Annotated in this window: 93 protein-coding genes, 2 tRNA genes, 2 rRNA genes and 2 other annotated features (2 of these 99 running past the window's edge); of the genes, 12 read left to right on the top strand and 85 right to left on the bottom strand. The window is 47.2% G+C overall.

All coding sequences use genetic code 11. The features are described 5' to 3' along the window. The 48 genes from MKY95_RS26420 to MKY95_RS26655 form a co-directional block, all read right to left on the bottom strand. Positions 1 to 2,258: ribosomal RNA gene (locus tag MKY95_RS26420) — 23S ribosomal RNA — on the bottom strand (it extends 668 nt beyond the left edge of the window). Positions 2,259 to 2,567: 309 nt separating this feature from the next. Beyond that, a 16S ribosomal RNA gene (locus MKY95_RS26425) occupies positions 2,568 to 4,120 on the bottom strand. The 16S and 23S rRNA genes sit together here, the layout of an rRNA operon. Positions 4,121 to 4,666: 546 nt before the next feature. Continuing rightward, positions 4,667 to 6,289 carry a LysM peptidoglycan-binding domain-containing protein gene (locus tag MKY95_RS26430; RefSeq protein WP_339195175.1) on the bottom strand — a complete coding sequence of 541 codons (1,623 nt, stop codon included), beginning with the start codon at positions 6,287 to 6,289 and terminating at the stop codon, positions 4,667 to 4,669. A gap of 195 nt (positions 6,290 to 6,484) precedes the next feature. Further along, positions 6,485 to 7,369: a branched-chain-amino-acid transaminase gene (gene ilvE / locus MKY95_RS26435; protein WP_017692630.1), complete on the bottom strand. Its 885-nt coding sequence runs from the start codon at positions 7,367 to 7,369 to the stop codon at positions 6,485 to 6,487. A 148-nt stretch (positions 7,370 to 7,517) separates the two neighbouring features. Then, positions 7,518 to 8,390, bottom strand: a complete 873-nt coding sequence (gene pheA / locus MKY95_RS26440; protein ID WP_076320299.1) for a prephenate dehydratase — start codon at positions 8,388 to 8,390, stop codon at positions 7,518 to 7,520. Next, a complete protein-coding gene (gene thrB, locus MKY95_RS26445; protein WP_076320300.1) occupies positions 8,387 to 9,355 on the bottom strand; it encodes a homoserine kinase in 969 nt (322 codons plus the stop codon). Before thrB ends, pheA begins: the two co-directional genes overlap by 4 nt. Then, on the bottom strand, positions 9,352 to 10,422 hold the full coding sequence (gene thrC, locus MKY95_RS26450; protein ID WP_036673546.1) for a threonine synthase: 1,071 nt from the start codon (positions 10,420 to 10,422) through the stop codon (positions 9,352 to 9,354). Before thrC ends, thrB begins: the two co-directional genes overlap by 4 nt. 115 nt (positions 10,423 to 10,537) lie before the next feature. Continuing rightward, on the bottom strand, positions 10,538 to 11,824 hold the full coding sequence (locus MKY95_RS26455) for a homoserine dehydrogenase (RefSeq protein WP_017692626.1): 1,287 nt from the start codon (positions 11,822 to 11,824) through the stop codon (positions 10,538 to 10,540). 58 nt (positions 11,825 to 11,882) lie between these two features. Beyond that, positions 11,883 to 12,320: an ACT domain-containing protein gene (locus tag MKY95_RS26460; protein ID WP_017692625.1), complete on the bottom strand. Its 438-nt coding sequence runs from the start codon at positions 12,318 to 12,320 to the stop codon at positions 11,883 to 11,885. Positions 12,321 to 12,549: 229 nt separating this feature from the next. Beyond that, a complete protein-coding gene (gene obgE, locus MKY95_RS26465) occupies positions 12,550 to 13,860 on the bottom strand; it encodes a GTPase ObgE (RefSeq protein WP_036673545.1) in 1,311 nt (436 codons plus the stop codon). 17 nt (positions 13,861 to 13,877) lie between these two features. Beyond that, positions 13,878 to 14,675, bottom strand: a complete 798-nt coding sequence (locus tag MKY95_RS26470) for a Spo0B domain-containing protein (protein ID WP_235193928.1) — start codon at positions 14,673 to 14,675, stop codon at positions 13,878 to 13,880. Between the two features lie 90 nt (positions 14,676 to 14,765). Next, positions 14,766 to 15,077, bottom strand: a complete 312-nt coding sequence (rpmA, locus tag MKY95_RS26475; RefSeq protein WP_017692622.1) for a 50S ribosomal protein L27 — start codon at positions 15,075 to 15,077, stop codon at positions 14,766 to 14,768. Between the two features lie 23 nt (positions 15,078 to 15,100). Continuing rightward, entirely contained in the window at positions 15,101 to 15,430 is a 330-nt protein-coding gene (locus tag MKY95_RS26480; RefSeq protein WP_036605912.1) for a ribosomal-processing cysteine protease Prp, read from the bottom strand. A 14-nt stretch (positions 15,431 to 15,444) separates the two neighbouring features. Further along, positions 15,445 to 15,756, bottom strand: a complete 312-nt coding sequence (rplU, locus tag MKY95_RS26485; protein WP_017692620.1) for a 50S ribosomal protein L21 — start codon at positions 15,754 to 15,756, stop codon at positions 15,445 to 15,447. A 14-nt stretch (positions 15,757 to 15,770) separates the two neighbouring features. Then, positions 15,771 to 15,855, bottom strand: a sequence feature (ribosomal protein L21 leader region). Positions 15,856 to 15,911: 56 nt separating this feature from the next. Beyond that, positions 15,912 to 17,162, bottom strand: coding sequence for an Rne/Rng family ribonuclease (locus MKY95_RS26490; RefSeq protein WP_036605911.1), 1,251 nt, complete (start codon positions 17,160 to 17,162; stop codon positions 15,912 to 15,914). Positions 17,163 to 17,268: 106 nt separating this feature from the next. Next, entirely contained in the window at positions 17,269 to 18,129 is an 861-nt protein-coding gene (locus MKY95_RS26495) for a M50 family metallopeptidase (protein WP_076320301.1), read from the bottom strand. Further along, complete coding sequence (locus MKY95_RS26500; protein WP_076320302.1) at positions 18,122 to 18,973, bottom strand: M23 family metallopeptidase; 852 nt, start codon at positions 18,971 to 18,973, stop codon at positions 18,122 to 18,124. The genes MKY95_RS26495 and MKY95_RS26500 overlap by 8 nt, the downstream gene beginning before the upstream one ends. A 149-nt stretch (positions 18,974 to 19,122) precedes the next feature. Continuing rightward, entirely contained in the window at positions 19,123 to 19,917 is a 795-nt protein-coding gene (gene minD / locus MKY95_RS26505; RefSeq protein WP_036605908.1) for a septum site-determining protein MinD, read from the bottom strand. A 3-nt stretch (positions 19,918 to 19,920) separates the two neighbouring features. Beyond that, positions 19,921 to 20,583, bottom strand: coding sequence for a septum site-determining protein MinC (minC, locus tag MKY95_RS26510; protein WP_017692615.1), 663 nt, complete (start codon positions 20,581 to 20,583; stop codon positions 19,921 to 19,923). 74 nt (positions 20,584 to 20,657) lie between these two features. Continuing rightward, entirely contained in the window at positions 20,658 to 21,191 is a 534-nt protein-coding gene (gene mreD, locus MKY95_RS26515; protein WP_036673543.1) for a rod shape-determining protein MreD, read from the bottom strand. Continuing rightward, positions 21,191 to 22,063, bottom strand: a complete 873-nt coding sequence (gene mreC / locus MKY95_RS26520; protein WP_076253325.1) for a rod shape-determining protein MreC — start codon at positions 22,061 to 22,063, stop codon at positions 21,191 to 21,193. The genes mreD and mreC overlap by 1 nt, the downstream gene beginning before the upstream one ends. A gap of 185 nt (positions 22,064 to 22,248) precedes the next feature. Continuing rightward, positions 22,249 to 23,283: a rod shape-determining protein gene (locus MKY95_RS26525; protein WP_017692612.1), complete on the bottom strand. Its 1,035-nt coding sequence runs from the start codon at positions 23,281 to 23,283 to the stop codon at positions 22,249 to 22,251. Between the two features lie 183 nt (positions 23,284 to 23,466). Continuing rightward, complete coding sequence (gene radC, locus MKY95_RS26530; protein ID WP_036673540.1) at positions 23,467 to 24,156, bottom strand: DNA repair protein RadC; 690 nt, start codon at positions 24,154 to 24,156, stop codon at positions 23,467 to 23,469. A gap of 37 nt (positions 24,157 to 24,193) precedes the next feature. After that, positions 24,194 to 24,805 carry a Maf family protein gene (locus tag MKY95_RS26535; RefSeq protein WP_036673538.1) on the bottom strand — a complete coding sequence of 204 codons (612 nt, stop codon included), beginning with the start codon at positions 24,803 to 24,805 and terminating at the stop codon, positions 24,194 to 24,196. A gap of 94 nt (positions 24,806 to 24,899) precedes the next feature. Beyond that, on the bottom strand, positions 24,900 to 25,142 hold the full coding sequence (locus MKY95_RS26540) for a DUF4321 domain-containing protein (protein WP_047841183.1): 243 nt from the start codon (positions 25,140 to 25,142) through the stop codon (positions 24,900 to 24,902). Between the two features lie 145 nt (positions 25,143 to 25,287). Beyond that, positions 25,288 to 26,514, bottom strand: coding sequence for an SPOR domain-containing protein (locus MKY95_RS26545; protein WP_339195182.1), 1,227 nt, complete (start codon positions 26,512 to 26,514; stop codon positions 25,288 to 25,290). A 116-nt stretch (positions 26,515 to 26,630) separates the two neighbouring features. Next, on the bottom strand, positions 26,631 to 27,950 hold the full coding sequence (murC, locus tag MKY95_RS26550) for a UDP-N-acetylmuramate--L-alanine ligase (protein ID WP_244988502.1): 1,320 nt from the start codon (positions 27,948 to 27,950) through the stop codon (positions 26,631 to 26,633). A 56-nt stretch (positions 27,951 to 28,006) separates the two neighbouring features. Further along, a complete protein-coding gene (locus MKY95_RS26555) occupies positions 28,007 to 29,383 on the bottom strand; it encodes a folylpolyglutamate synthase/dihydrofolate synthase family protein (RefSeq protein WP_036605960.1) in 1,377 nt (458 codons plus the stop codon). Positions 29,384 to 29,461: 78 nt separating this feature from the next. Further along, a complete protein-coding gene (locus MKY95_RS26560; RefSeq protein ID WP_036605901.1) occupies positions 29,462 to 32,128 on the bottom strand; it encodes a valine--tRNA ligase in 2,667 nt (888 codons plus the stop codon). A gap of 61 nt (positions 32,129 to 32,189) precedes the next feature. Then, positions 32,190 to 32,471, bottom strand: a binding site (T-box leader). Between the two features lie 155 nt (positions 32,472 to 32,626). Then, positions 32,627 to 34,210, bottom strand: coding sequence for a LysM peptidoglycan-binding domain-containing protein (locus MKY95_RS26565; protein WP_036605900.1), 1,584 nt, complete (start codon positions 34,208 to 34,210; stop codon positions 32,627 to 32,629). A gap of 366 nt (positions 34,211 to 34,576) precedes the next feature. After that, positions 34,577 to 35,482 (bottom strand): RluA family pseudouridine synthase, encoded by a 906-nt coding sequence (locus MKY95_RS26570; RefSeq protein ID WP_036605899.1) that lies wholly within the window; start codon positions 35,480 to 35,482, stop codon positions 34,577 to 34,579. After that, positions 35,479 to 36,783, bottom strand: coding sequence for a glutamate-1-semialdehyde 2,1-aminomutase (hemL, locus tag MKY95_RS26575; protein ID WP_036605898.1), 1,305 nt, complete (start codon positions 36,781 to 36,783; stop codon positions 35,479 to 35,481). Before hemL ends, MKY95_RS26570 begins: the two co-directional genes overlap by 4 nt. Positions 36,784 to 36,809: 26 nt before the next feature. Beyond that, positions 36,810 to 37,811, bottom strand: coding sequence for a porphobilinogen synthase (gene hemB, locus MKY95_RS26580; RefSeq protein ID WP_017692601.1), 1,002 nt, complete (start codon positions 37,809 to 37,811; stop codon positions 36,810 to 36,812). Positions 37,812 to 37,915: 104 nt separating this feature from the next. After that, positions 37,916 to 39,478: a uroporphyrinogen-III C-methyltransferase gene (gene cobA / locus MKY95_RS26585; protein ID WP_076320305.1), complete on the bottom strand. Its 1,563-nt coding sequence runs from the start codon at positions 39,476 to 39,478 to the stop codon at positions 37,916 to 37,918. Between the two features lie 4 nt (positions 39,479 to 39,482). Next, entirely contained in the window at positions 39,483 to 40,439 is a 957-nt protein-coding gene (gene hemC, locus MKY95_RS26590; protein WP_036605896.1) for a hydroxymethylbilane synthase, read from the bottom strand. A gap of 2 nt (positions 40,440 to 40,441) precedes the next feature. Then, positions 40,442 to 41,092, bottom strand: coding sequence for a bifunctional precorrin-2 dehydrogenase/sirohydrochlorin ferrochelatase (locus MKY95_RS26595; RefSeq protein ID WP_076320306.1), 651 nt, complete (start codon positions 41,090 to 41,092; stop codon positions 40,442 to 40,444). A gap of 5 nt (positions 41,093 to 41,097) precedes the next feature. Continuing rightward, positions 41,098 to 41,886 (bottom strand): cytochrome c biogenesis protein CcsA, encoded by a 789-nt coding sequence (gene ccsA, locus MKY95_RS26600; RefSeq protein ID WP_047841339.1) that lies wholly within the window; start codon positions 41,884 to 41,886, stop codon positions 41,098 to 41,100. 53 nt (positions 41,887 to 41,939) lie between these two features. Beyond that, positions 41,940 to 43,325 carry a glutamyl-tRNA reductase gene (hemA, locus tag MKY95_RS26605; RefSeq protein WP_036605893.1) on the bottom strand — a complete coding sequence of 462 codons (1,386 nt, stop codon included), beginning with the start codon at positions 43,323 to 43,325 and terminating at the stop codon, positions 41,940 to 41,942. A 342-nt stretch (positions 43,326 to 43,667) separates the two neighbouring features. Continuing rightward, positions 43,668 to 44,069 (bottom strand): adenosylmethionine decarboxylase, encoded by a 402-nt coding sequence (gene speD, locus MKY95_RS26610; protein WP_036673526.1) that lies wholly within the window; start codon positions 44,067 to 44,069, stop codon positions 43,668 to 43,670. Between the two features lie 335 nt (positions 44,070 to 44,404). Further along, positions 44,405 to 44,992 carry a hypothetical protein gene (locus MKY95_RS26615; protein WP_036605891.1) on the bottom strand — a complete coding sequence of 196 codons (588 nt, stop codon included), beginning with the start codon at positions 44,990 to 44,992 and terminating at the stop codon, positions 44,405 to 44,407. Between the two features lie 267 nt (positions 44,993 to 45,259). Then, on the bottom strand, positions 45,260 to 45,916 hold the full coding sequence (gene yihA / locus MKY95_RS26620; RefSeq protein ID WP_036605890.1) for a ribosome biogenesis GTP-binding protein YihA/YsxC: 657 nt from the start codon (positions 45,914 to 45,916) through the stop codon (positions 45,260 to 45,262). A gap of 156 nt (positions 45,917 to 46,072) precedes the next feature. Further along, positions 46,073 to 48,412, bottom strand: coding sequence for an endopeptidase La (lon, locus tag MKY95_RS26625; protein ID WP_036605889.1), 2,340 nt, complete (start codon positions 48,410 to 48,412; stop codon positions 46,073 to 46,075). A gap of 86 nt (positions 48,413 to 48,498) precedes the next feature. Further along, the gene (lonB, locus tag MKY95_RS26630; RefSeq protein ID WP_036605888.1) at positions 48,499 to 50,253 is read right to left on the bottom strand and encodes an ATP-dependent protease LonB; all 1,755 of its coding nucleotides are present in this window, start codon (positions 50,251 to 50,253) and stop codon (positions 48,499 to 48,501) included. 167 nt (positions 50,254 to 50,420) lie between these two features. Further along, a complete protein-coding gene (gene ispG / locus MKY95_RS26635; protein ID WP_017692591.1) occupies positions 50,421 to 51,518 on the bottom strand; it encodes a flavodoxin-dependent (E)-4-hydroxy-3-methylbut-2-enyl-diphosphate synthase in 1,098 nt (365 codons plus the stop codon). A gap of 120 nt (positions 51,519 to 51,638) precedes the next feature. Continuing rightward, positions 51,639 to 52,892, bottom strand: a complete 1,254-nt coding sequence (clpX, locus tag MKY95_RS26640; protein WP_036605887.1) for an ATP-dependent protease ATP-binding subunit ClpX — start codon at positions 52,890 to 52,892, stop codon at positions 51,639 to 51,641. Between the two features lie 12 nt (positions 52,893 to 52,904). Next, positions 52,905 to 53,495: an ATP-dependent Clp endopeptidase proteolytic subunit ClpP gene (gene clpP, locus MKY95_RS26645; RefSeq protein WP_036605886.1), complete on the bottom strand. Its 591-nt coding sequence runs from the start codon at positions 53,493 to 53,495 to the stop codon at positions 52,905 to 52,907. 379 nt (positions 53,496 to 53,874) lie between these two features. After that, positions 53,875 to 55,215, bottom strand: a complete 1,341-nt coding sequence (gene tig / locus MKY95_RS26650) for a trigger factor (RefSeq protein WP_036605885.1) — start codon at positions 55,213 to 55,215, stop codon at positions 53,875 to 53,877. Positions 55,216 to 55,353: 138 nt separating this feature from the next. Continuing rightward, positions 55,354 to 56,196 (bottom strand): hypothetical protein, encoded by an 843-nt coding sequence (locus MKY95_RS26655; RefSeq protein ID WP_036605959.1) that lies wholly within the window; start codon positions 56,194 to 56,196, stop codon positions 55,354 to 55,356. 327 nt (positions 56,197 to 56,523) lie between these two features. Between MKY95_RS26655 and MKY95_RS26660 the strand changes: the two genes are divergently transcribed. Then, positions 56,524 to 56,597 (top strand) — tRNA-Arg (locus MKY95_RS26660). Positions 56,598 to 57,229: 632 nt separating this feature from the next. Then, positions 57,230 to 58,459 carry an MFS transporter gene (locus MKY95_RS26665; RefSeq protein ID WP_076320307.1) on the top strand — a complete coding sequence of 410 codons (1,230 nt, stop codon included), beginning with the start codon at positions 57,230 to 57,232 and terminating at the stop codon, positions 58,457 to 58,459. A 127-nt stretch (positions 58,460 to 58,586) separates the two neighbouring features. On the opposite strand, the gene MKY95_RS26670 is transcribed toward MKY95_RS26665, so the two are convergent. The 3 genes from MKY95_RS26670 to MKY95_RS26680 form a co-directional block, all read right to left on the bottom strand. Then, complete coding sequence (locus tag MKY95_RS26670; RefSeq protein WP_339195192.1) at positions 58,587 to 62,546, bottom strand: S8 family serine peptidase; 3,960 nt, start codon at positions 62,544 to 62,546, stop codon at positions 58,587 to 58,589. Between the two features lie 394 nt (positions 62,547 to 62,940). Beyond that, complete coding sequence (locus MKY95_RS26675) at positions 62,941 to 63,711, bottom strand: class I SAM-dependent methyltransferase (protein ID WP_076320309.1); 771 nt, start codon at positions 63,709 to 63,711, stop codon at positions 62,941 to 62,943. A 198-nt stretch (positions 63,712 to 63,909) separates the two neighbouring features. Next, positions 63,910 to 63,983: transfer RNA gene (locus MKY95_RS26680), tRNA-Arg, on the bottom strand. A 480-nt stretch (positions 63,984 to 64,463) separates the two neighbouring features. Between MKY95_RS26680 and MKY95_RS26685 the strand changes: the two genes are divergently transcribed. Then, entirely contained in the window at positions 64,464 to 64,757 is a 294-nt protein-coding gene (locus MKY95_RS26685) for a DUF4870 domain-containing protein (protein ID WP_017692583.1), read from the top strand. Positions 64,758 to 64,934: 177 nt separating this feature from the next. On the opposite strand, the gene MKY95_RS26690 is transcribed toward MKY95_RS26685, so the two are convergent. After that, on the bottom strand, positions 64,935 to 65,291 hold the full coding sequence (locus MKY95_RS26690; RefSeq protein WP_036605881.1) for a hypothetical protein: 357 nt from the start codon (positions 65,289 to 65,291) through the stop codon (positions 64,935 to 64,937). 31 nt (positions 65,292 to 65,322) lie between these two features. Further along, positions 65,323 to 65,622 carry a hypothetical protein gene (locus MKY95_RS26695; RefSeq protein ID WP_017692581.1) on the bottom strand — a complete coding sequence of 100 codons (300 nt, stop codon included), beginning with the start codon at positions 65,620 to 65,622 and terminating at the stop codon, positions 65,323 to 65,325. Between the two features lie 192 nt (positions 65,623 to 65,814). Between MKY95_RS26695 and asnB the strand changes: the two genes are divergently transcribed. Then, entirely contained in the window at positions 65,815 to 67,659 is a 1,845-nt protein-coding gene (gene asnB / locus MKY95_RS26700; protein WP_036673522.1) for an asparagine synthase (glutamine-hydrolyzing), read from the top strand. Positions 67,660 to 67,806: 147 nt separating this feature from the next. On the opposite strand, the gene MKY95_RS26705 is transcribed toward asnB, so the two are convergent. From MKY95_RS26705 to MKY95_RS26745, 9 genes are all read right to left on the bottom strand, one after another. Continuing rightward, positions 67,807 to 69,504, bottom strand: coding sequence for a methyl-accepting chemotaxis protein (locus MKY95_RS26705; protein WP_076319731.1), 1,698 nt, complete (start codon positions 69,502 to 69,504; stop codon positions 67,807 to 67,809). Between the two features lie 411 nt (positions 69,505 to 69,915). After that, the gene (locus tag MKY95_RS26710; RefSeq protein ID WP_076319732.1) at positions 69,916 to 70,776 is read right to left on the bottom strand and encodes an STM4011 family radical SAM protein; all 861 of its coding nucleotides are present in this window, start codon (positions 70,774 to 70,776) and stop codon (positions 69,916 to 69,918) included. Further along, positions 70,773 to 72,161 (bottom strand): STM4012 family radical SAM protein, encoded by a 1,389-nt coding sequence (locus MKY95_RS26715; protein WP_339195197.1) that lies wholly within the window; start codon positions 72,159 to 72,161, stop codon positions 70,773 to 70,775. Before MKY95_RS26715 ends, MKY95_RS26710 begins: the two co-directional genes overlap by 4 nt. A gap of 47 nt (positions 72,162 to 72,208) precedes the next feature. Continuing rightward, a complete protein-coding gene (locus MKY95_RS26720; RefSeq protein ID WP_339195200.1) occupies positions 72,209 to 72,994 on the bottom strand; it encodes an STM4013/SEN3800 family hydrolase in 786 nt (261 codons plus the stop codon). Then, positions 72,987 to 74,252, bottom strand: coding sequence for an STM4014 family protein (locus MKY95_RS26725; protein ID WP_339195203.1), 1,266 nt, complete (start codon positions 74,250 to 74,252; stop codon positions 72,987 to 72,989). The genes MKY95_RS26720 and MKY95_RS26725 overlap by 8 nt, the downstream gene beginning before the upstream one ends. Before the next feature lie 3 nt (positions 74,253 to 74,255). Next, positions 74,256 to 75,098 carry an STM4015 family protein gene (locus MKY95_RS26730; RefSeq protein WP_339195205.1) on the bottom strand — a complete coding sequence of 281 codons (843 nt, stop codon included), beginning with the start codon at positions 75,096 to 75,098 and terminating at the stop codon, positions 74,256 to 74,258. Between the two features lie 350 nt (positions 75,099 to 75,448). Further along, entirely contained in the window at positions 75,449 to 76,072 is a 624-nt protein-coding gene (locus MKY95_RS26735) for an XTP/dITP diphosphatase (RefSeq protein ID WP_017692573.1), read from the bottom strand. Between the two features lies 1 nt (position 76,073). Then, positions 76,074 to 76,829 carry a ribonuclease PH gene (gene rph, locus MKY95_RS26740; protein ID WP_017692572.1) on the bottom strand — a complete coding sequence of 252 codons (756 nt, stop codon included), beginning with the start codon at positions 76,827 to 76,829 and terminating at the stop codon, positions 76,074 to 76,076. Positions 76,830 to 77,167: 338 nt separating this feature from the next. Next, positions 77,168 to 78,223 (bottom strand): GerMN domain-containing protein, encoded by a 1,056-nt coding sequence (locus MKY95_RS26745; RefSeq protein ID WP_047841205.1) that lies wholly within the window; start codon positions 78,221 to 78,223, stop codon positions 77,168 to 77,170. A gap of 272 nt (positions 78,224 to 78,495) precedes the next feature. Between MKY95_RS26745 and MKY95_RS26750 the strand changes: the two genes are divergently transcribed. Next, positions 78,496 to 79,062 carry a phosphatidylglycerophosphatase A gene (locus tag MKY95_RS26750; RefSeq protein WP_017692570.1) on the top strand — a complete coding sequence of 189 codons (567 nt, stop codon included), beginning with the start codon at positions 78,496 to 78,498 and terminating at the stop codon, positions 79,060 to 79,062. Positions 79,063 to 79,222: 160 nt separating this feature from the next. Here the strand turns inward: MKY95_RS26750 and MKY95_RS26755 are convergent, their stop codons facing one another. From MKY95_RS26755 to MKY95_RS26775, 5 genes are all read right to left on the bottom strand, one after another. Then, positions 79,223 to 79,876, bottom strand: coding sequence for a ferric reductase-like transmembrane domain-containing protein (locus MKY95_RS26755; RefSeq protein WP_339195210.1), 654 nt, complete (start codon positions 79,874 to 79,876; stop codon positions 79,223 to 79,225). Positions 79,877 to 79,912: 36 nt separating this feature from the next. Further along, entirely contained in the window at positions 79,913 to 80,956 is a 1,044-nt protein-coding gene (locus tag MKY95_RS26760; RefSeq protein ID WP_074096270.1) for an FAD:protein FMN transferase, read from the bottom strand. Next, positions 80,953 to 81,369 carry a hypothetical protein gene (locus MKY95_RS26765; protein ID WP_339195213.1) on the bottom strand — a complete coding sequence of 139 codons (417 nt, stop codon included), beginning with the start codon at positions 81,367 to 81,369 and terminating at the stop codon, positions 80,953 to 80,955. The genes MKY95_RS26760 and MKY95_RS26765 overlap by 4 nt, the downstream gene beginning before the upstream one ends. Before the next feature lie 174 nt (positions 81,370 to 81,543). Further along, on the bottom strand, positions 81,544 to 82,527 hold the full coding sequence (locus MKY95_RS26770) for an MBL fold metallo-hydrolase (RefSeq protein ID WP_339195216.1): 984 nt from the start codon (positions 82,525 to 82,527) through the stop codon (positions 81,544 to 81,546). Between the two features lie 27 nt (positions 82,528 to 82,554). Further along, complete coding sequence (locus tag MKY95_RS26775; RefSeq protein ID WP_339195219.1) at positions 82,555 to 83,298, bottom strand: methyltransferase domain-containing protein; 744 nt, start codon at positions 83,296 to 83,298, stop codon at positions 82,555 to 82,557. Between the two features lie 232 nt (positions 83,299 to 83,530). Between MKY95_RS26775 and MKY95_RS26780 the strand changes: the two genes are divergently transcribed. Further along, positions 83,531 to 84,406, top strand: coding sequence for a DUF72 domain-containing protein (locus MKY95_RS26780; protein WP_339195222.1), 876 nt, complete (start codon positions 83,531 to 83,533; stop codon positions 84,404 to 84,406). A 190-nt stretch (positions 84,407 to 84,596) separates the two neighbouring features. Here the strand turns inward: MKY95_RS26780 and MKY95_RS26785 are convergent, their stop codons facing one another. From MKY95_RS26785 to MKY95_RS26815, 7 genes are all read right to left on the bottom strand, one after another. Beyond that, positions 84,597 to 86,774 (bottom strand): glycoside hydrolase family 88 protein, encoded by a 2,178-nt coding sequence (locus tag MKY95_RS26785; RefSeq protein ID WP_339195225.1) that lies wholly within the window; start codon positions 86,772 to 86,774, stop codon positions 84,597 to 84,599. Between the two features lie 57 nt (positions 86,775 to 86,831). Further along, on the bottom strand, positions 86,832 to 87,653 hold the full coding sequence (locus MKY95_RS26790) for a polysaccharide deacetylase family protein (RefSeq protein ID WP_339195228.1): 822 nt from the start codon (positions 87,651 to 87,653) through the stop codon (positions 86,832 to 86,834). Positions 87,654 to 87,669: 16 nt separating this feature from the next. Continuing rightward, positions 87,670 to 91,023 carry a glycosyl hydrolase gene (locus MKY95_RS26795; RefSeq protein WP_339195231.1) on the bottom strand — a complete coding sequence of 1,118 codons (3,354 nt, stop codon included), beginning with the start codon at positions 91,021 to 91,023 and terminating at the stop codon, positions 87,670 to 87,672. 239 nt (positions 91,024 to 91,262) lie between these two features. Beyond that, complete coding sequence (locus MKY95_RS26800) at positions 91,263 to 92,768, bottom strand: extracellular solute-binding protein (RefSeq protein WP_339195234.1); 1,506 nt, start codon at positions 92,766 to 92,768, stop codon at positions 91,263 to 91,265. Between the two features lie 18 nt (positions 92,769 to 92,786). Continuing rightward, a complete protein-coding gene (locus tag MKY95_RS26805) occupies positions 92,787 to 93,674 on the bottom strand; it encodes a carbohydrate ABC transporter permease (RefSeq protein ID WP_017692544.1) in 888 nt (295 codons plus the stop codon). A gap of 12 nt (positions 93,675 to 93,686) precedes the next feature. Continuing rightward, complete coding sequence (locus MKY95_RS26810) at positions 93,687 to 94,616, bottom strand: sugar ABC transporter permease (protein WP_076329080.1); 930 nt, start codon at positions 94,614 to 94,616, stop codon at positions 93,687 to 93,689. 333 nt (positions 94,617 to 94,949) lie between these two features. Next, entirely contained in the window at positions 94,950 to 97,355 is a 2,406-nt protein-coding gene (locus MKY95_RS26815) for an AraC family transcriptional regulator (RefSeq protein WP_339195237.1), read from the bottom strand. A gap of 215 nt (positions 97,356 to 97,570) precedes the next feature. Here MKY95_RS26815 and MKY95_RS26820 point away from each other — a divergent pair, with 215 nt between their 5' ends. The 3 genes from MKY95_RS26820 (at position 97,571) to MKY95_RS26830 (ending at position 102,317) form a co-directional block, all read left to right on the top strand. Beyond that, positions 97,571 to 98,926 carry a dipeptidase gene (locus tag MKY95_RS26820; protein ID WP_076319745.1) on the top strand — a complete coding sequence of 452 codons (1,356 nt, stop codon included), beginning with the start codon at positions 97,571 to 97,573 and terminating at the stop codon, positions 98,924 to 98,926. A 941-nt stretch (positions 98,927 to 99,867) separates the two neighbouring features. Beyond that, a complete protein-coding gene (locus MKY95_RS26825) occupies positions 99,868 to 100,575 on the top strand; it encodes a TetR-like C-terminal domain-containing protein (RefSeq protein WP_339195239.1) in 708 nt (235 codons plus the stop codon). A 155-nt stretch (positions 100,576 to 100,730) separates the two neighbouring features. Beyond that, the gene (locus tag MKY95_RS26830; RefSeq protein WP_339195241.1) at positions 100,731 to 102,317 is read left to right on the top strand and encodes an oleate hydratase; all 1,587 of its coding nucleotides are present in this window, start codon (positions 100,731 to 100,733) and stop codon (positions 102,315 to 102,317) included. Positions 102,318 to 102,924: 607 nt separating this feature from the next. Here MKY95_RS26830 and MKY95_RS26835 read toward each other — a convergent pair. The 4 genes from MKY95_RS26835 to MKY95_RS26850 all read right to left on the bottom strand — a co-directional run bounded on the left by MKY95_RS26835 (position 102,925) and on the right by MKY95_RS26850 (position 106,279). Beyond that, positions 102,925 to 103,296: a hypothetical protein gene (locus tag MKY95_RS26835; RefSeq protein ID WP_339195244.1), complete on the bottom strand. Its 372-nt coding sequence runs from the start codon at positions 103,294 to 103,296 to the stop codon at positions 102,925 to 102,927. Between the two features lie 164 nt (positions 103,297 to 103,460). Then, positions 103,461 to 104,681, bottom strand: coding sequence for an N-acetylglucosamine-6-phosphate deacetylase (gene nagA / locus MKY95_RS26840; protein WP_339195248.1), 1,221 nt, complete (start codon positions 104,679 to 104,681; stop codon positions 103,461 to 103,463). Continuing rightward, positions 104,678 to 105,406 carry a glucosamine-6-phosphate deaminase gene (gene nagB / locus MKY95_RS26845; protein WP_210109933.1) on the bottom strand — a complete coding sequence of 243 codons (729 nt, stop codon included), beginning with the start codon at positions 105,404 to 105,406 and terminating at the stop codon, positions 104,678 to 104,680. Before nagB ends, nagA begins: the two co-directional genes overlap by 4 nt. 9 nt (positions 105,407 to 105,415) lie before the next feature. After that, positions 105,416 to 106,279: a MurR/RpiR family transcriptional regulator gene (locus MKY95_RS26850; RefSeq protein WP_339195252.1), complete on the bottom strand. Its 864-nt coding sequence runs from the start codon at positions 106,277 to 106,279 to the stop codon at positions 105,416 to 105,418. A 146-nt stretch (positions 106,280 to 106,425) separates the two neighbouring features. On the opposite strand from MKY95_RS26850, the gene MKY95_RS26855 reads away from it, so the two are divergent. After that, the gene (locus MKY95_RS26855) at positions 106,426 to 106,773 is read left to right on the top strand and encodes a hypothetical protein (protein WP_338706931.1); all 348 of its coding nucleotides are present in this window, start codon (positions 106,426 to 106,428) and stop codon (positions 106,771 to 106,773) included. Between the two features lie 160 nt (positions 106,774 to 106,933). Here MKY95_RS26855 and MKY95_RS26860 read toward each other — a convergent pair whose 3' ends face one another. Beyond that, positions 106,934 to 107,473 carry a DUF4303 domain-containing protein gene (locus MKY95_RS26860; protein WP_036673481.1) on the bottom strand — a complete coding sequence of 180 codons (540 nt, stop codon included), beginning with the start codon at positions 107,471 to 107,473 and terminating at the stop codon, positions 106,934 to 106,936. A 229-nt stretch (positions 107,474 to 107,702) separates the two neighbouring features. Between MKY95_RS26860 and MKY95_RS26865 the strand changes: the two genes are divergently transcribed. Continuing rightward, positions 107,703 to 107,996 carry a hypothetical protein gene (locus tag MKY95_RS26865; RefSeq protein WP_051449941.1) on the top strand — a complete coding sequence of 98 codons (294 nt, stop codon included), beginning with the start codon at positions 107,703 to 107,705 and terminating at the stop codon, positions 107,994 to 107,996. 201 nt (positions 107,997 to 108,197) lie between these two features. Here the strand turns inward: MKY95_RS26865 and MKY95_RS26870 are convergent, their stop codons facing one another. The 6 genes from MKY95_RS26870 to MKY95_RS26895 form a co-directional block, all read right to left on the bottom strand. Further along, positions 108,198 to 108,422 carry a helix-turn-helix transcriptional regulator gene (locus MKY95_RS26870; protein ID WP_017692532.1) on the bottom strand — a complete coding sequence of 75 codons (225 nt, stop codon included), beginning with the start codon at positions 108,420 to 108,422 and terminating at the stop codon, positions 108,198 to 108,200. A 243-nt stretch (positions 108,423 to 108,665) separates the two neighbouring features. After that, complete coding sequence (locus MKY95_RS26875; RefSeq protein ID WP_051449926.1) at positions 108,666 to 109,655, bottom strand: YhcN/YlaJ family sporulation lipoprotein; 990 nt, start codon at positions 109,653 to 109,655, stop codon at positions 108,666 to 108,668. 267 nt (positions 109,656 to 109,922) lie between these two features. Then, complete coding sequence (locus MKY95_RS26880; protein ID WP_339195257.1) at positions 109,923 to 110,939, bottom strand: DUF4340 domain-containing protein; 1,017 nt, start codon at positions 110,937 to 110,939, stop codon at positions 109,923 to 109,925. Then, entirely contained in the window at positions 110,936 to 112,330 is a 1,395-nt protein-coding gene (locus MKY95_RS26885; RefSeq protein ID WP_282320351.1) for a GldG family protein, read from the bottom strand. The genes MKY95_RS26880 and MKY95_RS26885 overlap by 4 nt, the downstream gene beginning before the upstream one ends. A 4-nt stretch (positions 112,331 to 112,334) precedes the next feature. After that, positions 112,335 to 113,051: an ABC transporter permease subunit gene (locus MKY95_RS26890; RefSeq protein WP_339195260.1), complete on the bottom strand. Its 717-nt coding sequence runs from the start codon at positions 113,049 to 113,051 to the stop codon at positions 112,335 to 112,337. Next, positions 113,048 to 114,181 carry an ATP-binding cassette domain-containing protein gene (locus tag MKY95_RS26895; protein ID WP_339200054.1) on the bottom strand — a complete coding sequence of 378 codons (1,134 nt, stop codon included), beginning with the start codon at positions 114,179 to 114,181 and terminating at the stop codon, positions 113,048 to 113,050. Before MKY95_RS26895 ends, MKY95_RS26890 begins: the two co-directional genes overlap by 4 nt. Positions 114,182 to 114,607: 426 nt before the next feature. On the opposite strand from MKY95_RS26895, the gene MKY95_RS26900 reads away from it, so the two are divergent. Continuing rightward, positions 114,608 to 115,343, top strand: partial view of a glycosyltransferase family 4 protein gene (locus MKY95_RS26900; RefSeq protein ID WP_307720256.1) — the 5' portion only. The gene runs 347 nt beyond the window's last position; the window shows 736 of its 1,083 coding nt (coding positions 1-736); its start codon is at positions 114,608 to 114,610; its stop codon lies beyond the right edge, outside the window.

A 115,343-nucleotide genomic window follows, 5' to 3' on the forward strand; every position in this document is an offset into this window, starting at 1 on the left:
CCCGCACCGGATTACGGTACCAGGTTAGAACCTAGATACGATCAGGGTGGTATCCCAACGTTGCCTCCACGCAAGCTGGCGCTCACGTTTCAAAGGCTCCCACCTATCCTGTACAGATCGTACCCAAATTCAATATCAAGCTGCAGTAAAGCTCCATGGGGTCTTTCCGTCTTGTCGCGGGTAACCTGCATCTTCACAGGTATTAAAATTTCACCGGATCTCTCGTTGAGACAGCGCCCAAGTCGTTACGCCATTCGTGCGGGTCAGAATTTACCTGACAAGGAATTTCGCTACCTTAGGACCGTTATAGTTACGGCCGCCGTTTACTGGGGCTTCGGTTCACAGCTTCGGATTGCTCCTAACCACTCCCCTTAACCTTCCAGCACCGGGCAGGCGTCAGCCCGTATACTTCGCCTTACGGCTTCGCACAGACCTGTGTTTTTGCTAAACAGTCGCTTGGGCCTTTTCACTGCGGCCCCCTCGTGCTATTCACACTACCGGGGCACCCCTTCTCCCGAAGTTACGGGGTCATTTTGCCGAGTTCCTTAACGAGAGTTCTTCCGCGCGCCTTAGAATACTCTTCTCGCCTACCTGTGTCGGTTTGCGGTACGGGCACCATCACCTGGCTAGAGGCTTTTCTTGGCAGTGTGAGATCATGACCTTCGCTACTATAATTTTCGCTCCCCATCACAGCTCAGCCTTACAATGTGCGGATTTGCCTACACATCAGCCTTACTGCTTAGACGGACATCCATCAGTCCGCGTCACTACCCTACTGCGTCCCCCCATTGCTCATAACGGCTTACGGTGGTACAGGAATTTCGACCTGTTGTCCTTCGACTACGCCTTTCGGCCTCGCCTTAGGTCCCGACTTACCCTGAGCGGACGAGCCTTCCTCAGGAACCCTTAGGCTTTCGGCGGATCAGATTCTCACTGATCTTTTCGTTACTCATACCGGCATTCTCACTTGTATAATGTCCAGCGCTCCTTACGGTACACCTTCAACCCTTATACAACGCTCCCCTACCCCTGATGCAAAGCATCAAGCCATAGCTTCGGTGGTGTGTTTAGCCCCGTTACATTTTCGGCGCAGAGTCACTCGACCAGTGAGCTATTACGCACTCTTTCAATGGTGGCTGCTTCTAAGCCAACATCCTGGTTGTCTGTGCAACTCCACATCCTTTCCCACTTAACACACACTTGGGGACCTTAGCTGATGGTCTGGGCTGTTTCCCTTTTGACAATGGATCTTAGCACTCACTGTCTGACTCCCGGAAGTAAGTCTATGGCATTCGGAGTTTGACTGAGCTTGGTAACCCTTGCGGGCCCCGCACCCAATCAGTGCTCTACCTCCACGACTCTGTTTTCCGAGGCTAGCCCTAAAGCTATTTCGGGGAGAACCAGCTATCTCCGAGTTCGATTGGAATTTCTCCGCTACCCCCACCTCATCCCCGCATTTTTCAACATGCGTGGGTTCGGGCCTCCAGTGCGTGTTACCGCACCTTCACCCTGGACAGGGGTAGATCACCCGGTTTCGGGTCTACGTCCACGTACTCAGTCGCCCTATTCAGACTCGCTTTCGCTGCGGCTCCGGCTCTTCACCTTAACCTTGCACGGGAACGTAACTCGCCGGTTCATTCTACAAAAGGCACGCCATCACCCCTAAAACGGGCTCTGACTTTTTGTAAGCACACGGTTTCAGGTTCTATTTCACTCCCCTTCCGGGGTGCTTTTCACCTTTCCCTCACGGTACTGCTTCACTATCGGTCGCTAGGAAGTATTTAGCCTTGGCAGATGGTCCTGCCGGATTCATACGGGGTTTCACGTGCCCCGCACTACTCGGGATCCGTCTCGGAGGGAACCAACTTTCAACTACAGGGCTTTTACCTTCTTTGGCGGGCCTTTCCAGACCTCTTCGCTTAACCGGTTCCTTTGTAACTCCATGTGAGACGTCCCACAACCCCAAAGAGCAAGCTCTCTGGTTTGGGCTTCTCCGCGTTCGCTCGCCGCTACTGACGGAATCACTATTGTTTTCTCTTCCTCAGGGTACTTAGATGTTTCAGTTCCCCTGGTATGCCTCTACACAACCTATGTATTCAGTTATGAGTAACTGGAAATTACCCCAGCTGGGTTTCCCCATTCGGACACCCCCGGATCAAAGCTTGCTTACAGCTCCCCGAGGCAGTTTCGTTGTTCGCCACGTCCTTCATCGGCTCCTAGCGCCTAGGCATCCTCCGTGTGCTCTTAGTAGCTTAACCATTTTGTTCCGGTTTCGGTCGCTCGCTTCCCTTGTTTTGCTTGCGCAAAGCCAAAAGTCGCTCTCACCCGATACCCTCACAAAAGCAATTTAACTACCTTTATACACTTGACTTGTTTGCACAAGTTCAGCTTAAAGGAATGTTCTAATTCGCGTTTGTTTCGTTTCGATATCTAGTTTTCAAAGAACAAGCTCCATGCAAAAGCAAGCTGTTTGAGAGTTTGAGCTCTCAAAACCGAACAACGAGTGAGTGTTTTGCAGCTAAGCTGCGTATTTGAATGTTTCCGTTGCAGGAAACGATTCTCCATAGAAAGGAGGTGATCCAGCCGCACCTTCCGATACGGCTACCTTGTTACGACTTCACCCCAATCATCTATCCCACCTTCGGCGGCTGGCTCCTTGCGGTTACCCCACCGACTTCGGGTGTTATAAACTCTCGTGGTGTGACGGGCGGTGTGTACAAGACCCGGGAACGTATTCACCGCGGCATGCTGATCCGCGATTACTAGCAATTCCGACTTCATGCAGGCGAGTTGCAGCCTGCAATCCGAACTGAGACCGGCTTTGTTGGGATTGGCTCCATCTCGCGATTTCGCAGCCCGTTGTACCGGCCATTGTAGTACGTGTGTAGCCCAGGTCATAAGGGGCATGATGATTTGACGTCATCCCCACCTTCCTCCGGTTTGTCACCGGCAGTCTATCTAGAGTGCCCATCCGAAATGCTGGCAACTAAATATAAGGGTTGCGCTCGTTGCGGGACTTAACCCAACATCTCACGACACGAGCTGACGACAACCATGCACCACCTGTCTTGAATGTTCCGAAGAAAAGGTACATCTCTGCACCGGTCATTCAGATGTCAAGACCTGGTAAGGTTCTTCGCGTTGCTTCGAATTAAACCACATACTCCACTGCTTGTGCGGGTCCCCGTCAATTCCTTTGAGTTTCAGTCTTGCGACCGTACTCCCCAGGCGGAGTGCTTAATGTGTTAACTTCGGCACCAAGGGTATCGAAACCCCTAACACCTAGCACTCATCGTTTACGGCGTGGACTACCAGGGTATCTAATCCTGTTTGCTCCCCACGCTTTCGCGCCTCAGCGTCAGTTACAGCCCAGAGAGTCGCCTTCGCCACTGGTGTTCCTCCACATATCTACGCATTTCACCGCTACACGTGGAATTCCACTCTCCTCTTCTGCACTCAAGTCACCCAGTTTCCAGTGCGATCCGGGGTTGAGCCCCGGGATTAAACACCAGACTTAAATGACCGCCTGCGCGCGCTTTACGCCCAATAATTCCGGACAACGCTTGCCCCCTACGTATTACCGCGGCTGCTGGCACGTAGTTAGCCGGGGCTTTCTTCTCAGGTACCGTCACCTTGAGAGCAGTTACTCTCCCAAGCGTTCTTCCCTGGCAACAGAGCTTTACGATCCGAAAACCTTCATCACTCACGCGGCATTGCTCCGTCAGGCTTTCGCCCATTGCGGAAGATTCCCTACTGCTGCCTCCCGTAGGAGTCTGGGCCGTGTCTCAGTCCCAGTGTGGCCGATCACCCTCTCAGGTCGGCTACGCATCGTCGCCTTGGTGAGCCGTTACCTCACCAACTAGCTAATGCGCCGCAGGCCCATCCCCAAGTGACAGATTGCTCCGTCTTTCCAGTTTCCTTCAGGCGAAGAAAACAATTATTCGGTATTAGCTACCGTTTCCGGTAGTTGTCCCAAACTTGAGGGCAGGTTGCCTACGTGTTACTCACCCGTCCGCCGCTAACCATCAGAGAAGCAAGCTTCTCTTCAAGTCCGCTCGACTTGCATGTATTAGGCATGCCGCCAGCGTTCGTCCTGAGCCAGGATCAAACTCTCCAATAAAGTATTGAAAAGAGCGATAAGCTCATTTTGAATCTGACGAGATTAAAAATCTCATTTGTGCTCCAGTCGATCCAAGCCAAGGCTTGTCTCCAACTTTCGCGTTCATTCTGCAAGCAGAATGTTTACTCACTCGTTGTTCAGTTTTCAAAGATCAAACTTGTTTCATCATCTCTTGTGTTTCCCGTGTCAGCACTGTGTTTCAGCGGCGACTTAAATAATATATCATACGGCTGAATGTAATGCAACAGTTTTTTCATTTCTTTTCTTTAGTAGTTTTACAACAGCTAAAGCTATCAATATCCGTACCCTATCTTGTCCTATCATATTAGGTCATGCTCATAGGGTACAAATATTTTAACATATTCATGAAAGGGTTTACAATAACTTCTTAATAAAATACTTTCTATTATTTCCTGAGCAACTATATCTCCGTTATGCGCAACTCAATGTTCACTCAGGTAAGCGGGAAGCCAGCTCTCTATTACAGAGCTGGCTTCCCGCTTATATAACAGGTACCTCACTTATTCATCAATCGCAATCCCCAGGTTAGTTTTGTATCCATGGATTACGACGCTTTTTATCGGATTTCCGTTGGTTGGAAGTAGCTGCACCCTCTCTGGATGTTTTCCCGGACACGGATACCTTGGATTTATTCTTCAGAGGAGCCTTGCTTGTTCTGCGTTTTGCAGCGGCCGGCTTATTCCCTGCTTGCTTAGACTTCCCTTCCGAATCTGATCCAACCTCTTCAATTGCTACCTGACTTAAGTTAGCGTCTTCACGCCCCCCTTTTTTGCCACCCTTCCCTTGCCCCTGAGGAGGATACATTTCACCAAATGCTCCAAGCGGGGACGGGGGAACCATGTTCTGAGTAGGGTACGGATTCTGATAAGCATACTCAATAGGCTGGTTTGGCATCGTTGATGTGGACATTTCAGGCGGCATACCGTACGAAGGACCATACATATTCCATGCCGGATCCTGATAACCATGAGAAGGATAAGTATACTGAGGCATAGGTGTATGTGAGCCACATCCGCATGGAGGGTACGGAAGCATTGAGTATGGAGATATGAAAGGCGGCTGATGATTCATATGACTAGGTGCTGCATACGTTGGGAATGGACTATTCACTTCGCCAGCTGGCGCAATCGGAAATGAGTTGTTTTGCATTTCTGCGGACAGATTCGGCATAACGTTATTGTGGTTATAACCCTGCTCCGCGCCAGTCCACAGACTGTTAGGCAGATCACTGCCACCATAGGGACTAACTTCCGGAATCCCTGGAAACGACGCATTGTTACTCGCTCCTGCCGTGTACATGTCTTGCTGAGCACCATACACCTCTTGTACAGGAACCGGGATTTGAACATAAGGGTGCTCGGCTGGCGCATGATGCAACTTATTACCGCAACCACAAGGTTTTTTCGTTGCTGGTGCAACCTCAGTTGGAGACTTTGTATTAGGCATTACAGGCAAAGGCATAATTTCAGGCGATAGATTAGGCATTGTGTATTTCTTGGATTCTGCTACCGGTTTTACATAAACTTCGGGTTTAACCTCTTCTTTTTTATGCGTTTCCTTTTCGGGTTTCACTTCAGGAAGCTCCGGTAACTGCGGCAGTACCTCCAGTTCAGGCTTCACATTCGGCTTCTCCGTATTGGCTGGTGGTGGAGCAGGGACCGGAACAGGAACCTCTGCTACCGGAGCAGGGGGAGTTGGCGCTACTGGAGCCGGTGGTTCCGGTTCTTTGACTCCCGTATATTCCTTACCCTCAGGTGACAACTTTTCTTGAGCAGCAATGTTGCCGGCACCCGAATTAGATGTGCTGTTTCCTTGTGCGTGCATAGATGGAATATAAACTGTCTCCCCCACCAGCAGAGCGTTCGGATTTTTCAACTGTGGATTGGCATTGACCATATCTTTTAAAGGAACTCCCCAGGCTTGTGCCAACTTCCATAACGAATCTCCTTGCTGCACCTTGTGACTGTGGAGCACACCCTCCGGCTTCGGTGTTACTGGCTCTGCAGGGATTTTGACCTTCATGCCAATATCCAACTTGTCAGGATTTGTGATTTGCGGATTAGCCGCGATCAATTTGTCCAGCGCTACATTGTATTTTTGGGACAGCAGATATAATGTGTCGCCTTTTTTCACCATGTGTATTTTCACAGGGAACTAACCTCCTAGACGTCATACTTGGGCAGTACATTCGCCCATACCGTTACTACATCCTATGCAGAAACCGGGCTAATGACATCAACTAAACAAAAAAAATCCTCCTGTCTCTAAAATCCCCATACGCCAGGTATGCAAAATTTTATCGGACAAGGAGGATTCCTGTTCCCTATGTTATGCAATTCTAACTTAAGATTCCCACACTTTATATCCATCTTTGTCAACAATCTGACGGAATGCTTCCAGCAGTCTCAGCGTTACCGGACCTGCTACTCCCGTGCCAATTGTTCTTCCATCGACTTCATATGCAGCGATAACTTCTGCAGCTGTCCCGGTGAAAAAGACTTCGTCTGCGATATACACATCATGCAGGGTGAATGGCACTTCTTTTAATTCAAGCTCCAGTTCGCCACATAGATCGATAATCGCTTGACGTGTAATCCCTTCAAGTGCTCCGAGATAACAAGGCGGCGTGTACACTACACCATTTTTGATGATGAAGATGTTATCACTTGAACCCTCAGTAACGTAACCTTGGGAATTCAGCATAATTGCTTCACCAGCACCTGAATAGTTAGACTGGATTTTAACCAGGATGTTATTCAGATAGTTTAACGATTTAATTTTTGGATTCAATGCGTCTGGAATGTTCCGGCGTTGGGATACCGACACGGCTTTCAATCCAGTAAGATACGCTTCCTCCGGATAGATCGCTAATTGCTCCACGATGATGATTACGGATGCCTTAGGACAACGTAACGGGTCCAACCCCAGATTACCAGGGCCACGCGATACAATAAGACGAATATAACCATTACGCATATCATTGCGGCGCACCGTTTCAGCCATGACTTCCAGCATCTCATCAATGGACAGCGGAATGTTCAAACTAATGGATTTTGCCGAATCATACAAACGATCCAAGTGGGCCTTACATCTGAAAATATTTCCGTTATAGATCCGAATACCTTCGAAAATCCCGTCTCCATACAAAAATCCATGATCATATACCGAAACGGTTGCGTTCTCCTTGGTCACATACTGACCATCCAAATAGATCCATTGTTCTGCCACTGATGACTGCACCTCCATAAAATATCCATTCCCTGTACTCCGAAACGTTATTAACCCGTCCATTGTACACCAAATGACAAGCCATTACTCGCTCATTCTACCCCGACTTATGACAACCTTCTAACATTCCCAAACACCATCAGGTCAATTATCTCGAAGGATATGTATAACAAGGATAGCTACCCAGAACACGCACCTGACAATTCAACGCTTCAATCTCTGCCATGGCTGCGGTAAGCAATACCGAATCGACCGTTTCCACAACATCAATGTAAAAATAGTAACTGCCCAATCGTTTCTTCGTTGGACGAGATTCGAGACGGGTCAAGTTCAGCTTCCGCCAAGCAAAAGCTGACAGTACCTGATGCAACGCACCCGGTGCATCTTCTGGCAACGTCACCAGCAAGCTGGTTTTTACATGATCCGATTCACGTGGAATGTTCACAGGTTCATGGCCGATGAGCACAAAACGGGTGTAGTTGTTGTCATGATCTGTAACCCGTTCAGCCATAATGTCCAGACCATGCTTCTGAGCAGCAAGCTTGGTACCAATCGCTACCCAGCCCTTACCTGGATTTTTTTTCACAATTTCTACAGCCTCGGCTGTACTGTTCACACCTTCAAGATCGGCCCCGGGTGAATGCAGCCGAATAAAATTCTGACACTGCGGAATAGCCACAGGGTGAGACATGATCTTGGTAATTTTACTAAAATCATACTCGCCGCTCTCCGTCTTAAATTCCGAGCCATGTCCAATGACATTCTGGATGGATGGGTATACCCACTCCGCTTGCATCGGAATGTCCACTTCATTTACAAGCCAGTCCATATGAAGACTAACGGAACCCTCAATGGTATTTTCAATCGGAATGACGCTGTATTGTGCATTCCCGCTATCCGTTGCTCTAAACACATCCGAAATCAGCTTGGAATGAAGCAAATCTAATGGTTCCCCGTTGAAAAGGAAATCAATTGCCTCATGAGAGACTGAGCCTTCAGGTAATACTGCAATTCGTTTCATGCATTAACTTCCCCTTTGATTCTGTCCAGAAAAGGACGTTCGTCTTGATCAGGCAGCACGGTTACACCGTCCAAATCCGGATCGAGCCACAGTGCAGAAGCAGATATGCCCTCCCGCTCCATAGTGTCCAGCAAATATTGTTCCAATCCCGCTTTCCGGGTGTCATGACGATCTACCAAAGTCAATACGGTCGGGCCAGCTCCGCTCAGGGCAGCTCCCAACGCTCCATGATCAACAGCATGTTCCAATATTTCAGCCATGCCTGGCACCAATGATGCCCGATATGGTTGGTGAATTCGATCTGACATCGCCTTCTGAATCATATCCAGTCGTCCACTCGCCAAAGCGGCAACGAGCAGTGAAGATCTGCTAATGTTATGCACCACATCAGACATGCCAAATTGCTCTGGAATTACATTCCTTGCTTTTGAAGTAGACAGCTGGAATTCAGGTACAATAACCAAAGCCTGCATATCCTGGTGTGGTTCAATACGTATATGATCTACCTGTTGACCATTCCATGCAGCCGTAATAATACCGCCATACAGAGATGCTCCCACATTATCAGGATGTTTCTCGAGGGATGTGGCCATATCCAGAAGCTTGGCATCAGATAAAGGAGCACCAATTAATGCATTCGCTGCTGCCAATGCACCAACGATGGCTGATGCACTGCTCCCAAGTCCCCGCGTAAGCGGAATATCGGAATACATGGAAATCTCCAATTCAGGGATGGATACCCCAGCTTCATTGAATACCATCTGTGCAACTTCGTAAACCAAATTCGATTTATCTGTTGGCAGACCTGTCAAATGATTGCCGTGAAGATGAAATGACGTCTGCTCGGCAGGTTTCATTTCCAACCAGGCATACAAAGACAATGCCATGCCCAGGGTATCAAACCCCGGACCGAGATTGGCTGTGCTTGCAGGTATTTTTACGGTTACCTTTTCACGCAAACTCATACAGATTGCTGCTCCAGTTGTGCAATAGCTGCCATTACCGCTTCTTCCGTATCTTCAACAACAAGTGGCTCAGTCGCTACTGTTTTGATCGCAATATTAGGATCTTTCAGGCCATTACCTGTCAGTACACAAACTACAGTCTCTCCGCCTTTAAAGTACCCTTCACTCTTCAGTTTGTATACACCGGCAAGGGAAGCCGCAGAAGCAGGTTCAGCAAAAATTCCTTCCCGAGAAGCAAGTGTACGATACGCTGTCAGGATTTGTTCATCCGTTACATAATTGATCTGTCCACCAGATTCCTCAGCTGCAGCTACCGCCGTTTTCCAGCTCGCAGGATTACCGATTCGAATTGCTGTTGCTACCGTTTCAGGTTCAAGGATCGGCTCACCTTTGACAATGGCCATCGCACCTTCAGCTTCGAAACCAACCATACGTGGCAGTGTACTGGACTTTCCTGCCTCTTTATATTCTTTGAAACCTTTCCAATAAGCCGAGATATTACCCGCATTACCGACTGGAATAGCCAGAACGTCAGGCGCTTCGCCAAGTTGTTCAATCACTTCAAACGCCGCTGTCTTCTGTCCTTCAATCCGGAACGGATTCACAGAGTTTACAAGCGTGATCGGATGTTTGGCTGTGATCTCACGCACAATCTCCAGTGCACGGTCAAAGTTACCATTGATCGCAATCACTTTGGCTCCATAGATCATGGCTTGGGCTAGTTTACCCAGTGCAATGTTGTTATTCGGAATCAGTACGATACAATTGAGGCCACCACGTGCGGCGTAGGCCGCTGCTGCTGCTGACGTATTACCTGTGGATGCACACATGATCGTACGACTGCCCTCTTCCATAGCTTTGGCAACAGCCATAACCATACCGCGGTCTTTGAAAGATCCCGTAGGGTTCAAACCTTCGTATTTGAAGTAAACATTCAAACCTAGCTCCTCAGACAGATTCTCTGCATGAATCAACGGTGTATTTCCTTCCTGAAGTGTAAGCAGGGGTGTATTTTCATTAACTGGAAGGTGCTCTCTGTACGTTTGCAAAAGTCCTTGATATCTCATTGTGGGTAAACTCCTTTATGTTTTAATAATCTGAAATGATGACCTGTTGAACCGGATATGATTAACTTGTACGTTATAACTGAAATAATTGAGATGCCGTATGGGATAAGGACAATTATCCTTCGACCCGGTAGACACTCTTAATGCGGCGAATGACGCTGAGTGATTCAAAATGTTTTAACACTTTATCCATGCTTGCCTTACTTGCATTATGTGTAACGATAATGATCTCGGCATCCGGGTTGTGCTCATTCGGCTGTTGAACAACCGACGCCAGACTGACATCATATTCTGCGAAAATTTGTGTGATTTGTGCCAATACACCGGCTTTGTCGTCTACGTGTAGTAAAATAAAGTTTTTCGACACGATTTGCTCGTCGCTTTGTAGTCGCTTAATCTTATAAGGCACAATTGCTTTGAGACCGTTCACGCCAAGTTTAAGGTTTTTGGTAACCGCCACAATGTCAGCTACAACCGAAGTTGCCGTTGGGAGTTCTCCCGCACCCGCACCGTAGAACATCGTCTCCCCTACAGCTTCACCGTGTACATATACTGCGTTGAACACACCGTTGACTGAAGCAATCGGGTGATTCTGTCTAACCATTGTCGGCTGAACGCTGATCGTGATCTCATCGCCAATACGGTCCGCAATACCAAGTAACTTCATCTCATAGCCCAATCTTTTGGCATACATAATGTCTTCACGAGTTACGGAGGATATTCCTTTAACGGTTACATCCTTCAACTCCACATTGGTGCGGAAACCGAGTGTACTCAATATCGCCATTTTGCGAGCTGCGTCAAGTCCCTCCACATCGGAAGTTGGATCGGATTCGGCGTATCCCAGAGCCTGTGCTTCAGCCAGCACTTCTTCATAGGATGCACCTTCCTGACTCATTTTGGTCAGAATAAAGTTCGTTGTTCCGTTCACAATCCCCATAATGCGGGTAATCCGATCAGAAGAGAAACCTTCAATCAGCGTACGAATGATCGGAATCCCTCCAGCAACACTCGCCTCATAGAACACGTCACATTGTTTTTCCTGTGCCTTCGCCAAAATCTCTGTACCATGTAGTGCCATGAGATCTTTGTTTGCTGTTACGATATGTTTCCCACGTTCCAACGCTTCAAGAATATACTCCTTCGTCTGATCAATGCCGCCCATAACTTCAACGATGACATCAATATCCGGATGACGAATGACTTCCCAAGGATCTTCCGTAAGCTTGGCACGGTCTACAGCAATAACACGTTCTTTCTCTGTATTTTTCACTGCGATCTTCTCGATGACAATCGGCGATCCAACCTGACTGCTCAGATCCTCCTGATTCCCTTCCACAATGCGAACGACTCCCGTTCCGACAGTTCCCAGACCCAACAATCCGACTTTTACCGGTTTCACTAACGATCTACCCCCTAATGTCTATTCTTGTCCGTCAGTCCTGTATGTTAAAGCCTAATTACCCTTGGCCTACAATACGTGTACGTCTTACTCCAGGCATATCTTGCATTCGATCCAGCATTTCACCAATTTCGCCATGAAGATGTGTCGTTTCCACCGAAATGACAACATTGGCTCTTCCTTGAAGCGGGATACTCTGATTAATCGTGAGTACGTTAGCTCCATAACCAGCTACATGTCCAAGCACACGAGACAAGATCCCCGACTGATGCTCCAGATCAATGGAGATCGTTACAATTCTCTCGCGCTCAAGCTGGTTGATCAGATGAATCCCATCCTTGTACTTGTAAAAGGCACTCCGGCTTAATCCGACCTGTTCAACCGCCTCATGCACTGTTTTAACATCCCCAGAAGCCAGTAGTTCTTTTACCTGCATGGTCTTCACCACTGCCTCTGGTAAAATATCTTCCCGTACTAAGTAATAGCGTTCGTTCACAGAACGTCCTCTCCTCAAAGACTCATGTATTCATATAGTGGACATTATATAGGATCTATAACAAAAGGGCAATACATGACACGCCTATTTTTTGAAATACGTTCCTCACAGTATACAAGTTTATCCCTCTCCCATGTCAGGAAAAAACAAAAAAAACGCAGAGTTGCGGGTCAACTTCCCACTTCTCTGCGTTCCTATATCAATCTGTCTCTCCACGGAAGACGGCTACTTAGTAGTAACTGCTACCTTCCACGAATTCGAATTCAAAGTCTCCAATACGAACGATGGTGCCTTCTACAGCTCCGCGCTTACGCAACTCAGCATCCACACCCATATAACGCAGTGTACGTGCGAGTTTCAGTATAGCCTCGTGCGAGTTCAGTTGCATCCGTTTCATCATGCGGTCAATCTTGGCACTTTCGACAACGAACATTTCGTTCTCACGCACAATTTTGAAACCATCGTCTTCTTTTTTGTCCAGACTGTATACTTTACGTTCAGATACATCTGCTACCTCTTCAACCACTCGCTCGTCTGGAGCCTGATCCAGCAGATCAGCTGCACGATACAGAAGTTCTTGAATCCCTTTACGAGTCAAGGATGAAATTGGCATCACTTCAATATCAGGTTGCACTTCACGAACTTGCTGTAAAAATTGCTCCAGGTTCGCTTCAGAGTCTGGCATATCCATCTTGTTAGCTGCTACAACTTGCGTTCTCTCGGCGAGGAGCGGATTGTACAACTTCAATTCGTCATTGATTTTCTGCCAGTCTTCAAAAGGATCGCGTCCTTCCGAACCCGACATATCTACGACATGAACAATAATACGAGTACGCTCGACATGACGCAGGAACTCATGTCCCAGTCCGACTCCTTCATGCGCACCTTCAATCAGTCCAGGCAGATCAGCCATGACAAAGCTTCGGCCTTCTCCTACACCGACTACACCCAGATTCGGTGTAATGGTTGTGAAATGGTATGCCCCGATCTTTGGCTTGGCTGACGAAACGACAGAAAGCAATGTGGATTTCCCGACACTCGGGAAACCAACCAGACCAACATCTGCCATAACTTTCAGTTCGAGTACGATGTATCGCTCTTGTCCTTCTTCACCGTTCTCAGCAAGTTCAGGTGCAGGATTGTTCGGTGTAGCAAATCGGATGTTCCCTCGTCCGCCCCGACCACCACGAGCAATAACAACCTGTTGACCGTGACGTGTCATATCCGCCAGTACTTCTCCACTGTCTTCATCCAAGATGATAGTTCCTGGTGGAATGCGCACAATCATGTTCTCCGCGTTTGCACCATGCTGACTTTTGTTACGTCCCTTCTCACCACGTGGGGCCTTAAAGTGACGCTGGTAACGAAAATCCATCAACGTACGCAAACCTTCATCCACGCGGAAAATGATGTCAGCTCCTCTGCCTCCATCGCCCCCGGCAGGTCCGCCGTTTGGTACATACTTCTCACGACGGAACGAAATAATTCCGTCCCCTCCATCTCCGGCTTTTACATAAATCTTCGCTTTATCTACAAACATTGGTTAACCCCTTCTTCCTATATTCCACACGGCATTCTGAATTGTATAAACGTATCCTCAGACGGAAACTGCTCCGTTCTGACTTTTTTTCCTTTGAGTACGGCAGTAAGCTGCCGCAGTGTTTCCGGATCGGGTGTTTGATCCCCATCCAGTCGGACAACCACATCTCCATGATCCTGTCCGAAGTTTAAGGTCAGTTTGCGAACCTCTCCCCAAGAAGACCGGCCTCCGCCATATTGATAGGCCCTGATTGCATCAGCAATCGCCCCGGTAAGTGACTCGCCATCCTCGGGAGAGACCAGAGCACTAAGCTGCAACTCATCTTCTATTTCCACATGCAAGTCCAGCGCAATTCCACTGGCACGAAAAGACTGAAGATAAAATACGAGGGAAGGAATACCTAATCTGGAGATTCGGCTTTCTTCTGTAACCCGCTCTTTTATTCTTTCCACACATTGCAAGGATTTATCAAGTTTGCCCAGTCGAAGATATCCATATAACACCTGAAGGTCGTTCATCCAGTCGTGTCGATGATGATTTAATGAAGCAATTGCTGTTTTTTCCATGGATTGTATGATGGCTCTGCGTTCCGCCTCCGCCTGTTTCTTCATCGCATTCACAGAAATGAGCAATACTGCGACGGACCACAATGCGCACACGACGCTTGAGATCATCGCCGGATACAACATAACGAAAACCAAAGGAATCAGAAGTGAACATGCCGCAATCCACGGCACTCTTTTCCAAGATTTCATGGCTTCTCCCCGTTCTACAAAACTCGGTTGGTCTACACCCACCGTAACCAAGTATAACATGTCTCTTCTGCCAGTTCATTATCGAATAACCGTTGAATACAAAAAACCTTCGGCAAAAATGCCGAAGGCTCCTTAGGCGGAATGCCGATATTACGCTTCTACTGCTGCTGCTACAGGAGCAACATTAACAGGGTAGATGCTTACTTTTTTGCGATCGCGTCCCCAACGTTCGAATTTTACAACGCCGTCGATTTTCGCGAACAAAGTGTCATCTTTACCGATGCCAACGTTAGTTCCTGGGTGAATTTTCGTTCCGCGTTGGCGAACGAGAATGCTACCACCAGTTACAGTTTGACCATCAGCACGTTTAACACCCAGACGTTGAGCATTACTGTCACGTCCGTTCTTCGTGGAACCTACACCTTTTTTCGATGCGAATAACTGAAGATTTAATTTCAACATGATTGGTTGTCCTCCTTCTTTGCTTATTTGAATTGCTGTATTTTAATATACTTCCCGTATGACTCTGCAATATTAGAGAGCATAACCACCATGGATTCGAGTAACAATTGTACCTGGGACCAGGTTTCCCCTCTCTCTAACAAAGGTAAAGAACCGCTTAAAAAGCCATTCTTCATCTTGGCATCCATTTCGACACCGGTCAATGTTTCAATCGAGTTCACCGTACCCACTGTAACAGCGGATACCCCGGCACATACGATGTCTTCTCCCCGCTTGGCAAAATTAGCATGCCCTTCAATGGAAAAACGTTCGATGTTCCCGTCCTCATCACGAAAGATTTGAACGATAATCACTTATCGCACCTTCTTTACGCTTTGATTGTTTCGATAGTTACTTTAGTGTACGGTTGACGGTGACCTTGCTTCACATGGTAGTTCTTTTTAGGTTTGTATTTGTATACGATAACCTTTTGTCCTTTGCCATGTTTCTCCACTTTAGCCGTTACAGTAGCTCCAGAAATCAATGGTGTACCTGCTGTCAAACCTTGATCGTTAGATACAGCCAGGACACGGTCGAACGTTACGCTTTCGCCATCGTTCGCAGTCAATTTCTCGATGAACAGAACATCGCCCTCTTGGACTTTGTACTGTTTGCCGCCTGTTTCAATAATTGCGTACATTTGCCTTGCACCTCCTCATGTCTCAGACTCGCCCGTTCTCAGGTGACAGTGTCCTTGCGGAACTGTTCTTATACCCGGCCAGTGCGGTTACAGCATGTGCAAGACCATTAGGCTAAACACATACTTGAAGATTATATCACGCAATATATCAAAAATCAATGCAATGGTGAAATATATCTTTTTCCCGTACCATGACAGGAAGAACACGGCTCCACATAGGGCAACGTACTCTCTTCCCGCACTTTCTTACGGGTAAGTTCGAGCAATCCAAGCTTGGTCCAACCCATTACAAACGCTTTGGTCCGATCCTTCTTGAGCTCACCCTCCAAGGTTGCCGCGACTTCATGCCGATTCGAGGCTTCCTCCATATCAATGAAGTCGACAATAATCATGCCACCGATATCCCGCAGGCGCATCAGACGAGCGATCTCCACTGCTGCCTGTATGTTGGTCTCTGTCACGGTCTCTTCCAGACTGTCACCGCCAGCTCCCGTATATTTGCCTGTGTTCACATCCACTACAGTCAGAGCTTCAGTATGATCAATAACAATGTATCCGCCTCCGGGCAACCACACTTTCCGGGCAAAATCCTTATTCAACTGTTCCTGCACACCATAGGCAGCAAAGATGGATTCTGTTCCCCGATACACCTGTACTTTAGGTTGATGACCAGGACTAATCTCTTCGAGCAATGCTTTTACTTCACGGGCTTGTCCTTCACTATCAGTGATGACTTCGTCACTCCCTGGCGTATACACATCTCTGATGATTCGCTGTACCATGCTATGATCCCGATGCAAGAGGCTTGGTGAAGGCAAACTGTCCGCTTTTTCACGAATCAGATACCACTGCGCGCGTAATGTTTCCAAGTCCGACTTAATGGCTTCATGCTGCTCTTCTCCAGATACGGTCCGAATAATAAGTCCTTCTTCATCCCGCCTCAGTTGCTCCCCAAGTGCCTTAAGACGGGAACGATCCCCTTCACGGGCAATTTTCTTGGATACCGCTACATAGTCAGCAACAGGCATGTAGACAAGCCAACGGCCCGGGAGTGAATAATGAGTCGTCACCCGGGCTCCCTTGCCTCCTACCGGTTCTTTCAGAACCTGAACAATGACTTCCTGACCCGGACGAAGCAACTCCGAGATGGAAGGCTTCACCTTGGGCTGCTTCTCCAGATGGGGATGCAACACATCGTCCACATAGAGGAACGCATTCTTTTTCTGACCAATATCCACAAAAGCAGCCTGCATACCTGGTAACACATTCACGACCCGTCCCTTGAAAAAGGAACCCAGCAGTCCACGATCGCGTGTACGCTCTGCCGTAAATTCCACAGCTTTGCCTTCTTCCAGAAGCGCCATTTGCATGAGGTTATGTTCATTATGTACTATCATTTGTTTCATGGCTTCACCTCTAGAAGACAATTCAAATCATCCACATCCATTTCAGTATCTTTTCAATTCTCATTGTACATATATTAACCCATTTCAGAACAGGTCCACCAGAACACTACAATTTATTACCATTTTGTTGAAAATAGGAACCGATAATCCGTTGCTCAGGCAAGACGGCCATAATTCGACCCTGTCTGTTCATCACATATACCATATGGTATCTTTCTCTCTTTAATAGACGCAAAATAGTGTCCAAAGGTTTCGCCGGGAATGAGATTATTGGCTGCGCCAAACTGCCAGTAGCCGCGTGACGAGCAAACGCACCCTCTCGATTCATCAGAAAACGAATAAAGCGATAGGGCACATTTCGGTAATCCGTTACGTTGGAATAGAACAAAAAAAGGCCGATTAACAGAATGTTGAGCGGTAGGCCGTAGTCTCCAGTAAACCATCGGCTGATAGCATATAAAATAACCCCTACGCTACACAGAATGCTAATTCTGTAAGTCCACATTAATGTTGTATAGTAAGGTGCCCACAGACTGACAAGTGCCTGAACAACTTTACCTCCGTCCAGAGGAAGTACAGGCAGCAGATTAAATAGGGCAATGAGCAGGTTCCCCTGAATGATATAGTTGAGAAATACCGGATCGCCCAGATTGCCATACTGCAACAGCATAACCACGCCAACCATCAGGATGTTTTGTAATGGACCAGCCAGAGCAATCATGATTTCCCGGTAGGCCGTGATCGTACCTCCATCTTCGATAACCGCAACTCCTCCAAAAGGAAGCATCTGGATCGACAAGACACGATAGCCCAGAAGTGCCGCTGCCGCAGCATGTCCACATTCATGAATGAATACGATAGCAAACAACGTAATAAGTTCAATAAAATGTCCAGTCAGAAGGGAGGCCATCATGATAATTACAAAAAACGGATGAAACGTAATACGGACTCCCCACACCCTAATCAAGGGCAACAACTTCCGCCGGGTCTACGTACTCCTCCCCCTCTTTGACTGCAAAATAGAGCGTGGCCGGTTGTTCACCACCCGTAGCCTTGAGACTACCCACTGGATTCCCCGCTTCCACCCAATCATTCACGCTCACTTCACTTTCGTTCAGCCGACCGTATATTGCCGTGACATTGCCTGTATGTTGGATGACAACTGTGAATCCACTTGCTGCATCTCCGATAACCTCCATTACACGCCCAGCATCAGAACTTGCGACCTGTATAAGTTCTGCACCTGCGGCATCCGGAACGATCTCAATTCCCTTCATGCTCAGCGCAAATGGCTGAACCACCGTGCCTGAGATCGGTTTGCCCAGCAACTGCCTTACTTTCAATCCGTTCACAGCATCCGTCGTATGTCCGAGGACCGGAAGAAACGAAGGCGTTCCTCCAAAATGCCGTTCATACCAAGCCGCTGCTGAGGCAAAATCCATATCCCGATGGAGTGCATCCGCAATTACTGTTTTGGGTGATGTCGTCCACGATGTATCCAACTGAAATAGACCCCATACTCCGCCAAATATCAAAGCGCTAATAACCGTCCGTTTGAGAAGTGACTTGAACAGGTTAAATCTCGAATGCCCCCCTGGAACGAAATGACCATTCTCTTTTTTCCACAACCATTCCGGATCTCTTTCCTGTGTCCCCTCACTAGGCGGCGTAAATGGTTTTGGGTGTATGATCTCATTCTTGTCCAACAGTGAACCTAATTTCTGCTCCTGTAAGACCTCCACAGTGGCACCATCCATCAGTCGCCGAATGCGTTCTTCTCGTCTCTGCTTGATTCTGAGTTTCGTGTTCATGGAATGTCCTCCCGCCGAGGCTTGTTTACTACATCCTATGAAGAGGTGGTCGATAATATGAACAAGCCTGCCCGCAGGTAACAAAAAAAGCCGGGCTATAAGCCACGGCTGTCATGTAATCAGATAATGAATAAGTCCATTTAAATGAGTTAACCCATTCCGAGGAACTTTTTGAAACGAGTAAAAGCACCCTTTTTCTGCTCCAGCTGCATCAATGGGACCGTATCTCCCAGAATGCGTCGTGCAATGTTGCGATACGCAATTGCCGCAAGTGAATCCGGATTCATGACCGTAGGTTCTCCTGAATTGGCCGCTTTGATGACCAGTTCATCATCAGGCACGATGCCAATCAGGTCAATATTAAGTACTTGTAAAATACCATCGATATCTAACATGTCACCCGATTTAACCATATTATTGCGAATTCGATTCACCACCAGCTTTGGTGATTGAATGTGCGAACTCTCCAGCAGGCCGATGACACGATCCGCATCACGCACTGCAGCATTTTCCGGTGTAGTGACCACGATGGCCTGATCTGCTCCTGCTACCGCATTTTTGAAACCCTGCTCTATGCCGGCTGGGCAATCAATAATGACGTATTCAAAATCTTTTTTCAATTCAAGGATAATATCCCTGACCTGTTCTGGCGACACTGAGTTTTTGTCTCTCGTCTGCGCCGCAGGCAACATGTATAATTCTTCGAAACGCTTGTCTTTGACCAAAGCCTGATTCAGACGGCAGCGGCCGTCCGCAACGTCGCACAGATCGTAAATAATACGGTTTTCGAGTCCCATCACGACATCCAAATTACGAAGGCCGATATCGGTATCTACCAGACAAACCTTTTTGCCGAGCAGCGCCAGCGCTGTCCCGATGTTTGCCGAGGTGGTTGTTTTACCCACGCCGCCTTTACCCGAAGTGATCACGATCGCCTCTCCCATGAGCTACACTCCTTTAAACACATTAAAATCTCGGCGTAACCGAACGATATTGCTCATTTTGTCTATCTGCATCTGATTGTCCTGTAAGTAAGCAAATTCCATTCCGGTCTCTCGGCTCTCCCATTCATCGGGAGGACGACTGATGATATCCGCAATCCGTAGCTGCGTCGGTGCAAATACCGAAGCGGCAATGATCGCTTCCTCGTCCCCGCCAATTCCGGCATGAGCCATACCTCTGAGTGAACCCAACACATATATATCTCCGGTACACGTCACTGTGCCCCCCGGATTGATATCCCCAAGAAACAGGAGATTTCCTTCATGATGAAGCACCTGACCTGAACGCACCATACCACACATGGTTACAATCGGCGGTGGTCCTTTAACCTCCGGTTGGAGTGCAGGTGAGTCGATGGATCGAATAAGCAAATTCCCTTTTTGCTTCAATATATCGAGGATTGCTTCTTTCTGGTCCTCTGTCACTTCGCGGGCACCCAACTTGATATCCACATGAACAATCGGTCCGGTCAAAATATTTTGATGGCTGTGTTCCAGCTTATAGCGGAGCTCATAGAGCAATTCCTCGAATTCACATTGATCGTCCAACAGGAAAACCAGGCCGTCTCGGATGCCTTTAATCGTTACGTGATTCGATTTTACCGTCATAAGCCTGTCCCTCCCATCTCATTACATTTCGTGCCCGGGGCCCCAAGTTCCTGCTTTGCGCTCCATAAATGTATTTAGGAAGCTTCTTCTGTCTTGCTCCGTCTCTTGCCGATCCGCTCCAGTTGTTTCCGAAGCGGGACATAAATGATCAAGGCAAACACAAAATGAATGAACAAATTAGGAATCATGTATTCAATCAACGCCCAGTCAAAGGTCACGTGGTTAAGTTGGAAGAGCTTGTACAGGAAAAATAGCATGGTGTCATTAAGCAGACTTCCCAAAATGACAACCGATACCATAACCGGCAGTGGTGCACGTGGTGCTTGAAAAATGAGTCCCATCATATATGCCGATAATCCCATGGAGAATCCATAAGGTCCAATCATCTCGCCGTAGAATACAACGTCATGCAATAGTCCAAAAAATATACCGAGTACTAGTGCCGTGTGACGATGATGATATACAGCGATAAACAAAATTACGATATAGACCAGATTGGCAGAAATACGCATCTGCCAGCCAGAAGGGATGAGCAGCGGCAAAATTGTGCCTTCCGCAATGAACAAAAGGAATAGTAACAGGAACAAAACTTGCTTACGTGTTACCATTATTCTTTTACCTCAGGCGGGATAATGACAATCAGCTCTTTCCAGTCAAGGAAACTTGCGTATGGTTTGATAATCGCAGTTCGCGTTAAACCGTACTCCCCAACTTCAACCTTTTCCACTTCACCAATCCGCATGTACTTCGGAAAATTGTTAATAATTCCGGAGGAGATAATCTCATCATCCTCTTTGATATTAGAATCCTCCGAGATCTTGGTCATTTTGAGCATGCCCGTCTTCGGATCATAACTCTCAATCATACCAAATACTTTCTCCTTACCTACTGCCGTTGCTGCAATGGCATTGGATGTTGGATCATTGGCGTCCATGGACGTTAACAGATTAACCGTTGATGTATATGAGCTGACATGACTGATCACGCCGACCAGCCCTTCCTGGGAGGTAACGGCCATCCCCGGCTTGATTCCCGCATTTTCACCGATATCAATGTTAATGGTTCTGCTGTTTGGATCCGAATTGGCACTGATAACCTGAGCAATTCGTGAACCGTAATTATAGCGATTCTTCTGTTCTTCTGTGAAATTGAGCGCTTTCTGAAGCTGCTCATTCACTTGCTCCATATCATTGTACTTCAGTCGATCCCGGGTATAGTGACCCATCGCGATGCGGAGCTCTTCATTCTCTTCATATACCGTACGCATGTTCGCTACATCTTTGAAAAAGCCCGCTACATAGGAAGCGGGCTTGTAAAATACGTATTGTACAAATCCAACTGAATCCTTCAGGAATTTCTCCGGCCAGGATAGAGTGGTTCGCGGACTGAGCGTAAAGCCCATTAACGCGATAAATGTAACAAGGCCCACCAGCAAAACAAAAAGTCTTTTGTTGCCTAGCAGTTTAAACAGTTCGAACACCCTCTAACATCCATATTCTCTTCCGAGCCATGCCCGGCGGGGAGACTGTCAGACCTGTAGTCCCTGCGAGAATATCAGCCGATCCTCCCCTGTTAAGCGGGTAATAGCTCATCCCCGGGGTTAACCGGGTCCTCTATAAAGATATCTTGCCACTTGGTCGCTATGCCAAGTTAGGCAAATACCAATTAACGTTTGGAACGAACTGCAGAACTGCTTCTGCTTTTGAACAAATGAATATTCTCTAGCGCTTTACCTGTTCCGATTGCTACACAATCCAGCGGGTTCTCAGCCACAATGACAGGCATTCCTGTCTCACCAGCGAGAAGCTTGTCCAGGTTGCGAAGCAACGCCCCACCACCTGTAAGAACGATACCCCGATCCATGATATCGGCTGCAAGTTCAGGCGGGCATTTTTCCAGTGTTACTTTTACCGCTTCAACAATTGCATTCACCGTATCAGCCAGCGCTTCACTGATCTCGTCCGAAGTAATCGTAATGGTCTTCGGCAGACCTGTTACAAGGTCACGTCCACGAATTTCCATCGTTTCTACTTGTTCCAATGGCATTGCTGATCCGATGTCCATCTTCAATTGCTCCGATGTACGCTCACCGATCATGAGATTGTATTGGCGTTTGATGTACTGGATAACGGATTCATCCATCTCGTCACCTGCTACACGAACCGAACGGCTCGTTACAATACCACCAAGAGAGATAACAGCCACTTCCGTTGTACCGCCACCAATATCGACAACCATACTACCCGTTGGTTCCCATACAGGCAGATCTGCACCGATTGCAGCAGCAAAAGGCTCTTCAATCGTATAGGCTTCACGTGCTCCAGCCTGTTTGGTTGCATCTTCAACCGCACGTTGTTCTACTGCTGTGATCCCGGATGGTACACATACCATCACGTTTGGATGACGCTGGAACATAGAGCGTTGTTTTTGCGCCTCACGGATGAAATATTTGATCATCGTTGCCGTTGTATCAAAATCGGCAATAACGCCATCTTTCATTGGACGAATGGCACGAATGTTCCCTGGTGTACGTCCAATCATTTTTTTGGCGGCTTCACCTACTGCCTCGATGCTATTTGTATCTGTCCGTATAGCGACAACCGAAGGTTCTCGCACCACAATTCCTTTTCCTCGTACATAAACCAACGTATTTGCTGTCCCCAAGTCAATACCCAAATCTTTCGTAAAACCACCAAACATAACATAATCTCCTTTTCTGCCTCATATAGCCGCTCCATTCTGATCCAGAGCGTAATAATTTTATTCCCACGTAATACGTGGAGCTAATATTTGCATTTGTTTTTTTGCATTTGTAAAGTGAACCTATCTTTTACGGACAACGCCGTTAACATTCATAGGAAAACATCAACGCCAACCATTATATTATACTAAGCCCTTCTCCTTCAAACTTACGTACGTTCCATCTCCGATAATAATATGATCAAGCACGTCAATGCCAACAATAGCGCCTGCTTCAATCAGTCTCTTGGTTATTTGGATATCCTCCGGACTGGGCGTAGGATCACCACTCGGATGGTTGTGTGCGCACACAATCGATGCGCTGCTGCATTTGATGGCAGCCCGGAACACTTCACGTGGATGTACAATCGAAGCGTTAAGGCTGCCCATGGAGAGTGTTTCCTGGGCAATAATATGATTTTTGCTATTCAGAAAGAGACACACAAAATGTTCTTTTTGCAAATAACGCAATTGTTCCATCAGGATATCAGCTGCATCACGCGGTGTACGAATTGAAGTCGACTGTGTGAGTCTGCTTTTGGCAATCCGATGACCCAGCTCAATGCCAGCTTTCAATTGCACAGCCTTGGCATTGCCGATCCCTTTCATCGCGGTCAGTTCTTCCAGACTCAAATCCATCAACGAGCGAATGCCACCCGCTTCGGCCAGAATCCGCTGTGCCATATGCACCGCGGATTCCTGTCTTGTGCCTGTTCGAAGTAAAATTGCCAGCAATTCAGCATGGCTTAAGGCGCCCGCCCCGTATTCCATCATGCGTTCTCTCGGGCGTTCTTCCTGGGGGATGTCGCGCATCATGTATTGAGGCGACTCCATATGTTCCCTCTTTTCATTTCACAACATTTGGCTTCATTCATGTTCGTGGCAACACATGTACGCCGAACCCGTCCAACATATCACTTAACAAAGATAGCGGCAAGCCAACCACATTAAAATAACATCCTTCAATGCGGTCGATCAGTGAAGCACCAATGCCCTGAATGGCATATGATCCTGCCTTATCTGAAGGCTCACCTGTCTGCACATAAGCACGGATGGTCGCATCCGACAGCTCTTTCATCGTTACATCGGTCTGGCGGTAATGAACTAACGACTGTCCATTGCCCGCATCAATACAAGCGACGCCCGTAAACACCCGATGTACGCGGCCCTGCAGCCGGGATAACATACGTTCAGCATCCGCTTCGTCTAAGGGTTTGCCTAGAATCTCACCATCCAGAACAACAACGGTGTCACTACCAACAATAATGGCTTCCTGCTCGCGGCCTTCAAGCCCGCGATACACGGCAAGCGCCTTGCGCAAAGCAAGTTCCTGTACCGTCTGTTCAGGTGTCCACTCTGGTGGTGTATCTTCATTGGCATGACTTGGTATTACATCAAACGCTAGGTGGAGTGATGCGATCAGTTCTTTGCGCCGAGGCGATGTGGAGGCCAGAATAATAGGGCGCTGTTGTGTGTTATCCAAAATGAACGGCTCCTTATGCCACGGCAACATCCTGTCCGGATCACGATAATAGATGTCACTGGTTTAATTTTTTTCGTCATAACTCGTCATTCTCCTACAGTCTGCGATAAAGCCACACAGCGGCAATCATACCGATCAGACTCAGAAGGCTCATTTGAAATTGAAGTGAAATATCATAACTGATAATATCCAGATCAGCCTGTGGCGACCAACGTATGGTCGTGGCTTTCGTAAGAAAGGCTACTGCCTTTACAGGCTGCAGTGCCTTGGCGATCCACGCTCCGGCCATCCAGCCGAGCAGCAGAAACAGCAATAACATGCCGAAGTTTTTTTTCATCGGTAATCTTCCCTCGCCATTTTTTGACACCCACATTATTATACGGGGTTTTGTACGTCAATACAAACACAAATCCGGCAAGGGGAACTATTTCCAGTTCCTTGCCGGATGGGTATTTCCAAGCGTTGTTATGGGAAAGAGCATGTTACTGCTTTATCGCTTCAAGCCATTTTTTCTGCTGCAGTACATATTCCATCAGATCGGACTGCACGGACCACATGTGTACATCATCCGGGTTTTTGTTGTACTCTGCGATAGCCGTAATTGCACTGTTCATTGATTTCTCCATTCCACCAATAATAGGTTGTACATCTGCGGTCAGGCCAGGTGTAAGACTATTCAATCCCGTCAGCCATGACTGGTGCTTATTTTGAATCGCGGTCATCGTTTCTGTAGAAACTGCTGCCGGAGCAGACTGTCCCAGCTGCTGAATGGACAAAGTAGATAATTGTTCCACCAGTGCAGAACTGTTTGTGAAGAAAAGCTGCACATCCTCTTGCTTGCCACCGAATATAGCCGGATTGATCTCAGGGTTCACGATCTCCTTGACATACAGTTCGACTCCCTGCGCTTTTAGCCTGGAGCTAAGTAGCTTGGCCTCTTCACGATCAGCCGAAATGCCTGCATATACTCGATTGCCATCTTCAGGATCAGAACCTGCGGCTATACCTGCCTGAGCCAGCTCAAGCTTGGCCTGCTCAGCTCGTTCAGGAGAACTGAATACACCGTATTGAAGTGCATAATACGTGCTGCCAGTCGCCGCTGTCTGAACCTGCTGTTCTGTACCTGCAGCCCCCTCCTGACCCGTCACAGTGGAAACTGCCTGATTGACGGGCAGAAGATCGCCTGGCTTCGCGGCTCCTTCTTTGTTAAAAAATGAAAGAATAACCATACCAAAAAGCGCTCCGGTAACAAGTGCCCCAGTAACAGAACCAATCATTTTCCATCCCCTTGGAGGGCGATTGCGTTTATAGGAATAGTTCTCCGAATCTGCAAGCCAGTCGTGGCCTTGATCATCATGGGTATTGGACAGATCACGACGCTCTTCCTCTGGATTATCGGTATGATTAACATAACCGTAACCGGAACGGTTCCCAAAATAATGGGCCTCATCCAAGTTCAAGTTCGAATCATGACTCACCCGCTCGTCAGGTTCAGGTACAGCAGAGCTTGTCAGCACCGTCTCTCCCCAGTCTCCGGGGATATCCTCAGGCGTCCATGATGGGGTTGTATCCATCTTAGGCGTTAGCGGTTGATTATGCGGTAATTCTTCACTTAACGTCACCAATGGACTGGACGCGGATATCCTCTTGTTTTCAGGCTTGTCCGACTCATGATCCCCGAAGCGAAACGTCATTCTAGCATTGCTCACCCGTACCCTCTCCTTTGTCCCATTTATATAAGCTATATGCAGAGACTGGAGAATACATTCCATATAACGCAAAAAACGCCTGCTTCGTATCGAAGACAGGCGATTTCTCAATTGATCTATTTCAAACCTTTGGCAAGTGTATCGCCGACTTTCCAAATATCACCTGCGCCCATCGTAATCACAAGATCTCCTGGCTGCAGACGATGCTGCAAATCAGCCACAACTTCCTCTTTCGTTGGGAGGTAACGTGCAGAAGCATTACTGTTTTGAACGATCAATTCAACCAGTCTGGCTGAGGTTACCCCTTCGATCTGTTTTTCGCCCGCAGGAGAATAGATATCCGTAATAAGTACCTCATCCGCTTCCGCAAAAGCACGACTGAACGCATCCAGCAGGAAGAACGTCCGCGTATAACGCTGTGGCTGGAATACCGCAATAATACGTTTGCCTGTTGCTTTGGCGGCACTAATGGTAGCTTCAATCTCAGTCGGGTGGTGAGCATAATCATCGATGATGAGCATATCATTCGCCTCGCCCAATACCTGGAATCTACGTTTGGCTCCGTGGAACTGGATGATAGCTGCCACAATCTTCTCAAATGGAATGCCTGCTTCCAGACAGGTAATCACAGTAGCCATCGCATTATAAACGTTATGCTTACCCGGCACTGATAATTCCACCGTGCCCATAGCAGCACCCTGATGATTCATCGTAAAGGAGATCCGGCGATCGCCCAGTACAATATCCGTTGCCGTATAATCCGCAGCACGATCAATACCATAGGTTGTAATCCGTGACTTGAGTTCTGGCAAAATTGCTTGAACATTCTCGTCGTCAGAACACACAATCGCTGTTCCTTCCGGGCGAATCTGGCTCAGGAATTGCACATAAGCCCTTTTGAGTTCTTCAAAATCACTGTTGTAATTCTCCAGATGATCTGCCTCAATATTGGTTACAATACCGAGCCATGGATGGTACTGCAAAAACGAACCATCGCTCTCGTCCGCTTCAGCGACTACCCAGTCGCCCTGGCCTGCCTTGGCGTTGGTGCCCACATTCATGATTTCTCCGCCAATGATATATGTCGGGTCCGTATCACATTTATCCATAACAAGTGCAATCATGGATGAGGTGGTTGTTTTACCGTGAGCTCCGGCCACAGCCACACCTTTACGTTCGTTCAACAAACGTGCAAGCATCTGGGAACGATGCAGAATTGGAATGTTCAGCTCTGCAGCTGCTACCCGTTCCACATTATCAGCAGGCGCTGCCGTAGAGTAGACAACAAGATCTGCTCCAGTGACGTGCTCTGCCGTATGTCCGATATATATTTTCGCTCCCTTGGCTGCCAACTTCTCGGTCAACTCCTGTGAAGCGACATCCGATCCGGTAACGGTGTATCCCATTTCCAACATAACTCTTGCGATGGCACTCATGCCATATCCGCCAATCCCTATAAAATGAACGTGTTCCGATGTATTTAACAAAACTTTCACCAACCTTTTTCAGAATCGGTTTGATGCAAAAGGGCTGCCCGCACATCCGCAATCAGGTACAGTGTGCCGGAGACCACCCCCAGATCTTCCGCTTCCGTCCGTGACTTCAATAGATCAAGTGCCTTTGCCCATTCGGGCTCGACGATGATTTCCAGTTCCTGCTTCGCAATGGCGGGACGTACCCGTTCGACAATCTGCAGCAATTCGGCTGCATCCATTTTGCGTCGGAAATCTGGCTCGGTCAGGATCAGCGTATCCACTAGTGGCAGTATATGCTGCAAATACGCTTCGTGATGCTTATTTGCCAACATACCCATCATCAAAATTAACTTGTTGTGCGGATAGACATCCATAATGCTCTTGGCCAGTGACTCTGCCCCTTCCGGATTATGTGCTCCATCTAGCACAATTCGGGGTTCATTGACGACTTTTTCGAATCTTCCTGCCCAGAAAGCATTCTCCAGTCCAAGTGCAATATCGTTGTCATCCAGCATAAATGCCATGTATTGTCTAAGCAATTCAAGCACCATAAGTGCGGCCGCTGCATTGTCACATTGATGTGAGCCCTGCATGCGTATGCGAACGTCCAGATCACGGAACGGGCCTGTAAAATGAAAAGATTGTCCGTTCTCATTGCTGTCCAGTCTATGATAAGAGAATTGATCTCCAGCCAAATACACGCTTGATTGAAGCTGCTGTGCTTTCTCCTGAATCACCTTCACAGCTTCGGGTTGAGTCGCGCAAGTCACAACGGGTACTCCCGGCTTGATAATACCTGCCTTTTCTCCAGCAATCTGCTCAATCGTATCTCCAAGCACATCCGTATGATCCATACCAATGTTGGTGATGACGGACACAACAGGTGCGACAATATTCGTTACGTCCATCCTTCCCCCTAGCCCCGTCTCCCATACCACAACGTCAGGGTAACACTCCTCTGCATAGTACAGAAGCGCGAGAGCCGTGGACACCTCAAACATCGTGGGTGATCCAAGCGGAGTGGAAACCATTTCCATGACCAGTGGATGTAATCGATTTGAGAGCTTAAGCAGGATTTCTTCAGGAATATCCTCACCGTTGTATTGAAAACGGTTTGTAAACTTGGTGATATAAGGCGACGTAAAGGTACCCACATCATATCCAGCCTGAAGAAGCACTGACGTCAAAAAAGCGCAAGTCGAACCTTTGCCGTTCGTTCCCGCGACATGAATAAATTTGAGACGTTGGTGTGGATTGCCTAACATGGACATCAGACTCTCGATTCGTTCCAATCCAGGTCGGATGCCAAAAGGAATAAGGCCATTGATCCAGTCCACGGCCTCGTTGTACGTAAGTAAAGGAGCTGCTGCATCTGTCCCGTCTAATTCCGTCATCTGATTCACCTTCGGTCCCGAGTTTGAGTGAAAAAAGCGGCCGGATGGCATAATGGCTCTCCATCCGACCCACATATATTAACCTTTAAGTTCCTTGATTCGTGCAATCACTTTATCCCGTTTATCGGAATAATCTGCTTGTTTGGCGCGCTCTTCCTCAATAACTTTGGCAGGAGCTTTGGCTACAAAGCCTTCGTTCGCCAGCTTTTTCTCTACACGGAGAACTTCGCCCTCAAGGTTCTCCAACTCTTTCTCCAAACGAGCCACTTCCTGCTCGATATCAATAAGACCTGCGAGCGGCAAGTATAGTTCTGCCCCCGTAATGATCGCAGTCATTGCCTTATCCGGTGAGTTTAAATCCAGCCCACTATCGAACTCGGACGTATTACAGAAACGTTTGATGTAGTGACTGTTACGCGCAATGATGCTGGACGTCTCCGCACTATTTGCTTTGACCATCAGCTCGATCTTTTTGCTCATCGGCACATTCACTTCTGCACGAATGTTTCGCACTGCACGAATGGTATCCATAAGCAGGTTCATCTCGGCAACAGCCTCTGGGTTCTCAAGAGCAGGATCATATACCGGCCATGATGCCAGCGTAATGGTCTCACCTTCATGCGGCAGATGCTGCCAGATCTCTTCGGAGATGTATGGCATAAACGGATGAATCAGGCGCATGGTCTGATCCAGCACATAAGCAAGCACCGATTGTGTTTTCTTCTTGGCAACCGGATCTTCCCCATAGAAGGACAGCTTAGCAAACTCAATGTACCAGTCACACAGGTCATCCCAGATAAAGTTATACAACACACGACCCGTTTCCCCAAATTCATACGCTTCGATTAGACGCGTAATATCGCGGGAAGTTTCGTTCAGACGGTGCAAAATCCAATAATCCGCTGTACCAAGCTCTCCGCTAATGTCACGTTCCTCATAGGTGAATCCTTCCAGATTCATCAATGCAAAGCGCGAAGCATTCCAGATCTTGTTGGCGAAATTACGAGCCTGCTCCACCCGTTCCCAACGGAAACGCAGATCCTGACCTGGCGTGCTGCTGGTTGAGATCATGTAACGCATTGCATCTGCGCCGTATTTCTCAATCACATCCAGCGGATCTACACCGTTGCCCAGTGATTTGGACATTTTACGTCCATCTGCATCACGGACAAGACCATGCATCAGCACATCCTTGAACGGAATCTCATCGGTGAATTCCAATGCAGTGAAAATCATACGTGCAACCCAGAAATATATGATGTCATACCCTGTCACAAGTACACTTGTCGGATAATAACGTTTCAGGTCTTCCGTATCTTCCGGCCAGCCTAGTGTGGAGAATGGCCATAAGCCGGAGCTAAACCAAGTATCGAGTACGTCTTCGTCCTGTCTGAGCTTGCGTCCAGCATACTCTGGCAGCGTTGTTGGATCTTCAGCAGATACGATGATTTCACCTGTTTCTTCATCATACCAAGCAGGTATACGATGTCCCCACCACAGTTGACGGGAAATACACCAGTCACGAACGTTCTCGATCCAGTTCAGATAGGTTTTCTCAAAACGATCTGGAACAAAATTAACCCCTTCGCCGCTCTGTTGTTTTTTAATCGCTCTCTCTGCAAGTGGCTTCATCTCAACGAACCACTGTGTAGACAGATACGGCTCAACAACAGCTCCGGTACGTTCACTGTGTCCAACCTGATGCGTGTGATCCTCAATGTTGATCAATACGCCCTGCTCTTTCAAGTCAGCAACAATCTGCTTGCGGCAGTCACTGCGATCCAGTCCCTGATACTTGCCTGCCTCAGCATTCATTGTGCCGCTCTCATCCATTACCGTAATCTGAGGCAGATCATGACGAAGACCTACTTCAAAGTCATTTGGATCATGCGCAGGCGTGATTTTAACTGCACCACTTCCAAACTCTTTATCCACATAATCATCAGCGATAATTGGAATTTCGCGTCCAATGATAGGCAGTACAAGTACTTTACCAATCATATCTGCATAACGCTCATCCTTCGGATGAACAGCAACCGCTGTATCACCCAGCATCGTTTCAGGACGCGTTGTTGCCACTGTAACGTAGCCACTTCCGTCTTTGAGTGGGTAACGCAGATGGTACAAGTGACCCTGAACTTCTTTATATTCAACCTCAATGTCGGACAGAGCTGTCCGGTTCACCGGGTCCCAGTTAATGATGCGTTTGCCTCGGTAAATAAGGCCTTTTTCATACAGTTGAACAAATACTTTGCGAACCGCTTGGGACAGGCCTTCATCCAGCGTAAAACGTTCACGAGAGTAATCAAGCGACAATCCCATTTTGCCCCATTGCTGACGAATGGTAGTGGCATATTGATCTTTCCAGTCCCATACTTTCTCCAGAAACTTCTCACGTCCCAGATCATAACGAGTCAGACCTTCTTCACGCAACTTCTGCTCCACTTTGGTTTGAGTAGCAATACCTGCATGGTCGGAACCCGGAAGCCACAGCGCATCATAACCTTGCATCCGTTTGGTGCGGATCAGAATATCCTGCAGTGTAAAATCAAGCGCATGCCCAATGTGCAGCATCCCGGTCACATTTGGGGGTGGAATTACAATTGTATACGGCTCGGCATCTTTACGTTGCCCGGCTTTGAAATATCCACGCTCCATCCAGGTGGAGTACCATTTATCCTCTGCCGCCTTAGGATCGTAAGTGGTCGGCATTTCTGTTGCAGCTGATTTTTTTTCCTCAGACATGTGTCATTCCTCCGTTACTTCATCATCTTCGCCAAAAAAAACAAAAAAAACCTTTCATCCATCAAAGGACGAAAGGTTAGCTTTCGCGGTACCACCTTTGTTTCACGCCTACAGCAAGATAGACTTCACCCTCTGTACATGACGTGACACTTCAAGCAGATAACGGCTGCTACCGGCCCATCCTACCTCAGTAATAAATGACGATAAATCTCATTCATCCCTTGTATTCAAACAGGCAACTCCCGGGCGACTTCGATCAGTTGGTTCCTGCGGAATCTCACAGCGCTGCAATTCCACTCTCTGAAAGGTCATACTGTCTACTACTCCCGTTCCACGTTGTTCTTCAAAAAACCTACACACATCATACCTTGCTCGTGCGCGATAGTCAACCTGACAACAGCGGATAAAGAGCGCTGGAATGCAGGTTTAGGACGAATTATGCAAAAACCCGCAATCCTCAAGGGGATCACGGGTCGTAACGAAGGCTTTAACTACGGATTAAGGGATGTACAATATCTGACCTTCTTCCACAACCTGCTCAGATAATCGGTTATACAACTGAAGTTCCCTCGTGCTCAATTGATATCGATCTGCAATGGCATCCAGTGTATCTTCTCGCTGAACGATGCACAGTTTCACCTTGCGGAATGGGGTCTGGTCCACGATCGTTCCCAGGAACAGGTTCTTCCATTCCACATCATCCGCTGGATACGTTTCTTCCTGTACTACACCCGCAGGAACCTCATCGCCTCGCTCCACTTCGGCATCGCGTGCCGCTCTACCGGAGGATAACAAGGAAGAGATACCTACGCCCTCTTCTTGCCGTGGTGCGGATTCTTTTTTGCTGCCAAAAGCAACCTTCAGCTCCGGCTTGTCTTCCGTCTCAGCCACAGGTTCAGGAACAAATGCTTCGTTCTGTACGAACTCGTCTACCCCAGTCGCTTCAAAAGACGGTCGGTCTTCCTCAGGGTTGCCTGGTTCGGACGAAGCAAATACACCTTGCCAGTTCTCTGCCTGTGATTCAAATGGGACATCTGCAACTGCCTGATTCTCCTGCTGAGGTACAGATCTCGCTGATTCGAAGTGCCATACCTCTGGTGCGTCCGGTACATCCGGTGCTGCCAAGTCATTAGATGATTGAGCAGTAGGCTCTGAGACTGCTTGATCTGCACTTCTCGAGTTCGCAGGTAATGCATCCACGGAAGGCTCGGACCAACCCGAAGACTCATCTTCCAGAGGCAACAATGGTTCCGACTCAGGGTAAGAAGCTAATCGATCTGCGGTCTCAGCCATAAATGACGAGATCGGAGAAGGTTCGCTGTATTGCTCATGAGATGCCAATTCATCTCCATTCGCTGTCAGAGATGCGGGATCTTCATTTGCATCAGGTTGTCTGTTTTCGTTAACGTACTCCGCACTTAGCTCCTCAGATTGAAGTGGCTCTGCAGATGACGCATTCGCATAATCCTGCTGCCATTCTTCGCTATTCCTTAATGTCTCTTCCCGTGTGGACAGGTCAGCGAATTCCGGAGCACCATATGCAAGTTCTGCTGCACTCGCAAGTCTCTCTTCCTCACTCCGCTGGAGCAGGTACTCTTGTGCAAATGTGTTGGGATCGCTACCTGCCTGTGCTGCTTCATCGGAGCGGTTGGATTGCTGAGCATCAGGTGAATGAACAACTGTAAACTCATCTGCTGACCACACTTGTGGCTCTTCAACAGGAAAACCTTCGATACCTCGTAGCGACAACACGCCTGTAATGTTCAGACTGCGATTGGATAACAGATCCACGTCAAAATTTTCGATCTCGATGGAAATATCTTCAATCGATCTGACCCGGTTCAGCGGCACTGTGATCTCCACGGGAATGAAATGTTTGAGCTCCTCTGAAGCCTCATTTTCTCCTCTGTACGCACCTGTAAGTAAAAGATGCCCTCTTAATGTGGCATGATCATCCTGCCCTATGACTTGAATGCGTGGGTATAGTTCAATCTCCTCCAATTCCTCAATCGCAGGAACTCCCTCAGACAAATGAACGCGCTCATAAATATCGAACCGCAAACCATAAGGTTGATTCAACAAAGGTGGCGTCCTCCTTTCGGCATATGTTCACCATGATCCTTCTCATGGGACTGATCCATGGTCCAAATCCTTCGTTACCCCATCTATATGCCTTGAATGAGAGGAGCATGCCACCTTTTGAAAAACCTTGTTATATATGTTCAACTCATGGTTATTTACACTGTCACTCCAATGACAGAACAACCTTCTGATCGCTGTTATCCCCGGATTTTTTTCATTCCTTTTTATAAAGGGAAAATCCGGGGATAGCTTAGGCTTCCGAAGTAGCTTTCTTTCAGAAAGCTTTTAGGCGAACGCTTTACTTCTTCTGGTTGTTTCTGTCCTTTCCGTTTTCGTGTAAATAGTTAGTCGAACTTATATAGTGTATTAGTAAGACCCCTCTCGCTCTGCCAATTGTGTGAAGTCGGATGGCCAATGGTCGTTCACTTCAATCATCGCTCCGGTTAAAGGATGACTAAACTTAAGCAACTCTCCATGAAGTGCTTGTCGTCCAATGGCATCCGCTCTACCTCCATACAACGCATCACCAATAAGCGGATGTCCCGCGTAACTCAGGTGTACACGAATTTGGTGTGTTCGTCCTGTATCCAGCTTTAATCGTACAAGGGTTGCTCGTTCCCACACTTCGACGATCTCCACATGGGTAACAGCTTCCTGTCCACCTTCCGAGACACGCCTGCGCTGTTTGTGATGTCTGTCCTTGCCAATCGGAGCATCAATTTTGTGGAGTTTAAGGGGAATTTGTCCACCTGCAATAGCTACATAATGGCGACCAATCTCTTTACGACGCATCGCTTCATCCAGTTTGGCGAGGGCAAAAGCATTTTTGGCATATAGGACAGGTCCCGTTGTATCCTCATCCAGTCGATGAACATGGCGTACGCTCGCCTGTATTCCGTTCATTTCATAATAAGAGGCAACCACATGATCCAGCGTGATCGCCTGATCAGCACGGCTTCCATCTGGATGCAGTTTCATGCCTGCCGGTTTGTGCATAACCAGACAGAAATCATCCTCATACAGTACATCTACCTCAGCCCAGCGTGGCTCAACATCGATTGGCTGGGACGCAAAAAGGGCCAGCCGAAGCCGGTCCCCTGCAAGTTGTATTCCTCGGTTTGCTTTCAGCTGACGGAGCAGTTTCTCCGGAAACTGAAGTTCAGACAATAACCATTGCTCTGCAGCCATCGGTTTGTCCGAACTGCCTGTTACGGCTTTCCCTGGCATCAGCTCAAGCCATTCCCCGCGGCGTTTCCAACTTTTGATGGTCATAGCGATTGAAGAGCTTTACGATTCGCCTCAATCGTATCGTCAATATCCTGCTCCGTGTGCACACCAGAGACAAACATACCTTCGTATTGCGAAGGCGCAACACTCACACCTTGATCAATCATGGCCGCAAAATAACGACGGAATTGATCCAGATTGCTTTCTTTGGCAATATCATAATTGGTTACTGGAACGGCACTGAAGAATGGACAAACCATGGAACCCACACGGTTAATGGTTATCGCAATACCCGTCTCAGCTGCATTTTTCTCGAATCCGGCTTGCAGACGTGCAGACAATGTCTCCAGACGGTCATAGACCTCTGGTGTTAACAATTTGAGCGTTGTATACCCTGCTGCCATAGCCAGCGGATTCCCGCTCAATGTACCTGCCTGATAGATTGGTCCTGTTGGAGCAATCTGTTCCATCAGATCCCGACGACCACCATAAGCGCCAACCGGGAGGCCGCCACCGATAACTTTACCCAGACAAGTCAGGTCAGGTGTAACCCCATACCGTCCCTGAGCACAGTTCAACCCTACGCGGAAACCGGTCATGACTTCGTCAAAAATAAGCAGGCTGCCATATTGGGTCGTCAAACTGCGCAGCCCTTCAAGGAAACCGGAAGCCGGAGGAACAACCCCCATGTTACCTGCCACAGGCTCCACAATAACAGCGGCCAGTTCTTCACCATAACGTTCAAAAGCAAGTCTCACGGACTCCAGATCGTTATAAGGCACCGTAATGGTATTCACAGCTACGCCTTCAGGCACGCCTGGACTATCTGGAAGACCCAGCGTTGCAACACCTGAGCCAGCCTTGATCAGCAAGCTGTCTGCATGTCCATGATATGATCCTTCAAACTTCAGAATTTTACTGCGTCCGGTTACCCCGCGTGCCAGTCGAATGGCACTCATCGTTGCTTCAGTTCCAGAATTAACCATCCGCACGATATCGATAGAAGGTACACGCTCACAGACCAGTTTTGCCATCTCGGTCTCCAGCAAGGTAGGCGCACCAAAGCTTGTTCCTTTGAGGGCTGTCTCACGCAAAGCTTCTACAACGTCAGGGTGTGCATGTCCCATAATGAGTGGGCCCCAGGATCCCACATAGTCAATAAAAACATTGCCATCAATATCGTAGATTTTGGACCCTTCACCACGTTCTGCATAGATTGGAGTAAGTCCCACCGATTTGAATGCGCGTACAGGGCTGTTCACACCCCCGGGTATGTACTGCTTCGCTTCCTCAAACGCGCTGCGTGAGCGCTCATCATTGCGACGATTACCTTGTTGTGCAGTCATGAATATCCTCCTCAATGTAATTTATTTTATTTCTCAGCCAACCAGCGTGAAGCGTCTTTTCCGTAGTAGGTAATGATCATATCTGCACCTGCGCGTTTCATGCTGAGCAGGATTTCCATGGCAACTTTTTTCTCATCGATCCAGCCTTGAATCGCCGCCGCCTTCACCATGGCATACTCGCCACTTACATTATAGGCAACAAGCGGAAGATCAAATTGATCCTTAATCGTACGCATGACATCAAGATAGGACAGCGAAGGTTTAACCATTAGCATATCCGCTCCTTCGAGCACATCCGTCTCTGCTTCACGCAAGGCTTCACGCGCGTTCGCCGGGTCCATCTGATATGACTTGCGGTCTCCGAATTGTGGTGTGGAATCCGCAGCTTCACGGAATGGACCATAGAACGCGGATGCATATTTAACAGAGTAAGACATAATCGGAATGTGACTGAATCCATTCTCATCCAGCCCCGCGCGGATCGCTTGTACAAATCCATCCATCATGTTGGATGGTGCAATAATGTCCGCTCCTGCTTTGGCTTGAGACACTGCCGTTTGCACGAGTAGATCCAGTGATTCGTCATTTAACACATCTCCGCAGATGTGACCGTCAATCTCCACGGTGTGTACCATACCGCAGTGACCGTGATCCGTGAATTCACACAGACAAGTATCCGCAACAACCAGCAGTTCCGGGTACCAGGATTTGATCAATCTCGTCGCTTCCTGCACAATGCCATCTTCAGCAAAGCCAGATGAACCCACACTGTCCTTAGTCTCGGGAATACCAAACAATAACACGGCTGGAATTCCCAGCTCGGCAATTTCCGTTACTTCCTCCTGAAGACGATCCAGCGAGAAGCGGAATACGCCAGGCATGGATTTAATTTCAGATTTTACATTTTCTCCATACGTAACATAGATTGGTTGAATAAAATCATCCACGGTTAGATGGGTCTCTCTGACCATATTGCGAATACCTGTGGATTGACGTAAACGGCGATGCCGTACAATTGGAAAACTCATACGAGTAAAACCTCCTTGAAAAAGTTAAATAGAGCAAAAAGGGAAGCGCGCTGGTATCCTATCGAATTCAGCACGCTTCATATGTTGACATGATTACATGTGTATTAATTTCGAAGAGCGCCTTCTTTGGTTCCTGTCCGTTTCCAGTCGCATAGCACTGTGATCAAGCTATCCATCGTTGCTTCCTCTGCCATCAGTGTAACCTTTAGTCCAGCGGCTTCTGCCGTTTTCGCTGTAACAGGCCCGATACACGCAACCTCCACATCTTTCAATAAAGGCAGTGGATCTTGCAACCCCATACGTTTCAACATACTCATGAAGTTGGTAACCGTCGATGAACTTGTAAAGGTCACCGCATGAATACCACCTTCTTCAAGTAGCTTGAGTAGTTCGTCATCATCCTCACCAGCGAGGATCGTATCGTAGGTGATGGCTTCGGTGACCTGAAGCCCTCTTTCTCTCAACTGGTCACGTAACCATGTACGTGCAAGATCACCATGCGGAAGCAGTACTCTCTGGCCTTCCTTCAGCTCGCTTTCAAAAGCCTCAAGCATGCCTTCGGCCTGGAAAGGACCTTTGACAACTTCAGCTACGATGCCATGTTTGCGCAAAGCGTCCGCTGTGGAAGGTCCTACGGCAGTAATTCTCGCTTGATGAATCGAGCGAATATCCTTGCCTTCCTGTTCCAGATGGCGGAAGAAAAACTCCACGCCGTTCACACTTGTGAAAAACACCCAGTCATAGGTATTTAAAGCACTGAAGGCGTCTTTGACACTTTGCTTGGCAGATTCACTGGATGGCATGACCGTCTCAATAACCGGAAACTCATACGGTTCGCCGCCGAGTTCCTCAATGCGATTCACCAGTTCACTCGCCTGACTGCGAGCACGGGTTACCAGAATTCGTTTGCCAAATAGCGGCAGCGCTTCTGCCCATTTCAATTGTTCCCGCTGATTGACAACATCTCCCACCACAATAACAGCTGGTGGTTGGAAATTGGCTGCGATCACTTTCGCTTCTATATCTTCAAGGGTACCTGTAAGGGTATCCTGTTCCGCTCGTGTTCCCCAACGAATCAGAGCTACCGGTGTTTGCGCTGGACGACCATGACGAATCAATTGTTCGCTGATATATCCAATTTTGGCAACCCCCATCATAAATACAAGTGTGCCCGTTGCATTCGTCACTTTATCCCAATGGATACTGCGATCAAGCTTGTCCGGACTCTCGTGCCCCGTAATAATAGAGATGGAAGATGCATAGTCACGGTGAGTCACAGGAATTCCGGCATACGCAGGCACACTTATTGCAGCGGTAACCCCAGGTACAATCTCAAACGGAATTCCGTTTTTTTGCAGCAAACCCGCCTCTTCGCCCACACGTCCAAAGATAGTTGGATCGCCGCCTTTAAGCCGAACCACAACCTTGCCTTCAAGAGCCAGATCAACCAACAGTTGATTGATCTCTTCCTGTTTCATCGTATGCCGATCCGGGCGCTTGCCCACGTAGATCTTGACTGCGCCGGGTTTCATTTGTTTCAACAATCTCGGACTTGCCAAACGATCATAGACTACAGCATCGGCTTTCCCGATGGATTCCCACCCTTTTACCGTAATCAGTTTTGCATCCCCAGGACCTGCCCCTACCAAAAAGACCTTTCCCACCATGTCTTCATCCCCTAACTTCTGCCAGTATCTGCTCTGCTCCCCGTTCGATCAATCTCCACGCCACTTCTTCACCCAGACGAACCGGGTCCTTGCCGATCATAGCTTCCTTAAGAATCAGTCCACCATCCGGCGTGCCGACCATACCTGTTAATTGTAACGTGTTTTCACCATTCAGGGAATCTGCATCTTGCTGAGGCACCCACACCGCATGAGCACCAATCGGAACCTGGCAGCCCCCATTTAATACACTGAGAAAACGGCGTTCCGCCTGTACAGGAAATGCTGTCTCGGGATCGTTATACAGCTGCAGTAAGTGCAACAGTTCCTCATCGTCTTCACGACATTCGATACCAAGCGCGCCTTGACCCACTGCCGGAAGGCAAGCTGTTTCCGTCAGGTACTCTGTGATCCGGTCTTCCCAGCCCATACGGTACAATCCTGCAGCTGCCAGAATAATCGCATCGAATCCTTCAGTCTCCAGCTTCCGCAGACGGGAATCAATATTGCCGCGAATCGATTCCAATTGCAAATCTGGACGATAGGCCTTTAATTGACTCGACCGGCGCAGACTGCTTGTTCCGACTCTAGCTCCTTCTGGCAGTTGATCCAGAGTAAGTCCACCATTAGATATCAGCGCATCCCGTGGATCTGCACGACGGGGAATAGCACCATTGATTAATCCTTCGGGTAACTCGGAGGGCATATCTTTCATGCTATGCACAGCCATATCAATCGTACGATCAAGCATCGCCTGTTCAATCTCTTTGACAAACAGACCTTTGCCTCCCACTTTTGACAACGTTACATCCAGAATGAGATCTCCCTTGGTAACAATCTTATGTACTTCAAAGTCAAAAGCTAATCCTTCCCGCTCACAAATATCGCGTAAATCCTGAATGACATGACCTGTCTGGGTTAGCGCAAGCGCGCTCTGTCTACTTCCAACTTTAATTGTACGCATATCTACACTTCCTCCTGATTACGGGATATCCAGTCCCCGATTTCTTCTTCGGTCCACCACCGAAAATGGCCTGTACGAATATCTTCTAATATGTGCATTTCAGTTAATTGCCGAAGCAACGTACTCCTGAGACTTGAAGAAGATACGCGTGACTTCACCTCAGTCCTCATCTGGTGCAAAAACTCAAGGTACGTCTCATATTCATCACCGAACTGTCGTTCGAGTGTGGCACGTATCTCCGCAGCTGCTGCCGGTCCCGCTCCTGCTGTGGATATCGCTATACTTAATCTCCCACGCCTTACCACGCTTGGTGTAATAAAGCTGCTGTGCTCCGAAGACATCGCGTTATTCACCAGTATGCCCGCAGCCTCAGCATCCCGAACCACAGTTGAATTGACCTCTGAACGGTCAGTCGCTGCATATACGAGAAAGGCCCCCCGCAAATCTCCATTGCGGTAGGACCGGTCTATCCATTGAATTCGGGATTCATGATGCAGTTGTTTTAATACAGGAGTAAGCTCCGGACTAATGACCGTAATCTGTGCCTCAGCATGCAGTAATCCCTTAATTTTACGTTCGGCAACACGTCCACCACCAACCACGCAGCACTTCTTGCCTGAAGTATTCACAAATATCGGCGTGTAACGGTCCATCCCCTTCACTCTCCCGTCCAACGATGAAACGCTGAATACGCATTGGATAAAAAACTTATAATGACAAATCCGTACCCGATCAGTGTCCATCTTGCCATGATAATTGTAGAGAACTGTTTCCTTCTCTTGGATACGAAGTACCCCACATAGATGGCTATAGCAAGACCTGTCGCAATAACTTTGAGATCCAAGAGTAGAATCCAGCGTCTTTCCGCCACAATGGATAATACGGCAAGCATCACAGAAACGCCAAGGAGCGGTGTACCTATGAAGTTAGCACCATCCATGTATTTGCCGATCACTTCCAGGCTTGGCATCCGCCGCATCGTATCATTCCACTTTTTTTTCTTCAACTTACGGTGCAGGAACAGATATAACATGGCAAATACCGTAGCAACGGTTAACGCCGCAAAACCAAGATTCGCCAAGGTAATATGCATAATGAGTAATCCATGTACCGTTTGCCAGTTATGCAGTGATATCTCTCCGGCCGTAAACCACAGTCGGTTTAATACCGTAACGGAAAAACCTACAACATTCAGCAACAAAATCACAAATTCGGAACGCTGGATGCGAGTCATGACGAGAGACATCAGCACAATACTGAATGAAAATATAAACAAAAAATCAAAGGTGGTATAGATGGGGAAATGGCCTTCAGTCCACATGCGCAATATGACATGCGTTACCTGCAATCCCCAAACAACGACAAGAAACCCTGTGCCTGTCCGCTTCGCCCCCGCATTGCGTCGAATGCAGTCCGAGAAATAGAACAGTAGGCTCAGGGCATACATATAGATTAGAGCTTCATAAACTTGTTCAGCAAGGGTCAAGCTGCCCACCCGCCTTATACGCCTGCCGGAGCATAAGCCGGCACGGGGTCTTGCCGGTTTTCGTTAAGGTGAGCGGCTGGTTTCGCCAGAGCTGTAGCATCACTCTGACTCACTTTTTCAGCGGCCATCTCTACTGCATCTTCCAGAGCGAAAATCTGAGTAAACATGCGCAGAGCTTCATCACCTTGCTTCGTGCCTGCCATTTCCTTAATCCGATTAATCGGATCTGTCGTCATTTGGTTCACAATACTCTTGGTCAAACGACGAATGACTTTACGTTGATGTTCATCGAGCTCAGGTAGTTTATTAAACAGGCTATCCATCGTTTCTTCATGAATGGAGACACCTTTTTCCTGCAAAGCCCGAATAACGGGACGAACACCCAACGTTTTGAGCCAATGGTAATAATCCTCCATCTCAAGCTCAATCATTCTCTCAATCTTGGCAGCTTCCACCTTACGCATCTCCAGGTTGCTCTCCACGATTCCTTCCAGATCATCAATGTCATAGAGAAATACGTTGGATAATTCACCAATCGCCGGATCAATATCGCGTGGAACCGCAATATCAATCAGGAACAATGGACGAGATTGACGACGCTTCATGCTCTCTCGTACCACTGCTGCATCCATGACATAACGTTCAGCTCCAGTGGAACTAATCACAATATCAACTTCATTCAGTCGATCTAGTGCCTGTTCCATGGTACAAGGTGTCCCCCGGAACTTGGCTGCCAATTCTTCAGCTCTTGCGAGCGTACGATTCGCCACGATGACCTCGGATGCCCCGTTGGCATAGAGATGTTTCACGGTTAGTTCACTCATCTTGCCGGCACCCAAAATGAGCACCTTCTTGTCTGTGAACATGCCAAAAATCCTCTTACCGAGTTCAACAGCAGCATAACTGACAGATACGGCACTCTCCCCGATGGAAGTCTCCGAATGTGCCCGTTTGCCCAGCGTAACTGCCTGTTTGAACAGCATATTAAACCAGGTACCTGTTGATTTCTCTTCCTGCGCTTTAAGAAAAGCCTGTTTCACCTGTCCAAGAATCTGAGTCTCACCAATGACCATGGAATCTAGTCCGCAGATGACGCGGAACAAATGGCGCATGGCTTGATCATCTTCATATATATATAAGTGTTGCGTAAATTCTTCCCGTGGTACGTTAAACCATTGTTCCATGAATGTTCGAATAAAATAACCACACATGTGAAGACGGTCCACCACAACATACAACTCGGTACGGTTACATGTGGCTACGATTACACCTTCCAATACACTCTTGGTCAGCTTGAGCTGCTGCAGCGCTTCAGACAAATCCTTTTCTGCAAATGTGAATCGTTCCCTAACCTCTACAGGCGCCGTGCGATAATTCAAACCAACGACAACGATGTGCATTGCAAGTTCACCTGCCTAATAAATTTCCAATCAAAGTGCTTACTGCATATGTCTATCCATTTATGATTGACAAGGTTAATTATATCACACATCATAGCCGTGACCGGGTCATTTTTATGAAATGTTTATGAAATCACCATGTTCATCATCATATGCACTGTCATTTATTGTAGTGTCTCACCAAAGTTCACCGTTATGCGTTAAAAAGTGCCGATTATGAATATTCATAACGATACGCATATTAAAACAAATAGCCATGGAATTATTCCATGACTATTAGAGTTTGGGAGGTTATGTGTCCATCCCGATATGTGAACATTGTGTATGCAATATACTTTTTATTTAAACCCGTTCAGTCTGATTGTTCATGTCTGGTGTTTCAACTTGCAATTCGCCCAAACCACGTACCAACTTCTTTGCATACGTTTTTTCAGGCTTTAATACGGATACCAGGTAGTCAATAGCAAGCTGTGGATCTACAGTCTCCCCACAAGTGTAACAATCAATCGCTGCAAAACCTCTCTCAGGATACGTATGAATGGAGAGATGGCTCTCAGACAATAGTACAAGTACGGTCGCTCCCTGTGGATCAAACTGCTTGGACTGTACGGACATCACTGTCGCGCCACATGCCTCCGCTGCTTCAACCATTTGGGCTTCCAGATACTCTGCATTGTTCAGTAGATTAAAGTCGACACCCCAAGTATCAACAGCAACGTGTCTTCCGAAAGTTGAATATTCCATCCTTCGGTTCCCCCTTCCTAGGAATAAAATGTTTGAAAAATTTCATCCGCTAGGACCTACGTCATTCACTTCCCGAGGGAAAAATCTCTCGCAACATATAATGTCCTGAGTGAATCCTGGTTCCTATATTGTTTTCAACGAGATTAAAAATAACATTGAATCAGAGTGAAATCAACCCTTTTCCAGAAGATTGTAAAATAAATATTTCCAATTCGGAATATTCGATCTCACATCAAAAAATTCCCCTGAAACCTCCACATTGGCGAGTGCCACTGCCCGGAAGATACAAGGGAATTCATTATATACATATACGTTTATAAACATACAATTTTAAGTTAATAAGCTTCAAGCTCAAACAACCGTTTTTGATGACGAGCAAGGGTCTCATCAATCTGATGGAGCTGATCAGCAGTCGCATCTTTTCTAGTATCCAGCAGTGAATCAATCTCGGCATACACACGGTTGATTTCGCGTTCTACATCTCTGGCCTGGAACAGATGTTGCAATTCAAGCAACGTGTTTTTGTATTCATAGATCACTCGGGTGTTCTCCCCGGTCTTCTCCACAATTTTGCGGACAGTGCCTTGAGCATAAACATACGTCATGGTGAACCCTTTATAGATCCGATGAACGACCCCGTCACCCTTAAAAGTCACAAAGAGCTTCCGGACAACGTTGGTCAGATGCAGATTCACCAGGCGGCAAGATAACTCACAGATATAAAACCCTTCTATGCGGTCAAAAGGAAAATGCACTTCTTCTCCACTTACATCCCCCAGCACAACCTCCTGACAACCATTGTCCAACACCTTAACCCGGTGATGAAGCCTGCCGTCTTCTGTCATGCGCAAAAACTGATGCATCTGGGGTTCTGACAATTTCATAGTGGCCTTAACGTATTCTGTGGCTAACCGCTGAGCCATACAAATCCCTCAATTCTTTCCCGATTGTTTTGTCTTCCTGCACATGTAGCAGTCATCTCAAAATTCTTCAGGCCGGCATGGCCGGTAATTTTGTTACTGTTGGCAATATGCACCTATGCTCATTATACACTACCCTAACGTTATTTTTCTCCAGACCCAGATGATGAATTGTCACGAAATCCCTTAAAAAACCGGATTAATCTGGATCTCATTAAAGATTCATTTAGCATGCTCACTTTCCTGCACTAAAACGGTATACTATCTCGGTTATCCGTTAATTCCGTTGGTTTCTTCCTCATCAGAAGCACCCTCTGCATCCAGCACTGGTGCATACTTATCTATGCGGGCATGGCGGGTAATGATGTCCCATAACTCTTCTTTCCCCAATCCCTCTTCGGATGAAAACGGCACAAACAAATCCCCTGAACGAAGACCCAGTGATTCCTTAATGACTTTGATATATTTGGCTCTGCGGGTTTTTGGAATCTTGTCCATCTTGGTTGCTACGACAACCAAAGGCAGTCCATTATGACGAAGCCATTCGTTCATCATCTTGTCCTCCTTGGACGGTTCATGTCTCATATCCACCATCTGCATGACCAGTTTCAATTCCTCGCGTCCCAACAAGTATTTCTCCATCATTTTTCCCCAGGCAAAGCGTTGCTCTTTGGAAACTTTAGCGTACCCATATCCCGGGAAATCGACGAAGTAGAGATCCTGATTAATTTTATAATAGTTGAGTTGCTGTGTCTTACCCGGTGTAGAGCTCGTCCGAGCCAAATTTTTACGATTGATCAATCGGTTGATCAGGGAAGATTTCCCCACATTGGAGCGTCCCGCCAAAGCAATCTCTGGCAGACCGTCCTCGGGGTATTGTTCAGGCCGAACGGCACTGATAATAAATTCAGATTGATTTACTTTCATATTGTATCTTTCCTCTCTTGAAAACCTGTGCTATGCATCACCTGTTGAAGGTATTATGCCATGGATTGTTCTATCATACCAAAAAAACCGTTCCAGCGGACGCCGAAGCCTCCGCAGAACGGTCTAATCTTCATACGAACCTTTCGGATACGTGGATTACAGGTGAATTCCTGTCTGCTCAACAAGTGCATGCTGCAATACCTGATCCATATGGGCTACAGGGACAAACTCCACATCTTCCTTGATGCTGTCTGGAATGTCACGCAGGTCCCGTTCGTTATCCTTAGGCAATAATATTTTTTTATAGCCGGCACGATGGGCTGCCAGTGATTTCTCTTTCAGACCACCAATCGGCAACACACGTCCACGCAGTGTTATTTCACCAGTCATCGCGATATCCTTGGACACATGTTTGTTCGTCAAGGCTGAGATTAACGCTGTTGCCATCGTAATCCCGGCAGATGGACCATCCTTCGGAATCGCTCCTTCCGGAACGTGGATATGGATATCGTTTTTCTCATGGAAGTCAGGCGAAATTCCTAGCTGTGTAGCTTTGGAACGGGTGTAACTGAATGCGGCTTGTGCCGATTCCTTCATGACATCCCCCAGTTTACCTGTGAGAGTCAATTTACCTGTTCCAGGCACAACAGTCACTTCAATGATAAGGGTATCTCCACCCACTTCAGTCCACGCCAGACCCGTTACGGTACCAATCTGATCTTCCAGTTCGGCCATACCATAACGGAACTTGCCAGGTCCAAGGTAGTCTTTGATCTCATCGGATGAGATGTTAATCTGACCTTCCACACCCGATACGATGTTCTTGGCAGCTTTCCGGCACAACGAAGCCATCTGCTGTTCCAGATTACGCACACCTGACTCCCGTGTATATTCACGAATTACACGCAACAACGCGTCATCCGGGATTTCCAATTGCTCTTCTTCCAAACCATGGTCCTGCTTCTGTTTGGGCAACAAATAGTTTTTCGCAATTTGTTGCTTCTCCAGTTCCGTATAACCAGGGATGTTGAGCATTTCCATCCGATCCAGCAATGGACGCGGAATATTGTGTACCGTGTTGGCAGTTGTTATAAACATAACGTTGGATAAGTCAAACGGCAATTCTACAAAATGATCACTAAACGTATTATTTTGTTCCGGATCAAGTACCTCAAGTAACGCTGCGGAAGGATCTCCGCGGAAGTCTGAAGCCATCTTATCAATCTCGTCCAGCAGGAATACCGGATTAAGTGACCCTGCCGTTTTCATCCCCTGGATGATACGCCCAGGCATAGCCCCTACATAGGTGCGCCGATGACCACGAATCTCGGCTTCATCCCGCACGCCGCCAAGAGATATTCTTACAAATTCCCGACCCAGCGATCTAGCAATCGAACGAGCAAGTGATGTTTTACCGACCCCTGGAGGTCCGACCAGACAGAGAATTGGCCCTTTGAGCTTCTTGACGAGCTTCTGGACAGCCAGATATTCAAGCACACGTTCTTTCGGCTTTTCCAGTCCGTAATGATCTGCATTGAGCACATCTTCCGCTTTTTGGATATCCAGATCATCCGCTGTCATCTGACTCCAAGGAAGGCCAAGCAGCCAATCCACGTAGTTGCGAATGACTCCGCCCTCGGCTGAACTTGCAGGCATTTTCTCCAGTCGATCAATTTCTTTCTCGACCTTTTCTTTCACCTTGTCCGGCAAGCCGAGTTCTTCCATCTGAGTGCGAAGTTCCTCGACCTCACCCGCACGGCCTTCTTTTTCACCCAGTTCTTTCTGGATCGCTTTCATCTGCTCGCGCAAATAATATTCCTTCTGCGTTTTCTCCATCTGTTTCTTCACACGTTGGCTGATCTTGCGTTCAAGCTCCAGCACTTCGCGCTCATTGTTCAGGATATCCAGCAATTTCTCCAGACGTTCCCGAACGTCGATGGTCTCCAGAATTTCCTGTTTATCCTTGATCTTCAAGGACAGGTGACTCGTGATGACATCGGCCAGACGCCCTGGTTCTTCGATGTCAGACACCGCTGCGAGTGTCTCTGGTGTCACTTTTTTGGACAGATTAATATAATTCTCGAACTGGTTCAGAACGGTACGCATCAAGGCATCCGTCTCCGGATGGGTATTCTCCTCTTCAGGCAGCTCTTTAGCCAGTACTTCATAATATTCCTCGTTGTCCGTATATTCAATAATTTCAGCCCGTTCCAAGCCTTCAACGAGTACACGAATCGTACCGTTCGGAAGCTTCAGCATCTGTCTGACCTTGGCCACGGTTCCGATTCTGAAAATGTCCTCTTGTGTTGGTTCTTCAATATTTACTTCGGCTTGGGAACATAGGAGAATCAGATGTTCTTCTACCATCGCTTTTTCTAAAGCCTTGACCGATTTCTCCCGGCCCACATCGAGATGCAGTACCATACTCGGGTAGACGAGAAGTCCTCTTAAAGGCAGTAAAGGAAAACGACGACCTTTCGCTTTGCTCGGTCCCATCGCTTTCGCACCTCCAATGGCTCTCAGGTTGTAGTCATTCATTATTCTATCAAATGTTCACATAAAAAACCAATGAAGGGAAGCGCTTAGCAGCTTCCCGAATCTGTAACCTGTCCTGGACGAGGCACGTCCGCACGCAAATAGGAAGCGGATGCCGGTGGAAAAATCTCCGGTGCAGGTGCAACTGTCTCCTCTGCAAGCTTCGTTTGTTCCATTTGTTGTGATTCCGGAACCCAGGCGAACACTTCACGGAATACGTCCTGTACCGTATCTACCGGGATAACGCGCAAGCCATCCAGATTCTCAAAAATGGACTGCCAGTTCTCCGCGGGAATAATAACGGTCTTCGCTCCTGCCTGAAATGCAGCCTCGACCTTGGCCAGCACGCCACCGATAGGTTTAACCCGACCATGAATACTGATCTCGCCAGTCATCGCTGTCTCATGATCCACAGGACGCCTCTGAATGGCTGATGTAATGGCAGTCGCCATGGCGATCCCGGCGGATGGACCATCAATAGGCGTCCCACCTGGGAAATTCACGTGTAAATCGTAATCATTCGGACGAATACCCATGGCTTTTAATACGGTTAACACATTTTCAACCGAGCCTTTGGCCATACTTTTTCGCCGGAGTGTACGCGAACCGCCTCCAATCTCTTCTTCATCCACAACGCCTGTAATGTTGATTCGGCCTTGATCTTTAAGAGCCGGAACAGCAGACACTTCGATCTCCAAAATGGTTCCCATATTCGGTCCGTATACCGCCAAGCCGTTAACAAAACCCACCTGCGGCTGTGTAGGGACCTTCCGATCAGGCCGTGGCTGAATCTGACTGCTACCCGCCACCCACTCCACATCGGACGCCTGAAGCGTCTCACGCTTCTCTGTCAGCGCAAGTCCAGCAGCCAGCTGGATGATATTGACCGCTTCACGTCCATTGGTTGCATATCGCTTGACCACATCAACGGCATCCGGACATGGACTGAACCCTATTTTCTGAACAGCATCCTCTGCAATTCGCCCAATCTCCTCAGGCAACAGAGGACGGAAATAAACTTCCATACAGCGGGAACGCAGAGCTGGTGGCAGTTCATGAGGCGAACGTGTCGTTGCTCCAACAAGGCGGAAATCGGCCGGCAGGCCATTTTGAAAAATATCGTGGATATAAGCAGGAGTATGCGTGTCTTCCGAGTTATAGTACGCACTCTCCAAAAACACCTTGCGATCCTCCAACACTTTCAACAGCTTATTCATCTGAATCGAATGTAATTCACCAATCTCATCAATAAAAAGCATTCCCCCATGCGCTTTCGTGACAGCGCCCGGTTTCGGTTGGGGAATACCTGCAACGCCCATGGCTCCTGCTCCCTGATATATCGGATCGTGGACCGAACCAATTAAGGGGTCCGCAATACCACGCTCATCAAAACGGGCTGTTGTTGCATCCAGCTCCGTGAATTTCGCGTCTGGCTTGAAAGGCGATGTTGGATTCTTCTTAGCCTCTTCCAAAACGACCCTTGCGGCAGCTGTCTTCCCGACTCCGGGAGGGCCATAAATGATAACATGTTGCGGATTAGCACTGCACAAAGCAGCTTTAAGGGCACGCAGCCCGTCTTTTTGCCCAACAATATCGTTAATGGTAGCTGGACGCGTCTTCTCCGACAACGGCTTGGTGAGTGAGATCGAACGCAGCTTGCGCAGCTTCTCCAGTTCCTTGCGAGATTCACGCTCAACGGCACTGCGGTTTGTTTTCTGGCCACGCAGCAGGTTCCAGAAATACAAACCAATCACCACTCCAAAAAATAACTGAATCAACATGATGACCATACCAAATTCCATGTCTTCACATCCTCCTATTTTGTCGCTATTCTCATATGAGATCATGCTAATACTTGGTAGTATAGCCTTTTCAACGCGACGTAAACGGGCGATGCGGAATTTGTATGCGAGAAAATAAAAAGCCCGCCATCGCTGGCGAGCTTTTGCTGTAACAAGATATGAATCAATCAGTGCGAACGACCAGGAATAACACCTGTCTCTTCGTAGGCTTCAACGATTTTGTCGATCTCTTTTTTTAATTCCTCAACCATGATTTCTTCAGGCACTTTACGAATCATCTTACCATGACGGAACAAGAGACCTTCTCCACGAGCACCGGCAATTCCGATATCCGCTTCTTTGGCCTCACCTGGACCATTAACCGCACAACCCAACACCGATACTTTAATCGGCACCTTCAGTTTGGAGATATACTCTTCCACTTCGTTGGCAATGGAGAACAGGTCGATGTCCAAACGTCCACACGTTGGGCAGGAGATCAATGTGGCTGCATTTGTAATCAGTCCAAATGTTTTGAGCAGATCACGAGCGACCTTAATTTCTTCTACCGGGTCCGCACTCAGTGAGATCCGCATCGTTGAACCAATACCCATGGACAATAGAGCTCCCATACCTGCGGAGCTTTTGATTGTACCGGAGAACAGTGTACCTGCTTCGGTAATCCCGAGATGCAACGGATACGGAATGATTTGAGCTGCTTTGGTATACGCCTCAATTGCCATCGGCACATCCGATGCTTTGAGAGACACGATGATATCATGGAAATCAAGCTCTTCCAAAATACCAATGTGATACAATGCACTTTCTACCATAGCATCTGCCGTAGGATACCCATACTTCTCAAGGAGATGGTTTTCCAAAGAACCCGCATTTACTCCAATCCGAATCGGAATGCCGCGGTCTTTACAAGCCTTAACCACTTCTTCCACTTTTGCACGTTTACCGATGTTACCTGGATTAATCCGAACTTTATCGATGCCGTTCTCAATCGCAAGTAAAGCCAGCTTATAGTTGAAATGAATGTCCGCTACGAGCGGTATATTAATGCGTTTTTTGATTTCCTTGATGGCTGCGGCAGCTTCCTCATTATTCACCGTTACACGTACCACTTGACAGCCCGCTTCTTCCAGTCGCAGAATCTCTGCAACCGTTGCTTCAACGTCTGCCGTTTTGGTTGTACACATACTTTGGATAATGACTTCGTTACTGCCACCGATCGTTACGTTTCCCACTTTCACGGGACGTGTATCCTGTCTTAAATACATGAGTGATTTCTCTCCCCACAACGTCAAAGCTCCACCCTGACAGAGACATGAATTCGCCTTCTGCCAAAGTGGAGAACTGACAAGTCTATATTTCAGAGTTCAACGGGATTCAGGCCTTTATTAGGCGCTCTCTTCCTGCTTATCGTCCTTCGATTGGCTTAGTTCAGGCACGACTCTTTTCTCAACAACTTCCTCGGTAATGACACAGTTCGTAACATCTTCACGTGAAGGCACTTCATACATGATTTCCAGCATGATACCTTCAATGATGGCACGCAATCCACGTGCACCTGTGTTACGTTTAATTGCTTCTTTTGCAATCGCAAGCAATGCAGCTGGTTCAAAGACCAGATTCACATTATCCAGCTCAAGCAGTTTTTGGTACTGTTTGGTAAGCGCGTTTTTTGGTTCGGAAAGAATCCGTACCAGCGTATCTTCATCCAGCGGCTCCAAAGTGGAGATGACTGGCAGACGGCCTACAAATTCCGGAATCAGACCAAATTTCAGCAAATCTTCCGGCAATACCATACCCAGGTATTCACCTGGTTTCAGATCTTTTTGCTCAGAAACGGTATTAAAGCCAATGACTTTTTTACCGATCCGGCGTTTGATCATTTGCTCCAGACCATCAAAGGCACCGCCGCAAATGAACAGGATGTTTGTTGTATCGATCTGAATGAATTCTTGATGAGGGTGTTTACGGCCACCTTGTGGTGGTACAGAAGCCACAGTTCCTTCAAGAATTTTCAAGAGAGCCTGTTGCACACCTTCGCCCGATACATCACGAGTAATGGATGGGTTTTCGGATTTACGCGCTACTTTATCAATCTCATCGATATAAATAATGCCACGCTCTGCTTTTTCCACATCATAATCAGCAGCTTGAATAAGTTTGAGCAGGATGTTCTCTACATCCTCACCTACATAACCCGCTTCTGTTAATGACGTAGCATCCGCAATAGCAAAAGGAACATTCAAAATTTTTGCCATCGTTTGCGCAAGCAACGTTTTACCAGAACCTGTTGGTCCTAACAGCAAAATGTTACTCTTTGACAATTCAACGTCTTCGATCTTGCTTTGCGTGTTGATCCGTTTGTAGTGATTATACACCGCAACAGACAATGATTTTTTCGCTTGTTCCTGTCCAATAACATATTGATCCAGAATATTACGAATTTCTTTTGGTTTCGGAATATCTTTCAGGTCTACTTCTTCATCATGACCAAGTTCTTCCTCAACGATTTCGGTGCAAAGTTCGATACATTCATCACAGATGTACACGCCTGGTCCAGCGACCAACTTGCGTACCTGCTCCTGAGATTTACCGCAAAAAGAGCATTTCAACTGCCCTTTCTCATCGTTAAATTTAAACATGAAACCACCCCTTTAGGAATTGATCGGTCTACTGAGCACCTGGTCAATAATGCCGTACGTCTTAGCTTCTTCAGCGCTCATGAAGAAGTCACGGTCGGTATCCCGCTCAATTTTCTCAAGAGGCTGACCCGTACGATCGACGTATATTTGATTCAGTTTCTGACGTGTTTTAATAATCCATTCTGCATGTATCTTAATATCCGCAGCCTGTCCTTGAATGCCGCCAAGCGGCTGATGAATCATTACTTCGCTATTTGTCAGCGCATATCTCTTGCCAGGTGCACCGGCTGTCAGCAATAACGAGCCCATGCTTGCTGCCATCCCTACGCAAATGGTAGATACATCCGGCTTGATAAATTGCATCGTATCGTATATACCCATCCCTGCGGTGACAGAACCACCAGGTGAGTTAATGTACAAGCTGATATCCTTCTCAGGATCGTCGGCTGCCAAAAACAAAAGCTGTGCTATGACAAGATTGGCTACATCGTCATCAATCGCACTGGTTAGAAAGATAATGCGATCTTTCAGCAAACGTGAATATATATCGTAAGACCGCTCGCCTCGATTGGTTTGTTCTATAACCATTGGCACCAGACTCATGAGACCAACCTCTTTTCTACATGTAATTAGACATAGGCCACCTGTAAAGCAAACCCAAATTCATTCTAACACTTTCCTGTGACAATGTCATTTTTCACAAGAGGGGTGAGACATCAATTTGTTTACTTTTTTAGCCTGATCATATTTAACCATGTTTTCTATGTATGTGCAAATTGAAGCCATCCTATGCCGTCTTGCCGTTTTTTATTTGCATGAAGTACATAGGTATGTAAAAAGTGTACGCGGATCAATAAAATTAGTGTTCATCCATATAATTACTTCATTTTCTATAAAATGGATGTCATAATTTAAAAATAAGGCACGCAATAATTCACGTGCCTTATCGTTTATTCAACTGACAAGTTGATAACAGCTTGTCTTATTTTTCGTCAGCTTCTGCAACAACTTCTTCAGCTGGAGCTTCAACCGGTTCAACAACTGTGCTGTTCTCAAGGAGAACGTCAATCGTTTTACGCAGTTTAACTTCATCGCGAAGGCTGTCCAAGGAACCATTACCTTCGAGGATGCCACGGATCTCATCAGCAGGACGCTTGTAAGATTCAGCCATTTTCTCGAGTTCTTGATTCACTTCTTCATCAGATACTTCAATGTTTTCCGCTTTACCTACAGCTTCAAGCACCAGGTTGTTGCGAACACGTTTGGAAGCATCTTCTTGCATTTGCCCTCTCAGGTCAGCTTGAGTCTGGCCAGAGAAGCTCAGGAACATTTCAAGGTTCATACCTTGGTTACGCAGACGGTTGTCGAAATCACGCATCATGTTTTGTACTTCGCTCTCAACCATTGCAGCAGGAATGTCCACTTCAGCGTTTTCAGCCACTTTTTCTACAACTGCATTTTCTTGTGCAGCTTTGGCTTCGTCAGCTTTGCGGGATTCCAATTGTGTTTTCAGGTCAGCTTTGTACTCTTCAAGTGTGTCGAATTCGCTAACATCTTTAGCAAACTCATCATCCAATGCAGGAAGTTGTTTGCGTTTGATTTCGTGAATTTTCACTTTGAATACCGCTTGTTTGCCAGCAAGTTCTGCTGCATGGTAGCTCTCTGGGAAAGTCACTTCTACGTCTTTGAAGTCACCTGTGGACAGACCCACAACTTGTTCTTCAAATCCAGGAATGAATGTGTTGGAACCCAGTTCCAGGGAATAACGCTCAGCTTGTCCACCTTCGAAAGGTACACCATCAACGGAACCGTCGAAGTCGATTACTGCAACGTCGCCGTTAGCAGCTGAACCTTCGTCAATTACAACGAGTTCAGCGTGACGTTGTTGAAGACGCTCAAGTTCTTCAGTCACTTCTGCGTCAGTTACTTCGCCTTTTGCTACAGCAACTTCGATTCCTTTGTACTCACCAAGAGTAACTTCAGGTTTCACAGTTACTTTTGCTTTGAACTTGAATGTTTGTCCTTTAGCAAATTGTTCAACATCTACGTCAGGACGATCAACCGGGAAGATATCCGTCTGGTCGATTGCTTCTGTATAAGCTTCAGGAAGCAAAATGTCGATTGCTTCTTGATAAAGGCTCTCTACACCAAAACGTGCTTCGAAGATGGAACGTGGTACTTTACCTTTACGGAATCCAGGTACGTTTGCTTGTTTAACCACTTTATTAAAAGCTTTGTCGAGTGCTGCAGTTACACGATCTGCATCCACTTCAACCTCAAGAACCCCAAGGTTCTTCTCTATCTTTTCCCAAGTTGCTTTCATTGTATACTTTCCCCTCCAAAATTCACATGTTCACGTAGGCAATCACGTACAAAATAACCATTTTAGTATAAACAAGATTAGATTCTTTTTCAAGGGGAATCCCTTGATACAGTTTAAGGAAAACGTTTCCGGCCTCGATTAACCATCCAAACCGGCAGATACAAACTGTTTCATAGAACGATAAGCCTGTTCCAGTCGAAAGCGCATCGCGCCTGTCACAGCATACATTGAGCGGGTATTTTCCTCATCATGCGAACCACCCAGACTGTCTGCAACGGTCATATGTAGAGCTGCTGCCCATATATCTGTCATGGAATCATTTTCTTCCAGCATCGATACATAATCACGGGTTCCATACACCGCCATGACATATTGTATCCACAGTTCTTGGGCAAAATAAAAGAGCGTAGGTTCATGAACCTCCGTCTGATCTGCCACTCGTTCCAGAATCTGAACGATTTGGAGCGGGAATTCCTCTGGTCTAAGAGGCACGGTGTCGATCTCGACTTCAACCTGCTCTTCGCCTCTCGTAAACAGGATCATACCTTGAACACCTCGTCGACGCAAGGTTTGCAACACCCGAAATTGAAGCAGTGGGTGAAGCGACTTATCTTTTAACCAACTCGTAAGTGCCTCGTCAATCTTCGGTAGATCAAGATAGGCCAGTTGCTCCAAAGCCAGCATCGTCTGTTCAGACAGCGGCTCCTCCATTACTGTGCGAAGCATCTTATCTGCATAACCATCATCCTGTTCAAGCTTCATTCGGGCATGCTGCCGTGCCATGTCTTCCTCACTAATCTCTTCTTCCTCTTCTCGTTCTTCAAGAACGGCAGGCGAGGTTTCTTCATATTGAGGAAACGCAGCCTGAAGCCATTCGAGCAGAGCCCGCCATTCATCATAATGGCGCTCTTCCTGTCCCTGACATTGCAACAAAAAGTGAAGCAATTTCATCGCTTCACCATACCGTTCATTTTCAAGCATAACTGTCAATTGAATCTGGTAATAGTCCAGCGTCTTAGGAAACAGCACAATATTGTTGTTATGCTCGGTTTCCGGGGTCGTGGATTCCTTAATGGGAGCACCTCCTCTATATCCTGAATCTCCAGTCGGAATCAACATAAATAGATGTATATATTAAAACGATTGTTGATCTATTTTCTGAGTTCTCCTGATATTCTAACATAACCTTAAATATAATGAAAAAAACGTTACTGCCGCCAAATATCATATACGAAAAATAGTTTAAAATAAAATGCTTGATATTCCTGTATGCATATGATAAAATCAATTTTGCTTGAAAAAATTCATGTCTCAGTAGCTCAGCTGGATAGAGCAACGCCCTTCTAAGGCGTCGGTCGGGGGTTCGAATCCCTCCTGGGACGTATTAAAAAGAAGCTTCCTTCGGGAAGTTTTTTTTGCGTTCTGGGGATGAGAACCCCAACAGTTCGTCGGAGCATTCGCTTCGTTAGCACCACTTCGCAGTCTCGACTGCAAGGAGAGTACCCCTCCTGGGACGTATTAAAAAGAAGCTTCCTTCGGGAAGCTTTTTTTGCGTTCTGGGGATGAGAAACCAATGGTTCGTCGGAGCATTCGCTTCGTTACATGCTCTATGTCGTTGCATTGGAGCATCCGTATTTGCTCATTCTATAAGCAACACGTTGAAGTATCGATGTTCTAACGAACACAGGACACTTTATTTGCTCCCAATTCAGCATTGTGGAATTCTAACGAATCTTAGAGAACTTATTTCACCATTCTGGGGTATTAACTCACTTATTCGCACTTCGTAGCCTGATTAACGTCGCTGAGGTTCGTTAGAATCTGAAAATAGCGGTTTTACCCATTATAAGACCTCGTGGATTCGTTAAAGTTCACAGGCTAGTCAAGACACCCAAAGTCCATTGGGTGTTTTTTCATTTCATTGCTCAATATTGACATAGAATGTTATGCTTACCCAGTGGGTAATGTAACAATCCATACATATTAACTTCTTAGGAAACAGGAGATTTTATCAATGTCATCTTCAATACAGCAACACTCATCTATCCATACCGAGGAAGAACATTCTTCGACATCCAAAAGATTCGGCCTGTTATTAGCAGGCATTATCGTCATCGCCGCTACCATGAGATCACCGATTACAGCAACCGGACCTGTAGTGGAGATGATCCGCTCAGATACAGGTATCGACCATACGATGGTCGGGCTTCTGACCTCACTTCCTTTGCTCGCCTTTGCAGCAGTCTCTCCTTTTGCACCACGTCTTGCCAAACGTCTAGGACTCGAATCTGCTCTGCTATTGGCTGTTATGATCGTAACCATTGGGGTGGCATTACGCTTGTTGCCTTCCGTTCTCTCCTTATATGCAGGAACCGCAATTTTGGGGTGCGGCATTGCATTAAGCAACGTGCTTTTGCCAAGTTTGATCAAACGTGATTTTCCATTACGGGTAGGTATCGTCACCGGATTATACTCTGTATCCATGAACATATTTGGCGCCATCGCCTCAGGTGTGAGTGTGCCCGTAGCAGGAGCCACATCTATGGGTTGGCGTGCTTCGTTAGGCATGTGGGCCTTGTTGTCCATATTGGCGCTTCTCTTGTGGCTCCCCCAGATCGCCGCAGGACGTCAGCGAATGTTATTCATAGCCACACAGAGTGAAGGGACACCTGTACGTCTACGGACCTCTTCCCTGGCCTGGTTCATTACTTTATTTATGGGTCTGCAATCTCTAATATTCTATACAACGATTACCTGGCTTCCCGAAATTCTCGCTGAGCAAGGATTCAGCCCCACCTCAGCAGGGTGGATGCTCTCCCTGATGCAGATGGTTAGTGTACCAGCTACCTTTATCGTTCCAATCCTCGCCGGCCGAACGCGAGATCAGCGTGTTCTAACCGCGATAACGTGCTCTTCTTTAATTGTCGGGTATGCTTTATTGTTAAGTGGCATTGCTTCGCTCGTTACCATTGGTGTCACGTTGGCAGGGATAGGCGCTGGAGCTTCATTTGGCATGGTAACGATGTTCTTCGTCCTTCGCACAAAAGATGCCAGACAAGCTGCCAGCCTGTCCGGTATGGCCCAGTCCTTCGGATATATGCTAGCGGCAGTTGGACCTTTACTGTTCGGTATGCTTCATGACTGGACAAAAGGATGGACCCTGCCGTTGCTAATACAGGTCATTCTGGCCATCGCTTTATTAATCGCAGGGATTCAGGCCAGTAAAAATAGAATGATCGGTTAGCCATACAATTCATTTATAAAAAAACAAAACGGCCTCCATCCTGCAAATCAGGATGGAGGCCGTTTATGCATAGAACAATTCCTTCATTAATTGAATCCATTTTAATCAATTTCAATGAGGAATGAACTTACTTCACTTTTACCTTAATCGTGTCTGTGCTGGTAACACCGCCTGCGTTAATTAACTCTGCCCGATACGTATACGTGCCCGATGCTTTCCCGGACAGTGTAGTCACAGCACTTTGCGCATAAGGTGTAGCCGAACGGAGTTCTTGCGTATCGATCAACTTATCATTTTCATAGAGACGATACTCTGTAGCGTTGGTCCCCCACCACAGGTTCATGGTCACCTTATATTTTCCATCGCCATCCCAGTTATCGTGAGAAAGAACCGCTTTGCCTGGGGTTGCGTTGGTAACCCGAACAGTCAACGTCTGACTACGCGTTGTTCCCTTGTCGTTAGTCAGCTCAGCCACGTACGTATACGTGCCGTTGGCTTTGCCCGTGATCTTCGTCTGAGCAAACTGCGCCCAAGGCGCGTTGTAAGTCAACTTTTGTGTATCAACCAAAACCCCGTCCTCATATAACTTGTAGCTAGTTGCGTTCTCGCCCCACCACAGGTTCATTGTAACGATATACGCGCCCTCTGGCAGGCCGTTGCCTACCCAGTTATTGTGAGACAATACAGGCGTACCTGGGGCCTTGGTTGCCGGAGTTTCAGGTTCGGTCTCCACGGCTTCCAATTTCAGTGCCGTATTGGCTGTGCCCGAAAGCCCCTGTTGGTCTTTTACGGTAAGTTCAACAGTATACTCGCCTGCTTCAATTCCCTCCAAAGGAAGGCTGAAGGTACCATCAGCTTGTACTTCAAAGACTCCTTCTTTATAAACCGATCCATCCTCTTTTTTCACAACATACGTTGCTTCCAGAGAAGCGGCCGGATCAAACGTGATGTCCCATCCGCTGGCAAGCGCAGGAGCTACACGGAAGTACAAGTCTTCCACGCTACCGTTAAGGACAGCAGACTCATCCTCTTTGAACTCCAACGCTTCTGGTGCAGTTACAGCGGGAGCTGTCTTTTTCACCAAAAATGGCGAAGTGTCTTCCTTATAGGTTTTGCCGTCCGTACCAATCGTAGTGATGTCTACCGTATATAAACCATCCGGAATCTCAGTCACTTCATCGGTTGTGTAGTCTGCATATGAGCCGTCCCAAGCAAGGTTGTATCTTGCATTGGCATTGAAGTTAAAATAGTTACCAAAGATGGAGCCGATATAACCATCTTGATAATATCCACCTTCCGGATTAAGACCATCATAGATCTCAATCAGGGCAAATGTCATCGGATTATAGAATTCCATCGCAACATTCAGCGTATCCAACGTACCATCAGCCTTCAATGGATAGTGGAATGGATTTTTCTCAGTGCCTTTTACGGTTTCGATATACTTAACTCCACTCAACGTAACGTTGAAATGAGCAACATATGGCACAGTAAAAGTATTGGTTCCATTCGAGAACTCGATGTATCCTTGTGCTTCTGTAGTCGTAGTAACCCCACGCGGAACGGTGATTGTTACTGCAAGTTCTTCCTCACCATTCAATGTAAAGGAATTCTTGTCTACGGCAACGGATACACCAGCGACATTACGAGTTGGATTCACATTTACGGTGTAATCCCCACCACTACCATTCAGCGCTTCAACTTTAATCGTTTTGGTAATCGTCTTTTCATCTGTGCTCAGGAAATTACCGTAGTTGATACTTCCGGTGATATTCTCCTTTTCAACAACAGAGCCACTTTCTGTGTATTGAGTTACATCAAGCACTTTGACAAAAGCCACAGGATCAATGGTATTTACAGCCTGAATACGGCCAGCACCTTGATCAAATACATCAAACTTGGTTGGATCCAGCACCTTACTATTGTTCATCAGTGCAACTTTGATATCAAATGGTGTCCATTCCGGATGCTTCTCGATCAGAAGCGCAATCAAACCTGCTACATGAGGTGTAGCCATACTTGTACCTGATTTACGATCATAAGCTTGTGTGTAATCTGCGTCTGGCTCATCCTTGCCGTAGGCAGGAATCGTAGACAAAATGCTTGTACCTGGTGCAACAATATCCGGTTTGATATCCAGTGTTACCTTTGCAGGTCCACGTGAACTGGATGAACTCATTTCATCGCCCGGAGTTTGGGAACGTTCAAAATCACTAAAGCTCACTTCAACGGCTTGCCCTGCGTCCAGCTCAGCCTTGATCACATCTCCATCTTCCTTGGACATGCTCAGTGTTGGAATGAGTTCAAAGTTATCGCCCAGACTTACACCAATTGGGCCAGGAATGTTGTTATATACAATAACAGCCAAGGCTCCGGCTGCTTTAGCATTGGCGATTTTCTCTACAAATGCGATTTCACCACGCTGTATTAAGGCCACTTTACCTGTAAAATCCTTACCTTCAAAATCAGTTGGCTTACCCAGTGCTGCATATTCAAGCTCATATTTCCCTGTCAAAACAGTTTCAGGGTCTGCCGACAGGCTCCATCCCATCAGATCCAGACGGTAAACCGACTCTGTAATAGCCAGTGGAGCTTCAGTCGGAGCAATTACAGACTCTTCTTCCACAGGGGCAGCTTCAGGAGAAGCTTCAACGGGTGCAGAAGGTGATACAGATGGAGTATTTTCTTCTGTTGTAACCTCTTCTACATTCGGAACTTCAGCTTCGTTAGAAACTGTGTCCTCCACAGCCGCTGCACTTTCCTCATCAGCAGTTGCAGGTACACCTTGCTCTGAAACTTCTGGTGCTTCTGTTCCAGGTGCTGTACCCAGTTCAGGAGATTGTTCAACCTCTGGCACCGGTTGTTGTTCAGGTTGTGCCTCTTCGCCTTCCTCACCAATCCAGAAGTGAGTATCGGCTGTAATCACCTGGCTCGGTCCTGTAGAGTTACCTACCGTAATGGCCATTGCAGACGCACCCGGAGAACCGAGTGTATAACGGTTAGGTCCACTGTTACCACTTGCTACAACCGCTGTCACACCAGACAACATCGCATTGTTCAGGGCAACTGAAGTAATATAACTTGGGTCGTTGGCGGCGTTACCCAACGAGAGATTGATTACGTCCATGCCATCTTGAACAGAACGATCAATTCCGCCGAGTACCCATGAGGTTTGACCACTACCATACGGTCCAAGTACACGGTAAGCATAGATATCTGCTTCAGGAGCAACACCAACAATACCGTAGTCCCCCGCCTCGCGAGCAGCAACGGTACCCGCTACGTGCGTACCGTGAGATGTGTAATAGGGGCTTCCAAGCTCGTTAAGCTCAGGCTCGCCCGATCCTTTCCATTCTTGATATGTTGTTTCATACGGATCATTGTCGTTTCCAACAAAGTCCCATCCGCCTTTGTAAGCTTCCTGCAAATTAGGATGTTCATAGTCAATCCCAGTATCAATGACGCCGACTTTAATGCCATTTCCTTTGTAACCCAGATCCCATACTTCAGGTGCACCAATAAAAGGAGCTGTGTCTTTCATGTACGGGTTCACTTCATCTGTCTCGGGCGCTATTGTAACTTCAAGGTCTGGATATACGCTGACCACGCCAGGTATTTGAAGCAATTGTCCCACCTGGTTTCCTTTAAGCTCAATCGCTACACCATTCAGGGCATATGCATATTCTTCCAATACTTCATGTTTGATTTTCTTCTGAGTGAGGCTATGTACAAATGACTGTTGTTGTTGCTCAACTTGAGTCACAGCCTTTGTTTCCATAGAGGAGGTAAAAGATTTTCCGGAGAGGGTTGATTCACCTTGCGCTACTGCAACAGGTTTATTGGAAAGCTCAACGATCACTCGGGTGTTCTCTCCACCCAGACCTTCCAAGCTTTTATCCAAAAATGGATCTGCGGCAAGTTTTGCTTCCCGTCCTGCAAGAATCTCTCTCCATTGTTTGGCTTCGGCTGTACTGGGTAAGTTGTCAAGCTGAATAACTGAATCTGCGGGAGCGGCTCCAGCCGCGGGGAGAATAATGGAAAAGACCATCAGAACACTTAATAACGTGGATATCAATCGTTTACTCAAGGCTTTGCCCCTCCTTTTAAATGTGAATACGTCACCAAATGATGGGTTCCTGCTGTGTTTGTGCGTACTGCAATACGCCTCCAATTTCACCGCCTATCTGCAAGAAGATTGACCCTTGGTAAATTATTCTATCAAAATACCACATTTTCCTTCTAAATACTTACAAATATGATATAGAAATTACTTATATGGGTCTTGAGTATGATAAAAATATCCATTTGTAATTATTTGTCGTTTGAATATTTCATTTTTAAAATAATGCATCAAAAAAAAGACCAAGAGCCTCTTTATCCGAAAGAGGCTCTTGGTGTATAGGGGAAGCGTGGTTAGTATACAAAGAATACCGGAATTTGTTTAACATCGATAAAACTGCTACATATCGCGAAATTTTACTTTATTCTGGCTTCACGGCTTCAATACGCAGGCGCTTGTAATCGGCATACATCGCATCATCTTTCCAAAGGTGAGACATCACGATCTGACTGGTTTCATGGCATATTTGTTGTATCTCTTCATGACTGAGACTCTCAAAATAGTCCCCTCCAAAATGAGCCAACCAGCCTACTATACCCTGCTCACCATCTGCTAGTCTCGTAGGACGGTCGTAGTGATAGGCCTGTCGCACCACAAATCCACGTTGCTCTAAAATATGGCTATATTCTCCGATCGAAGGAAAGTACCAAGGGTTGCGTTCCGATGCACGAATGCCCGTGTTTCGCTCCATAACCTGCTCTAATGCATTCACAATGGTCTGCACGTTCCCTTTACCACCGAATTCTGCGACAAAACGCCCTCCGGGCTTCAAAGATTTCCATATACTATCCACCACTAATCGCGGGCTTCGCATCCAGTGCAGGGCTGCATTGGAGAAGACGGCATCATACAGTCTATTCGTCTCAAACTGATGACCGTCTCCTTCCACGAACTCAAGTTCAGGGAATTTCTTCCTCGCACGGCGAATCATGTCCGTCGATGCATCCATGCCAATAACTTCAGCTTCGGCCAGAGAAATTTCATGCGTCAAATCCCCCGTCCCGCAACCCAGATCAAGAATGTATTCCCCTTTTTGGGGTTGAAGCCAAGAGATCAGATTTTTGCCGTATCCGGACACAAAAGCCAGTTTGTCGTCATACTCATCTGCTTGCCATTGATTTAATGATTTCATGGATACCACCGTCGCTTTCGTTATTGATATCCTCATTGTGGCATAGAATTGTTTATTCTTTAAATATATAAATTCTATATTGTTTATAGGTATAACCAATAAAAGCGCTAACGAAGCGGATGCTTCGACGAACCATTGGGGTTCTCTTCCCCTGAACGAAAAACAAGAAGCTTCCCGAAGGAAGCTTCTTGTTCTTTACGTCCCAGGAGGGATTCGAACCCCCGACCGACGCCTTAGAAGGGCGTTGCTCTATCCAGCTGAGCTACTGAGACAAATATGTATAATAAATTTTCGGCGCGGTTCTTATTATACTCTGATTTCTATATTTTTCAATAGTTTTATAAAAAAATTAATAATTATACTTAAATGCGGGTTCAAAAAGTCCGGTTTTCAGTACCGAGAAGATGGAATGAAGCTAGAAATGGAGTAGCGGAGCGTAGGCAAACTACGTGAGCAACTACATTGTTTCCAAAGGAAACAACCTTCGTAAGCATCCGCTTATTTCGGCTGAATTCCATATTCGATGTTGATGATGCCACTAGGCATCATTCGTAATCAAAGGCGATAAATGTACTTTTCGGTGTTATTCTCATACTTCAGCCCCTTTGAGAATATGATAGCTTGAACCAGGTTATATTGAGGAGATTGGGACATTTAGAGTAAGATTAACATCAGACATTTTCAATGTCAGAATTGCTGGGTAATCTTTTGCATACATACATTTCAATGATCCATTGAAGGAGAGAATCGTCATGAGACAGCTTTTATCAGCCCTATCCTATTTCAGTATTTTCTTTGCCCCGTTCCTGTTTCCGATCATTATATGGATTGTTGCCAAGGATGATTACATTGAGGGACATGCAAAACGCGCCTTATTCTCACATGTATTCCCCTTTCTCGCTGCCATTCCGTTATTTTATTTCTTCGTGACTGCGCATAGTCTGGGTTCCGCCGTTGGGTTTGTCATTCTATTCTTTGTGATTTACGGATTAAGCTTTGTGTACAATGTGGTTAAAGGGATTCAAGTGCTGCGCGAGTATGCTTGATCACATCTCCACCTGATCTGACCATCGCATAACAAAACCCGCCGTTCAACAACGGCGGGTTTTTCCAGTTACAGATACAGTCAGAGCAACCAGCAACAGCAACAGGTCACATCTACATATAGCTCAACATCGAACTCTATCCCACTATCGCCACATGTGTTGCTGGAGCGTTACCTGTTAAGCCTGCCCGATCAGATAACGCTGAAGTGTTGGACCAAGCAAACCAAAGGAAAACAACTCACTTTGAAACCGAGCTTTATCTTCTTCTACTGTCATACCTTCGCTGTTCTCAAATGCGGTATCTGTCGCCTCTTCAAACGCAGTATGCATATTATTGTTATACCAGTCGATCGCCGAATCGGAGTGATTGCGTACAATCCGAACAACTTCCAGCGAATTTCCGGGCTGTGTTGAAGCCACGTATACAAGTAACGATGGATCTCCGGCATTTCCAGGCTGCACTTCAACCTCTGCACAAGACAATCCATCCACCTCGGTTAATCTGCGTATTTTGGCATCTTGAATGGCATACATTCGTCATCGCGCTCCTTTTCCTTTGTGCTTATCATGTACTTTGTTCAATCTGGTATCGTGTCTCTGGTGTGCCCAATCGGTAAATCTCTCGATACACCTGTTGTAATACCGTTTCATAAGCTCGGTTTACGGACTCCTCCGGTGTATCTGGCCATGGGAATACCATGCCAGGAAAGGCCTCTTCCTCCTTTTCCTGCATGAGGCTCAGCAGTCCCAATAATTGCTCCGCTTCCTGCGGCGTTGCCTGAATGATCCATTCATATGATGTTACCGACGGATCCGGAATAACGGAGCGGCCCATGACAGACACATAATACTTCATACTGTCCATTGCATGTTCTCTCCTTCACAGGCATGTTGAGGCCGTTGTCCCTAGAACTAGTTTCCGAAGAGGACAGACATTTTATGCCTGCTTTCGGCATATATTTGTTACGACCTCTGACGAAAAGACAACATTTGCTGGTTGCCAGTAACTAAGCAGCCATACGGATGAATGACTCGACCAAGAAAGGATGAACAAACCATGTGCGGTATTACCGGCTTCATACAGTGGAATCGGGATTTGACCCAGGAATCAGAGCTGCTGGTCCGTATGACGGATAGCTTGTCGAACCGGGGGCCCGACGCTTCAGGTACATGGATCTCCAATCCTTGTGCCTTTGGACATCGGCGTCTTAGTGTAATGGACCCCGAGAACGGCGCACAGCCCATGCATGCGTTACAGGGAGATACCTCCTATACCGTCGTGTATAACGGAGAACTATACAATGCACCCGAGTTGAAAAAGGAATTGCTCCAGCGGGGGCATCAGTTCCGCACGCAATGTGATACGGAAGTGTTGCTCGCCTCTTATATTGAGTGGGGACCGGCATGTGTTGACCGGTTTAACGGTATTTTTGCTTTTGCCATATGGGATGGGGGACGCGAACAGGTTTTTATCGCAAGAGATCGCCTTGGCGTGAAACCTCTGTTCTACAGTAATAACAAAGACACTCTCGTATTTGGTTCAGAGCCCAAAGCTCTGCTTATTCACCCTGATGTGGAAGCCGCTGTTGGCCCGGAAGGATTGGCCGAAGTGTTTATCGTAGGGCCTGCACGGACACCAGGACACGGCGTATACTCTTCACTAAGCGAACTCAAGCCTGCGCACGCGCTGATCTATAACCGAAACGGTATCCGAACCTATGCCTACTGGAAACTGGAAAGCCAGAACCACGAACATAACCTGGAAGAGACGGCAGCAGAGGTACGCTCTCTCTTGCAAGATACACTGGAGCGCCAGTTGGCTTCGGATGTTCCAGTATGCTCTCTTTTATCAGGAGGACTGGACTCCAGCGCCTTGTCTGCATTAGCCGTTGATTATTACAAGCGAACCGGGCAAGGCCAAATCAGTACGTATTCTGTCGATTATGTGGATAACGCCAAGCATTTCCAGGCGCATTCCTTTCAGCCGGGTGCAGATGGACCCTGGATTAAGCGAATGGTGGATGAACTCAAGACCGACCATCACTGGATTGAAATTGAGAACGGAGAACTGATTCATGCACTGACACAGGCCATGTTAGTCAGGGATCTGCCAGGTATGGCAGATGTAGACTCCTCGCTCTATTTGTTCTGTAAAGAAATCAAAAAAGGGGCCACCGTTGCCATTTCAGGCGAAGCAGCGGATGAAGTGTTTGGCGGTTACCCCTGGTTCCATCGAGAAGATATGCTGAACTCCGGTACGTTTCCGTGGTCTGTAGCACCTGATATGCGAGCAGCGTTGTTATCCCCGGATATTCGGGAATGGATTCGGCCACTCGATTATTTGGCAGACCGCTATTCGGATGCAGTGGCTGAAGTGCCTCTGTTGGATGGGGAAACAGGTAAAGCTGCACAAATGCGGGTGATGTCCTACCTGAATATTACACGTTTCATGCCTACACTTCTGGATCGCAAAGACCGGATGAGCATGGGGGCAGGACTGGAAGTGCGGGTACCTTACTGTGACCATCGTCTGATCCAGTATGTGTTTAACATCCCTTGGGAAATGAAAATAACGGGCGGACGGGAAAAAGGTATTCTGCGTAAAGCACTCGAAGGTGTCCTGCCTGACGATGTGTTATATCGCAAAAAGAGTCCGTATCCGAAAACACATAATCCGCAATATCTGGCCGCGGTCAAACAGCAGGTACTTGATATCCTGGATGATCCCACTTCGCCGATTTTGCCTTTGATCGACAAAACTCAGATCCGCAATCTTGCGTCTTCACCAGATGCAGCTTCCAATCTTCCCTGGTTCGGACAGTTAATGTCTGGGCCACAGTTATTTGCATATCTGACTCAGATCAATACCTGGTTGCGGACATATAAAGTCGCTATTCGTTAAGATCATGTTATGCATTGATTCAACATGATGAATTATTTAAGGGTGCCCAAACAGTAACTACTGTGTTTGGACACCCTTTTATTACTTTTTTATAAGAATCTCTGTACGGATGCGCTCGTTCTTCATCCACATTCCACTCAGTTCAATTTATTGCACTTTGAAACGACTGACGGTCTGTTGCAACTGTTCTGCCATCAAGGAGAGATCATTGGCTGCGGAAGCAATCTCCTGCATCGCAGACAACTGCTCCTCAGAAGATGCACTCACTTCTTCTGTTCCGGCGGCCCCCGTTTCGGTCACTTCCATGATTGTTTTCATAGACCTATTAATCTGTTCTACCCCTGTTGACATTTGCTCAATTGAAGCAGAGACTTCCTGTGTTTGCCCCGCTACGCCCCCAACCGCCTCACGAATTTCATCAAATGTGGCTCCCGCCTGGTGAACAAGTGTAATCCCCTCTTGAACCTCTGCGGATACAACCACCATAGATTCAGCAGCATTTCGCATTCCCTTCTCAATCGATGCCACCAATGGAACAATTTGATTAGCAGAAAGCGCAGACTGCTCAGACAGCTTCCGAACCTCTGTAGCAACAACCTGAAACCCTCTTCCCTGTTCGCCAGCTCGTGCAGCCTCAATAGCAGCATTAAGGGATAGGAGATTCGTCTGTGCTGATATTTCCGAGATGCTGTCCACCATTTTCACAATATCCTGAGAGTGTCTGCTCAGTTCCTGGATCACGACCGACAGATTCGACACCGTCCCTTGTATAGAATTCATTTGACCTATCGCAGACTGAACTGACTCGCTACCCGATATTGTTTTTACGGAGACTTTGGTAGCTTCTTCAGACATATGGAGTGTGTTCTCCGTAACTTGTTGAAAGCCTGTCGTTAACTCATTCATCGTCTGGAATCCATCACTCGCCATTCGAACCTGTGTATCCATACCTGTTGCAATCTCACCCATTGTGATGGCCACTTGCTCTGTGGCGGTTACTGTCTGTTCGGTGCTTGCCGTCAACTCCTCTGAAGAGGCAGCTACCCGTTCTGCACTGTCTCCTACCTGATGAATGAGTGTACGCAAATTGGCAGACATGATGTTAAAGGCTTGGGCGAGATCACCAATCTCATCCTTGTTACGGACCACAATAGGCTCACCAGTCAGATCTCCGTCTGCAATCCGGCTCGCGGATTGGGCAATAGCAGCAACAGGCAAGGATATCATTCTGCCAATGACATTCGCCACAAGTGCCCCGATTAGAAGAGAAGTCACTCCAATAATTGCAATCCACCTAAGGACCTGCACAATCTGAAGATTAGCCTCCACAACGCCTGAGTTCATGGCATCTTGTTGATGCGTTTCCATTCCTTCCACAATGCCTTCAAATTCAGAGATCAGACTTGGGGCTGTATCCTTCAGTAATCTTGAGATTTCACTGTTATTCCCCTGTCTTGTCAATGTCATAATCTGCTGCGCAAGTTCATAATATTGGCTCATCGCTTCATCCGATCGTGAAAGGTAATCTTTCATCTTTGAACTTGAAACTGATGATTTTAATTCTTCATTTAATGCTATGTAATCTTCATAAGCTTTATTAAATGCCTGTTCGTTCTCCGCACTGTCTTCCAGAATATAATTTCTCAAAGCAATCTGCTGTGATTTAAGATCAATCGACATATTTTTAATGAGTAATAGTTTGCTTGTTCTATCATTAATTAATTCTGTATACGTTTTCTCAACGGCTATAAACTGCGTATATGTTATAACCGTTATAGCCACCAATAATAACAGCACAGATGAGAAACCCATAAGTAATTTACGGCTAATTGAGATTTTTTTCATGTGTACTCCCCCGAAAGTTCAGATAACGTGCATGATGCTTCCTACCTCCACCCTCCTTTCAATTAAATTGAGACTTTAGACCCAATTAAAAATATAATTCGCGATTATATGTACAAATACTATTCGTAACAGGGTCTTTTTTCCTATTCATACTAACCCATAAAATATAAAATTTGAATCATAAACTTAAAAATATTATTTTTCAAAATTGTCAAGGCCCTTTTAATAAAGAACACAAACACTAACTCTAGTCCGGTAAAACAAAAAAACACCTTCCAGAAGGCAAGTCCAAACCAAAGGTCTGATCCTGCCTATACTAAAAGATGCGTTTGAAGTTACGCTGATATGTGGTTTAGAAACGGATAAACCTATTCCAGCTCCCCAGTGGAATAGCTAAACATGAAATGCCGGTCAACGAATCAATACCGGATTACGTTCAAGCAGCCCGCTGCCAAACGTTTCCCTGAACGGGGAATCCTCCATATGGATATAACCGATGTAACAGCCACATTTTTTCATGCGACAGGGCCGATCCTCAGACAAAGCCTGCAAACCATCGCGATATAGATGTCCAATGATTCGTCGATCCTTGTAACATCTCTTCACATGCCCGGACCCCTGTATATAAAATACTTCCGAACCGGCAGCACATCGTTTGCCCAAGCTCTCATAATCCTGCAGATTACCTTCAAAAAGCGGATCAAGCCCACGTAAAAACTGAATCTCTTCCGGCGTGTAATACTTGGGCCGATCTTTGAAGGCATTAACCCACATATACACATCATCCGGCAAAGCCTGTCTCATGGACTCAATTGCGGGGAAAGCACTACGGAGTCCGACAGTACCGACACTAAAAGCAAGTCCCATCTGACGCAAGGTCAGACATTGTTTAACAAAAGAAGCCTCTTTTGTCTCACGAGGATGATACGTCGCCCAAAAGGCCGCTTTATTCGCATCCAACTCCCTCGCCCAATCCAGTTTGACGGACAGGTTGGTTTGAATTGCAACCTTATCCACATGTGGCATATGTGACAGCTCAACCATCGCTTCCCGATACCACCGACGCACCAAAGCTTCACCATAGGGATTGAAGAAAATCGAAAATTGATGCCCAGCACTCTCTTGCTCCCTGACCCAATTCACAAATTGACGCAATTGTTGTTCATCCACTTCCAACGTCTCTTTGGAATCCACGGTTTTGCTAAAAGGGCAGTATGGACAGTCGTAATTACAGGAAGACAACTTCCCCCGATAATACAAAGTCGCTCTCATGAGAAAACAAACCCTTCCATCTGTTCACGAATTTCGGCAGATATAAGCCAATCTCCAATCGCATCGGAGTAACCCAGTCCTTCTTCTGTCAGACGCAGCACCTGCTTGTCCTCATCACTCTCCAACTCCGCCATGCCCTCTGTCAACAGTTCAGCCAACCAGACATAGTCGGACATCACATCGGTACCAAAGCGTTGTTGGTAGTCAGACAACGTCAATCCCTCCCGATGCAGCAAGGCTTTCAGAATAAAGCGACGTCTCTGTTCCTCACGGCTTAACACGATGCCATAATCCGCCACATCGTAGCGCTCGGTTGCCACATAATCGGCAATGATGCTCTGTGTGGCCTTGTAACTCACGCCATACTTGGAAGCATAATGTACTTCACTCGTATAAGAGCGTGCGCCACACCCCAGACCAACCATGCCCTCCTCCTGACAGCTATAAGGCAGAAGCACTTTGGAGGACGACTGTTCTTTGGCAAATCTGCGCATCGAATATTGAACATAACCTTTACTTTTCAAAGTCTCACGTGCAGCTTTATACAGTTCCATCCGTATGTCCGGTCCCTGACGGCGAATATCATCAGGCTTCACGATTGTATTTTCCCGTGTATACAGGGGATAGATAAAAATTTCGCCTGGTTCGTAGGTCAGAACTCTTTCCAATGAATAGATCCACGATTCCACCGTTTGACCCGGCAGACCATAGATCAGATCCAGATTTAACAATGGGAAATCATACCGAGTAAGCTTCTCAAGCGCTCGTTCGACCTCCTGCGGTTTTTGTGGACGATAGATGGCAGATGCTTCAGCTTCAATAAAACTCTGGATGCCCATACTAATACGATCCACACTTCGTTCCTTCATGATGGCCAGCTTGGCTTCCGTAACGGTATCCGGCGACGTTTCCACCGAAATCGATGCTTGCGCAGGGTCCAGCCCCATCACATGTTCAGCAATATCAAACAGACGATTCAACTGAACCTCATTTAATAATGTAGGCGTTCCCCCACCAATCGCAAACCGCGAATACGGTCTTCGAGATGTAATAGGTGCCCACTGCTTCGCCTGACGTTCCAGCGCATCTACATAGCGTTCATGCGTATCTTCCCGTCGATCCGGCAGTGTAAACAGATTACAGAATCCGCAACGAGCAGCACAAAAGGGAATATGCATATATAAAAAATACGTATCGGTATTCTCTCGTTCCCACAGTGGCCCTAACGGCAGTGGTGGGTCAAGCTCCCGATAGGCGGTCTTGTGTGGGTACGAGTATAAGTAAGAACGATAAGGGAATGCCAGTACTTCACTGAGACTTGTAGCTTTATCGGATCCGGACTGTGTGGAATGGCCTGTTGTTGTATGTTGTATATGTTTCTCCATCGGTTTCCTCCTGTCTCCGGTTGTTGTCCTCATAAGATCAATACATTCTATACTAAAAATTCACGGTAAGGCACCGTCCAGACGACATCATGCGCAAGCCGGTGTCCTTGATACCCGTCTTCACCGTAAGCTGTACCATGATCGGAAAAAGCTAGGCAATACGTAGGCCGGGCGCGTTTTCGCATCGCCTCGAACAATGGTCCAAGAGCCTCATCTACATATCGAAGTGCAGCACGTTGAGTCTCCACCGAGTCCTCCTTCGCTCCTTCTACGAAGTAACGATTGGGTCCATGAATGGCAGACACGTTCAAAAACATAAATATCTTTTCATCCGGCGCTGTCTGTTCAAGTAGCTTTAATGCATGCTGTACCTGATGCTCTGTCGATTTGGGGTTGGTTACCCCAAAGTTCATTCGCCAGTAGCTGTGTTGGAAATAGCCGGGCAATACTTTTGCAAGCGGGTTTTTTTTCGTAAAAAAGATGACGCCGCCAATACAGATGGTACGGTAACCTTCAGCTGCGAACCCGGATACGATATCCGGTGTATCAAACAGCCAGGTGTGCGGATGTGTTTTGAGCCCAGTATTTCGGGAATGAAATAGCCTTACATGAGATGCCTTATCTGTATTGGCAGGAGTCGGCATAAAACCACCAAAAAAAGCATGGTGTGCCGCATATGTAAAACTGCCTGGGGTATGACGCTTCTCCCACGGACCCGAACCACACAGATTAGGACAATTCTCCTCTTCCAGCTTGGCTACGTCATAGCGTAACGTATCCAGCGTAATCATTAACAGATCATGGGAGCCCACAATGGTGTTCATATCAGGCATGTTGAATAGGCTCCTTTCGTAAAAGTTCCATTTCCCACTCATAGGTTCCGAGGCCATGATGCTCGACCCTGTATAACAGATCTCCAAATGGATTCACATCCAGCACATAGGCACGCGGATTCGAACCACTAGTAAGCATCACATCAATCCCGGCTGACCACGAGTTGGGAAATGCAGACATGGCTGCTTGCGCTGCCAACCGTACCAGCGACATCCGCTGTTCATCCAGGCCTGCTTCAGCAGGCAGCATACGCTCATTGCGCAGATGCAGATTGGTAATCGGGGTACGGCTCAGCCGCATAATCGCGTGACCTGCCTGTCCACCTGCAACCAGTTGGCGAATATCATAGGCCCGCTGATCAAGCGTGGCTTTTGGCATCCATCGTTCAATCTGTGCACCTTCTGCACATAACCAGTTCATCAGCGTAGCAATCTCTTCACTGCGGGTATACTTGCGTAGACGTCCTTCATTGAAGAAAATCGTCTTGCCCTGTCTCTGTTCCATCCCCATCGTTGTTACAGCGATTTCATCACCCGTTCGAGGATTGACTTGATAGGCAACAACTCCTGAAGCCCCGGAGCCGCACGCAAGCTTCACAAACACACGATGCATCTCGGCAGACTTCATTGAGCTACGCAGGTCCATATAATTACGGATTGGCCGCGAAAATTGCAGCGCCGGAGGTACATCAACTCCATGTGAAGATAGATGTTGCTGACAAGTTCTCTTGTCAAACATCAATTGGATATCGGCGGGATCATTCATGAATCGAACTTCAGACCATATCTCCCGAGACTCACGGCTGATTCGATCCAAGCATGCTTTCCAGCCACGAAACCACTGGGCGGGAGCGTAGATTCTTCCCCACTCCTGTTCCAGCGCAAGTGCCTGTTCTGCGGAAAATGCTTCTGTACCCATCCCAGCCGTTAATGTTGACGAATCGTCCATATCCCCAAGGAACAGTAGTTCACGCTCCACTTCCCACTCCTCACCAGGAGCATCAATCCGAATCAGGGGTACAGGCAGATTGAAATCTACTGTATCAGCGATAGTTCGTCCATGTCTCCAATTCTGGAGCAATTGAGCATATGGCAGTACAACCGCAGGTTTCAGACCCAATCTATGCCTAGCCTCTTGCAGCCCTTGTGTTCGTCGGTTATCAGGGTTTCCGATCAATAAAAAGGGCTGATCTTGCGTTAGATCAGGTACATCTATTGGTTGATGCAGGCTTTCATTCATTTCCTTTACACCTGACATCAACTATTCCGTTAACGATGGATAGCGCCAGTCATCCTCATCACTCTGTTGCTGGTCGCTAACATCTACAGATATACCCGATTGGTTCCAGCGACTGATCATTTCATTGGTCATGTAATGGTAACTTAGATCAAGATGTTTCAGTTTCTTGATCTTGTCACTGGCAAGCAACGCCTCAGCCCCTTCATCGGACAACGTTCCTTGCGATAGATCCAGTACTTCAAGTTGATCCAGAATAGGTGCTTCAGCTGCTGCTTTGGCAATCTCATCCTGAATTTCACTGTCTTTCAGACCCAAGTAAACCAGCCTTGGAAATAATCCTTTTTCTAACAAAGGGAGTACATCTTCAAGTGATCCATTGAAACCATAATTATCCACACCCAGGTACAGTTCCAGTTTACGCAATTCAGGCAACTTGGCATGGGTGATTGAAGATAACACTTCTCTCGGGAGACCACCACAAATAATAATTAATTCTTCAAGCTTGGCATGCTGGAGTGGTTCCAGACTGAGGCCGCTACTGCCCATTACAGAGAATGATTTTAATTCTGGAAAAGCACCTAACAGTGGTGTGAGATTTGTCTGGATAATCCACGATACTTCACATTCTTCGAATCCCATATCTCCGATGAACAGTTTCTTCAATGACGGAAAGCTTGGAGCAGACTCGACGAGCGTACCTATGAACTCATCAGGCGAATTTTCATAAGCCTGTCCCCAATCTCCGATGACCAGACTTTCCAATGAGCTAGCCTCCGGTTTAGCTGCCAGTTCCTTAATTAACTTTTCCATACGAATGCCGTCCTCATAATCATCGTAAGATACAACAAGCTTCACTTCTTGCATGAGTAGATCCCTCCGTTTAAGGTTCATATGTGATTCGTTAGTTTGAATGTTAACCCATACCACACAAGGCTTGCAACTTCTTCCAACTCCAGTCCCAATGAGATTCCCAATCGTGCAATGTAAACCATTTCTCATGTAGGTACAAGAACATACGTTCTGATGTATAGTCGCAGAAATAGCTATCTTCAATTAGGTATATGGATGGACCCTCACCGAACCCGATCAAACACTTCAATTCATAGAAAAAGCGTTAATGGCGGATGAAGCATCCCATCGGAATGCTTCTGTCCTTCCATTAACGCTTTGATGTTCACATATCATGAAGTTAAATCAAGATGTTTCATTTAGTCTTAGCCTTCAAGTCTGGATACAAGCGCTCTCAGCGCATGACCACGGTGACTAATCGCTTGCTTTTGCTCAAGCGTCAGCTCTGCCATCGTCATCTCGTATTCAGGTACATAGAAGAGTGGGTCATATCCAAAACCGCCAGCACCTGCAGCTTGAGCCGTAATCCAGCCTTCCGCAGTGCCTTCTGATTCATACTTATCACCTGTTGTTGGATCGTACAGGACCAGCGCACAAACGAAACGAGCCGGACTTAGTAGCGGCTGCTCGGTGTCCTCACCGGATTTCAACGATTCCAGCGTCTCCAGCAACTTCGCATTATTCTGTGCATCCGTTGCTCCTTCACCTGCATATCTCGCTGAATATACCCCTGGCTCACCATCCAACAGGTCTACACATAAACCTGAATCATCTGCCAGAACGGGCAAACCAAGCGCATCACCAACCGCTTTGGCTTTCTTCCAGGCATTCTCCGCAAACGTTACGCCATCTTCTACCACATCCGGTAGCTCCGGATAGTCAAACATGCTCTTAACCTCTTTGCCAAGCGGTGCGAAAGCATGAGCGAATTCACGGACTTTACCCGCATTGCGGGTTGCAACAATGAGGATTGGGCTGTCCAAACTCATCTTAGGCTTCCCCTAATCCACGCGCGCCGATCTTGAGCGCAATCGGTCCAAGCACTTCTTTTTGACGCTCGATCATTTCCAGAATTCCCTGTTCGCCCAGTTCCAACATGGCGTTCAGCTCACGGCGATCAAATGGTGCTTCCTCACCTGTTCCCTGAAGCTCGACGTATTTACCGCCACCTGTCATCACCAGATTCATGTCTACCTTGGCTTTGGAATCTTCATCATAGTTCAGATCCAGTACAGGCTGTTCACCCACAACACCCACACTTACTGCGGCAATGAAATCCGTAATCGGGAACACTTGCAGTTTGTGCTGTTGGGAGATCTTGTTCACGGCAAGCGCCAGCGCTACAAACGCACCAGTAATGGACGTTGTGCGTGTGCCTCCGTCAGCTTGAATAACATCACAGTCCAAGGTAATCGTACGCTCACCAAGAGCCTGCAGATTAACTACCGAGCGCAGTGCCCGACCAATCAGACGCTGGATTTCCATGGTGCGTCCAGTTAATTTGCCGCGATTGGCTTCACGTTGGTTCCGAGTATGTGTTGCACGTGGCAACATGGAATATTCAGCTGTTACCCAGCCTTTACCCTGCCCTTTCATAAAGGGAGGTACACGTTCCTCTACTGTAGCTGTACAGATCACCTTTGTATCTCCAACTTCAATCAGTACAGAGCCCTCGGCGTATTTATTCGTGTTCACTGTTAAATTCAGCGGGCGCAGCTGTTCGCTGGTTCGTCCGTTTGATCTCATATTTTCTGCCTCCTACGACTTAAGCATCCTGTAATGTTGAACTTATTCACACTTTTAGAGATTGTTCAAAAAGATCGCTTTTGATTACGAAAAATGCCTTAAGGCATCATCAGCATCGAATATGGAATTCAGCCTAATAAGCATAAGCTTACGAAGTATGTTTCCTTCGGAAACATTGTAGTTGCTCACGTAGTTTGCCTACGCTCCGCTACTCCATTTCTAGCTTCATCCCATCTTCTCGGTACTGAAAACCGATCTTTTTGAACACGTATTTTTACTAATCCCTTATATTTTACCAAAGAGTTCGGTTAAAAGCATCCTTAAGCATTCCTTGCTCATTAAATCGGAATTTCGTTGATATATTCAGGCTTGGAAACCGGCGCACTGTAATCCCTGTTGTCGTCACCCATGACCGTTTTTTGGCCGTTCCACTCGATCTGTACTTTGGCATCCTTGCTGGCTGTGTTCTCCGCAGTGGTTAATACGACAGACTGTAACAGCTCGCTTGGCACGATATCCCCTTCGGCAAACATATCATCTTTCAGGGCAACCGTGACCGTGCCATCCTCTGCCGTTTTGACCGATTGCAGCTCCGTTCCGCCTGTCATAACCTCTTCCAGTTCTCCACCTTTGTCAGGTCCTTTGATCAGTTCGTTCAATGCTGCCTGCACCCGATCTTCACCAGGTGTAACCAGACGTGTCACTGGAACATAATATTGGATGCCCGCTGGCGAAGCAGCGGAGAAATAGACCGTTACCGGGCTGCTGTTGGTCACAAACGTATCACCCAGATCCAGATTGATTCCCACAGCCCGATTCAGCGGTTCAGGCAACGGCGTGCTGTTCACAGGCATTTGTGTTAACTTTTTGCCATCCACCCAGATCTGCACATTCTCCACATCAGGCGTTCCCGTCAATGTCCACGTGACAGCTTCTAGCATTTTCCGTTCTTCCTTTGCATCATACTTGGCAAAATTACCCGAGAATTCAACGACCGCCAGCTTGTCATCCGCGTGAATCGTTACATTCTGCACAACCGTTCCCTGCGGGAGAACGCCCTGGAATCCTTCAGGCAGCATACCCGCATAGGCCCCGCCTGTGACAAGTGTGTCCAGAGCTGTCTTTGGACTGCTTGCGTCTGTTCCAGAAGGAAGTGTCAGGGATACCGGAGCGAGCAGCCCCTGCTGGTCTTGCAGATATACCGTCGTTAACGGGAGCATTGCGAGTGCTCCATTCCCTTCGGCCGCTTGAATCATAGCTGCTTCCTGGATGGGCGGTGGTGGATCAACAGCTTCGGAAGACTGTGCTCCAAACATGCCGCAGCCTGACAATACCATAGGAATACTCAGCAGCGCTGCTGCCGATACCGTACGCAAAGAATGGATCTTTCTCATGATCACGTTCCCCCTCATCATTTTTACAGTTTGTACTACCATGTATACGAGCCTTTGTCCAAAAAATAACTAAAAGATAATAAGAAAAATGTCTATCAACGCACTTTCACGGAAGACAGACCGTGTTTAGCTGAAATTTTCCATGTAGTAATCGAATTGTTCAACTTCACTGAAACTTATAATTTTATTATCTTAAAGAAACGTAAACCAGGTTAATAACGTATTAGGAAGCAAGAGTAGGGACATTGCTAACTTCAGAGGAGGAATCGCCCATGGAACATCCTGAGCAAGAAAAAATCCCTTACAGCCTGAATAGCCGCAAGGTGGCGGAGGCAACAAGGGAATGGCTGCATAAGCGGGGCGTCACGATCCCTGAGATCGCAGAGCTGGTCATGTTATTGCAACAAAAATATTATCCAGGTCTTACGATGGAAGAATGTATCGAAAATGTGGAGATGGTTCTCCGTAAACGTGAGGTACAGAATGCTGTTCTGACCGGGATTCAGCTTGATATTCTGGCAGAACAGGGGCAGCTCATATCTCCTTTGCAGGAGATGATTGAGAACGATGAAGGACTGTATGGCGTGGATGAGATTTTGGCATTCTCCATCGTCAATGTATATGGTAGCATTGGATTTACGAATTATGGTTATGTGGACAAGCTGAAACCAGGGGTGCTTGAACGACTGAATGACAAGAGCTTGGGCCCTGTCCACACGTTCTTCGATGATATTGTCGGTGCGATTGCATCAGCAGCGAGCAGTCGGATCGCCCATCGCAAACAATCCGAGCTTGAAGAAGCACTGGGAGAAAAACCTGTTAGTGATGACGCTGTATAATGCGTAAATCGTTTCATAAATGAAGCCATGTGGAACATTGGACATGTGTATGGATGCTTCGTGAAATGACTGTTCAATAAAATAACTGTTCATGGAAAAAGCGGCCTGATGGCCGCTTTTTTGCATGTGTAGCGATACATATTGGATAATCCACATTTTATTATTTCAGATGTTTAGGTCGTACCGTTCCCACCAAACCAAAACCTTCAACCCAATTCTGCTCGGAAGGTGAACCAGATGTTGCCCGTTTCGGTCCAATCGTGATTTCCGGGCCTTTACGCTCTCGCAACATGCCACGTAGCACGGTGATACCGAGAATGCTGAGTCCGGTAAATACATATATCATCCGCATGATGATGTTGCCAGAATCCGTTCCGGTAACCATGCCGTGAACCAGCAGACCAATGAACACCGGATAGGACAACATGTGGAACATGAACCACCATTTACGGCCCAGCTTGTTCCGCAGATCACTGGATAACAGGACAATCACTAATCCGTAGAAGGCTAACGTTCCCAGACCACTGCCGATCGGATGTACGGAGGCGGTAAAAGGAATCAGAAGTTCTCTCCAGGTAAATGGGCTGTAATGATCAATATATAACGTTAATGCGTGCACGAGTCCAAGTCCGAAGGCGAGCCAGGTCGTTCGGGTATGCCATTTGAACATGGCTGCTTTTGGTTTGCCTTTGGCCATAGGCATCCCTTGCGCAATACCCAGAAACACACCGGCAAAGAGCAACACATAAGCAGCAATTCCACTAATTCGAATGATATTCCACGTTGGCAGGTAATCTACAATCCATTGTGCCATAACCGGCTCCCCCATATCTGTTAGACTTGTCCTCGTTTATAATAGACTGAAGCGATGATCCGGATCAAAACCGGGCCAGTGCTCAGCAAGCGTATCCGTATTCCCTCTAAAATAATTACTCCCATCCCGTGTCATCCACAGGACGTCATGCCGATCGTAATGTCGGTTTAACCAGCCCACCGCCTCGGCACTCCCCAGAATGCATACCGTCTTGGCAATGATCTCGCATTGCGAAGCATGCTGTCCCAGAACGGTACACTGCAATACGTCCGTATCTGCCGGCTCCATCGTCCGGGGGTCAATGAGGTGGTGTGCAAAGCTTCCATCCGTATTCTGCCATTGTCTGCGGGAAATACCCGAAGTGGCAACAGCTCCTCGCTGTAAACGGATCGCTCCCGACATAGCACCCTGATTCTGCAAAGGATCTGCTACTTGCAAGGTCCATTGGGAATGGTCTGGTGAACCCCATACTTGAATATCTCCACCCGCGTTAATCAAACCCGCTGGAATATGCAATGTTCGCTGCAACCAGTCTGCGATACGCTCTACTGCCCAGCCCTTAACAATGCCTCCTAAGTCCAACTCAGCTCCGGGGTCCAGATGAACCATCCGGCTACCTTCCCGCTGAATCCAGCTCGGACGGCTGTGGTCATATCGATCTTCCATCCAGCCTGATGATTCAGGTGTTCTCGTTCGCAATATGCGTTCAATTAATGGACGTTTCAATTGTCGTTGCTGCACCTTCTCGAAGCTCAGATCGTATCCTGAAGCCTGAAGAGCCTGCGAGATACCCGGTTGAAAAATCCCTTCGGTCAGGCCAATATATCCATAGGCCAAACTCAAAACTTCATCCATCGCAGCGGAGATGGGCATCCATCCGGTTGAAGCATTCAAACGATTCAGTTCACTGTCTGCAACAAATCGGCTGAAGCGTTGCTCCTGCGTCTCAAACCAATTCTTCACCACGGTTGCTGCATGTTCAGCTTCTTCCCGCCCAGCTGACAGTTGCACTTCAACATCCGTGTTCATCGCACGGAATTGAAATCGGAGCGGACGAGCAACTTGCTCCGTGCGGCTCATGACGCACCTGTACGTGACTGATAGTTGCCACTGCTGTATCCGGAGTCTGTACCCTGGTTATTTTGCCCGATACGCTGAGAATCTGAATAATTCCCCTCGTTACTCGTGCTCTGATCTGGCCGAGCTGCTTGTGTGCTATCGGATGTTCCATTATATTGACTATCATTATTGTAATTGTCCTGCGTGTTCCAGTTGTTGCTGTTCGTTGTACTGTTGATCCATTCATCCATCACATCATCATGCGTATCCACTTGGCTTGAAGCAGTAACGCTTGTATCTGTGCCATTTGCTGCTGCATAGGCCACATCAAAGGCATCCGAAGTTCTTACATATTGAAAAAGTGCAGCCACAGTCAACGTTGCTGCCGCTGAAGCTTGCCATTTTCTCCATTGATTCCGTTTTCTTCTGGTCATCGCTCTTCCCTGCTTTCTTTAGCGAAGTTCATAGATGTATCATAGGCGCGCTGGCTTAAAAATAGATGAATGAACCGTTAAGAGAGGCTAAAAAGGCCCAGAACAGGTGAATTTCCTGTCCCGAGCCTCTATATAAGATCGTATTATCATTCCATATCGATATCATCATTCCGTTTAGATTTGAAAATAGAACGTCCCATCCGGTTGCTGCTCTTGCTTCACTAGTTCGCGTCGAATTAACTCCTGCAAATGGGCTAACGTCTCACTCATGGCAAACCGCAGTTGATGGGTACCCAGCCGATTGCCAAACATGTGCACACAGATGTCATACGCATTCGCCGGTGACTCCTGAATTCGTTCCGTCATCTTCTGAAGACGTTCCTCGTGATGAGCGAGCAATTGTACTGTCCGTTCGGTGAACTGGGCAAAAGGATTCCGATGCCCTGGATACGCCTGTTTGACATTTAGCCCCCCGAGACGTTGCAATCCTTCCATATAAGACAATAATGGCTGTGGGTCACTGCCGGGTTGCAGACTAATATTCGGTGAAATCTGTGGCAAAACTGCATCTCCGCACAGAATCTCCATGGACTCCGGCGCATAAAAGGATAAATGGCCTGGGGCATGTCCCCCCGTCTCCACAGCAACCCAACGTTTCCCGCCCATATTAAGCCACTCGCCATCTTCAATGGGTGTGACATTCGGAAGTGGAGTGATCTGCGAAGTAAATGCCTTCATATGTTCATGTATCTGCTCAGTCTTGTCTTCCGGCATTGCGTGGCTTCCATAATAATCAGGTAATAATGTATTAATACGTGAATCAGGTCCCCACATATAGTCGGCCTCTTGGCGGGAGCGTGTGGACATTCGAACGGGTGCCCCCGTCATCTGTTGCATCCAACCCGACAACCCAAGATGATCGGGGTGATGGTGGGTGAGTACAATTTGATGAATATCGCTAAAGGTCAGGCCGAGATCTGCCAGCGCTTCACTCCACTCCTGTTCTGTTTCCGAATTACGCGGTCCCGGATCTATAATAGTTATCTTCCCATCCGATTCTGATAACACATAACTGTTCACCCATCGTAAGGGAAACGACATGCTGATCTTGACCCGGTGCATGCCCTCTGTCATGGGCATCTCTTCTGTGCGCTTCATGTTATCCCCCTTCCAAACTGTCTCTGTTCACTCCACAGGACGACGACCAACAAAAATCATGCGCGGAGAAGTCTGCTCGTCATATTTCTCTTCGTCATAGCCGCCATGTACCTGATCTACCCGGAGTCCGGCGGCACTTAACATCTGACTCAGTTGTTCCCGTGTGTACAACTTCACACGTTCCTGATATACCCGCGGTTTATGTCTGGATGTGGTATCCGTAATGCGAATTTCCTTTTGCACAAACCCTTCCTCAATCTTGCGATACTCCTCAATACGCTGTCCTTCATCCTCTCGAACGGAGTGTTGCACCAGATGACGAGTTACATAAGCCGTATTCATAAAATCAATAATATAGCTGCCACCTGGGCGAAGCATGCGATGAATGGCACGTAATACTTTCAATTGTTCTCCGTCCTCCAGGAAATAACCAAACGATGTGAACAGATTAACTACAGCGTCAAAGCCACCTTTCAGCGGCAGTTCACGCATGTCTGCGTGACACCAAGATACTCGGTGTTCAGTGTCCATTAGGCGCGCTTCACGTAGAAGCACATCGGACAGATCAACTCCGGTCACTCGCAATCCTGCGTCAGCAAGTGCCATGGAGTGCCGTCCCATACCGCAGCATAGATCCAATACTTCAGAATTGGGCTCAAGCTTCAACCAATTAATCATTTTATGTACTTCCTGATGGGCACCCTGCACATCCCGGTGCTTGTATACGAGCAGATAATCTTCTCCAAAACTCTTTTTATACCATTCCGTCATCCATTCTCGCCCTCCACTTGGTCACTGGCTCTCTATCTGTAGTACGCTATGTACAGGCCTGATCATTTCCACTAGCTTTAATGTATTGTAACGTCTTTATTCTGCAAACTCAAAAAATCCCAGTAATTTTCCAACATTGAAGAGCCAAAATGCACACGATATAATGTTAGACATATGCCTGCAAATCGGTTAATTATAAGAGGTTGTTCAAAAAGCAACAGGAGGTGTTCTTATGATTCGCATCGGACTTACCGGATGGGGGGATCAGGAAGATCTCTATCCAAACCGTACCAAAGACAAAGACAAGCTCAGTCTATACGGACAGTACTTCTCCACCGTGGAGGTGGATAGTTCTTTCTACGCCGTTCAGCCGCGGGATCGAATGGCACGGTGGGTTGCAGAGACGCCCGAATCCTTTGCTTTTATCATCAAAGCCTATCAGGGAATGACCGGACATCTGCGAGGCAAACCATACTTCACCAGCACGTCGGAGATGTATAAGGCTTTTCGGGAATCACTGGAACCGGTCATTGAAGCCGGCAAGATGCAGGCAGCCTTGTTTCAATATCCGCCTTGGTTTGAGTGCAATAAAGACAACGTGAAAGAGCTTCGTGAAGTGAAACTGAGAATGGAGGGCATTCCGTGTGCCCTGGAATTCCGTCATCGTAGCTGGTATGAAGGTGACATGCGCGAGCGGACGCTTTCGTTCCTGAAAGAGCAAGGCTGGATTCACAGCGTCTGTGACGAACCTCAGGCAGGTCTAGGTTCTATCCCCATCGTGCCACAGGCGACGGATTCCGAGATGACGCTGGTGCGCTTGCACGGACGCAATGTGTCCGGTTGGCATCAGAATGGTGCGCCCAATTGGCGCGAGACCCGTTATTTATACCGTTACAACAAGGAAGAATTGTTGGAGTGGAAAGGATATCTGGAGCAATTGCAGGAGCAGAGCAAGGATGTCTATGTTATTTTCAACAACAACTCCGGTGGCGATGCAGCGGCGAATGCCCAGATGATGATGGACCTGCTGGATCAGCCGGTGAAACCTTTCCCTGACCGTTCTGAACCGGAGAAGGAAGAAGGACCGGAGCAGCTGGAGCTATTTTAATACGTGCTAGAAACGGAGTTATTCATATTATTGGGTGAAGGTAAGTGTATTTATCATTGCTATTATGCAGAGCGGATTCGAAATTGGAAACAAACTAAAAGCGGCAAGCCCGAGGGCTTTGCCGCTTTCTTTAGCTGGTAATCTATCTATAGAAGGCTATCCACATACATTCGTTTCGTTGTGTCAAACATCAGCGCTGCGCGGCTGTAACCGAAGAATCGATATGCGCCTCACGGAGCTGCTGGTTCATTTTATGCGCTTCAATGCCTGCCAAGAGCACAATGCCGATCCCATGGGTATCGTTCAGATTCCATCCCAAATCATCACGATAATACAAGGCGGTAAACGAGTACCCGGAACCCCGGCATACCCCATATATATTGCCTTTGTAATCAATCGACAAACGTGTCATGCCGTGCCATCCTTTGCGTACGGCCTCCAAATAAGGCTCTGGCTGCTCCAGCCAGCCTTCCCGAATACCACGGGCATAAGCGTAGATAAACATCGATGTGCAGGAGGTTTCTTCATATGAATCCGGGCGGTTCAGCACCTGATGCCATAGTCCATTTTCCCCTTGCAACGCCAAATAACCTTCACTTAAATCACGATAGAACTGTAATAGTTCCGACCGTTTCACATGATCATGTGGCAGGATGGATAACAATTCGGTTAATGAAAATAGCACCCAGCCGTTCCCCCGTCCCCATGGAATACCTGTCGCCCGACCACGCACAAAATCATACACGTGGGACATGATCTGTTGATCGGGAAGGTAGAGGTATTTACGGAACATCAGAAACTGATTGATCGCATCATCCCAATACGTCGCATCGCCTGTCAATTGACCATAACGCATCAGAAAAGGTGTACTCATGTACAAGTCATCACACCACATCGTCTCCTGACGCATCTCCCCACTGCCGCGAACCCGGTAAAAGGCACCATCCTCCAAACGTTCCTGCTCATCCGTAATGTAGCCCGCAATCCGATCCGCAGTATCTCTTCCCCCACGAATATCGCCCAACTCCATCGCAGCGAGCAGTGTAGATCCAAACGAACCGCAATCATCCAGACTGTCGATGGCAGACAGCTGATTATTAATCCCTGCAGCACCGTACCCTTCCCGATCCCACAGACCATAGCGGTCAAATGAAGTACTCAGTTCAATATGTTGCCGTACATACTGAATGTAATCATCCCGTCCCAATTCCTGTCCCGTCTGGAGCAGTCCAAGCAGGGTAACGCCAAGCGGATAATTCCACTTTCCGTAATGTGTATTCTCCAGGTAAGGACGGACATGGGTGTCGGGAAGATCTACCCGCCAATACACACCTTGTGCGCCATCATCAAATACGGTATCGGTTCGCACGATGTTGGCATGCGATGGTTCAGCACCGGGAGCAAATACACCTGTGTACAGCCAGGGGTCAGAGCATCCCGCAACCGGATGAGGCGATTTCATTCTCCAGCCTTTGGAATCCGAGCTCTCGGCATCTTCCAACGTGAATCCCCATGAGCCGCCAACTGCCTGGATTTCACCTTTCGCCACCAGATCGGATGTACCGTAACGGCGAGGAAGTTCAACGCGGAAATTACCGCTGCTTCCAGCAGAGTATACTTCCGTGCCATCCAAATACAGGGTCAAAGCTCCATCATGACGACCTTTTAAAATAACTGGTGATGTTCCTGGCAAAGTTACATCCAATCTGGACCATGCGTAGGCAACAGCGGGCTTTTCTGTACCAAAGATGCGGGCAAAAGAACCCATGCTCTGCTCCTCATCTGTCCAGCCCCTGCGCGGATACCAGGTAAGACCCGTTTCTTCTTCCGTCATGCCGTCACGAGGAAAAGATACTAAAGGTTCATCGACGGGTTCCGAATATAACCAGCCCTCCTGACCCTGACGATCTCCCCCAGGAGTGAGGAAGTGGAGCGGGAAATTTTTGAACGAGGCTGTTCCGTAGATACCGCCGAATCCCACTTCTGTTTTGACAAAACACAGCAATACATCATTCCAGCCATAGTTCACGGAAATCGGAATCTGGGTTCTTCGCTCGGGAAATAATTCCTGCAACAGCTCAGACTTGAATACCTCTTCACCGTTCACATAGATTGTCACCGGACTATAACAGTTCAAGCCCGTATTTAACGTTGTATTCTGCTCGCCCCATAACTTGCCCCATACATACACGTATTGCCCTGCACGCGCCTCTACGCATTTCTCATTCAGATTCAGGTCGTAGCGATAGTCCCCAAGTTTACGAAAACCTCCCTGATGATAAGCTCTGAACAAAAAGGAATGTTTCGGATGATCGCCAATATAACGCTGAGCCACCGTGGTCAATATATCCGGAATTGAATCGTACACCTTGCCTGCAATCGCCTCGTTCTCATGAAAATAACGAATGATCGTCAGCTCCCTTCCTTATACCTTGATTCGTTCGCTTAGCCGCAATGTCTCTCCGCCCTGCACTTCAACAACCTGCTGATCTGCCGTGAACCAAACCGGGATGGCAGACGGATTATGGATGATGGAGCGATCTGCTGAACACTCCAATCGTTGCACCGCTTTCCAATAGACAATCACTTCGATGTTCGTGGCATACCAGATATCGTCCCTGCCGCCAATCTGCTCACCAAACTGTTCGATGATCTCCCAGTTGTCGTTGTCATTGAACTCATAACTGTGACCCCAGACATAGAGTAATAGTGGCGTACCTGTTTTGGAATGTTGGATAAAACGTTTGGCATGCCCCGCCAGATCATGGTTATGATGACACGTCGGATGCCATTCAAGCGGCCGATCTGGCAACGTGTATCTGCCATGTGATTCAACGGTACGGGCATAATCAATGCCCAGCCACTCCAGCTTTGTACTTAACGCACGGTCGTACCCTCCGTTGGGATAAGCCATGCCTCGTACCGGATAACCGACGAGCTGCTCCAATGCTTTTCGGTCTTCGATAATCTCTTCGGTCAATAGTTCATTCGGAACATAAGGCAGCGTAGGGTGAGTAACCGTGTGAACGGCTACTTCATGCCCCGTATAAAGTTCAGCGACTTCCCCAGCCTCAATGCGGCCTGGATTACCCAGGGTACCGGAGTTCAGATTAAAGGTTCCCCGCAGACCATACCGATTACAGATTTCCACCAGTCTGCGATCATGCACCACTCCATCGTCATAACTGAGCGTTAACGCTTTCATCACACCACCTGGATAGCGGTCAAACTGAATACGATGTCCCATCCCTGCTACCACTCCTTTATCCGAATTCTTCAACAGGTACATGACCTGCATCCTGTAATCGATGATGTTCTGAATCAAAATACGTACCTTCAAGCAGGCCAATTAATGTGTTAGTGATCCGTACTTCAATGTCGTTGTCTCCCGGACGCAACCAGGAGGCCTCTCCCTTCCAGCGATACGGAGACCAGCATCGTACACCAAGACTCTGTCCGTTCACTCGCACCTCCGTTACATCCTGTACCCGCCAATCGCTGAATTCCAGTTCAAACGTGGTCATATCTTCCCCTGGCTCATCCAGCCAGAACGTGCGTTTATAACTCATTTCCCCGGCAAAATGGGGATACAGTGGCTGCGGTTCAAATCCGATACGAAGGGCCGTATCCGACTCCCGCACGAGCGAAGCCATGCCTTCATGATGGAACTCCACGCCGAATCTTCCCTGTAGATACAAGGGATCCACGATGCCATTCTCATCTTTCGTTACCTGCACAATCACCGTCATTTCGTTGAGACCGCTGTGCAGCAGCTCCGTAATGTCACAAGCGATGTTATTGTGATCGGTTATTTCGATTAGATCGAACTGTTCTTTTCCAAGTGGTTGCCCATTAATCTCCATCGACCAAGTGCCCGAAATCGCCACTCTGTCCATAAATAACAAGCATGCAGGCAATGCCGTTCTTAGCTCAAATGTAGTCGTATATCGACATTCGATGGGATAGGCTAAGGATGCTTTTTTCGGTGTGCCAAATACCTGATTAAACTGGACTGGCAGATGCTGCTGCTCCGATAATTCTGCCGCCTGATCAATAAACGGTTTTACAGCTACATGCTGGCTTTCCAGAATCACACCATTAACATTGGAAGCCTGAAGATGGAATTGTCCCATTCGCAAAATGTTAGGCTGCACCGTTTCCAGTCGCCATGGCCCTTCCGAAGGGACCATGATCTTACAGGCCTGATTAGCTCCTGCCAATACATCCGTTACGAACGTCGAACCCGTTTTGTCTGTTACATCCACCTTCGTTGTTAATGCCTCTTCCGTCGCAGCTTGTAAAGTAAGGCGTACAGCATGCGCTTCGTAAGGCGCCAGCGTTAGTGAAATACACCATTCCCCGCCGCTGCTCGTATACGGCAAGGCTTGAAGCTGCCCTGTCTCCAGATCAAGTCGTTCTGCCACGAGACAAGCACCCTCTGCCAGCTCCGTTCTATCCCACAGCTGTCTGGCGACCAGCTTCAATTGACCCTTCAGGTCCTGACCCTCCTGATTGGTCAAGAAAACCATGTGCTCTCCATCTGACAATTCACGAGTGTGCATCAGCAGAGATGCACTTTCCTCCTCCATGATCCAGCAGATGGGTTCCGGCAATACCTGATCGAGCAGGAGAGAGATCAGCTCCAGTGAAAAGTCATCTCCTTGCCCTGTTCCTGCGGGTAGAAAATAGGCATTCCCCTCACCCTGATGCCACATGGTTTCACGGTTATCGTGATCTGCTGTCACGCTACGGCCCCAGTACACCTCTTGTGGCTGCTCGCCCGCACCAAAGAATTGGGCAGATTCATCTCCCTCCGGACTTCCCGGCTGAATCGCAATATGCGGAGGCATCCCAACAGAGATTACAGTTCCTCCCTGCCGAACAAATCGCTTCACCTGTTCCCAGGCCGCGGCCTCCAGATTCAGCATCGGTGGCAGAATCAGTACGTCATAACGGGCAACGCCGATCTGAATGATGCCATCCGTTAAGTCAGCTTCAGCCAACAATTCGGGATCAAGGTGATCATAGTCACGTCTGTTTTCGAGCAGATGTGTCGTGATCCGCATCCAGTCCTTCGTCAGACGCTCCAGTTGCACCCGTTCTGATTCGTTCTCGCCGCTATACTCGAATCCATGCAGCGGATTACCCATCAGACTCCAGAATGTCGTCGTTGGGTCAAGCACGGCAATACGAATATCTGCTGCTCCGGTGCTCATGAGATAGCTCAACCGTCCGGTGTAATCCCCTAACTGCCGGAAATGCTTCCAGTAGGGATTCTGCAAAAATTGAGACGGTGGTGCGTCATGCTTCGCAAGCCCACCAATCGTGTAGAAAAAGGCGTGAAAGTTATAAAAATTGGTGCCCATGGCGGCCATTCGATCAATCATCCACTTGGCATCCTGTAGCGTCATGGACCAGCCTACACTGTGAAAACATTCAATCAGATTGCGGCTTCGGCCCAATTGCCGGGCAAGCGAACTGACCATCTTGGGATTGTCACGCATCTTTTGACCATACCGTTCCAGAATCCACGATAAGGACCGTCCGATTTTCTCATGGGCCGAATCACCACCTGGCATATGACTGAACAACTGGGTGGTCATCCGTACGCCAGGCACCTCTGCCGCGTACTGGATTCCTGCTTCCTCACACCAGTCATGCACCTGTTTGTGATAGGACTCCCTGAGAAGCAGGTGTAGGGACTGATAGTAGTCATACCGAATCCGATGCGCGTCCGGAACATCACCATATAACAGCGCCGGTAGCGAATCGATCAGACTATAACCACAACGCTCGCTGAAATAACGGGGAAGCTGTGGTGACCAGGGGATACGGCCCAGCGGTGCAATCTCATCCGAGAACATACCTTTGATTACGCTTTCAAATTGATCTCCAACCGCTGACTTATAACGCTCATGTGTCAGTTCAATAAATCGACTCATCGCTTCCTTGTGGCAAGGATCAACAAAGTTGCCGTAATATTTGAAATCGTCGATCTCCATTTCTTGAAATATAATCAACTCCCAATCACCTGGGGGAACATCCCACAACAAGCGGAACGCTGTTCGGTAGGTGAAGAACCGCTTGCGGTTATACGATGTGAGTCCGGTCTCCTGATACACCTGATCGGTCTGGATATTGCCGATTTTGCTGCGCAAGTCAATGGATTCATGCCACAACCGTTTGCCCTGTTCATCCTTGGGAATCGCCTTGGCAACCAAGACTCGTCCCCACGGCAATTCCAGATCCATAGCTTCTCCGCCCTGAACCACCAGTTGGTGATGCACGAGCTGTCGTTGCTTCGCTTCAGGGAAATCAAGGGTCACTTCCCCACCAGCCATCCCACTTGGATATGGATATTCGTCATATAACCATACCTGCATGCCGTGAGCAGCCGCCGCTTCCACTGCAATCCGCACCTTATCAAACCACGCTTCCGACAGATAGGGAATTTGCAGTCCCTGACGTGGACAGATGAAGAATCCACCTACACCTTGCGCCGCCATCTCAGCCACTTGCCGCTTTATCTGTTCTTCTTCCATATCCCCGTTCCAGAACCAAAAGGGATGGACCCTGTACTGCGCCTCGGGATTTTCAAAAGCATCCCCGTTCCACATGTTGCCTTCCTCCCTGCGTGTCCAAGAGTGTGTGGTATCCAGCTTTACCAATAACGTTCATTTAAGTTCATATAGGTATGTTTTGTTTTGATTATACATCAAAAACTATATTCAGGAAGTCGTGTTTCCCAGAAATTTGGATGAAATTTTGTTCATGGATCAAGCCATTACAGCGATCAGAAAAGCCCGACTGTTTCCGCTACACTGAAAGCACGGCTACCGGGCTCTGGCTTATACGACTACTTCAGTGCAGCGTACAGTTCATTAACTTCTTTCACATAATCGTCTCCGCCGTTATTCTTCCACAGGGCAACAGCATCTTCGAATCCTTTCTCATCAATCTGACCTACGATATATTTGATCCGCGCATCGTTGATGATATTGTCCAGCTGCGGTCCTTTCTGAGCGTAAACATCAGAGATCAGCGGTTCGCCAGGATTGGCAATGACAATCTCTTCGTTGGCTTTCTGCACCTGTGCAACCTTTTCACGGACAGGTGTCTGTTGGACACGAAGCGTTCTGTCTTCCGGCACAAACATCAAAATCTGATTTAAACCCTGCAAGTCGCGGAGCGCAAGCTTGTCAGTGCTCGGTATGATGTAGTCTTCTTTTTTCTCATACTGCTTGCCTTCCAGTCCGTTGTACAACAATGCCTGCAATTCCGGTTCATTCAGCTGATCCAGAAAACTCAGTACCTTCTTCAGGTCTTCTTCCGTTTTGACACTGCTTTTGGAGATCGCAATCAGGCCGGAGTAGCCAGACGTTGGCATATCACGCAATCCCTCTGGACCTTCCATCGCTTGCAGCACATCCACACGTCCTGTCGCATTAGGGTCTTTATCGAGTATTTTCTGATCCATGCGCTGCGCATTATCTGCTACATCCACCATGACACCGGCTTGCCCATTCACAAATGGATCAGGAAGTTTCGTTGCATCCATCACGGCAAAATCCTTGTTCACCAGACCTTCGCTATAGATTTGCCGGAAAAATTTCAGGGCTTCCATGTATTCTGGTGTCTCATGCGCCGGAATCAGACCTCCGCTGCCATCATCTCCCCATTTGTTGGGTGCACCGAACCATACCTGCATGTTATCCCATGGGCCCGTGAACTTGCTGGCAACCAGACCATACGTATCATCCTTGCCGTTACCGTCTGGATCATCCTTCGTGAACGCTCTCAATACATTGTAAAATTCATCAATCGTCTTTGGCTCTTCCAGCCCCAACTTCTCAAGCCAATCTTTGCGGATTGTGACCCCGTTACGTCCGAGGGCCCTTGCCCGGTAGATCCCATAGGTTTTACCATCGATTGACGCATTGTTGGTGATGATTTCATTCATCTGGCTCAGATTCGGATAATCTTTCAGATAAGGACCAAGCTCCCAGAATGCTCCGGTTCGGGCCGCATTAATAAAACTTGGGGACTTCCCTAACACCACCATAATCTGAGGCAGCTTTCCCGAAGCCAGTGTGATGTTAAATTTGTCTTCGTACGAGCTGCTTGGCACCCACTGCAGGTTCACATCCACCTTGGTCAGTTCTTCAAGCTTCTGGATGACCGGGCTGTTCTCCGGCGGATTCTCCGCTTCAAAGTTCGGCAGCATAATGGTAATTTCGTCTGTGCCACCGGCAGCGCTCCCTGAACCTGTTTTATCCGTGGAGCATGCTCCCAGAATTGTACTCAATACCAGTGACGCAGAGAGTAACAGTGCACCTTTTTTGAATCCCGTTTTTTGTCCCATACGTTCTCCCCCTTGGCTTTAGCCTTTGATTGAACCTAACATGACACCTTTGGCAAAATGCTTCTGCAAAAACGGATACACCAGCAAAATCGGAATGGTACCTACAACGATCACCGCCATTTTGATTGACTGTTCTGGTGGCTGTACAAAATTGGGGTCCATGTTTGCCATATCTCCGACACTGGCTTGCGAAAGTAACACGATCTGTCTCAGCATGACTTGCAGCGGCCATTTGTCACTGTCGGAAATGTACAGAAGTGCCGAGAAAAAATTGTTCCAGTGGCCTACGGCGTAGAACAAGGCAAACGTGGCAATGACTGGCTTTGATAAAGGCAGAACAATTCGCCACAGCACCCCGAGATCTGAACAGCCGTCGATGCGGGCCGCTTCCTCCAGCCCGGGCGGCATTTGCTGAAAAAAGTTTTTGACAACTATTAAGTTAAAAGCGCTGATCGCGCCAGGAAGCATAAGGGCCCAGTAAGAATCGAGCAGTCCCAGTCCACGAATGACGAGGTACGTTGGAATCATGCCACCACCAAATAACATCGAGAAAATCACCATGTTCATCATGACGTTACGGCCCCAGAAGTCACTTCTGGATAATGGATAGGCCATCGTTAGGGTGAAGAACAGATTGACCAGTGTACCTGCCACCGTGATGAAAATGGAAACACCAATGCTACGAAAGATCGTGGACGAGGAGAAAATATACTCATACGCGCTGAAGGAAAACACCTTCGGAATGAGGAAAAAACTGCGTTCGGTGATCTCGGCTTCCGTTGCGAAAGAATTCCCTATAATATACAGGAACGGAAGGACGGTTAATATGCCCAGAATCCCCAGCATGACGTAATTGAAGATATCAAATACCTTGCCGGCAGGGCTGTTGTATAGACGGCTGTTCATGGGCGCTCCTCCTTAATAAATTCCGGGATGGCCGAATTTTTTCGCAAGTTTATTGCTGCCAAGCACCAGAATAATCCCCACCACAGACTTGAATAGTCCCACAGCGGTACTGTAACTGAATGCACCTTGCGTAATCCCCACCGTGTACACATACGTATCAAATACATCTGCGACATCCCGGTTGAGGGAGTTGGTCATCAGATAGATCTGCTCAAATCCGGTATCGAGGAAGTTCCCCAGTCTGAGAATAAGCAAAATGACTATGGTCGTACGAATGGCTGGAAGTGTGATATGCCACATCCGCCGTAACCGTCCTGCACCATCCACAATGGAGGCTTCATATTGTTCCGTATCGACACCTGCGAGGGCTGCCAAGAAAATAATTGTGCCCCATCCCATCTCCTTCCACATCATCTGAACAATAATGAGCGGGCGGAACGAACCCGGGCTGGAGAGTACATCAATGGGCTTGCCTGTAATCCAGGCGATCAGGTCGTATAACACTCCGCCCTGCGGGGTCAGGAACACGTACGTGATACTGGCGATAATAACCATCGATACAAAATGGGGTACATAGACCAGCGTTTGAATCATTCTTTTGAAGAAAGCGACCCGAATTTCATTTAATAACAAAGCGATAATGATTGGTGCCGGGAAAAAGAAGATGAGATCATACAGGGCAAGGACCAGCGTATTACGTAATAGTCGGAAGAAGTCCGGATTGGAGAAAAAGTTCGTAAAGTTCTCTAACCCCACCCAGTTACTCTCCCGGATGCCCAGGAAAGGCTGGTAGTCCTGAAAGGCAATGATGATCCCCCACATGGGCAAGTATTTAAAGATGACAAAGTACAAAAAGCCGGGAAGCACAAGCACATATAACCACTTGTTTCGTTTGATCTGCCTTTTCCAATTGGACTCTTGTTTTAATGGTCTTGTTGCCATATCCGCTTGAGCAGTTGCAGTGCCGTTGGTATTCCAGTCCGTCTTCCCGTTCATCATGTCTCCCCTCCCTCAACGATGTAAGCGTTATCAATTAACCTGTTATTCAGACTATACAGACGCCTGGTTTCCGGCAACCTTCATTTTTTGCATTGCTACGACATGATGGCCGAAAAGCCCGCTATAACGCCATTTTCACAAGAAATTGCACATAACGTAGCGGGTAGAATTGCACATTTTTGCGGGTTTATCCTTCTTTGTATCACGGTAAAAAAAAGAAAAAACCGGCATCCGTTAAAGCCGAATGCCGGTCTGAAATGACAAAGTTATAAAAGGTTATTGTCCAAACCATTGATCGCGATACTGACTCGGGGTAACTCCCTCCTGTTTCTTGAAGATCCGATTAAAATAACTGTGCTGATATCCCACAGCCGCTGCAACATCATTGATTTTCATCGTTGTCTCCCGCAACAATTGCTTCGCCGCATCCATTCTCACACGTGTCAAATAATCAATAAAGTTGATGCCCGATACCTGTTTGAAAGCCTTACTCAGTGCATAGGGTGTCATCTGCTCCTCGTCAGCACAATTCTCCAGCGAAATGTCGCTGCGGTAATGTGTATCGATATACAACATCGTTCGTTCCACCACCAGTTTCAGCGGTTCCTGCGATCGTACCTCAACCTCTTGTATATAAGGTATGAGTACCTCATTCATCATCCATTGCTTCATCTGTACAGGTTCACGAATACCGGATAGTTGCTCATACATGTTGTAACCACCAAACAGCTTATAAGGTGTGACACCCGTTTGCAGCATCATGTGCTGAATGCTGCCAAGCAATTGAAGCATCATCTGTTGCACCTGAAATTCGGTACTGCCCGTCCGCGTAATCTCACTCATGAATTGTTCCAGCACACGTTCCGCTTCGGCTTGTTTGCCCAGCCTGACCGCCTGTAACAATTCCCTTTCCAGCCCAAGCGGATAGGAAGCTGCTTCATTTTTGCTGAAACACGCCTCATCCTCCAGATCGAGAATCTGACTTCCTTCCTCCACACTGCGATAAGCCACGGCCTGTTCCATCTCGACGAATCGTCCGGGCAGTTCCTGTAGTGAAGCTGCCGGGCGACTGACCATCAAGGTCACCTTCATTTTGAGCGTACGTCCAATGACCTCCACCAGTTCCCGTCCCCATAACAGCGCTTGTGACTTCACAGGTTCGTCCTGGGGAGCGATCACAAGCATGGCGGAAGACAGGTCATGAAAGTTCATGACACTGATCTGCCTGAAATAATTTTTCGCAACTTCCTGTGTAATATTCACTGCTGCAAAGGTGACTAATCCCGTGTCCTGGCTTCCAAATCTGCCTTGCAGCTGCTCATACCCCGTATAATACATCTGCACCAGCAAAAACTGCTGGCCCTCCAGTTCAAAGCCAAGATTACGCATCCGCTGCTGGAGATCCTGCTCGTTATAGGCATATAGGTGCCCCTGTACAAGTTGTAAGACAAAACTGTCGCGCAGATGGGGAAGCTGCTCCTGCAATTGGCGATGTGCCGTGACACTGCGAGAGGTCAGCTCGTTCCACTGTTGCTCCAGCAGCTCAAACTCGTCCAGTTTGGCATCCGTTGGTGTTGTTTCGTTTCTGCCAGGCGTAAGCAGATGCAGCATCCGTGCTATAGGCGAATAGATGCGGCGGGAAGCAAACCAGGATAACAATAATCCCAGGATGAGACTACCTGCACTGGCAATGACGATGATTTTGGATACCAGTTTGACTGGCGAAGTGACTGAGGTCAAAGGTGCTGCGGAGACGTAAGTCCAGTCTGAATCGATCCGACTCAATGAACCGTATGAGACAGAATAGGTCTGATCCTCATATCGGAACAGGAATGAGCGGCTGCCCGCATGTAGGGCTACTTCTTCTTTTAGCTGCTGCTCAAAAGCAGAAGTCTCTCCCGCCGTTCCCGGATTCCCGGTAACCAGTGTGTTTCCTTCCTGATCCATAAGGAACGTTAACCCTTCGTCATAAGGAGTAAGCGTTTTCAATAAACTAGCGACTTTCTCGTTATCCAGCGTGATGATCAGTGCACCAAACGGATTAATGCTCTCCCCCGGTATCTTATGTACTAGAACAAGTGCATTGCCTGCATCCGTATGCAGTGGACTATCGTTGGTCGAAAGTTCGGTATCTCTGTTGGTGCTGGAAACCCAGTCTGTCCAGTACACGTGGTTCCCCATGGAAAGGTATCGATCATAGGCTTGTACTTTCGCTTCATCGTTCAATTCGGTATAATCCCGATTAAACAAGATTGGCTTCGGTTCCTGCAAATACAGCTGTGCTGACTTGATCAGTGGATGGGAACCTTGTAATACGTATAAGGTAGTCACAATCTCCTGCGTTTCATTAAAATAGTACACAAAATCCAACGTTCGCAGTGCATTGCCAAACCTCGGTTCAAAAGCCCAATGGGATAAGTTCATCTCCAGATAAGCCAGCTGGTCATCCACATTGCGTGCCCGGTTCTCGATCTGGTTCTGATGCATCTGATTGAACTCGGTTTCCATCCGGCCAACAACCTGTTGATACATGACGATACCTGTAATTAGTCCGGGAATGCTGGCAATGAGTAAAATAAGCATCAGGCTGTTTCGATAAAATCGTCCTTTATGCCTTCCAACCTTCAAATCGGATAACCGCTTGAATCTGCCAAATATTCGATTGCTCCTAGTCGGTTCCATCGCTGCTCACCTGCCTGCTTGCATCGGGTCTGACTGTCATGGAAACTTCCTCAACTCCCCTGAGAATATATGGATGAAATCCTTTTCTTGTATTATACGCACAATCCTCAGGTGAATGAAACGATCTGTAACCGATCATTTTTTTAACCAATGTTTTATTAACATGACAAAATGGATTACAATGAGATATAGCAAACATGAAGGAGGCCTTTTTAATGAAAGAACAGACTTATTTTGAACAAAATAGAGAAAAACACCTGGCAGAACTGAATGAATGGTTGTCCATTCCAAGTATCTCTGCCATTTCAGAGCATAAAGAGGATATTAATCGTGCAGCACAATGGGCAGCAGATGCGCTCACACGTGCAGGCATGGAAAACGTAGAGGTCATTCAAACGGCTGGACATCCGATTGTCTATGCAGATCACCTGCATGCACCCGGCAAACCGACGGCACTGATCTATGGACACTATGATGTACAACCTGTTGATCCGCTTAACCTGTGGGAGACGCCTCCTTTCGAACCTACCGTTCGTGATGGCAAGCTGTATGCCCGTGGTGCAACGGATGACAAAGGACAGATCTTCCTACATATCAAGGCAGTTGAAGCCATTCTCGCCGAAAACAAAGAACTGCCAGTTAACATCAAGTTCTGCATTGAAGGCGAAGAGGAAATCTCCAGCCCCAACCTGCCCATCTATCTGAATGAACATACAGACAAGCTGCGTGCAGACATGGTACTGATCTCGGATACGTCCTTGCTTGAAAAAGGAAAACCGGCAATCTCCACTGGCCTGCGCGGCCTATGTTCCATGCATGTGGATCTGAACACAGCCAATACCGACTTGCACTCCGGTTCATTTGGCGGCGGTGTACCGAACGCACTGCACGCACTCGTATCCCTGCTCGCTTCGTTGCATGATGAGCAAGGCCGTGTAAGTGTAGATGGTTTCTACGACGGCGTACTGCCACTGTCTCCTGAGATGAGAGAAGAATTTGTGAAACAAGGCTTCAATGAAGAACAGCTTCGTCAAGACCTTGGGCTGGAGCAATTGTACGGCGAAGAAGGTTACTCGTTCGTGGAACGTGTTGGCGCTCGTCCAACATTGGAACTGAATGGCGTATGGGGTGGTTTCCAAGGCGAAGGCAGCAAAACGGTTATTCCGAAGGAAGCTCATGCCAAAATCACCTGCCGCCTCGTGGCGGATCAAGATCCACAACATGTATTGGATCGTATCGAAGCACATCTGCGCGCTCACGTTCAACCGGGTGCAACGCTGCATGTGAAACAGATCGAGAAAGCTTTTGCTTTCAATACCGATCCTTCCAATCCAATTCTGCAAAAAGCAGCAGACGCGTATGAGCACGTGTATGGCGTTCGTGCCCTCTTTACCAAAGATGGCGGCTCCATTCCGATTGTTGAGAAGCTCTCACGTGTACTCGAAATCCCTGCTGTTATGATGGGCTTTGGTTTACCGGATGAGAACCTGCATGCACCGAACGAGCACTTCAACCTGGAGAACTTTGATAAAGGGTTGTTGACGATTGTTCAGTTTTTGAAGAGTTTGTAATCATCGTGTTTAAAACCAGATCATGAGAGCGTGCTGAGTGGACGTTCCGGGGCCGAATCGTTCTTTAGATCGCTGTTATCGTCGGATTTTTTGGATTCCCCTTCTCAAAGGGTAAAATCCGACGATAAAGGCGAACGCTCCGCTTCTTCAGAATCGATTTCGTCCCCTTCACTACGTTGCAGCTTCTCGCATGACTGATTTTAGGATTGAGCCTAACTATTGAATGGTTAGTGTAATTAGGAGAACAAAAGGACGGCCTTCGGGTCGTTTTTTGTTATTTATTTTATTTCTTTTTTTCTTTTTTTCTTTGGTTCTTTGGTTCTTTGGTTCTTTGGTTCTTGTTTCTTTTGGTGAAATTGTAGTTTTTTTGATGGTTGCTTTTTATGATGGAGACGATGGAGGCTTACTGTTAAATGGGTTAGTGTTTTAGTGATAACAACATGGCGGCCTATAGGCTTTCTTTGAATTTTGTATCGATCATTACGTCGGAGCCTTAGCGCGGCTGCTTCGAAGGATTGGGTCTCACTTTGATGGGTTAGTGTGATAGATTACCTTAACGATGGGCTACTGAACACTTTTTCGATTTTTTTCTCGATAACTTCGTTATCGTTGTTCCTATGACTGATTTTATAGACGTAGTCTCGGTTTTGATGGTTTAGTGTATGGGAGATAACATACGCGACGGCTTATCGGCCGTTTTTTTAGATTGATCGGTATCCTTCACTAGGTTTCAGCTTTTACCCTGACTGGGCTACTTTATTGTGACTGGTTTTAGACGACGGCTAACTTTTAAGGAGTTGTGATGAGATAACTCAAGCGAAGGCCTTAGATGTTTATTTGAATCGATTGATATTTAGAATGCACCCTTATCGAGTATGTTGCGGATAGTGTAACGAAGATGTTGATAGCTACATGGTTGATAGCTACAGGGGTATTTGTGGATGGAGAATCTTGCGGGATTCCTGCGTTTTGACTTGTTTGTGCTTAGCGACTTCGGCGCGGGGCTTTGCCACGTAGCTGTTTACGTGCTGTTGCGCCCCGGCAAGCTAATCCAAAATGATGAGGTGAATGTTGTGTCTACTTCTCACCTGACCAAAAATGCGCTGGCTCACTCGCTTAAATCACTGATGGAGCATACTCCATTGAACAAGATTACGGTCAAACATCTGGTGGAGAATTGCGGAGTGAACAGGCAAACCTTTTATTATCATTTTCAGGATATTTACGCGCTACTTGGGTGGATCTATCAGACTGAAGCGGTGGAGAGTCTTACGGAGTACCGAAGCTACAGCACATGGACGGACGGATTCTATAAAATCTTTTGTTACATCGAGAACAACAAAACGTTCTGCTGCAACACACTCAACTCGCTCGGGCGTACCCACCTGGATGTATACCTCTATGAAGTAACCCATGATCTGATCATGGGTGTTATTGATGAGCTGGCCTGTGGGATTAAGGTCTGCGGTGAAGACAAAGAGTTTGTCGCCAACTTTTATACCCTGGCTTTCACCGGGCTGATCATTCAATGGATGAGGGGCAACATGCAAGAACCGCCAAAACAGAATATTGAGAAGCTCAGTGAGCTAATCGAAGGCAATGTCCTGAAAGCACTGCACAGGTATGAGAATAAGCTGCCATCCACTTAAGGATGCGCGGCTTTTTTCACATGTGATCTATGCCTAGGTTTTAGACACTTTACTACAAGTGACCAAAAATTGGACACTCCCTTTCTTTTGATCATACCTTACGGAACCTGCAAGGTTTACATTAGGGATGTGATTACAGTAACTTTTGGAGGCGAATGATCGTGAAGAAAGAACATGGTAATAAACAGGTCTATTTTGTAGGCGGCGGCATTGCATCTTTGGCGGGTGCAGCTTATCTGGTTAGAGATTGTGGCTTTCCTGGAGAACACATTCACATTATCGAAGAAATGCCGATTCTCGGCGGCAGCAATGACGGTGCTGGTAATCCCGATCAAGGATATATCATCCGCGGCGGACGGATGCTCAATGACGAGGCCTATGAGAATCTGTGGGAGTTGCTGGCTTCCATCCCTTCCATCGACCGTCCGGGCATATCTGTCCGACAGGAAATCACCGAATTTGACGATGCCAATCCCACACATTCCAATGCACGGCTCATTAACCGTGACGGCAAGGTCGAAGATGTGCTCTCCATGGGTTTTGATATGGCGGACCGGTTGGCGATGGGCAAACTGATTATTACTCCTGAAGACACGCTGGGTAAATTGCGAATCAACGACTGGTTTGGCCCTCATTTTTTCAAAACAAACTTCTGGTATATGTGGGCGACCACCTTCGCTTTCCAGCCTTGGCATAGCGCCGTGGAATTCAAAAGATACATGCTTCGCTTTTTTCACGAATTCCCAAGAATTCAAACGCTGGAAGGTGTCACCCGCACACCGTTCAACCAATATGACTCGATTATCCTGCCATTGCATAACTACCTGGAACCGTTTGGCGTTGATTTCACGCTGAAATGTACGGTTACCGATCTGGATTTCAAAGACGGAGACGGCATTACGGTAAGTCGGATGCATGTGCTCAGGGGAGGTGAAGAGGAAGTCATTGACATCCTCGAAGGTGATCTCGTCATTGTCACAAACGGTTCGATGACCGAAGGGGCCGATATCGGCTCCATGACTTCCGCACCGAAACTGAACGGCAAGGGCAGCTCATGGAAGCTGTGGGAGAACATTGCCGCCAAGAAACCGTTGCTGGGCAATCCTTCTTCATTTAATGATCATGTGGATGAGTCCAAATGGGAATCGTTTACGGTCACCTTCCAGGATTCGGTCTTCTTTGATCTGATGGAGAAATTCACACGGAACCGGGCAGGCACCGGGGCGCTGATTACTTTCAAGGATTCCAGCTGGTTCATGTCTGTTGTTCTGGCCTTTCAACCGCACTTCCGCGGTCAGCCGGAGCATGTAAACGTATTCTGGGGATACGGATTATTCCCGGATAACGTGGGCGATTACGTGAAGAAGAGAATGTGCGACTGTACAGGGGAAGAGATTATGCAGGAGTTGATCGGCCATCTTCATTTTCAGGAACATCAAGAGGACATCATGGCTACCGCCAACTGCATTCCTTGCATGATGCCATACATTACAGCGCAATTCATGCCTAGACTAAACAGCGACAGACCGAAGGTTGTACCTGAAGGCTCCACCAACCTGGCCTTCATCAGCCAATTCTGCGAGATTCCCGATGACGTGGTATTCACAGAAGAATATTCGGTCCGAGCAGCACGAATCGCGGTATACACTTTACTTGGAGAAAATCGTCCAATTGAGCCGATCAACCAGTATCAGTATGATGTCCGGACGCTGTTCAGCAGTTTTGTGACTTCGTTTAGATGACCACTTTTCATGAGGATTCAGACATTAGATGAATGAAGGAATGTTGGATGGATCTGTGGATGGGGATAGATCTTTGGAGATATCTATAGAATTCGGTGAGTAACTTTGTGATCTTTAGGAAGCTTTGTTATCTTAATTCTACGGATAGTGCCAAGTTAGTAAGATATGAGTTACTACATGAGTTAGCTTCAGAAGCTTGCATCCCCGTTGAACGAGTTAATGAGTGAATATGGTTGTTGCTAAACTGATTAGTCGTTGTATAAAGAAAATAGAGAGAGTTCCGTCAGCGATGACAGGACTCTCTCTTTCGTTTACTCGTGTACTATCTAAGTCCAACCCATAGCTTTCATCGAGATTGCCAACTGTCGTCTAAAGAACCTCACAAACCTTATTACTTGAAATTTCGCAGGTTTGAAAATCTAACGAATCGTAGACATCTTATTTGCGCTTTAGACATGTTTAAGTAACGAAATATCGTTAAATTGCATTAAATAGCGTGTCTGAGATTCGTTACATTTTCTATGACTGCCAAATCATTGGAATAAGGCTTCACAGATTCGTTAGCACTACTCACGCTGCTTATTACAGCCTACATATCACACTTCGCTTATGTGCGGAATGTTGTGAACTTCAGCATGTGCACAAGCTTGGATAAATGTGCGATCTCCTGCTGGACTCCAGCGGTGTCCGTACCTGCCATTGCCTGGTTCGCTCTCAGCGTTCTGCGCGTGTTCAGCATACCTTCGATCAGTTTCATGACTGTGTTGCGTCCACGATGATCGACAATCATATACTTTTTGCGTGCATCCAGCTCTACCCATAAGATGTTGCTGAATGATGTGAACAGATGCCTGCGGTACAGCTCCATATCGGTCTCATTGTAATGCTCGCCATAAAAGGCATAATATCCGTGTATGTGTAACTTCTCCGCCAACACTGTGATGAACGGATCATGTTCGAGCATAGCGTTACGTTCCATGTTTCACGCCTCCGTTATGCGTGATCCGCAGATCCCGTCTTTTTGAGATCTATTTTAACATATTGTGCAAGGTGTTGCCTCTACACAGATGCAAGCCAAGTTTTAACTCCGAAGACCGATGCATCACAAATGAAAGTTATTAGCACGATACTAATTTTCTAAATCTAATATGACTCGCCGATCTGTCTGCCCTTCACCCACACACCCTCAATATCCAGCTCCGCGTTCAGCAAAACGATATCTGCCTGTTTTCCTTGAGCCAGGGAACCTGTCCGGTGATCAATGCCCAGCAGGCGTGCCGGGGTCAAACTTGCTGCACGTGATGCAGCGTTCAGGCTCAAACCCACTTCCTGTACCAGGTAACGGAAACCGCGAATCATTGTCAGTGTACTTCCCGCCAGTGCGCCGCCGTCCTTCAGTCTGGCCTCGCCATGCTTCACGATTACGGGCAGGTCACCGATCTTGTATTCCCCATCATTCAGTCCCGCAGCAGACATGGCATCTGTAATCAACACAAGTTGATCATCATGTTGCTTCAGCTGAGCGAGGATCGAGATCGCCGCAGGGTGTACGTGAATACCATCGGCAATCACCTCAGCACTGATGCGCGGATCACTCAGCACGGCTCCGGCAGCCCCGGGTAGCCGATGATGCAACGGTGTCATGGCATTGAATGTATGAACCGCATGATGCAGTCCGGCTTCCACTGCCCGCTCCACCTCTTCATAGGTCGCATCCGTGTGACCGAGTGCCGCTGTAATCCGTTGTTCTCGCAGCCATGAAATGACTTCCAGCGCGCCTTCACGTTCCGGTGCCAACGTAACTTGACGGATCAGGCCAGGATATTGCTTCTCCCATGCTTCGAGCCAGGATACATCAGGCAGTATGATATGTTCCGGATTTTGCGCACCAGGCCATTTCGGACTAAAAAACGGACCTTCCAGGTGCACACCCTCAAGCTGCGCATATGGCATTTCACTCGAACGATAGCGGTCGACTTCAGCAAGTACGCTGTCCAGATGCTCTTTTGGAGCCGTCATGGAAGTCGCAAGCATCGCTGTTGTGCCCTGCGTACTATGGAAAGAAGTGATCTTGTCCAACACCTCAGGGCTTGCGTCCATAAAGTCTTCTCCGTTCCCACCATGCACATGGATATCAATGAATCCAGGCACAATGAGGCCGCGTTCCGGTACAGACAGCGGCAAAGCCTCTCGCCGAATCTGTTCAGGAAGACCTTCCGGTATCCCAGCATAGAGGATTTTTCCATCCCTCCAAGCTAATACACCGTCTTCCAATATCTCATCTGCAAGGAGCAATTTGCCCCGAAGAAGAGAAATATTTTCATCACGCTGTCTCCCAGGTTCATGGCTATTCGCTCCAGTCATCTCACCAGCCTCCCTGCCGCACGGTCCAGCAATACCACCACATTTGGATGACATTGCAAAAGCGATGCAGGACAGGCCGTTGTGATTGGACCCATAAAAGCTTCGCGAATAATCTCGGCTTTTTCCTCGCCACGCGCAATGAGCAGAATTTGTTTGGCTTTCAAAATGGTACCGACACCCATCGTAATCGCCTGAGCGGGAACCTCATCGATGCTGTCGAAGAAACGTGCGTTTGCCTTTCGCGTCTCGTCTTTCAGATCCACGACATGTGTCCGCCCAGTCAGCTCCGTTCCCGGTTCATTGAAGCCAATATGACCATTATGTCCGATGCCCAGCAGTTGAAGGTCTACCGGTCCACGATCGTCCAGCCTTTGTTCATAGGAATTACATTCCTGTTCCAGATCTGCAGCCTGACCATCAGGCACTTGCGTTCTAGCAATATCTATATCGATATGATTGAATAATTGTTCGTTCATGAAACTGCGGTAACTTTCGCGATGTTCTGTTGGAAGTCCGACATACTCATCGAGATTAAAAGAAGAAGCCTGTGAGAAGCTGACAAGCCCCTTCTGATATAACGTGATAAGCTGTTTATATATGCCTACAGGAGAACTTCCTGTCGCAAGCCCCAATACAGCCCGTGGTTTGGTCTGCAACAAGCTGGCAATGAGGCCAGCACCTGTAGCGTTCAAATCTTCTTCATTTTCAAAAATGCGTATATTCATCTTCATCTGTCAGGCACCTCCGTTGTGTTGGACTCGATAAGATTGCACATTGTGATAGGATTGTTCCAGTCTGGGGATAAAACGGTCGAAGTCGGCACTTACCATACCTGTGAACAAAATATCGACCACATGCAGCAGTGCAATACGTGAAGCCATATCTCCACGCCTCATGCCTTCTTCCAGAGAAGAGGTGAATAGTGGGATATCCGATACCGTTGCAAGCGTGTTGCTGCCATAGGAAGTCAGTGAAATCGTAGAAGCTCCGGCCTGTTTGGCACAATGCAGGGCATCGATGGTCTCTGGTGTTTCGCCTGAATAGGATACGGCCATCGCCACATCTCCCTCAGCGAGCGAAGATGCGGATGTAATCTGCATGTGTGAGTCGGAGAAAGCCGTACAGCTTTTGCCGATCCGCACCAGTTTCTGATAGAAATCCTGTGTAACAATCGAAGAGGTAGCCACACCGTACAGATCGATGCGGCGAGCCTGGCACAATAATTGCACTGCTTGCTCCAATCTGCCCAAATCCAGCAAACGAGTGGTATCTGCAATAGACGCGAGGTGGTTGGCTTCGATAGCTTCAACAATTTTGGATAGGGAATTGCCCGCTACAATATCCTGATACGCCGTTTCATCAGATGCGTGGGACAATTCTGCGGCGAGTTTCATTTTGAAATCGGGAAAACCTTTGAAATGAAACGACTTGCAAAAGCGGGTTACCGTCGCCGCACTTGTGCCACTCTGCTCTGCCAGATGACTAATCGTCCAGCCGGGAATGTCCGATGGAGATTGCATAATGACTTCGGCGATACGTCGCTCCTGAGCCGGAAGGTTATTCAGTTCTTGCTGCAACGCACGTAATATGGCTGCCATGAGGACCTCGCTTTATGAAAATTATTTTTATTTATTTTTAATAAATTAAGAAAATTATTTTTATAACTTTATTCTAATCAAGACGATCCTGCAAATCAAGAGGAATTTCCCATGGCTTTTGCAATATCAAAAAAAGGAGCAATTCAATGAATCGAAGACAACGGGAAAAGCTCATTCCTTCCATCTGGATTATGGCTTCCAAACAAACAGAAGGACACGCCTATTATGCCCTCTATGCTATCGACTGGAAACGCGGAGGTCGGTTGAGTTGGGAAGGTTGGAATCACCTTGAAGATCTGCTGCAATTTCATATTCCGATCAAACGAAAAGCTGGAGGAAGGAAATCCGCTTCCCAGCCTGCCGCAAAAATTGCGAAAAGAGCACTCCATCTTCATCTGAACGAAGCACAATTTGAGGAATTGGAGCAGCTCTTTTATCAGCCATTTTCGAAGAAAAAATGGAGGACGTTCCTTCAAATGAATAGAAATCAATAAGTGTATGGATTCGGTTGTTTCATTTTTTCACGCTAAAACAAAAAAGCCTCTTCCTTCTTTAGTTTAGTTAAAGAATAGGAAAGACTTTCGCGGTACTAAGATTCAATTCGTTTTAATGCAATTTCCATTCAACTAAACGCTCAACTCAAGTTAACTCGGTCTAATTCATGTCATCATATCGTTTTAAGAATTTGCTGGCTAAGCCGGGTACAGTCATTTGATGGACCGATTGATTCTCAATCTCCTCCGCCAAATCGTCATCTGTGAGAGAAACGAAGAACGTAATGTCTGCTTTGGTTTGACCATATCGGGCAAAAACTTCATCTGCTGTCTCATTCACAACTTTGGCAATGATTCGAATGATCTCATCTTTATACTTCTGGACATCCTCTGTTGCATACAACAATCGACTGATATGGTTAAAGTGCGTCTCCTCGCCATATTGATATTCGGAGCAGCCCCATCTGTAATAGATCTCGTCCTGCTCGCTATCACACAGCCCTTGCTCATTCATACTCGAAATATGCCCAGCCAGGGATTCCTCTGTATTTACCGCCAAAAACAGGGTAACCCAATCACTGTCTGTTCCAAAGGCACAAGCATATACTTTCTCATCCTGCACTTTAGACAGCGTTTGTTCCAGATCGGGTAGAAACCCCGCTCGAAATTGGTTTTCAAATTCATTTAAAAAACGGTCCACTCAGCTCATCCTTTCATGCTAATACAGTTTAAGATTCAATTGTCTGTTCAAACCATAAATTAATTGGGCCCAAAAACTTTAACGAGATATTCATATCCCCGCCCTGTTGCTATATAGGTCTCTCAATAACTACAAGGTACCACATAATTACAAATAACGTGCTTACTTCCTACACCCTTAAACAACTATGCTATAATAAAAATACGACTATCCAAGCGAGGTGACGCCGATGAAATGGGGAGAGATTACTGAATTACACCCAGATCGTTTTGTGCTTGTGGAAGCAATCAAGGCAAGTTCCAGCAACCGTGTCCGTCAACTAGAGGATATAGCGGTTATTCAAAACTATGATAATCCTCAAGAAGCCTGGAGCGGTTATAAAGAACTGCACAAGCTCCATCCGACACGCGAGTTATATGTATTTCATACGAGCAGAAGCGATGTTGAGGTTGTAGAGGAATTTTTCTCAGGAGCCTCATGCAAAAATGACTTTGAATTAATGAATGTCCAATTTTCAACATAAGCCATGTAATGATAACCTTTGATGGTTGTCGTTGCGTGGCTTATTTTTGTACACCATGGTTGGGTGACTCAATCCCGGAACAGCGGATCATCTGATGTAATAAACTATAAATCAGCAGCAAAAAAGCCTTGCCCCATTCTTCATAACAAAGAATAGAGAAAGGCTTTCATGCTGCTACTTAATCCTAACTGTAATTCGCAACTAAATCTTCAGTTCTCCAAGCTTAATCAGCTCGACAACTGCCTGCGAACGACCCTTAACATTGAGTTTCTGCATCACATTCGAAATATGGTTACGCACCGTTTTCTCGCTGATGAATAACTGCCCTGCGATGTCACGCGTTGTTTTGTCTTGAACCAGTAATTCGAATACTTCGCGTTCACGGTGGGTCAACAAAAATTTGCTTTTATGATCGATACCCTTCAATGTTCACCCCTCCTTGCTCGGGTTGTGTTGGTGTAACAAGGTTAAGGGGATACAGTCAACTCATCTTATGTCAGGTCAAGGGCGTTGGTTCAGTTTTATAAGAAAAATGGGCAGTAAACATGTGATTCATTGTCCAAAGAGAACGTGAGCAGTTGTCTATATATTTGAGATTATGTAAAACAAACATGCCCCTGCAGCGGATGTTACCATCTGCGCAAAGGCACACTTGTTCATGTCAAAAAACTACCGATTCATTCGATTCATGACACCACCGTTGTGATTACGGTTCATCAGGCCATCGTCAAGGATGCCATCACGGTTATTCGTATCTGTTCCGTTCGTTGGGAAAATGCGCTCCACCATCGATTGGAACGTATCGATCATGCCACTAACGGGCTTACCGTTACGAATATCTGTGGCATAGTTCTCGACATGCTCCACAAAGTCTGGATTGGCTGATACATATACATTCTCGATATTTGGTGCAAACTGTTTGATTTTGGCTGAAATCTTACCCTTAATCTCAGCTGATGTGTTATCGTCCGTGCTATCTACACGTTGTCCTTCACTTTTCATACCATAATGCCCATCGTCTGTCCCACGTGCTTTACCGCTATTTGTCAGACCACGCATCATGCCAACGGCGCCTGTGCCCATGGTTCCATAGATGCTGCGGTCATTCCCCATATGGCTGCGATCCGTTGCCGAATTTGTGTTCAGTCCTGGAGCAATTCCACTAGTGCTGTACGGAGACATTGTGCCCGTACCACCATTCACACGCATACCACCCATATCGTGATTCATGTTGCCTCCACGCATGGTATCACTGGCATGATTACGCATCGTTCCATTCAGCATGCTCGTACGACCATTGGACTTGCTTTCCAACTTGCCTGCATGACCATCTGCCAAACGAACAGCCACATAAGCATTACGATCCGTTAACATGACACGGGCGGATTTTACTTCCTTCATCTCCGTGATGCGTTTTGCCAGCTCTTCACTGGATTTCAGGTCAGTGACATTATGCATGCGATAACTTTTCGCACGGATGCCATCCATTCCATTTGTTTCCACACCATAACGGTTAATGCCGTTGGCTTGCTGACGAACACTTTGCGTATGCATATTGTTGGTATCCCGATTCGTGCCACATCCTGTCAAACCGGCCATTACAAAGATTGCAGTAGATAATGATAACGTAATAGCTGTTGCCTTTTTGACTGCTGGCATGTACTCATCCTCCAATGTTTGTTGGTTTTGGTCACAAAGATAGGATGCGCTTCTGTACGTACCGATATGCTGAAAGGATATGGTACCTTACCCTGTAGATTCAGGTATTCTGGTTTTGGTCTTTGTTTAGAAGTCTTTGGGTTTTGATCTGTGGACAGTGAAATTCTTCGCTATATAAAATAAAAAAACAGTGCTGCTTGTTCGCAGCACTGCCTCGAAATCATATTTGCATTTCAACACAATAATATCACTTATCCTCCGCCCCGCTCATTTCCCGTCTGTTGATGAGGAAGTCGTTTCGTCCTTTGGAGAACTCGATGACTCTTCTGAAGAAGTTGTGGATGCTTTAATTGTATCCGGGAATTTCTCGGCTTCCGTTAGACTTGTCGCATCCATGCCATATGCCCATTGACCATCCGGTGTAATGACCCAGATCTGATCCGATTCGGATGGCACCGTAATTCCCCGATATACATCTCGAACTTGTTGCCCATTGACCGTCTGTTCAACAGACAGGGTGAATCGGGGAACCGAATTCTTCAGCTCGGACGCTTTGCGCACATCATCTGCTGTCGACAAGTTTTTGATTTTGCCGATAAGAGATATGGCATCTGTGGCTTCAATCGTTTTTCCATTAAGTGTCCAAGTCTGCTCTGCCGCATCGTTCTCCGATGCCGATGTTAACATCCAGGTAGCTGCTTCACCTTCCCACTCTAGAGACTCAACATTAGTCTCATCCATGTTAAAAGGTGTAGTGTCTAATAAGTCACGACGAGACAAAGCTATGCTGGTAATCGCCTCTGTCTGCACGGCAACCACAGGGCCCGAATCAACACGCACATAACGTGCATCATCTGCTGGAAGCTGGCCGCCAATAGCCAGTTTGATCTCCCGATTATCTTTGAGTTTGATATCCATACGTGTAGCATCTGTTCCTAATCCGTACTTATCCAGATCCGTCGGCGCTTCTTCCACCACCAGTTCCTGATTTGCACCACTCAGAGCATCCAGCCAGCTGCTTACACTGTAACCGTTCAGAGGATAGGCTTTTGGCTCAACCATCTGCCATACGCCATTATCAAGCGTCAGGGTCGAAGTTGCTGCTGTACCGGATGTCTCCTCCGTTGTGTCATGTATCGTGATGGATTGGATATCCCCGGATTGAATACCAAGCAACTTGGCTTGCATCGCTTCTTCTTCCCGAAAATAATTTTGACTGGCCGCGTACACCCAGCCCACAATTAGTACGATGACCACCAGAATCGTTGGAACCCATTTTCTCATACTCGTCTGCGCCTCCACCATAAGAGTACACCAATAATAACAAAGATGAGTGGGAATGCTACAATAGCCACGAAGAAAATCGTTCTGGCTTGTTCGCCATTCAGGTATGCCATCTCATACCCAGCTTGTACCCTTGGACGAATCGTCAATCCATTTTCTTTCTCACTCAAATAGTTTACCGTATTCAAAATAAAGTCCCGATTGCCACCATTCGCAATTTCCGAATCCTGCATGAAAATGGACGAACCCAGAATAACTGCCTTCGGTTTACCATCCGTCGTATCGGCTGCATATCCTAATTCAACGGGTCCCTGAATGTCCTCTTCGGCATCATTGGTTGTTTCATTCTGCAATAAACCGCCGATATTCGTCTCCCCATAACTGTCATTCGAAGAATGCATTAAAGGTGAAAGCGTATATTTATCCTGTTCTTTGCTGGTCAACGCAATCGACAACGACAACATCGGATACAATTGGCTTGCAGCAAGTTTGTCCGTAATTGCATGTGTACCATACTCCGGCACCACCCAGAGTGGTCCCATCGTACTGGCTTGCTGATTATCCACCATGACCGCATGCTCATCAACGACGCCATAGTCAGCCATGAGGGCATCGATGTTTTTCCAACTGGATTTCATATCTTCCACAAATCCGAGGGATAATAATAGCTTGCCTCCATTACTCAGATACGTGCGAATGGCTTTCATTTCCGTATCACTGAGATCACGTTGTGGGCCAATAATGGCCAGCACATCTGCATCTTCGGGAACCTTACCAGCTTGATTCAGCTGTAACTCTTCCGTCTGCACATTATTTTGTTCCAAGGAGGATTGCAACGTAGTCATCTGAGCGAGACTTAACTCTTCATGTCCAGTCAAAAAGACCATTTTGTGCATCTCCGTGGATGACATATTCATGAGCGCCTGCGTAAGTTTTTCCTCACCTGTGAATTGATATGATCCGTCACTTCCGTCCCCTGTCGCGGTGAACAAACTGGCGATATCAATCACTTTGTGTTGATCTCCCTGCTCCAGCACAATGGAGCTGCCTGTTATGCCGTATTTGGATGCAAGCGCAGGTTCCTGCGTCAGATTATACTGTTTTAGCTTCAACTTGCTATTGCGTTTCGTGTATTCCTCAACCATATCCGTGACCTCACGGTTCAAGACGGTGTTGTTGGCATTTTCGACCGTTAACACCAGAATGTTGACGTCATCCTTCACATTTTTGATCGCAGTAAGAGACTGGTCAGATAACGTGTATTGTTTGTTCGAGGTCAGATCCAGCTGGAAGCCGCCAAGTGAATTCAGGAACAGTGTTAGCAAAATAAAGATGCCAATCACCGCTACGGACAGCACGGTACTGTTGGTATGACTTAACCATTTTTTCATCTTCTCACCTCCACCGCTTCCGTTCCACAATTTGAATGCTTAACAGCAGAAACACACCCGAAAGGGTGACATAATACAAGATATCCGGCCCACTAAGCACACCTTTCATGAAACTGTCGAACCGGTTGGTCAGAGCAAACTGGTCCAGCCACTGCTGTAAAACAGAACCTGTATTGCCTGCGAATGAATCAAGCATCCACAAAACGAGCAAAATAATAAAACCCGCCACCGCAGACACCATCTGATGCTGGGATAATGTAGAAGCGAACAGTCCAATCGCCATCATGCTTCCGCCCAGGAAAAATAACCCCAGCGCAGACATCCATACCGTCGTCATATCCAATGTCCCATAGAACGACATGATGAAAGGGTACACGAGACTGCACAGGATGAGCACGACCAGAATGGCCAGAGAAGCAAGATATTTGCCAAAAATAATTTCTGTTACTCGTGCCGGAGAAGTCAGCAACAATTCATCCGTTCCTTGTCTAAATTCCTCTGCAACCAGTCGCATCGTTAACAACGGCACGACAAACAGCAGCATGGACAACGTATCGCCTAACACGAGACGATAATCGACAATACTCGGCTGGTAATATACAAAGCTTGAATAGAACAGCAGACTGGTCATCAGTACATATACGGCAAAAGCAAAATAGGACGTTGGTGACAGAAAATAAGCTTGCAGCTCTTTATTGCATACCGCCATCATTCGTCTCATTTGGAGTCCTCCCCTTTGCGAGCTTGGGGCGAAGCATCGGCTGATGTACCAACTGATGTTCCCGATATACTCGACGAGTCGATGTCCGAAGTTACGTCCAGATCCATCTCTGCCCCAACAACCTTATCCACATCTGCCGAATTTGCGTCTGTGTCTGTTGCCTCGGTTGTCGTCAGCTTCAGGAAGATTTGCTCCAGGCTCAGGTTCTCCTTCTTCATCTCCAGTATCGGTAATCCTGCACCTGACAAAAGGTAGAACAGCTCCTCCCGGAAATCTTCCGAGTTTTCTCCAGTAAGCAGCATTTTAACCGTATCCGCTGAATCTGAAGTAAGTGAAGTATCTTTGCTGGTATTCACATCCGATGCTTGAATGACTTCACTCCGCACCTTCTCCCATGGTGTCAGCACATTATGTAATTGCTCCGCAGTGGCCTTCACTTCAATCGATACCTTGAACTGATCCCCCATTGCTGATCCGAAATGCTGAGGTGAACCATCCAGCACGAGCTGTCCCTGATTGATGATCAACATTCGATTACAGAGCGTGCTCACTTCAGGCAAAATATGCGTACTGAGCAGCACCGTATGGTTCTCGCCCAATTCTCGGATTAAATCCCGGATCTCGATAATCTGGTTTGGATCAAGGCCCGATGTTGGCTCATCCAGGACCAGTAGATCCGGCTTGTGAATAATGGCTCCTGCCAGCCCGAGGCGTTGCTTATATCCTTTGGATAACCCACGTACCATTTGCCTTTCCCGACCCTGAAGTCCCAGTCTGCTAACCATCTCACTGACCCGCAGCTTAACCTCACGTGCCGGGACATCTCGCAAATTGGCTACGAATTTAAGATAGGACTGCACCGTCATATCCGGATACAGTGGCGGAGTTTCAGGCAGATACCCAATCTTGGAACGAACACGCTGACCCTGTTCATGCACCGATACCCCATCCACCATAATGGTACCCGCGGTTGGATGCAGATAGCCCGTAATCATACGCATCGTTGTTGTTTTTCCGGCACCATTGGGCCCGAGAAAGCCAACAATCTCACCACGTTCCATGGTGAAATCCAGTTGATGCACGCCGCGTTGCCCTTCGTAAACTTTGCTGACCTGTTTCACTTCGAGCACATCATTCATCCTTTCCCGTTAAAATACCCGTGCAGCATCGTTCGTTATATAAATTCAACTGAAATATTTACACTTGCACTCCGATGGCAGAATAACCTTCCGATCACTGTTATCCCCAGATTTTTTTGATTCCTTCATTCAGAAGGAAAAATCCGCTGATAAAGGTGACCGCTTCGCTTCTTCAAGTTATTTCTGCCCTCTCCGTTATCGTGTAAATGTTACGTTGAACTTATGTAATAGATGATGGGCACGGGAAGTTCCTTGTATATTACGTGAGCTATCCTAGCCTCAGCTTAATGACACTTAAAAGACAGCTTAAAAATATTTGTCCAAAATGTGAACATTCTGACCAACACCCACACCCTGCGCTTAAAGCCAACGTAACATAGAGTACAGGAGAATGTGCTCCTGACCAAAAGTCAGAGGGTGAATCGTGTGAAAGTATTATTCACGTTTTATGTTCCGAGCGGTGGCGTGGATACGTTAAATCGACTGCGCACCGCTGTTCTGAAACGCCATGGCATTGAAGCGCACCTATTGTATCTCAGCACAGGCTCGGGATTGCAGAACAACAGTGATACACCCATTTTCACCGCGTCCAGTGACGAGGATATCCATCATATCATTCATACTCATCATTATGATGCCATCATTGCCACTTCAGACATCGCTATGCCCGGCCGCTTGAGAGGACTTGGTTATACGGGACGAATTATTTTTGAAGCGCAGGGACTCGGAGCACGCGATCAAGCTCTGGAAACGATACAGATGGGTGTCCCATACCTCCAAGCTCATTGTGATGCTGCCGTTATACCTCCCACAGACCACCTGCTGGATATGTTCATTCATATCTGTCCCTGGCTTCATCGGTTTGTTATTCCCAACATGCTGGATACGGACACCTTCGCACCAATCTTGGTGGATACCCCACCCTATCCGGTGCTGGCTTGGGTAGGACGACTTGAACACAACAAAAACTGGCGTGAATATCTAATCATATCGAGTGAAATCGTCAAAAAAAATCCGGAAGCCAGACTATGGTTATTCCACGATCCAACTTTGGCTAATCCAGAAGATGAAGTCATGTTCCGGCACATGCTGGCAGAATACGGGCTTGAGGATCGGATTGGCATCTTTATCAATGTTCCTCATTCTCAGATGC

It is taken from the genome of Paenibacillus sp. FSL P4-0176 (genome assembly GCF_037975265.1).
GTDB classification, from domain to species: Bacteria; Bacillota; Bacilli; order Paenibacillales; family Paenibacillaceae; genus Paenibacillus; species Paenibacillus amylolyticus.

Coding starts and splice junctions, on each gene's coding strand:
- pheA (WP_076320299.1), bottom strand. CDS start 8,390: ATGAAACGAATTGCAGTATTACCTGAAGGCTCAGTCTCTCATGAGGCA.
- thrB (WP_076320300.1), bottom strand. CDS start 9,355: ATGAGTTTGCGTGAAAAGGTAACCGTAAAAATACCTGCAAGCACAGCC.
- thrC (WP_036673546.1), bottom strand. CDS start 10,422: ATGAGATATCAAGGACTTTTGCAAACGTACAGAGAGCACCTTCCAGTT.
- obgE (WP_036673545.1), bottom strand. CDS start 13,860: ATGTTTGTAGATAAAGCGAAGATTTATGTAAAAGCCGGAGATGGAGGG.
- MKY95_RS26470 (WP_235193928.1), bottom strand. CDS start 14,675: ATGTTATACTTGGTTACGGTGGGTGTAGACCAACCGAGTTTTGTAGAA.
- rpmA (WP_017692622.1), bottom strand. CDS start 15,077: ATGTTGAAATTAAATCTTCAGTTATTCGCATCGAAAAAAGGTGTAGGT.
- rplU (WP_017692620.1), bottom strand. CDS start 15,756: ATGTACGCAATTATTGAAACAGGCGGCAAACAGTACAAAGTCCAAGAG.
- MKY95_RS26490 (WP_036605911.1), bottom strand. CDS start 17,162: ATGAAACAAATGATAGTACATAATGAACATAACCTCATGCAAATGGCG.
- MKY95_RS26500 (WP_076320302.1), bottom strand. CDS start 18,973: ATGAACACGAAACTCAGAATCAAGCAGAGACGAGAAGAACGCATTCGG.
- minD (WP_036605908.1), bottom strand. CDS start 19,917: ATGGGAGAGGCGATCGTGATCACTTCGGGTAAAGGCGGCGTGGGTAAA.
- minC (WP_017692615.1), bottom strand. CDS start 20,583: ATGACGGTAAAATCGAATCACGTAACGATTAAAGGCATCCGAGACGGC.
- mreD (WP_036673543.1), bottom strand. CDS start 21,191: ATGGTAACACGTAAGCAAGTTTTGTTCCTGTTACTATTCCTTTTGTTC.
- MKY95_RS26525 (WP_017692612.1), bottom strand. CDS start 23,283: ATGTTTGGTGGTTTTACGAAAGATTTGGGTATTGACTTGGGGACAGCA.
- radC (WP_036673540.1), bottom strand. CDS start 24,156: ATGGAGTCGCCTCAATACATGATGCGCGACATCCCCCAGGAAGAACGC.
- MKY95_RS26540 (WP_047841183.1), bottom strand. CDS start 25,142: ATGAAAAAAAACTTCGGCATGTTATTGCTGTTTCTGCTGCTCGGCTGG.
- murC (WP_244988502.1), bottom strand. CDS start 27,950: ATGAGTGCCATCGCAAGAGTTATGTTGGAAATGGGATACACCGTTACC.
- MKY95_RS26555 (WP_036605960.1), bottom strand. CDS start 29,383: ATGACGGAATTAGACGGGACAGATGCAGCAGCTCCTTTACTTACGTAC.
- MKY95_RS26560 (WP_036605901.1), bottom strand. CDS start 32,128: ATGTCTGAGGAAAAAAAATCAGCTGCAACAGAAATGCCGACCACTTAC.
- MKY95_RS26570 (WP_036605899.1), bottom strand. CDS start 35,482: ATGACCATCAAAAGTTGGAAACGCCGCGGGGAATGGCTTGAGCTGATG.
- hemL (WP_036605898.1), bottom strand. CDS start 36,783: ATGACTGCACAACAAGGTAATCGTCGCAATGATGAGCGCTCACGCAGC.
- hemB (WP_017692601.1), bottom strand. CDS start 37,811: ATGAGTTTTCCAATTGTACGGCATCGCCGTTTACGTCAATCCACAGGT.
- cobA (WP_076320305.1), bottom strand. CDS start 39,478: ATGGTGGGAAAGGTCTTTTTGGTAGGGGCAGGTCCTGGGGATGCAAAA.
- hemC (WP_036605896.1), bottom strand. CDS start 40,439: ATGCGTACAATTAAAGTTGGAAGTAGACAGAGCGCGCTTGCGCTAACC.
- MKY95_RS26595 (WP_076320306.1), bottom strand. CDS start 41,092: ATGGACCGTTACACGCCGATATTTGTGAATACTTCAGGCAAGAAGTGC.
- ccsA (WP_047841339.1), bottom strand. CDS start 41,886: ATGTATGCCCTGAGCCTACTGTTCTATTTCTCGGACTGCATTCGACGC.
- hemA (WP_036605893.1), bottom strand. CDS start 43,325: ATGCACATCGTTGTCGTTGGTTTGAATTATCGCACGGCGCCTGTAGAG.
- speD (WP_036673526.1), bottom strand. CDS start 44,069: ATGGAATATTCAACTTTCGGAAGACACGTTGCTGTTGATACTTGGGGT.
- MKY95_RS26615 (WP_036605891.1), bottom strand. CDS start 44,992: ATGGCTCAGCGGTTAGCCACAGAATACGTTAAGGCCACTATGAAATTG.
- yihA (WP_036605890.1), bottom strand. CDS start 45,916: ATGAAAGTAAATCAATCTGAATTTATTATCAGTGCCGTTCGGCCTGAA.
- lon (WP_036605889.1), bottom strand. CDS start 48,412: ATGGGACCGAGCAAAGCGAAAGGTCGTCGTTTTCCTTTACTGCCTTTA.
- lonB (WP_036605888.1), bottom strand. CDS start 50,253: ATGGAATTTGGTATGGTCATCATGTTGATTCAGTTATTTTTTGGAGTG.
- ispG (WP_017692591.1), bottom strand. CDS start 51,518: ATGTATTTAAGACAGGATACACGTCCCGTGAAAGTGGGAAACGTAACG.
- clpX (WP_036605887.1), bottom strand. CDS start 52,892: ATGTTTAAATTTAACGATGAGAAAGGGCAGTTGAAATGCTCTTTTTGC.
- clpP (WP_036605886.1), bottom strand. CDS start 53,495: ATGAGTCTGGTGCCAATGGTTATAGAACAAACCAATCGAGGCGAGCGG.
- tig (WP_036605885.1), bottom strand. CDS start 55,215: ATGAAAGCAACTTGGGAAAAGATAGAGAAGAACCTTGGGGTTCTTGAG.
- MKY95_RS26655 (WP_036605959.1), bottom strand. CDS start 56,196: ATGCTTGAAAATGAACGGTATGGTGAAGCGATGAAATTGCTTCACTTT.
- MKY95_RS26665 (WP_076320307.1), top strand. CDS start 57,230: ATGTCATCTTCAATACAGCAACACTCATCTATCCATACCGAGGAAGAA.
- MKY95_RS26675 (WP_076320309.1), bottom strand. CDS start 63,711: ATGAAATCATTAAATCAATGGCAAGCAGATGAGTATGACGACAAACTG.
- MKY95_RS26685 (WP_017692583.1), top strand. CDS start 64,464: ATGAGACAGCTTTTATCAGCCCTATCCTATTTCAGTATTTTCTTTGCC.
- MKY95_RS26690 (WP_036605881.1), bottom strand. CDS start 65,291: ATGTATGCCATTCAAGATGCCAAAATACGCAGATTAACCGAGGTGGAT.
- MKY95_RS26695 (WP_017692581.1), bottom strand. CDS start 65,622: ATGGACAGTATGAAGTATTATGTGTCTGTCATGGGCCGCTCCGTTATT.
- asnB (WP_036673522.1), top strand. CDS start 65,815: ATGTGCGGTATTACCGGCTTCATACAGTGGAATCGGGATTTGACCCAG.
- MKY95_RS26705 (WP_076319731.1), bottom strand. CDS start 69,504: ATGAAAAAAATCTCAATTAGCCGTAAATTACTTATGGGTTTCTCATCT.
- MKY95_RS26710 (WP_076319732.1), bottom strand. CDS start 70,776: ATGAGAGCGACTTTGTATTATCGGGGGAAGTTGTCTTCCTGTAATTAC.
- MKY95_RS26715 (WP_339195197.1), bottom strand. CDS start 72,161: ATGGAGAAACATATACAACATACAACAACAGGCCATTCCACACAGTCC.
- MKY95_RS26720 (WP_339195200.1), bottom strand. CDS start 72,994: ATGCCTGATATGAACACCATTGTGGGCTCCCATGATCTGTTAATGATT.
- MKY95_RS26725 (WP_339195203.1), bottom strand. CDS start 74,252: ATGTCAGGTGTAAAGGAAATGAATGAAAGCCTGCATCAACCAATAGAT.
- MKY95_RS26730 (WP_339195205.1), bottom strand. CDS start 75,098: ATGCAAGAAGTGAAGCTTGTTGTATCTTACGATGATTATGAGGACGGC.
- MKY95_RS26735 (WP_017692573.1), bottom strand. CDS start 76,072: ATGAGTTTGGACAGCCCAATCCTCATTGTTGCAACCCGCAATGCGGGT.
- rph (WP_017692572.1), bottom strand. CDS start 76,829: ATGAGATCAAACGGACGAACCAGCGAACAGCTGCGCCCGCTGAATTTA.
- MKY95_RS26745 (WP_047841205.1), bottom strand. CDS start 78,223: ATGAGAAAGATCCATTCTTTGCGTACGGTATCGGCAGCAGCGCTGCTG.
- MKY95_RS26750 (WP_017692570.1), top strand. CDS start 78,496: ATGGAACATCCTGAGCAAGAAAAAATCCCTTACAGCCTGAATAGCCGC.
- MKY95_RS26755 (WP_339195210.1), bottom strand. CDS start 79,876: ATGGCACAATGGATTGTAGATTACCTGCCAACGTGGAATATCATTCGA.
- MKY95_RS26760 (WP_074096270.1), bottom strand. CDS start 80,956: ATGAGCCGCACGGAGCAAGTTGCTCGTCCGCTCCGATTTCAATTCCGT.
- MKY95_RS26765 (WP_339195213.1), bottom strand. CDS start 81,369: ATGACCAGAAGAAAACGGAATCAATGGAGAAAATGGCAAGCTTCAGCG.
- MKY95_RS26770 (WP_339195216.1), bottom strand. CDS start 82,527: ATGAAGCGCACAGAAGAGATGCCCATGACAGAGGGCATGCACCGGGTC.
- MKY95_RS26775 (WP_339195219.1), bottom strand. CDS start 83,298: ATGACGGAATGGTATAAAAAGAGTTTTGGAGAAGATTATCTGCTCGTA.
- MKY95_RS26780 (WP_339195222.1), top strand. CDS start 83,531: ATGATTCGCATCGGACTTACCGGATGGGGGGATCAGGAAGATCTCTAT.
- MKY95_RS26790 (WP_339195228.1), bottom strand. CDS start 87,653: ATGGGACATCGTATTCAGTTTGACCGCTATCCAGGTGGTGTGATGAAA.
- MKY95_RS26795 (WP_339195231.1), bottom strand. CDS start 91,023: ATGTGGAACGGGGATGCTTTTGAAAATCCCGAGGCGCAGTACAGGGTC.
- MKY95_RS26800 (WP_339195234.1), bottom strand. CDS start 92,768: ATGGGACAAAAAACGGGATTCAAAAAAGGTGCACTGTTACTCTCTGCG.
- MKY95_RS26805 (WP_017692544.1), bottom strand. CDS start 93,674: ATGAACAGCCGTCTATACAACAGCCCTGCCGGCAAGGTATTTGATATC.
- MKY95_RS26810 (WP_076329080.1), bottom strand. CDS start 94,616: ATGGCAACAAGACCATTAAAACAAGAGTCCAATTGGAAAAGGCAGATC.
- MKY95_RS26815 (WP_339195237.1), bottom strand. CDS start 97,355: ATGGAACCGACTAGGAGCAATCGAATATTTGGCAGATTCAAGCGGTTA.
- MKY95_RS26820 (WP_076319745.1), top strand. CDS start 97,571: ATGAAAGAACAGACTTATTTTGAACAAAATAGAGAAAAACACCTGGCA.
- MKY95_RS26825 (WP_339195239.1), top strand. CDS start 99,868: ATGGAGAATCTTGCGGGATTCCTGCGTTTTGACTTGTTTGTGCTTAGC.
- MKY95_RS26830 (WP_339195241.1), top strand. CDS start 100,731: ATGATCGTGAAGAAAGAACATGGTAATAAACAGGTCTATTTTGTAGGC.
- MKY95_RS26835 (WP_339195244.1), bottom strand. CDS start 103,296: ATGGAACGTAACGCTATGCTCGAACATGATCCGTTCATCACAGTGTTG.
- nagA (WP_339195248.1), bottom strand. CDS start 104,681: ATGACTGGAGCGAATAGCCATGAACCTGGGAGACAGCGTGATGAAAAT.
- nagB (WP_210109933.1), bottom strand. CDS start 105,406: ATGAATATACGCATTTTTGAAAATGAAGAAGATTTGAACGCTACAGGT.
- MKY95_RS26850 (WP_339195252.1), bottom strand. CDS start 106,279: ATGGCAGCCATATTACGTGCGTTGCAGCAAGAACTGAATAACCTTCCG.
- MKY95_RS26855 (WP_338706931.1), top strand. CDS start 106,426: ATGAATCGAAGACAACGGGAAAAGCTCATTCCTTCCATCTGGATTATG.
- MKY95_RS26865 (WP_051449941.1), top strand. CDS start 107,703: ATGAAATGGGGAGAGATTACTGAATTACACCCAGATCGTTTTGTGCTT.
- MKY95_RS26875 (WP_051449926.1), bottom strand. CDS start 109,655: ATGCCAGCAGTCAAAAAGGCAACAGCTATTACGTTATCATTATCTACT.
- MKY95_RS26880 (WP_339195257.1), bottom strand. CDS start 110,939: ATGAGAAAATGGGTTCCAACGATTCTGGTGGTCATCGTACTAATTGTG.
- MKY95_RS26885 (WP_282320351.1), bottom strand. CDS start 112,330: ATGAAAAAATGGTTAAGTCATACCAACAGTACCGTGCTGTCCGTAGCG.
- MKY95_RS26890 (WP_339195260.1), bottom strand. CDS start 113,051: ATGAGACGAATGATGGCGGTATGCAATAAAGAGCTGCAAGCTTATTTT.